We start from the raw sequence: 112458 nt of genomic DNA, 5'->3' as shown, positions 1-112458 counted from the left end.
GCCTGGACATCTTCGACCTGCCGGCGCTGGAGATCTGCCCGTGGGCGCTCCGCGAGGGCGTGATCCTCGAGCGGCTGGACCAGCTGTCGGTCCTCGGCTGACCCTTCGCAGAACGCAACCTCGGCGCTCCTGCGCGACGGTACTGCGTTGCGTGTCGTCGGCGACGTTGCGTCTTGCGAGGTGTCCGGTCCTGAACAAGTCCTCGTGCCACGTCGACCACCGTCCCAGAACGGTGCACCACGATCGATCGACAGCCCAGTTACCGAGAGGACCACGATGACCGGACTCGCCCCCACCACCACCCTGCTCGCCACCGTCGACGGACCCGACGGCAGCACCTACGAGGTCCGGCACGCGGTGTTCCCGCCCGGGTCCACGACCGGGTGGCACCGGCACGACGCCCGCCAGACGGGTCTCGTCGTCCGGGGGGAACTGACGCACGCCAGCCCGGAGGCGACGCACACCGTCGGCCCCGGTCGAGCGCTCGTCGAGGACCCGCACGTCGTCCACGAGGGTCGGGCCACCGGCACGGACGACACCGAGTTGCTGTACGTCGCGCACCGCCTGCCCGGCACGGAGCTCGCGACGCCCACCGAGCCGCCGGCCACCGTCGGGCCGGTGCGCAGCGCACTCGTCTCCGTGCCCCTCGGTCTGCCCGTGTTCGTGCACGCGCTGCGCTACACCGCCATGTACGGGCCGAAGCCGTTCGCGGAGGCGCTGCTGGTCTACCGCGACAACGGCACGTACACGATCCTCTCGCCGGGAGAGGACCACCACGGCTGCTACGTCTCCGCCACAGCCATTGACGCGGTCACCCCGCCCCGCCACGTGGCCTTCATGTCGTGGCCGTCCTCGGACTGGGGCAGCAACGTCGCCGCGCACACCCTGACCTTCGCGGCGGACACCGGCGCGTTCACGCAGGAGCTCCGGCTGCCCGGGGACGCGGTTCCCCGAGCGCAGCACGGGTTCGCCGCACCGGTCGCGGGCCAGGAGTCGATCGACGTCACCGCGGGCTGGACTGCCCTGCGGCAGACCCACGACGCCACGTTCGCCGGGCTCGCTGCGCGCGCCGCCGCCTCCGGCACGGCGAGCTGACCCGCCACCCCGCGAAACGCACCCCGCGAAACGCAACGTCGGCGCCTCCTCGCAGCGGTATCCCGTTGCGGGCAGCCGCCGACGTTGCGTTTTGCGATCAGGGGCGGCGGGGGCGGCGGGGCGGGGCCAGCAACCAGGGGCGGATCAGCGTCGTCACGAACGGCAGCACCCAGAACGTCATGATCGGCGTGAGCACCAGCGTCGTGACGAGCACCCGGGGCAGCGCCGCCAGGTGCGCGAAGGACGGCAGCAGCCAGCCGACCAGGACCGTGAAGACCAGGTTGACGGGGAAGAACCCGAGCCAGATGCTCACCGCCTGCTTCCACCGCGGCGGGGCGCTCGAGGCCGGGGCGTCCTGCGGGACGTCGAACCACCCCTCGATGCCGGTCCGCTTCTCGACGCGGGACTCCACGACCATGTCCCGTCCCAGGTCGAGCCACCGCAGCCGGTCGTCAGAGTTCTCCCACGTGGACAGGGAGTCGTGGTCGGCGAAACGGTAGAGCATGTGCCACTCGCGAGACCGCGCGGTGGAGCGGACCCACCCGGATCCGAGGAACCCGGGGTAGCGGTTGGCGAGGTTCACGCCGGACTGCACCCAGCGGGTGACCTCGGGGATCCGTTCGGGTTCGACCAGGCGGGTGATGGACACGGTCACGGGTGGGCCGGCGATCTCGGGTGACGATTGCAAGCTGAACGGCTCTTGTGGAGTCATCCGACAAGTGTCGCGCTCCACGTGTTACACGCGCATGACGACCGGACTGCGAGCGCAACGGCAACCGGGACGGGAGGCCGTCAGCTCGCCTTCTTCTTAGCGGGAGCGCGCTTCGCCGCCGGCTCCTTCGCCGCGGGTTCCTTCTTCGCGGGTTCCTTCTTCGCCGGTGCCTTCTTCGCGGGCGCCTTCGCTGCCGCAGTCCGCTTCGCTGCCGGGTTCCGGTCGCCGGAACCATCCGCGTCATCGCCCGAGCCGTCCGAGTCCTCATGGGAGCCGGCCGCGCGCGATCGCGAGCTTCCCGAGGAACGCGACCCCGAGCCTCCCGACCGGGACCCACCGCCACGGTTCTTGTCGACCGACGCGCGCAGGGCGGCCATCAGGTCGATGACGTCGCCGCCCGCATCGTCGTCGTCCGACGATGCCTGCTCGCCGAACGTCTCGGCGGTGTCGACGTCGTCGCCCGCCTCGAGCTTGGCGTCGATGAGCTGCTGCAGCTCCTCCTGGTACTCGTCCGTGTAGCGGTCCGGGTCGAAGTCGGTGGACATGCTCTCGACCAGCGAGGACGACATCTTCAGTTCGTTCGCGCTGACCTTCACGGACGTGTCCAGCGCCGCGAAGTCGGCGGGCCGGACCTCGTCACCCCACAGCAGCCCCTGCAGCAGCAGCACATCGTCGTGCACGCGGAGCACCCCGAGCCGGGTCTTCTGCCGCAGGGTGAACTGCACGATCGCCAGCCGGTCGGTCTGCTCGAGCGTCCTCCGGAGCAGCACGTACGCCTTCGGGGAGCGGGAGTCCGGCTCCAGGTAGTACGTCTTCTCGAACATCATCGGGTCGACCTGGTCGACGGGGACGAACTCCAGGACCTCGATCTCGTGCGACTGCTCCTGCGGCAGCTGCTTGAAGTCGTCGGGCGTCAGGACGACCGTCTTCTCACCGTCGTCGTACGCGCGCTGGATGTCGCCGTACTCGACCTCGTGCCCGAGCTCGCAGACCCGCTTGTAGCGGATGCGGGCCTTGTCCTCGTCGTGGATCTGGTGCAGGGAGACGTCGTGCGTCTCGGTCGCCGCGTAGACCTTGATGGGCACGTTGACGAGCCCGAACGCGATGGAGCCCTTCCAGATCGACCTCATCCGCTCATGATGCTCGCACGCGCGCGAGGCGACCCCCAGTTCTGAGCAGACCGGCAGGTGCGGTGCGGAGCAGACGGGCGTATCGTCCCGCTCCATGACGGGGGAACGCAGTGCGACGGTGACGACGGGGGACCGACTTTACGCAGCCGGGTGGGCGCAGCTCGCGTTCGGCGCGGCGGTCGGGCTGGCGATCGGAGTCGGGGCGGGCCTGACGGCCGACAGGCCCTTCGCCTGGGTGACGGTCGTCGTCATCGGCGTGGCGCTCGCCGTGGTCATCCCCGTGGCCGTGCTGCGCGCGTGGTGGGCTCGTGGCGGCCGGACCACTCTCCTCGAGACGCGAGCCTGGGTCCGGTCCGGCCGCGTGCCGGACGAGGTCCCCGACACCGTGTGGCGTCCGCGGGTCCGCCAGCTGCTCGGCGACTCCTCACGGCAGCTGTTCGGCGCTTGGGCCGCCGCGGTGGTCGCGTGCCTGTGGGCCGCCCTCGCGATCTCCGGGGAGACACGCGACTGGGCGTTCGCCGCGGTGTGGGCAGTCCTGGCGGGGTTCCAGTTCGTGCAGGTGCGCAGGGTGCGCCCGGCGGCACGACGCCTGCTCGACGCACCGGCGCGCGTGGTCGCGTCCGTCTGACGTCGGCCGGTCCTCTCCTGCACAGCCGGGAGGCCCGCCCCGCGTTCTCCACGGACCGCGCCGCTCCTGGGTCGCCGGTCCGGCTCCGCGAGCACGATGGGCCCATGAGCCAGCTCGACAAGCAGGACCCACGTGACCAGTACGCGCGGCCGCCGTTCCCCGCGCAGACGCAGCAGGGATCCGGACGGGCGGCGGACCTCGACCCGCCGGCCGACCACGGTGAGACGTCGTACCAGGGCACCGGCCGGATGCGCGGCTACCGAGTCCTGGTCACCGGGGCGGACTCCGGCATCGGTCGGGCCGCCGCGATCGCGATGGCGAAGGAAGGGGCCGACGTCGCCCTGAACGCCCTGCCGGAAGAACTCGACGACCTCACCGAGGTCCGTGACGTCATCGCCGACGTGGGACGGAAGGCGGTCATGCTGCCGGGTGACCTGACGGACGAGTCGTTCTGCACCGAACTCGTCCGCACCGCCGTCGACCTGCTCGGTGGACTCGACGCCCTGGTCCTGGTCGCCGGACACCAGAAGGTGCACGCCGACATCACCGAGCAGAGCACCGACGACTTCGACCACACCATGAAGGTCAACCTGTACTCGTTGTTCTGGCTGACCCGTGCCGCGGTCCCGCACCTGGCCCCGGGCAGTGCGATCGTCACCACGAGCTCGGTGTCGGCGTACGAGCCGCAGGACCGGATGATCGACTACGCCGCCACGAAGGCCGCCATCATCACGTACACGAACGGGCTCGCACGGCAGCTCGCGCCGAGGGGCATCCGGGCGAACACCGTGGTCCCCGGCCCGGTGTGGACCCCGCTGCAGCCGATCAGCTACCCCGGTGACGAGATCGCCGCGTACGGACAGGACACCCCGTTCGGCCGACCGGCGCAGCCCGTCGAACTCGCCAGCGCCTACGTCCACCTGGCCGGACCCGAGTCGTCCTACACGTCGGGCACCACCCTCACGGTCGGCGGTGCCACGGGGGTCGCGTTGTGAGCCCGGTCGCGAAGAAGACCACCGTGCAGGTGGGGGACCGGCGGCTGGCGCTGACGAACCTCGACAAGGTGCTCTACCCGGAGACCGGCACGACCAAGGGGCAGGTGGTCGCCTACTACGAGCGGATCGCCCCGTGGATGATCCCGCACGTCACCGGCCGCCCGATGACCCGGAAGCGGTGGGCGAACGGCGTCGACGGCAAGGTCTTCTTCGAGAAGAACCTGCCCGACTCCGCACCCGAGTGGATCCGGCACCACACCATCCACCACGAGCACCACGACGTCGAGTACCCGGTCGTCGACGACCTGCCGACCCTGGTGTGGATGGCGCAGCAGGCGTCGCTCGAGCTGCACGTGCCGCAGTGGCGGTTCGGCCCGCGTGGTGGACACCAGGACCCGGATCGGCTCGTGCTCGACCTGGACCCCGGGGACGGCGTCGGGCTGCCCGAGTGCGTCGAGGTGGCGCTCGCGGCCCGCGCGGTGCTGCAGGGCATGGGGCTCGAGCCGTACCCGGTGACGTCCGGGTCGAAGGGCATCCACCTGTACACGGCCCTCGACGGCACGGCGACGGCGCAGCAGGTGTCCGAGGTCGCCCACGAGCTGGCCGGAGCGCTCGAACAGGACATGCCGGACCTGGTGCTGTCGTCGATGAGCCGGGCCGAGCGAGCCGGCAAGGTGTTCGTCGACTGGTCGCAGAACAACGGCAACAAGACGACCATCGCGCCGTACTCGCTGCGTGGTCGATCGCACCCGACGGTCGCGGCACCCCGGACCTGGCAAGAACTGACCGAGCCCGGGTTGACGCAGCTGAGCCTCGACCAGGTCCTCGAGCGCATGCCGGACCTCGGTGACCTGCTGCACCCGGTCGCCGCGGCCTCGCTCGGCGTCGGGCGTGCGGACTCCGGGCACTGGGACGGCGCCCGGACCGCGGCGGTGAACGAGCGGGAGCGCCAGGAACGACAGGAGCAGCAGGACCGCCTGACGACCTACCGCGCCAAGCGCGACGCGACGAAGACCCCGGAGCCGGTCCCGCAGGGCTCCCCGACGGTCCGGACCGACGGCACGCCGACCTTCGTCGTCCAGGAGCACCACGCCACCCGCAACCACTACGACTTCCGCCTGGAGCACGACGGCGTCCTGGTCAGCTGGGCGCTGCCGAAGGGCGAACCGACCGACCCCGGGGCGAACCACCTGGCCGTCCACACCGAGGACCACCCGCTGGAGTACGGCGGCTTCGAGGGGATCATCCCCGCGGGCGAGTACGGCGGCGGCACCGTGACGATCTGGGACGACGGCACCTACGAGCTCGAGAAGTGGCGCGAGGACGAAGAGGTCATCGTCACCCTGCACGGGCGGACGAACGGCGTGCGGCGGCTCGCGCTCCTGCACACCCGCGGACACGGCCGCGGTCGGTCCGGGGACGAGAAGAGCTGGCTCGTCCACCGCACGAAGGACCAGCCCGCCACGGACGGCGACGCACCCGGCCCCGGGCGTCCCGCTGCCGCACGGATCGAGCGGGCGGCGGAGTCGGACACCGCGCCGGACCACCGCCGGACGATGCAGGCGTCCGTGCAGAAGGGTGCTCCCGCCCTCGACCTCGAGCACTGGGCGTTCGAGATGAAGTGGGACGGCGTCCGCGCCCTCGCCACCGTCCGCGACGGCACGGTCCGGCTGCGCAGCCGCAACGGCAACGACCTCACCGACCAGTACCCGGAGCTGCAGGAGCTCGCCGAGCACGCCGGAGTCGACGGGGTGTTCGACGGTGAGATCGTCGCGCTCGACGAGCACGGACGGCCGTCGTTCCAGCTGCTGCAGAACCGGATGGGCGTCACGAAGCCGCGAGAGGTCAGCGCTGCCCAGGCCACGACACCCGTGCACCTGCTGCTGTTCGACGTGCTCGAAGCCGACGGTCACGAACTCACCCGGCTCGGGTACACCGCACGACGGGAAGCCCTGCGGACGGTCGTCGAACCCGGCGGCGCGATCGACGTCCCGCCCGAGTTCGACGGTGACCTCGACGGCGCGATGACCGAGTCCCGGAAGCGCCGGCTGGAAGGCGTCGTGGCGAAGAAGCGGTCCTCCCGGTACGTCGAGGGGCGCCGCTCCGAGTCCTGGCTCAAGCTCAAGCACCACGCGACGCAAGAGGTCGTCGTCGGCGGCTGGAAGCCCGGAGCGGGTCGGCGTGCGGGCGGGATCGGGTCCCTGCTGCTCGGGATCCCCGGCGACGACGGCCTGGTCTACGTCGGCAAGGTCGGCACCGGGTTCCGCGACCGGGACCTCGACGAGATCGGGGCGGTGCTCGACGACCTCGAGCAGGACGCCCCGCCGTTCGTCGACGTGCCCCGGCCGGACGCCCGCGACGCGCACTGGGTCCGACCCGAACGGGTGGGCGAGGTCGAGTTCGCCGAGTGGACGGGCGACGGGCGACTCCGGCAGCCCTCGTGGCGTGGCTGGCGATCCGACAAGGACCCCGGTGACGTCGTGCGCGAGTGAGACGGCGTCCTCGCCCACTCCGGAATCCGCATGCGTGAGCATGGGGTCCGCCGGGGGCGAACTTCCGTCCCCCGTTGCCGTGGTCCTCGGGGGACGTTTGCGGCGGCGTCCTGGGCCGGGCAGGGGCTGGCTGTTACGTTCCTCGGGACGGAAGGACGCGACATGGACGCGAGCAAGTACCTCCCGCCGTTCACCCGGGGGCAGCGCGGAGACACGACCGCAGATCAGCGGGACGACCAGGACGGCACGACGGGATCAGGTCTCGACGGCCGGTCGGGCGGCCGCCGGCTGGTGGATGCGGGCGGCGAGCACGAGGCGACCTACGCCGACTTCCTCGGCGACCAGGTCGACGACCGACAGCAGTCGACAGACCCGAGCAGCTGACAGACCCGAGCACCTGAGCGACCCGAGCAGTCGACAGACCCGAGCAGCTGACCGACCCGGGTCGATGACGGGCTCAGGCCGCGGGCGCGGGACCGTCCGCGGCAGCCGAACCGGACTCGAGCGGCAGGTCCTCCTCGGCGGCAGCACGCTCGTCCGCGTGCCCGGCGTCCGCCGCGGCCGCCTTCGCCTCGTCGATGGCCTCCTGCGAAGCCTGCAGTGCGTCGTCGTTGCCGGGGTGTGCCTGATCAGTCATGGCCGCCACGCTACGCGGAGGTCGCTGGATCGGCTCGGCGGGCGCCGCGGGCTGTGTCGGTCCGCGGTCCGTCGTAGTCCACGGCGGAGGTCGGCGCCACCGAGGTCGGCATCGCGGGCGCCGGTGTGCCGCCGTGCGCATCGGCCGCGTCGAGCACCGCACGGGTCGCGGCAGCCGCCACGCGCAGCGCCTCGGCGAGGGGCATCGCCCGGAGTGCCGGTGTCCGCACCGCGACACCCCAGGGCTCGTCGAACCCCAGGCCGCGGACGGTCCGGATGAACCCCGGCAGGTCCCACGCCCCGGTGCCGGGCAGGTAGCGCCCGTTCCGCGACTCGTCCGCCAGGGTCATCCCGTTCGGGGTGTGCAGCAGTCCGTCGCTGAGTTCCACCGCGGCGAGGGTGGACGGCACGACCCCCTGCCCGATCGAGCCCAGGGTCGAGCCACCGCGGAGGGCGTGCATGGCGTCGAGGAGCAGCCGACCGTTCGGGTGCCCGGCTGCGACGAAGCGGGAGGCCCGCTCGACGGTCGCCAGGTTCGACCACGGCTCCGGATGCAGGACGAGCCGCGCCCCGACGCCCTCGGCCTGGACGGCGAGGCGGTCCCACGCCTCGGCCATCACGGGCAGCGGTGCGGCCGGGACCGAGTGGTCGGCGCGGACGACGACCTGTCCGGCACGGAGGGTCGCGGCGGCTTCCAGGAGCACCCCGCGGTCGGCGTCGTGCTCGGCGTCGGCGGCCCACCAGTGGCCGAGCGTCCCGACCTGGACCCAGACCACGCCGGCGTCGTCGAGCATCCGCCGGAGCACGCCGAACCCGAGGGTGGCGCGGACCTCGAGCAGGTCGTCGAGTGCCAGGCCGAGCCCGGCGAACCCGGCACGGCCCACGGCGCTGATGCGCTCGCCGACGGCCCCGTCCCCGGCCCACGTCGACGACGTGGCGAGCAGGTCGTGTTCCTCCACCGGACCACCTCCATGATCCGGACGTGCTCGACTGCGTCGTTGCAGCTGCCGCACACCCTGTCTGCGGACGACTGCCGGGCCCGGGCCCCTTCCCCGTGCACCACGCAGCGTCAGGGCCGGTTCTACGCCCGGTCGCTCGGAACGCTCCCAGCCCGACGGGTCAGACGATCCGCGTCTCGACGGTGCCGACGCCGGCGATCGTCCCGCGCAGCACCGAGCCGCGGGACACGGGTCCGACGCCGTCCGGGGTGCCGGTGAACAGCAGGTCCCCGGCCTCCAGACGGACGGCCCGGGACAGCGCGGCGATGGTCTCGGCGACGGACCAGACCTGGTCGGCGAGGTCCCCGGACTGCCGCAGTTCCCCGTCGACGTGCAGCGTGATGCCGCCGGTGGTCGGATCGACGCCGGCAGCCGGGACGATCGTGCCGATCGGTGCGGAGTGGTCGAACCCCTTGGCGAGGTCCCACGGCCGCCCGAGGCGCTTGGCCTCGGCCTGCAGGTCACGCCGGGTCAGGTCGATGCCGACCGCGTAGCCCCAGACCAGGTCGAGGGCGTCGGCCACGGCGACGTCCTGTCCGCCGGCACGGAGCGCGACGACGAGTTCGACCTCGTGCTCCAGCTGCGTGGTCAGCGTCGGGTACGGGGTGTCGCGTCCGTCGGTGACGACCGCGTCGGCGGGCTTGCCGAAGAAGAAGGGCGGCTCACGGTCGGGGTCGTGCCCCATCTCGCGCGCGTGCGCAGCGTAGTTGCGGCCGACGCAGTGGATGCGCCGGACCGGGAACCGGCCGCCGTCGGTCGTGGCGACGGACGGGAGGCTCGGGGCCGGGACGACGAGGTCGCTCACGCGTCCAGGGTGGCCGGTTGCGCCGGCTGCGACGGCTCGGCCGACTGCGCCGGGAAGACGAACCGGTTCATCGCCCAGTACCGGAAGCCCATCGCGATGAGCGTGCCGATCACGGGGCCGCTGATGAAGTCCGCCAGTTCCTGCCCGGCGAGCGAGACGTTCGGCACCTCGAGCCCGAGGACGTACCGGGAGATCCAGAGCGGTGCGGAGTTCAGCGCGACGCCGATCAGGCTGACGATCAGGAAGAGCAGCAGCTCGTGTCCGGTGTGCAGTTCACCGCGGTCGCCGAACGACCACTTCTTGTTGAGGAAGTAGGAGAACACCGTCGCGACGATGATGCCGATCGACAGGGCGGTGACCGGGTGCTGCGGGATGACGAAGAACTTCAACCCGTAGTTGATGCCCATCGTGATGACGAAGCCCAGGCCACCCACGACCAGGAACCGGAGCGCCGGGTGTTCGACGAGCGACCGGACGGAGAACGACTGCACCGGCCAACCCTAGACCCGGGTCGCCGGGAACCCGCTGACCGGCACGCCTTCCGGACCGGCAGTCCGCTCAGCCGGACGGTCAGGCACCGGGGGCCGCACCCTCGGTCTCGCCGTGCCCGGGGTCGCCGCCCGTGCCGCCGTCGGACGACTCGTCCTGCGGCCACCCGGTGAACGCCCACCCGGCGACCGCCCGGTGGTCTTCGCCGTTCGTGTAGGCGAAGGTCCGGGCTGCGGCGCGGGCGTCGGTGAGGGTCGCGAGCAGGTCGGCGAACCGGTCGGAGCCGTCCGCGACACGGGTGAGGGCGTCGTGGGCCAGGGCGTAGCGGTCCATCTCGTTGCGGATGAGCATGTCGAACGGCGACGTGGTGGTGCCCTGCTCGAGGAACCCGTGCACGTGCAGGTCGTCGTGCCCGTGCCGGCGGTAGGTCAGCTGGTGCACGAGCGTCGGGTACCCGTGGAAGGCGAACACCGCGGGGGTGCCGGGCAGGAACAGCTCGTCGTAGCGGTCGTCGCTGATCGGGTGCTCGTGCTTCCGCGGGTCGCCGATGGCGAGCAGGTCGACCACGTTCACGACGCGGACGCCGACGTCGGGGGCGTGCTTCCGGATGATGTCCGCGGCGGCGACGGTCTCGACGGTCGGGACGTCGCCGGCGCTGACGAGCACGACGTCGACGCGGCCGACCTCCTGCTCGGTGCCGGCCCAGTCCCAGGTCCCGACGCCGGCGTCGGCGTGCGCGACGGCGTCCTCGAGCGACAGGAACACCGGCTCGGGGTGCTTGCCGGCGACGATCACCTCGATGCGGTCCGTGGTCTCCAGGGCGTGCGCGGCGACGGCGAGCAGCGTGTTGGCGTCGGCGGGCAGCTTGATGCGGACGAGGTCCTGCTGCTTGGACGCGACGACGTCCAGGAACCCGGGGTCCTGGTGCGAGAAGCCGTTGTGGTCCTGGCGCCAGACGTGCGACGACAGCAGGATCGTCAGGTTCGACACCGGTGCGCGCCAGTCGATGGCGGTCGAGGACTCGAGCCACTTGGCGTACTGGCCGACCATCGAGTCGATGATGTGGGCGAACGCCTCGTACGTGTTGAGGACGCCGTGGCGACCGCTCAGCACGTAGCCCTCGAGCATGCCCTCGAGCAGGTGTTCGGAGAGCACCTCGATGACCCGCCCGCGTGCGGACAGGTGCTCGTCGCCCTCGGCCCGTCGGGCACGCCAGACGCGGTTCGTGACGTCGAAGACCGCGTCGAGCTTGTTCGAGATCGTCTCGTCGGGGCCGAACAGCCGGAAGTCCTGCGGGTTGCGCTGGATGAGTTCGGCCATCCAGGGGCCGAGCGTGCCGGTGGCCGAGGCGTCCTCGCCCGCGGGCACCCCGAACCGCTCCAGGGCGGGGCGGTCGAGCGCGGTGCGGATGCGGCCGCCGTTCGCGTGCGGGGTGGCGCTCATCCGGGTGTCGCCGGTGGGCCGGATGGTGTCGAGGATGCCGATCGGGCGGGCGTCCTCGTCGAACAGCTCCTCCGGACGGTAGGAGCGCATCCACTCCTCGAGCTGCCTGCGGTGGCCCTCGTCCTCGCGCACGTTCGGCAGCGGGACCTGGTGGGCGCGGAAGGTGCCCTCGACCTGCTGGCCGTCGACGACCTTCGGCCCGGTCCAGCCCTTGGGGGTGCGCAGGACGATCATCGGCCAGCGCGGGCGGAGGTCGGCCGCGCCGGCCATCTCACCGGCGGCGGCACGGGCGGCCTGCGCGCGGGCGGCGGCCTGGATGTCGTCGATGGTCGCCAGGGCACGGCGGAGTGCCCCGTCGAACAGGGCGTGCACGGCGAAGGGGTCGTGGTCGACACGGCCGGAGTCGACCACGATCGGCTCGTACCCCAGGCCGCGGAAGTACGAGTGCAGGTCCTCGTCCGGGATGCGCGCGAGGACCGTCGGGTTCGCGATCTTCCAGCCGTTGAGGTTGAGGATCGGCAGCACCGCCCCGTCCGACACCGGGTCGAGGAACGTGTGCGCCTGCCACGAGGCGGCGAGCGGTCCGGTCTCGGCCTCACCGTCCCCGACGACGCACGCGACGACGAGGTCCGGGTTGTCGAGGGCTGCACCGTAGGCGTGGGCGAGGGAGTAGCCGAGCTCGCCGCCCTCGTTGATCGACCCGGGGGTCTGCGGGGCCGCGTGCGAGGGGATGCCGCCGGGGAACGAGAACTGCCGGAAGAAGCGCTGCAGTCCGGCGGTGTCCGGCGTGATGTCGGGGTAGAGCTCGTTCCAGGTGCCCTCGAGCCAGGCGTTGGCGTTCATCGCGGGGCCGCCGTGCCCGGGGCCGCAGATGTACAGGACGTCGCGGCCGGTCTCGCTGATCACCGCGTTGAGGTGCGCGTACACGAGGTTCAGCGCGGGCGAGGTGCCCCAGTGCCCGAGCAGCCGCGGCTTGATGTCGGCCGGTTCGAGCGGCCGTTCCAGCAGCGGGTCGTCGAGCAGGTAGATCTGCCCGACGGTGAGGTAGTTCGCGGCGCGCCACCAGGCGTCGATCGCGCGGATCCGGTCGGTGGAGGAGTGCGTCGTCGACATGCTCCACAGGCTACGAGGACACCGATCCGGGAAATCCAGGAATCCCTCCAATCCGATCCGGGGACGGCCCCGAATCACTGTCACAAGCCGGGAAACACCCGCAAGCGCTCACCAGCAGCTCACCGCTGGTTCTCCACCCCGTCGCAGGGGTGTGTTCGGCGCGCTGTCACCAACCGCGCCGAGCGCGTTCAAGCAAAGGAATGAAGACATGCGCAAGTCCCTGAAGAACACGATCACCCTCGCCACCGCCGGCGCGATCGTCCTGGGCGGTGCCGGCTTCGGCATCACCGCAGCCAACGCGTCCACCCCGACCGTGCACACCGTCTCCTCCAGCTCCGCGTCGAAGATCCCCGCACCGGTCGCCTCGGTCCCCGAGGTCCTCGGCGGCAACACCTCCGTCGCACTCGACAAGGGCTTCACCGACGCCCTCACCTCGCTGAAGCTGACCCCGGGTGTCTCCGGCAACGCCAAGCTCGCCGACGGCGCCGTGTCGTTCCCGATCACCTCCGGCTCGGTCACCTACTGGAGCCCGGACGGCAAGTACCGCCCCTACGTGCAGGGCCTGCTGAACCACGACGACTCCGGCCTGACCCTCAAGGCCGGCGACACCACCGTCACGCTCGAGAACTTCGTCGTGAACCCGGGCTCCTCGAAGCTCTCCGGTGACGTCCTCGTCAACGGCAAGGTCGCCGTCTCCAACGCCTACCTCTTCTCGCTCCACGGTGGCACGCTCAAGCCGCTGCAGCTCGAGGGCGACAACGCCATCCTCACCGGCACCACCGTGCACATCTCCGACGACGCCGCGAAGCTGCTCAACAGCACCTTCAAGACCGACGCCGTCAAGGGCGGCCTGCTCGTCGGCACCGCCACCATCACCGCCCAGATCAAGTAACACCCACGCGTCACCAGACGCACCAGCACCACGAGAACGCCGCCCCGGCACGACCGGGGCGGCGTTCTCGCGTTCCCGGACCCACCGCCACACGGAGGGGAGGCCGGGCCCACCTCATCCGCGTCGGCGCCACCAGCGGGGTGGTCGGGTCCCGGCCGCCTGCGCGGCCGCAGCCGACGCGGCGGCGGCCGCACGGGCCTCCCGGCGGTCCCGCCACCGCACGACCTCGGCGTCGACGTCCCGCATCGGCGTGACCACCGGCGGCCCACCCATCAGCTGGCGGCGGGCCTCCTTCACCCGGGCGTTGAAGTCCACCAGGACGTCCCGCACGTCCGACTCCACTGAGAGTGCGTCCAGGTGGTCGTCGAGCTCGGCGTCCTCGGTGCGCAGGGCGAGTGCCGGCGGGGCGATCCCGCGGATGTCCTCGCGCTCGATCTTCGACTTGATCCACCAGTCCGGGTCGTGGTCGCCGTCGAGCCCCGGCAGTGGCTTGCCGTGGTACGGGTTGCCCGCGAACACGCCGCGGCGCTCGGCCTCGGCGATCCGCGCCCGGGCGTGCGCGGCGACGTCGGCGGCCTTGAGCAGCTGCCGTTCCTCGCGCTCCGCACGCACCTCGTCGGGGTCGAGCGACCCCCGCTCGACCTCGCTGTCCACGAGCTGCTGGTACCGGTACCGGGCAGCCTTCCGCAGGCGGTCCATCCGGGCGTCGACCTCGTCCATCGTCCGTCCATGATGCCCCGGACACCCGACGACGGCACCCAGCGGCCCCGGACCGCGGGCGGACCCAGCCGCCGGGGGCCATCGTCACCCTCGTGGAATCCCTGCCCCTCTGGTTGCTCGCCGTCGTCTTCGTCGCGGGTGCCGCCGTCATCTGGATCGCCGGCATCCAGCTGTCCAGGACGACCGACGTCCTCGACGCCCGCCTGCACCTCGGCAGCGCACTCGGCGGGCTCATCGTGCTCGCCGTCGCGACGAACCTGCCCGAGATCGCCATCACCGTCAGTGCCGGGCTGTCCGGCTCGATCGAGGTCGCCGCAGGCAACATCCTCGGCGGCATCGCCCTGCAGACCGTCGTCATCGCCGTCCTCGACGCGTTCGGCAAGCGTGGGAAGGGCGTCGAGCCGATCACCTACCGTGCCGCGTCGCTGACCCTGGTGCTCGAAGCGGTCGTCGTCGTCGCCGTGCTCGCCGTCGTCATCGCCGGCAGCCAGCTCCCGCCGGACCTGGTCGTCGCCCGGCTGACCCCGGACGTGGTGCTCATCGCCCTGATCTGGGTGGTCGGGCTCTTCCTGGTGCAGCGCGCCAGCAAGGGGCTGCCGTGGCACGAGAGCGGCCACGCACCCGACGCCAGCCCGCACGCCTCCGGGCACCGGACCCGCAAGCAGGACACCACGCCGATGAGCACCCGGAAGGCGGTGGTCGTCTTCGCGGTGTCGGCCCTCGCGACCCTCGTCGCCGGTGTCGTGCTCGAACGCGCCGGGGACGCCGCGTCGAGTCAGATCGGGCTGTCCGGCGTGCTCTTCGGGGCGACCGTCCTGGCCCTGGCGACGAGCCTGCCGGAGATCTCCACGGGCCTCCAGGCCGTCAAGCAGGGCGACGACAACCTGGCGGTCTCCGACATCTTCGGCGGCAACGCCTTCCTGCCGGTGCTGTTCCTCGTCGCCACGGTGCTGTCCGGCAAAGCGGTGCTGCCGCAGGCGAACGCCAGCGACGTGTACCTGACCGCCCTCGCGGCACTGCTGACCGTCGTCTACGCGGTGGGACTCGTGTTCCGGCCGCGGCGACGGATCATCGGGATGGGCGTCGACTCGTTCGTCGTCGTCGTGATGTACCTGGTCGGCGTCGCCGGACTGGTCGCGATCACGCTGGCGTGACGCTCACTCGTCGGCGGCGACCTCCTCGATCGTCAGCGCTGCCTGGATGAGCGCCAGGTGCGACAGCCCCTGCGGGATGTTGCCCATGAACTCGCCGCCCTCGCTGATCATCTCGCTGAACAGCCCGACCTCGTTCGCCTGGTCGACCATCTCGTCCATCAGGTGCCGGGCGTCGTCGTGGCGACCGACGCAGGCCATCGCGGCCGCGAGCCAGAACGAGCACGCGACGAACGGGGACTCCTCGTCCTCGATGCCCGAGTAGCGGTAGACGAGCGGGCCGCGCTGCAGCTGCTCCTCGACGGCCCGGATCGTCGACTCCATCCGGGGTCCACGGTCGAACGCCGACATGGCGTGCAGCAGGATCGAGGTGTCCAGGGCGTCGGACCCCGGGTACATGACGTAGTACCCACGCTCCTCGTCCCAGCCGTTCTCGCTGACCCACTGCTCGATGAGCTCGCGGTTCTCGATCCACTTGTCGCGGGGGCCGTCGATCATGCCGGCCTCGTGCAGTTCCGCGGCGGCGTCGAGTGCCTGCCAGCAGCCGATCTTGCTCGACACGTAGTGCTGGGTGTCCTCGAGCTCCCACATGCCGGAGTCCGCCTCCTCCCAGCGGTGGCAGGCGTCGTCGGCCAGGTCCTGCAGGACCCGTGCGGTCTTCCGGTCCAGGACGTTGCCGGCGCGGACGTACTGCCGCATGATCTCGAAGACGTCGCCCCAGACGCCGAGCTGCAGCTGGTTGCCCGCCCGGTTGCCGACCGTGACCGGGCCGATGCCCTGCCAGCCGGGGACGTCGCGCTCCTCGACCGTGTCGGTCTTCGAGCCGTCGAGCCGGTAGAAGATCGGCATCGTCTCGTCGTGGTCGGCGATGGTCCGCATCATCCACGAGACCGCCGCGTGGGTCTCCTCGCGCAGGCCGAAGCGGGTCAGCGCGTGCACCGTGTAGGACAGGTCGCGCACCCAGGCGAAGCGGTAGTCCCAGTTCTTGCCGCCGGTCCGGTCCTCCGGCAGGCTCGTGGTCGGCGCCGCCGCGATCGCGCCGGTGGGCGAGTAGATGAGCAGCTTCAGCGCGAGGGCGCTCCGCTGCACCGCCTCGGCCCAGGGCCCGTCGTACGAGAACTCCGACGACCACTGCGACCAGTTCTCGATGGTGCGGTCGATGCCCGCCATCGTGCGCTCCGGTTCGGGCATGAAGATCGGTTCGTCGTGCGTGCCGACGATCGTCAGGATGTGCTTCGAGCCCTCGGTGGTCTCGAAGCGGCCGGAGAACCGGGGGCCGTCGTCGTGCACCGGCGCGAAGCCCTGCTCGACGATCGCGATCGTGACCCCGTCGATGCCGATCACGGTGCCGTTGGCGGTGTCCAGTCGCTTCGGCTCAGCGGTGTTGAGCAGCGTGCCGGGCACGACCGCCCACTCCATCTCGACCGAACCGCGGACGCCCTGCACGCAGCGGCCGATCTCGGCCCAGGGCAGACGACCGGCGACACCGGTGACCATCGCGTCCGTCACGGTGACCTGGCCGGACGGGGTGGTCCACGTGGTGACCAGCACGTTCGTGCCGGGCAGGTACTGCCGCTCGACCTCGGCGCCGCCGTCCGCGGGGCGGAGGGCGATGTGTCCGCCGTGCTCGGCGTCGACGATGCTCGCGAAGACCGGGGGTGAGTCCATGCCCGGGATCGGGAGCCAGTCGATGCGGCCGTCGCGCGCGATCAGCGCCACCGTCCGACCGTCGCCGATCGCGCCGTAGGAGCGGAGCGGGACGTACCCGTCGGTCCGCTCCTCGTTCTCGGTGGCGTCGGGGGTGTCCCGTGTCCGTTCGGTCATGACCCCATCGTGCCCGTACCGGCTCGGTGTGCCGCGTACCGGACGTACCCCGGGCGCTGCGGTTGCGCCGGGCGCCACCGCCGCGCTACGGTGCTCGGTTCTGCCCGGACGGGCGGACCGTCGTCACGACGTCGTCCGACAGGGACCCACCATGCAGAAGATCACCAACCGACTCCTCTCCTGGGCGTCGATGCTCGAGGAACAGACCGAGCAGCAGGCCCGCACCACGTCCAGGATGCCCTTCGTGTTCCCGCACCTCGCGCTGATGCCCGACGCACACCTCGGGCTCGGCGCGACCGTCGGGTCCGTCATCCCCACTCTCGGCGCGGTCATGCCCGCGGCCGTCGGCGTCGACATCGGCTGCGGGATGATCGCCGTCCGCACGCAGTTCTCGCGCTCCGACCTGCCCGCGGACCTGCGGCCGCTCCGCGAGGCGATCGAAGGGGCGATCCCGCTGTCCGCCGGCGCCGCGAACCAGACCGTCGTCGCCACCGCGGCACCGCGGATCGCGGAACTCGAGGCGCTGGCCGTCGACGCCGGCTTCGACCCGGCGGAGGTGCTCGCCGGCTGGCGGAACCAGCTCGGCACGCTCGGGTCCGGCAACCACTTCATCGAGGTCTCGCTCGACGAGGCGGACCGGGTCTGGCTGTTCCTGCACTCCGGGTCCCGCGGCATCGGCAACCGGATCGCGCAGCGGCACATCGCGGTGGCGAAGCAGGCGATGGAGCGGTGGTGGATCGAGCTGCCGGATCCCGACCTCGCCTACCTGGTCGAGGGCACACCCGAGTTCGACCGGTACATCGCGGAACTCGGGTGGGCGCAGCACTTCGCCCTGCTCAACCGCGAGGAGATGATGGACCGCGTCGTCCAGCAGCTCGCGGGCGTCGTCGACACCGAGGTGCAGGAACTCGAGCGCATCAACTGCCACCACAACTTCACGCAGCGTGAGACGCACTGGGGCAGGTCGGTCTGGGTGTCCCGGAAGGGTGCGATCCAGGCGGCGACCGGGCAGCCCGGGCTGATCCCGGGGTCGATGGGCACGGCGTCGTACGTCGTCGAGGGGCGGGGGAACAAGCCGTCGCTCGAGTCGTCGCCGCACGGTGCGGGGCGCTCGTACTCCCGGTCGGCGGCACGACGGACGTTCACGCACGAGCAGCTTCGCGAGGCGATGGCCGGCATCGAGTACCGGGACACCGACGCGTTCCTGGACGAGATCCCGGCGGCCTACAAGCCGATCGACCAGGTGATGGCGGACGCGGCCGACCTCGTCACGGTGCGGCACACGCTGCGGCAGATCGTGAACGTCAAGGGGGACTGACCCGCGTGGGCAGACGGACGGGAGGCCCGTGGCGGAGTCCGCCACGGGCCTCCCGTCCGTCGGCCCCGTCGCGACCGCGTCAGGACACCGGGACGGCGTACCAGCTGGTCTGGTAGGCGACCCCGAAGAGCGTCGGCGTGACGCGCTTGCCGAACCGGATGGCGTAGCCGTCGTTCTCTGGCCCGACGAGGGTGGCGGTGAAGTCACCGCGCGCGTCGGTCTTGCCGGCGGCCTTCCAGCCGGAGCCGGCCGCGATCTCGATGTCCTTGTTCGGGAGGGTCGTGTGCCCCGAGACGACGTAGACGCCGTCGCGGTGGATGCTCGACGTGATCGTCAGCGTGTTGCCGGTGAAGACGTGGCCGCCGGGGCCCAGGTCACCGGACGTGCTCGCGGTGGACGACGCGCTCGAGGTCGGCGCGGCCGGGGCGGCGTTCGCGGGGATCGACCCGACGAGCGGGGCGCCGAGCGCGAGCACGAGGCCGGCGGCCGCGACGAGGGAGGTGGACTTCTTGGTCATGGGAGGTGCTTCCTGTGGTGACGGAACGGTGTGGGTGGAGGGCGGGCGGCTCAGTACTCGACGACGTAGAAGACGCGGTAGGCCGTCCGGTCGCCCTGGTCGTTCGTGGACGACAGGCGGTACTCCGCGTAGCCGGCGTCCTCCGGCACGGTGAACGTGAACTGCGCCTTGTCGAGCTGCCCTTCCATGTGGAACGAGGCGACCTCGTTCCAGGCGCCTTCGCCGTCGAGACGCTGCTCGACGTGGGCGGTCTGCTCGGCCCAGCTGGTGTTGTAGAGCTCCGCGGTCCGCGTCGCCGCGTGGCCGTCGAAGCCGAAGAAGTCCGCGGGCGAACCGTCGTCGAAGGTCGTCTCGTCGGGCCGCTCGCCGTCGACCGAGCGGACGCCCGGGCCGTAGAAGGGGATCGTCGGCGAGGCCGAGACGGACGAGGGGGTGGTCGTGGCCGCGGCGTTCGCCGGGACCGAGGCGACGAGCGGGGCGCCGAGGGCCAGAGCGAGGCCGGCTGCGGCCGCGAGGGTGGTGCGCTTCTGCATGATGCTCCTGGGGAGAGGGTCGAGTCCGTCCGGTCTGACGGCGGTCCCGCAAGGATGGGCGACCCGACTGAACACATGTCGAATGTGATATGCAAGCAGGTGCTCGGACAGGAGCGTCGCGACCGGGCAAGCTCGCAGGGGTGACCGACACCGCCCAGGACGCAGCCCGAGAGACCGGACGACAGGCGCGCCGTGTCGCCGACAGCCGCTGGTTCGAGACCACGGCCCGCGCGGGCTTCGTCGGGACGGGGGTCGTGCACCTGCTCATCGGCTACCTCGCGGTCCTGCTCGGCATCGGCACGGCCGCGGCCGGCAGCGGTGCCCAGGGATCGCAGTCCGGCGACACCGACCAGTCCGGCGCGCTCGCACAGATCGCCTCCGTCCCCGGTGGAGTGGTGCTGCTCTGGGCGGTCGCGATCGGCACCGCCGCGCTGACCCTCCGCCTGGTCGTCGAGGCCGTCGTCGGCGGCCGGACCGACGACGCCCGCGCCTGGCTCGCCCGCGCGAAGAACGCCGGCAAGGCCGTCGTGTACGGCGCCATCGCGTACTCGTCCGCCAGCTACGCCCTCGGCGCCGGGAAGAGCTCGACCGGGTCGAGTCGCAGCGCCGCCGCGACCGCACTGGCCACGCCCGGCGGTGTCGTGCTCCTGCTGCTCGTCGCCGCCGTCGCGATCGCCATCGGGGTCGGACTCGTCGTCATCGGCGTGCGCGGCTCGTGGAAGAAGCACCTCCGCCCGCAGCCGGAGTCCGTCCGGCGCACCGTGGCCGTGCTCGCGACGCTCGGCTACGTCGCGAAGGGCATCGCGGTCGTCATCGTCGGCGTGCTCATCGCCGTCGCCGGGTTCCGCAGCGACCCGGAGCAGGCGACCGGGCTCGACGGGGCCTTCGACGCCCTCCGGTCGATGCCGGGCGGGCCGGTCGTGCTCGTCGTGGTCGGACTCGGGTTCGCGGCCTTCGGGCTGTACAGCTTCGTGCGGGCCCGGTACGCGCGGATCTGACCCCGGCGCGCGGCGTGCGCGAAGGATCCCGACGAGCGCCTGATCGCGCAGAAGGGATGGTGGCGGCCTGCGTCACCCCGGCGATGCGAAGATGCATCGTCGCGTCGGCGACACGCCCGATGAGTCGTCACGCCACGCGCGACGCCCCCACCGAAGACGAGGAAGCATGCCCGCGACGGACGAAGCCCGGGAGCAGCCCGGACTCCTGGCCGGCCGGTACCGGCTCGAGCGGGTCATCGGCCAGGGCGGCATGTCCGTCGTGCACCACGCGTGGGACGAGTCCCTGGACCGACCGGTCGCCGTGAAGCTCTTCCACCCCGGCATCGTCGACATCGCCCGCCAGGAGGCCGAGCAGGGCGTCCTGGCGGCGCTCGACCACCACAACCTCGTCAGTCTGCTGGACGCCGGGGTCGTCGAGGACCGGCACGGGGCACTGCAGCGCTTCATCGTGATGGCACTCGTGCACGGCCAGGACCTCGAGGAGCGGCTGACACTCGGCCCCCTCGCCTCGCGGCACATCGCCGAGATCGGCTACGACATGGCCGAGGCGCTCGACTACATCCACGCCCAGGGCGTCGTGCACCGGGACATCAAGCCGTCGAACATCCTGCTCGTCGACTACGGCAACGGCTCCGACCGCGCCCGCGCACGGCTCACCGACTTCGGGATCGCCCTGGCCGCCGGCGTCGAGCGGCTCACGGCGGACGGCGTCACGACCGGCACGGCCGCCTACCTCAGCCCCGAGCAGGCGCGCGGCGCCGAGGTCGGCCCGGCGAGCGACGTCTACGCGCTCGGCCTGGTGCTGCTGCAGTGCTTCACCCGGCGACGCGAGTTCCCCGGGTCGCTGGTCGAGTCGGCGCTCGCCCGGCTGTCCCGCGACCCCGTCGTGCCCGAGCCGCTGCCGGAGCACTGGAAGCACGCGCTCGCCGCGATGACCGCGCAGGACCCGCACGCCCGTCCGGTGGGCGCCGAGCTGGTCGCGCTGCTCCGGCACGTCGTCATCACCGACTCCGCGGGGGAGGCCCCACCCGCCGACACGACGTCGGCCGGCGTCGCGCACGGGGCCGGGTCCGACACCGTCGGGGCGACCACGTCGTCGGCCGCAGCCGGTCCCGCCACCGGTGGGGGAGCCTCCCGTCCGGACCCGAGCGCGTCGCGACCCGCGACCCTGGACGTCCTGCCCGAGGAGGCGCTGCAGCGGACCACGAAGATGGCCGCGCGCCTGTTCGACGCCCCGATCGCCCTCATCGAGGTGCTCGACGAGGACCGCGAGTGGTCGCAGTCGTACGTCGCCGACGGCGTCGACAAGTCCGCCCGGAGCATCACCTTCCGCAACGGGTTCGCCCCCGTCCCGGTACCGGTCGTGATCCCGGACGGGTCCACGCACCCCGACATGCGGAACAGCCCGCTCGTCACCGGGCCGCTCGGCATCCGGTTCTACGTCAGCGTCCCCCTGGTCCGGCACGACGGCGCCACCGTCGGCACGCTCGCCGTGCTCGACTCCCGACCCCGCACCGCCGACGAGGCCGACATGGCCAACCTCCGCGACCTCGCCGCGCTCGCCGTGACCCAGCTCGAACTGCGGCAGGAGTCGCTCCGCACCACCAGCGACTCGGTGCCCGTCGTGCGGACCGGGCAGGGCGCCCACGCGGCACCGGTGACCGCGGCACCGGAGAGCGCGGCACCGCTGACCGACAGCCGCGCCGCCGCCGGACCCGAACACGCCGTCTGAGCCCGCACCCGGCACCCTCCCCGGGGACGCGTGACTAGCGTGTGGGGCGTGGACATGGACGACGACGCACCCCGGACCGACGAGCGGACCGCTGACGACTACCTGACCGGCGAACGGCTGCCCGTCGGCGGTGTCCCGGACCCGAGCGGTGGCGAGCAGGGCGACGCCGCCGTGGACGCGGACGAGGCGACCCCGGTCGCACCGGACATCACCTACGACGAGCAGCTCTACCCGGCCCGCCCGCGTCGACTGCGGCCCCGCGCGAACCTGCGCGGCGGCAGCCTGCAGCGTCGGTTCTCGGACCCGCGCGCCGCGAACGGCGAGAACCCGGCGTACATCGAGTGGCTCGTCCGCCAGTCGATGCTCAAGGACGCGGACGTCCTCAGCCGCCAGCTCTCCGGCACGCCGGCCATGTGGCGCAACCCCTACGCCCGACCGGACGCCCGCCGTGCGGTGTCGACCTCGGACGTGTGGTTCACCGCGTACCCGATCTCGCTCATCACCCGCGACGGGGAGTCCTTCCTGACGGCGCTCGCCGACCCGCAGCTGTGGTCCGCGTTCGAGCGCATCGGCATCAACGGCGTGCACACCGGACCGGTCAAGCGGGCCGGCGGCATCCGCGGCTGGCAGGAGACCCCGAGCGTCGACGGCCACTTCGACCGGATCGGGACCCAGATCGACCCGACGTTCGGCGACGAGGAGACGTTCCAGCGGATGACCGACGTCGCCGAGGAGCACGGCGGCAGCATCATCGACGACATCGTGCCGGGCCACACCGGCAAGGGCGCCGACTTCCGCCTGGCCGAGATGGCGTTCAAGGACTACCCCGGGATCTACCACATGGTCGAGATCCCGCCGGAGGAGTGGTACCTGCTCCCCACCGTGCCCGAGCACCGCGACTCCGTGAACCTCGACGCGGCGACCGAGTCCGCGCTCGCCGACCGGGGCTACATCATCGGTGAGCTGCAGCGCGTGATCTTCCACCAGCCCGGCGTCAAGGAGACCAACTGGAGCGTCACCGCGCCCGTCGTCGGCGTCGACGGCACCACCCGGCGCTGGGTGTACCTGCACTACTTCAAGGAGGGGCAGCCCTCGGTCAACTGGCTCGACCCGACCTTCGCCGGCATGCGCCTGGTGATCGGCGACGCCCTGCACTCGCTCGGCGACCTCGGCACGAGCGCACTCCGGCTCGACGCGAACGGCTTCCTCGGCGTCGAGAAGAGTGCCGAGGGCGCCCCCGGCTGGTCCGAGGGCCACCCGCTCTCGCACGCGGCGAACCACGTCATCGCGGGCATGGTCCGGAAGGTCGGCGGCTTCACGTTCCAGGAGCTCAACCTGACGATCGAGGACATCCGCGACACCGGTGCCGTCGGTGCCGACCTGTCGTACGACTTCATCAACCGTCCCGCGTACCACCACGCCCTGGCCACCGGGGACACCGAGTTCCTCCGCCTGACGCTCCGCACCTCGCTCGAGCTCGGGGTCGAGCCGGTCAGCCTGGTGCACGGCATGCAGAACCACGACGAGCTCACCTACGAGCTCGTGCACTGGGCGACGCTGCACCAGGACGACCTGTACACGTTCCACGGCGAGGAGACCCGCGGTGGGGCGCTCGCCGAACGGATCCGCGCCGACCTCACGGCGGCGCTGACCGGTGACGCGGCGGACTACAACCTGGTCTTCACCACGAACGGCATCGCCTGCACGACGGCGTCGCTGATCGCGGCGACGCAGGGACACACCACCCTCGACGACATCGCCGACGAGCACGTGCCGCAGATCCGCGACGCCCACCTGCTGCTCGCCGCGTTCAACGCCTGGCAGCCCGGCGTCTTCGCGATGTCCGGCTGGGACCTGCTCGGGTCGCTGACCGTGCCGCGCGAGCTCGTCACGGACCTCATCGCCGAGGGGGACACCCGGTGGATCGAGCGCGGCGCGCACGACCTGCTCGGCGTCGCCCCGGAGACCGAGCGCTCGGCCTCCGGCATGCCCCGGGCCCGTTCGCTCTACGGCCCGCTGCCGGAACAGCTCGCGTCGCCCGACTCGTTCGCGTCCCGCCTGGGCGAACTCCTGCGCGTCCGCACCGAGTACGGCATCGCCTCGGCCCGCCAGGTCGACGTCCCCGAGGTCGCGCACCGCGGGATGCTCGTGATGGTGCACGAACTCGAGTCGACCGACGAGACGGGCGAGCCGGTCGTGCAGATCACCGTGCTCAACATGACCGACACCCCGCTCGACGGCACGATCCGGTCCGAGTCCCTGCCGCACGGCGCCACGGTCGTGGACGCCACGGACCACAGCGAGCTCGGCACCGTCGACGACCTGTGCAGCTTCCCGCTGCGCATCGACGCGTACGGCTCGCGGTTCCTGGTGCTCCGCCGGGACGTCGAACCGGAGGCGTGAGCCGGTGAGCGAGCGCGCCACCGCCGGCTCGGCCCGGGTGTTCAGCGACGTGCGGGCGACCCTCGCCGAGAGCATCGTCTGGGACCCGGCGCAGGGGGTCGGCCGCTGGGTCGACATCCCGAACGGCACGCTCACCACCGCGGACGACGACGGCCAGGTGCTGCAGACCACGCAGCTCGACCCGCCGCTGCCGTCGTTCCAGCCGCGCGTCGGCGGGGGCTTCGTCGCCGCCCAGGACGACACCGTGGTGCTGACGGACGCCGGCGGACACGTCGAACGCGAACTGGCGAGCGTCGTGCACGCCAACGACGAGATGCGCTTCAACGAGGGCAAGTGCGACCCGTTCGGCCGGTTCCTGGTCGGCAGCATGGACCCGACGGACGGTCCGCCGGCCGGTGCGCTCTACGCGTTCTCGGGCGACGGCTCGGTGGCGGTCCTGCGGAGCGGGTTCGGCACCACCAACGGCATGGAGTGGAACGACGACGGCTCCGAGATGTACGTGACGGACACCGACACGAACACGATCTACCGGGCCGGGTACGGTCCGGACGGGGTGCTCGGGGACCTCGAGCCGTTCATCGAGGGTGCCGCGCACGACGGCCTGGTGCGCGACGACGAGGGCTGCTTCTGGGGCGCGATCTACGGCGAGAGCAAGGTCGAGCGGTACGGACCGGACGGCACGCACCTCGAGACGGTGGAGATCCCGGCGCCGAACGTGACCTCGGTGGCGTTCGGCGGCACGGACATGTCCCTGCTGCTCGTCGGCACGGCTCGCGAGGGTCTGACCGAGGACCAGCTCCGGCGCTCCCCGCACTCCGGCTCGGTGTTCGCGGTGCCGACCCGGGTGCACGGCCGCCCGGCGTTCCCCTTCGCCGGCTGAGGACCCTGCCGCCTCCCGACGCGCGCCGCCCCCGGACGCTCGGACGTCCGCGGTAGCCTGGGCGACCGCCAGCCACCGCCAGCGACTGCGAGGAGCGCCCATGAACGACGAGCACCACCAGGGGCAGCGCGTCCCGGCCGGCGCACCCGACCCGGCCGCCGAGCTCGCCCGGGCCGAGGACGCCGACGTCCAGGTGCAGGTCGACCGCATCGCCGTCGACCACACCTACGTGCGCGTCAGCTCGATCGGGGAACCGGGCGAGCGTGCGTTCGTGCTGGTCGCGGGGCTCGGCATCGCGTCGACGTACTACGAGCGGCTGGCCCCGCACCTCAACGAGAACGGCCCGGTGCACGCCCTCGACCTGCCCGGTTTCGCCGGCGTCCCGCGGTTCCGCGGTGGCGTGTCCATCGAGCGGTACGCCGACGCGGTCGAGAAGGTCATCGACGACCTGCGACTGCAGGACCCGGTGCTGATCGGGCACTCGATGGGGACCCAGGTCGTCGTCGAGGTCGCCGCCCGCCGCCCGGACCTCTCCGACGTGGTGCTCATCAGCCCGGTCCTCGACCCGTCGGCTCGGTCGATCCCGACCGCGGCACTCCGCTTCCTCCGGTCGGCCGTGCACGAACCCGCCGCCGTCCGCTGGCACGCGATCACCGCCTACGCACTCTGCGGGTGGCACTGGTTCCGCAAGGTCCTGCCGAAGATGATCGCCTACCCGATCGAGGACCGCGTCGCCGACGTCCGGGCGCACACCCTGGTCGTCCGCGGGGAGCACGACGCACTCGTCCCGCGCGCCTGGGTCCGGCAGCTCGCCCGTGCGCTGCCGTACGGCGTCCTCCGCGAGGTCGTGGGCGGCGCGCACTCGGTCATGCACGCGCAGGCGGACGCGGTCGCGCAGCTCGCCGTCGCCCACGTCGACGGCCGCCTGCCGGACCGGGGCGTCTCGTCGCTGCAGCGGGTCCGCGACGACTCCACCGCGACGGACCTGGACCGGCTCGGTGCGACGGACCGTTGGCTCGTCGTGAAGTCGCGGTTCATGGAGCTGTTCGGCATGGCGACGGGCGACGACGAGCAGCTCGAGGCCGCGAAGTCCGCCCACGCCGTGGCGATGGCGGACCACGACGGCATCCCGGTCGACCCGCGCGAGCGCGACGAGGTCGTCGAGACGGTCGCGCCGGAGCGCGACGGCGATCGACGCCCGTTCTGACTCGCATCCTGCCGGGGCTCGGCGCGCCCTGGTCCGGACGGACGGGAGGCCCGTGACCGGTTCCGCAGAACCGGTCACGGCCCTCCAGGCAGTCCCGACCGCCGGGCCGACGGCCGACGCCGCTCAGTCCGCGGTGATCAGACCGGGCAGCGCGTCGGGCGTCAGCGCGTGCGCCTCGGCGAGGACCTTGCGGGCCTCGTCGGTCTTGCCGGACACGTTCCAGAGCAGCACGCCGGCGACCAGGTCGTCGTCGTCCAGGTGGTAGACGACGCCGGTGACGTTCGGTTCGGCCCAGTCCTCGACGGTGCGGAGCGACGAGGAGACGACGCCGACGGCCTCGTACCCCAGGTCGAAGACGTTCGAGTAGAACATCGGCGTGTGGTCGTAGGTCTCGCCGGCGCCGGCCAGGTTGCGGCCGGCCTGGCGTCCCTGCTGCTGGGCGTTGTCGACGTGCTCGACGCGGCGCGTGCCGAGCAGCCGGTCCGGGTAGGACGCGACGTCACCGGCGGCGAAGACGGCGGGGTCGTCGGTGACGAGCGTCGACGACACCGTGATGCCGTCGTCGACCGCCAGGCCGGCGTCCTCGGCGAGCTGGGTGGCCGGCTCGATGCCCAGGCCGGCCACGGCGGCGTCCGCCGTGATCGTCGAGCCGTCGTCGAGCGTCAGCGTGACGCCGTCCGCGGTCTCCTCGCCGGACTCCACGCGGCGACCGGTCCGGACCTGCACCCCGGCATCGACGAAGCGCTGCTGGAACGCGGCGGCGAGACCGGCGGGGAACATGTGCCCGCCGAGGACGTCGTCGGGCGTGACCAGCGTCACGCGGGCACCGTTCTGGACGAGGCCAGCCGCGACCTCGGTGCCGATGTAGCTGCCGCCGACGACGACCACGTGCGCGTTCGCGTCGGCGTGCCGACGGAGCGTGCGGTAGTCGGCCGCGCTGCGGTAGCTGAGCACCCGGTCGGACGGCGCGAGCCCGGGCAGGTCACGCGGGTGGCCGCCGGTGGCCAGGAGCAGTCGCTCGTAGCCGACGACGGCGCCGTCGTCGGTCGTGACGGTCTTGGCCTGGCGGTCGATCGAGACGACCCGGGTGCCGAGGACGAACGTCGCCCCGGTCTCCTCGGTGTGCAGGTCGACCTTGTCGTCCCAGCTGAAGTCCGGGTCGGTCCAGAGCTTCTTGGACAGGGCCGGACGGGCGTACGGGCGGTCGACGTCCTCGCTGATGACCCCGATCGAACCGTCGGGGTCGAGCTCGCGGATGCCGCGGGCAGCGGAGTCGGCGACCATCCCGCCGCCGACGATGAGGTATCGGTGGTCGGTCATGGTTTCCTCCGTCAGATGGTGGCGACCGAGCCGGAGTCGACCCGGTAGTTCGAGCCGTTCACGAAGCTGGCGAGTTCCGAGCAGAGGAACGCGACGACGTTCGCGACCTCTTCCGGCTCACCGCGTCGCTTGAGTTCCATGTAGGGGCGCTGCTCGTCGAGGAAGCTCGTGATCGCCTCGTCGAACGAGGTGCCGAGCTGCTTCGACCGCTTGTCCATCATCGCGTCGGTCATCGGGGTGTGGATGAACGCGGGGGAGACCGTGTTCACCAGCAGCCCCTCCTTCGCGTACGAGCGCGACAGGCCCTTCGCGAACGAGAGCACCCCGGCCTTCGCGGCGCAGTAGGGCAGTTCGTCGTCGTACGGCTGCGAGGCGTCCTCGGACACCAGGTAGACGATCCGACCCCAGCCGCCGTTCCGCAGGTCCGCGATGAACTCGCGGGTGATGCGGACCGGGCCCATCAGGTCGACGTCGAGCGTCTCCTGCCAGCCGGCCTCGTCGATCTCGTGGAACATGCCCTGGGCGCCCGTGACGCCCGAGGACTGCACCAGGATGTCGATCTCACCGACGGCCTCCCGCACCTTCTCGTGCAGGGCGGCGAGGCTCTCGGCGCTGCGGACGTCGGCCGCGAAGGCGTGCAGCTTGCCGATCGGCGCCTCGAGCTGGTCGGCGCTGGTGTCGAGACGGCTCTGGTCGAGGTCGGTGACGACCACGGTGGCACCCTCGGCGAGGAGGATGCGCGCCGTGTTCCAGCCGATGCCGGAGTCACCACCGAAGACGAGCGCGGTCTTGCCCTGGATCCCGAGGTCCACGTGCGACCCGCGGCTCAGGAGTGGGCGGACGCTTCGGCGGTCGCCGGGCTGGTCGCGGCGGCGAGCGGCGTGCGGGGCGTGCGGTTCTCGGCGGACACCATCCAGGCGAGCTGCTCGAGACGCTCGATGAAGCCGTGGAGCAGGTCCGCGGTCGTCGGGTCCTCGTCGTCGACCTCGTCGTGCACGTCGCGCATGGTGCCGGTGGCCTGGTACAGGCGGAGGGTCACCAGGTCGATGGCGTCGTGCGTGGCGACCTCGCCCTCGGGGAACGCGTCGAGGTGGCTGGTCGCGGCGACCGTCGCCGAGCGGCCGTCCGGCACGGCGTAGAGCGCACGCATGCGCTCCGCGGTGTCGTCGGCGAACTCTCGGGCGGCGTCGACGATCTCGTCGAGCTGCAGGTGGAGGTCGCGGAAGTTGGTGCCGAGGATGTTCCAGTGGGCCTGCTTGCCCTGCAGGTGCAGGTCGATCAGGTCGACGAGGACCTTCTGCATGTTGGCGGCGAGCTTGTCCGATGCGTGCATGACGACTCCTTCTTCGCGGGACTGGCCCGTGACGGGCCGGACCTCTTACTGGCCTGACCCTTCCGGTCTACGCGCTCGGCGGTGCGGCGTTCCCAGTGGGTGTCGAGGAAGCGTCCCCCGGGCGCGGAGGTCGGTCCGTCAGCCGGCGACGACGGGCGGGTCGACCTGGTCGACGGCGACGCGCATCTGCTCGAGGAACACGGCGACGACCCGGGCGTCGGGCGCCGACAGGCCCTCGGCGATCTGCATCATGCGGCGGTGCATGGTGCCGAGCGTGGCCCGGACCTCGGCGTCGGTCTCCACGGTCGGCACGATGACCAGCCCGCGGCGGTCGGTCGGGTGCGGCTCACGACGGACGTGGCCGCTCTTCGCCAGGCGGTCGACCAGGATCGTCGTCGAGGCCGACGAGATCCGGAGGTACGCCGCCAGGTCCTTCGGGCTGACCGATCGCCCGGCGCGCTGCGCCTGCAGCAGGTGGCGGACGGCCAGCAGGTCGGTCTCGCCCATCCCCATCGAGTCGCGGGTGCGGCGACGCATCGCCGTCTCGGAGGCGCGGTAGCGACGCAGGGCGTGCAACACGGCGACACCACGCCGGGTGGCGTCGTCGTCCGGGTACCAGGAGCCGGACGGCTCCGCGAGGTCCTGCGTCGTCATCCGACGATGGTAATCCGTCCGGTACCGGGGCTGTCGAGCGGTCTGGTCACTCCGCGCAGTCCCGTGGGGACGACGGACGGGAGGCGCCCCACCCGCTGGTGGCGCGCCTCCCGTCCGTCATCGGCCGGGTCGTGTCGGTTCGGGCCCGACGCGACGGCGGGTGTCGCTACGCGGCGACGGGCGTCGCTACGCGGCGACTGGCTCGGCAGCGGCGTCGGCGAGCGCGGTCAGGGCGCCGCGGACGAGGCCGACGACCTCTTCGTCCTCGCGCGGGTGCTTCTCGGCGAAGCGGACCACGGACTGCGGGATCGCGACCTTGACGTCCTCCAGGACCTTCGCACCCGCGATGCCGGCGGCCTTGCGGGCGTCGTCGTGTGCCCAGACGCCGCCGTACTGGCCGAACGCCGAACCGATGACGGCGAGCGGCTTGCCGGAGAGCGGCGACGCACCGAACGGACGGGAGGCCCAGTCGAGCGCGTTCTTCAGCACGGCCGGCATCGTGCCGTTGTACTCGGGGGTGACGAGCAGGACGCCGTCGGCGTCGGCGAGGGCCTGGCGGAACGCGACCGCGGCCTCCGGCGGGGTGTCGCCGTCGATGTCCTCGTTGTAGAAGGGCAGGTCCACGATGCCGTCGAAGACCGAGAGCTCGATGCCCTCCGGTGCGTGCTGGGCGGCGGCTTCGGTGAGCTGGCGGTTGATGGATCCGGCGCGGAGACTGCCCACGAGGGCGATGATCTGGGTCATGGCGTTCCTTCCTGACAGTGATGGTTTCAGCGACAACCAATCGCTCGGGCGTCGGATTCCCCCGCCGACGAGGCGGGCGTGTCACGGGCCTCCCGGCATGCGGAGCAGGCGTCGGTAGTGTCGGCCAGGTGACCCCCAGACACACGCCGAGCGACACGCCCCGCACCCCCGACCCGAACTGGTGGCGGCAGGCCGTCGTCTACCAGGTCTACCCGCGCAGCTTCGCGGACTCCGACGCGGACGGCATCGGCGACATCGCCGGTGTCACCAGCCGGGTGCCGTACCTGTCCGAGCTCGGTGTCGACGCGATCTGGCTGTCGCCGTTCTACCCCTCGCCCCTCGCCGACGGCGGGTACGACGTCGCCGACTACCGGGACGTCGACCCCAAGCTCGGATCGCTCGACCGGATCGACGAGCTCATCCACGCCGCACACGAGCACGACCTGCGCGTCGTCGTCGACCTGGTGCCGAACCACACGTCGGACCAGCACGAGTGGTTCCGCGCCGCGCTCGCCGCGGCCCCCGGTTCGCCGGAGCGCGCCCGGTACGTCTTCCGCGAGGGTTCCGGGCCCGACGGAGCGCAGCCGCCCAGCGACTGGGTGTCGAACTTCGGTGGCAGCGCCTGGACCCGGGTGCCGGACGGCCAGTGGTACCTGCACCTGTTCGCGCCGGAGCAGCCCGACCTGGACTGGACGAACCCGGAGGTCCACCAGGACTTCGAGCACACCCTGCGCTTCTGGTCGGACCGCGGTGTCGACGGGTTCCGCGTGGACGTCGCGCACGGGCTCGCGAAGGACCTGTCGGAGCCGTACCGCCCCTCGAACGAGCAGGACCTGCCGCTCGACGGCTCGGACCCGCTGTACGACCGCGACGAGGTGCACGAGATCTTCGCCGCCTGGCGGAAGGTGCTCGACAGCTACTCGCCGCCCCGCGCCGCGATCGCCGAGGCCTGGGCGCCGGCACCCCGCCGGGTCCTCTACGCACGGCCCACCGAGCTCGGGCAGGCGTTCAACTTCGACCTGCTCGAGGCGCCGTTCGACGCCACCGCGTTCCGCACCCTCATCGCGCAGAACCTCGACGGCGCACAGGCCTCCGGCGGATCGAGCACCTGGGTGCTGTCGAACCACGACGTCGTCCGGCACGCCACCCGGTACGGCCTGCCGGACGGCACCGACACCGACGAGTGGCTGATGACCGACGGACAGACCCCGCCGCTCGACCGCGAGGGCGGCCTCCGACGCGCGCGGGCGGCGACCCTGCTCGTCCTCGCGCTGCCGGGCTCGTCGTACGTCTACCAGGGTGAGGAACTCGGGCTGCACGAGGCCCCCGCGATCCCGCACGACCAGCTGCAGGACCCGAAGTGGCTCCGCACCGGGCACACGGTCAAGGGCCGGGACGGCTGCCGCGTGCCGATCCCGTGGACCGAGTCCGGGCCGTCGTTCGGCTTCGGTGACGCCGCGCCGCACCTGCCGCAGCCGTCGGACTTCGGCGCGTCGAGCGTCGAGGCCGAGGACCGCGTGCCCGGTTCCACGCTGTCGTTCTACCGCGAGGCACTGTCCGCCCGTCGGCGCCTGCAGCAGGGCGAGGAGCTCGAGTGGATCCAGACGGCGTCGCCCGAGGTGGTCGCGTTCGCGCGGCACGACGGATGGCGGTCGTACACGAACTTCGGTGCCGGGTCGGTCCCGATGCCCGAGGGGGCGGTCGTCGTGACGTCGGCACCGTTGCCGGACGGGGAGCTGCCGGGGTACACGACGGTCTGGGTGGCGTAGCCGCTCGGCACGGCGGCCCGGGGCGTCCTGCCCCGGGCCGTCCTGCGTCTGGCCGTTCTGCCCTTGGTCGTCCTGCACAGTCTGGAGGCTCGGGGCATCGCTCCACAGGTCGGCGTCGTCGGCCTCCACGTGCGTGGCCCGGTCGCCACCATCGTGGCATGACACATGACAGCAAGCGCACCGGTCCACCGCCCGTCTCGACCCGCCCCGCCCCTCCTGGCCGGCGCGGGCTCCGGCGGTGGGCCGCCGGTGCCGCGGTCGCCGTCGTCCTGGCCACGGCGACCCCGCTCGGCGCCGACGGGCCCGCCGCCGCGGACGACCTCGGCTTCCCGTTCTCGACCGGGTTCGCCACCGCCGACGGCGGCACCCTGAGCGGTGACGCGCACATCGTCGGCGGTCGGCTCCGGCTGACGGACGCCGTCAACAACGCGGCCGGCGCGTGGGCGATGGACGACGCGTTCCCGTCCGACCGCGGGCTCGACATCGAGTTCGACTACGCGATGTACACGCCGGACGACAACGGGGCGGACGGCCTGCTCCTGTCACTGTCGGACGGTTCCGTCGCACCCGGGGTCGGCGCCTACGGGTCGGCGCTCGGGTACTCGTGTCGCTCCGATCGCAACCAGGGGTCGTCCACCTGCACGCTGCCCGGTCTCCCGGGCGCGTTCGCGGCGGTGGCGCTCGACCAGTACGGCAACTTCTCGCTGCCGTTCAACGACAGCGGCCCCGGGCGCACCCCGGACACCGTGACCGTCCGCGGGTCCGGCAACGGGCTGACCGGGTACCGCTTCGTGCAGCACGCCGTCGTCGGCGGTGGCGTGGCGACCGGCTCACCGACGACACGGAAGGTCCACGTCGTCCTGCAACCCGGGGACGACGGTCTGACCCTCACCGTCCAGCTGTCCTCTGCGGGCGGGGCGCTCCGGACCGTGCTCGACCACGTGCAGCTGCAGGGCCCGGGCCAGGCACCGCTGCCGAAGACCCTGCGCCTGGGCTTCACCGCGGGCACCGGGTCGTTGCGCAGCGCGCACGAGATCGACGCGCTGCGGGTGGCGGCACCCGCGGACCTCCGCATCGAGCACGACCTGCCGCCGGTCGTCGCCGGGGACCGCGTCCGCTACACCGTCACCGCGTCGAACGTCGGCGTCAACGCGTCCGACCCGAGCGCGGTCACGGTCGACGTCCCCGACCAGCTGCGGGACGTGCGGTGGACGTGCAGCGTGCCGGGTCCGTCGACCTGTCGCGAGGCCTCCGGTACCGGCGACGTCGCCACCGCGGTCGGGCTCGAGCGCGGTGCGGCGGCGACGTTCACGATCGAAGGACTGCTCGATCTGGGAGCCTCCGGCCAGATCGACAGCACGGCGCGGATCGACGCCGCACCCGGGTTGTCGGACACGAACCCGGCGGACAACACCTCCCGGGCTGCGGCACCCGTGACCGCGATCGCGCAGGTGAGGACCGGCAAGAGCGTGACCCCCGACCAGGTCGCGCCCGGCGACGAGGTCGAGTACACGATCACGGCACGGAACGCCGGCCCGTCGACCGCGCGGGACGTCGGTGCGGTCGACGACCTGCCGGCGCAGCTCGAGTTCGTGGGCCCCGGTGCTCCGGACGGTGCGGACGGCACGTGCACGGCCGCGGCGCAGCGGGTCACCTGCAGCGGCGGCGGGGACCTGGAGCCCGGGCAGGAGCACGCCTTCCGGTTCCGGGCACGGCTCGACCCGACGTACTCGGGTGACGGCTCGGACGTGGTGAACGTGGCGACGGCGACCTCGCCCACGGACCCCGACGGCGGTGAGGAGTCGCCGGAGGTGCCGATCCAGGTGGTCGACCCTGGTGACCCTGGTGACCCTGGTGACCCTGGAGACCCGGGCGAACCCGGGGACACCGGTGACCCGGGCGACCCCGGCGACCCCGGCGACCCGGGTGGGCCTGGCGAGCCCGGGGACACGGGGGGCACGGACGCGCCGGACGCGACGCCGACTCCGGGTGCCGGTACGGTGCCGGGCGCGGTCCCCGGCCCCGGCGGACCGAGCGACCCGCCCCCGGCGGACACCGGCCCGAGGAACGCCGCACCACCGCGGTCGGGAGCGCTGGCCTACACCGGCGTGCAGGGCCTCGCACTCACCGGGCTCGCCGCGCTCGTGCTGATCGGCACCGGGGCGACCGTGTGGATGCGCCGCCGTCGGACCGCGACCGGAGCGGACCCCGCCGGGGTGCAGCACGGTGACGGAACGGACCGGTACGCCGAGTCCGAGCAGTGCGACGGATCCGGGCAGTGCGACGGGTCGGGCCGGTGCGACGGATCGGGCCAGCTCGCCACATCGGGCCGGCTCGCCACGTCGGGGCGGTGCACCGTGTCGAGTCTGTTCGCCGAGCTGGGCGAGCGACCCGGACCGGGGTAGTCGCCGGGCGGGGTGGGCGGACAGCCCACCCCGCTGGCGGTCCCGCTGCCGGACGGGTGTCCACATCGGCGGCGGTAGGATCGACCGTACGAACCGACAGCCCGAGAGAGGTCCCGTGTCCCACTCCGTGGACGACGCCGCGCAGCGAGCACGGTACTGGCCGGTCCCGGTCCTCCGGGCCGTCCCGGCCGCCGTGATCGCGATGGTGATCACGTTCTCCCCGAACCACTCCGCCGGCTTCGGCCTGGTGCTGTTCGGGGTCTTCGCCCTCGTCGACGGCGCGGCCCTCGCCTGGGGCAGTGCATCCCGGCTCCCCGGTGACGACCGCTCGCGGCGCTCCGGCCTGGTGCAGGCAGTGCTCTCGATCGTCGCCGGTGTCGCCGCACTCGCGTGCACCGGACTCGGGCTCCCGGCCTTCATCACCCTCGTCGTGGCGTTCGCCCTCCTGACCGGCGCACTCGAACTGTCACAGGGTGTGCGGGCCCGCCGGCGCTCGCCGTTCGCCCGAGACTGGACGACGATCGGCGGCCTCACCCTGCTGCTCGCGATCGCGTTCCTCTTGACGCCGCCGGACTACTCGCAGCAGCTCGGCGGGGTGGAGAAGGTGACCGGCACCCTCGACGCGTCGATCGTCCTGGTCGGGCTCCTCGGCGCCTACCTCGCCATCGCGGCGGTCTTCCACCTGATCGCCGGCCTCTCGCACAAGTGGGGAACGGCTGCCCCGGCGGCCACCCCGGACGGAGCACCACACGCATGAGCACCCCCACCCGCCGCGACCGTCTGCGTCCGGCCGAGCTCCTCGGGATCTCCGCGGTGATCGCGGTCGTCGTCGGGCTCGTCGTGCTGATGTCGACACGTGAACTCACGCTCTCGCTGGTCTTCCTCGGCGTCAGCTTCGTGGTGGTGGTCGTGGTGATGGCCATGCTCCAGCTGACCGCGACCTCCGACCAGGACGACAACGACATGCTCGGCGGACACGACACCCCCGGACGAGGAGACGACGACGGCTTCCACTGAGCCCGCGACCCGACGAGCCACGTCGGGGCCGCACCGACCCGAGCAGGGTGACCCGAGCCTCCCGGCTCGGTACCGCCACCGGTACGTGATCCTCGCCGTCTGCTGCATGAGCCTGTTCATCGTCTCGATGGACGCGACCGTGGTGAACGTGGCGCTGCCGTCGATCGGCCGCGAACTGCACAGCACGATCTCCGGGCTGCAGTGGACGATCGACGCCTACACGCTCGTCCTGGCCAGCCTGCTGCTGCTGTCCGGGTCCACCGCGGACCGCATCGGACGACGCACCACGTTCCAGGTCGGCCTCGCGCTGTTCACGGCCGGCTCCCTGCTGTGTTCGCTCGCGCCGAGCGTCGGCTGGCTCGTCGTCTTCCGCATGGTCCAGGCCGTCGGCGGGTCGATGATGAACCCGGTCGCGATGAGCATCATCACGGCGACGTTCGACGACGCCCGGGAGCGGGCCCGCGCGGTCGGCGTCTGGGGTGCCGTCGTCGGCGTCTCGCTGGGTGTCGGGCCGTTGGTCGGCGGCGCGTTGACGGACACCGTCGGCTGGCGGGCGATCTTCCTCATCAACGTCCCGATCGGCATCGCCGCGGTCGTCCTGACGTTCCTGTTCGTCCCGGAGTCCCGCTCGCCGAAGCCCCGGAAGCTCGACCCGCTCGGCCAGGGCATCGTCATCGTCCTGCTCGCGAGCCTGGTCGGCGGGCTCATCGAGGGGCCGCGTCTGGGCTGGGTGTCGCCGGGCGCCCTCGGACTGTTCGTCCTGGCGGCCGCGGCGCTCGTGGCCCTCGTGGTCGTCGAGGGGCGCACCGCCGAACCCCTCATCGACCTCCGGTTCTTCCGGAGCATCCCGTTCTCCTCCGCCGTCGGCACCGCACTCGTGGCGTTCGGCGCGAACGGTGCCTTCCTCTTCCTCAGCGCGCTCTACCTGCAGGAGGTCCGGGGCATGACCCCGTTCCAGGCCGGTCTCTGGACCCTGCCGTCCGCGCTGGTGACCATGCTCGTGTCGCCGATCTCCGGCCGACTCATCGGCACCGTGGGGACACGCGTGCCGCTCGTCCTCGCGGGCATCGGGATCGCGGGGGCCGGTGCGGTCCTGACCACGGTGCAGGCATCGACGCCGATGTGGGTCCTCGTGGCCGCGTTCGTGTTGTTCGGCTTCGGGTTCGGCATGGTGAACGCGCCGATCACGAACACCGCCGTCTCGGGCATGCCCCGAGCGCAGTCCGGTTCCGCTGCCGCCGTCGCCTCCACCAGTCGGCAGACCGGGGTGTCGCTCGGTGTCGCTCTCGCCGGCACCGTCACCGGCGCCAGTGCGGTCGCGACGGTCGGCTCGGGGTTCGCGGTCGCCACGCACCCGATGTGGTGGATCGTCGTCGGCATCGGTGCGGCGATCGTCCTGGTCGGCTTCCTGTCCACCACGGCCGCCGCCCGACGGTCCGTCGAGAGCATCGCCCCGCTGCTCCGCGGCTGACCGGTCGGCCGCGCCCGCAGGGTTGTGCCGGCAGCGTCGCGTGCCCATTGGTGGCGCCGGCAGGGAGACGCCCTCAGCGCCGGGCGGCCACGATCGCCCGGGCCAGCGCCTGCGTCGCCCGGTTCGGCTCCGGGGCACTCCGCATCGCCAGTCCGATCCGGAGCGGTTCGACAGCGTCCTCGAGCTCCAGCACGGCCCCGTCGTGCCGGACGCCGGAGTCCGGCACGACACCGACCCCGATGCCCGCCGACGCGAACCGCACCACGGCCGGCATGTCGTTCATCTCCGCGACCACCCGCCGTCGGATGCCGAGCCGGTCCAGCACACCGTCCAGGATCATCCGGTTGCCGAACCCGTGCGCGGTGTCGACGAACGACTCGTCGGCGAGTTCGGCGAGCGACACCGAGGCACGTCCGGCGAGCGGGTGGTCGGCGGCGACGAACACCCGGAACGGCATCTCGCGGAGGGGCTCGACGACCACCCCGGACGGGATCGTCGGAAGCCCCGTGTACGCGAGGTCGAGCCGACCCGCGACCAGGTCCTGCACGAGCCCGGTGGTGCCGCTCGGCGAGGTCATCAGCTCGACGGCGACCAGGGGGTGGCGCTGCCGGAACCCGCGGAGGACCCCGGTCAGGTCGACGATGTCCATGCTCGTGAAGATGCCCAGCCGCACCCGTCCGCGGAGCTCGGCGTCGGACACCGCAGCCAGGTCGCGCATCCGGTCGAGTGACTCGAGGACGGCACGCGCATGGGGGAGCAGGTCCTCACCGGTGGCGGTCAGGACGAGCCGACGCCCGCCACGCTCGAAGAGCCGCACCCCGAGCGTCCGCTCCAGGCTCGCGATGCCCGCCGACACCGTCGACTGCGCTGCCCAGAGCCGCTCGGCCGCGCGGGTGACGCTGCCCTCGGCGGCGACGGTGACGAACTGTTCGAGCAGCCGGGTCTCCATGCACCCATCATCGACCGGATCGATGGCGCACATCAAGATGATCCGTTTGACCCGATGGGTACGGCGCGGGAGCATCGGAGCATGTCATCCGTCATCGACTCCCCGGCGACCGGCTCCACGGCCACCGCACCGGCCCCTCGCGGCCGTCGCGCGCACACCCGCCGGCGTCACGGCTTCGGCTTCTGGGCCGTCGCCTTCGCGTTCACCTCGGTGATGGCCTTCGCGACCGTCCCCGCGCCGCTCTACGTCATCTACCAGGCGCGCGACGGCTTCCCGACCTTCACGACGACCGTCGTCTTCGCCGCCTACGGCCTCGGTGTCGTCGGGTCCCTGTGGCTCGCCGGACACCTCAGTGACGTGCACGGTCGTCGGCCGCTCATCCTCGTCTCGATCGCCCTCGAGCTCGTCGCCGCCGTCCTGTTCCTCGTCTGGAACGACGTCAGCGGTCTCATCGTCGCCCGACTCGTCACCGGTCTCGGCGTCGGCACCCTCACCGCCACCGCGACCGCCCACCTCGGGGAGCTCAGGGTCCGGGCGACCGGTGACGAGGCCTCCGCCAAGGGTGCGAGCGTCGCCGCGGGCGTCGTCAACCTCGGCGGGCTGTCCCTCGGCGCCCTCATCGGTGGCGCCCTGGCCGAGTTCGTCGGGCGGCCGCTGATGGTGCCGTACGTGGTCTTCGTCGTCGCCCTCGCGATCGCGTTCGTCGTCGTCCTCGCCGTCCCCGAGACCGTCGACCGTCCGACCGAGCCCGTGCCGTACCACCCGCAGCGGCTGCGCGCCCCCGAGGGACAGAGCGCCGCGTTCTGGGCCGCCGGGACCGGTGCCTTCGCCGCCCTCGCCGTGCAGGGGCTCTTCACCTCGGTCGCGCCAACGTTCCTCGGCACCACCTTCCACGTGACCGACCGGCTGGCGGCCGGTGCGACGACCTTCGGTGTCTTCGCCGCGAGCGCCCTGTCCCAGGTGGTGTTCGCGAAGCTGCCGCCGCGCACCCAGATCCGCCTGGGCGTCGTCCTGCTCGTCGGCGGCCTGGCCGTCCTCGCGGTGTCGGCGGTGGTCCTCCGGGTCGGCGGCTTCGTCGGCGGTGGCGTCGTCGCCGGTGCCGGCGTCGGGCTCCTCTTCCGTGCCTCGATCGGTAGTGCCGGTGCCCTCGTCGGCCCCGAGGAACGCGGCGGAGTCCTCGCCGCCACCTTCCTCATCGCCTACGCCGGGCTCACCGTCCCGGTCGTCGCGGTCGGTGCGGCGCTGCTCGTGCTGCCCACGCTGCCGGTCCTCATCGGGTACGTGGTGCTCGTCGCCGCGCTCGCGGTCTTCGCCGGAGCGCGTCTGGCCGCGCGCGCCTGACCGGCACGCGCCTCCCGGCCGAGACGGGCCCGTCTGCGTGAGACGGGCCCGTCTGTGTGAGACGCCGCCTTCTGCGCAAGACGCCGCGGTATTCGGCGGCGTCGTGCGCATCCGGCGGTGTCGTACCCGAACGGCACCGCCGACGCGCACGGGCCCGTCTGCGCGGGACGGCCCCGTCTGCGTGAGGCGCCGCGTTCCGCGCGAGACGCCCCAGAGTTCGGCGGCGTCTCGCGCACCCGGCGACGTCGTACCCACACGGCGTCGGGACTCCGCCGCCCCCTCCCGGCCAGCAGCACATCACGCGGCACCCGCCCGTCACGCAGCCGGCCGGGAGGCCCACACCCCCTCCGGCATACTGGCCGCATGCCCGCGAAGCGCTCCCGTTCCACCCTGACCGGCGTCGCCGCGGCGGTCGCCGCCGTCGTCGTGATCGGCGGCTTCGCGCTGACGAACGCCCGGGAGGGTGACGACGCCGTCCTCTCTGCCGCACCCTCGGCCACCGCGACCGACACGGCCGACCACGACGGAACCGGAACCGGAACAGGCACCGGCGCGGGCACGGACACGGCCGACGGCACCAGCACCAGCACCGGCACGGACACCGGCACCAGCGTCGCGGTCATCGCACGGCAGGGCCCGGACCTGCCCGGCGCCCCGGTCCTCGACCGGTGCGGGTCGGACGGCCGCGCCTCGGTCGCGCGCTACGACACGGCAGCGCTCGGCGACGTCGTGCTGCAGTGCGGCACCTCGGCGCAGGGCTACGAGCACATCCGCGTCCGGCACACCCGCGACTGGCAGGGCGTCCTGTCCGGGCACACGACGCAGCGGGACTGGGACGACGCCATGCTCACGGCGGTGCGGACGGCGCTGACGAACCCGCAGAAGGGGCTGCCCGTCGACGCCGGCGACGGCAAGGTCTGCTACGCCGCTCCCGTGCGCTTCGATGACGGCAGCGCGCCGAGCCCGGACGGCTTCGTCAAGGTCATCGTGTCCGCGACGACCGACCGGGTGATCACGGCCTACCCGACGCGCGACTCCGACTGCTGACGAGCACGAGCACGAGCACGAGCACGAGCACAAACGCAAGCACTGGCACCGGTCAGACGTGCACCTCGTGCTCGTGTCGCTGGTGCGAGGCGGGTTCGAGCTGGAACGTGGAGTGCTCGACCGGCACGTCGAAGTGCTCGGCGACGCACTGCTGCAGTTCGTCGAGGATCGCCGGTGCGTGCGCGGTCGTGAAGCAGTGGTCGTCCACCACGACGTGCGCGGTCAGGTTCGGGACCCCGGTGGACACCAGCGTCGCGTGCAGGTCGTGCACGGCGATGACGTGGTCGAGCTGCAGGATGTGTCCGCGGACGGCGTCCAGGTCGAGGCCGCGCGGTGTCGCCTCGAGCAGGACGTCGGCGGTCTCGCGGAGGAGCTTGACGGCGCGGGGCATGATGAGCAGGCCGATCAGCAGTGCGGCGACCGAGTCGGCCCGCTCCCACCCGGTCAGGAACAGCACGACCGCCGCGGCGATGACGGCGACCGAGCCGAGGGTGTCGTTGAGGACCTCGAGTCGGGCGGCCCGCGAGGTGAAGCCCTCACCCGAGGCACGCACGAGCACCGCGAACGCGACGAGGTTGCCGATCAGCCCGACGAAGCCGAAGACCAGGAGCGGCCCGGCCTCGATCTGCTCCGGCACGAACAGGCGCTGCACGGCGGAGATCACGACGTAGACGCCGACCGCCAGCAGGATCGCGGCCTGTGCGGTGGCACCCAGGACCTCGGCCCGCTGGTACCCCCAGGTCCGCCGGGCGGTCGGGGTGCGGCGCGCCAGCCGGGTGGCGACCAGGCCGATGCCGAGCCCGCCGGTGTCGACGACCATGTGTCCGGCGTCGACGAGCAGGGCGAGTGAGCCGGTGACGACCGCGCCGACGACCTCGGCCAGCAGGATGCCCGCCGAGATGCAGAACGCGATCAGCAGCGCCCGCTCGGACGCGTGGCCGTGCGCGTGGCCGTGGTCGTGTCCCATGCCCTCCATCGTAGGAGCCGCGTCCGACGACGTGCCAGGATCGGGAGCGTGATCCGGTCGCCCTACCAGCTGAGCGCGTCGGAGGGCGTCCTCGCGGGCCTCCACCCCAGGCTCCGCACCTACTTCGGTGCCGTGCCGCCGGGGCACGTCGGCCGGGGGAACGGGGTCTTCACCGTCGTCGGCACCCCGCGGCGCTGGCTCTGGCCCGTGCTGCGCGTCCTCGCGCGGGACGCGGTGGTGTTCCCGGTCTGGGAGCACGACGTCCCGTTCACGGTCGAGAACCGCCCGGTCCACGTCCGGCGCGGACGGTCCGGACCGCACACCGACCGGGAGGCCCGTCCCGCCGTCCGCGCGCACCGCACCTTCCACTTCGCGAGCGGTGACCGCACCATGGTCGACGCGATCACCGCGGAGCCCGAGGGGCTCGTCGACCACCTCGGCCGGCACGGCCGGGTCAGCACGCTCCTCGCGGTGACGGTCCCGAGGACCGGACCCGACGCCGGAGCGCTCCGCCTGGTCTCCACGCGGGTGTCGGTGCATGCGCTGGGTCGGGAGTGGCGCCTCCCGTCCGCCCTGTCGCCGCGCGTGCTGCTGACGGAACGATTCGATGACGAAGCCGACGTGCAGCGCGTGTCCCTGACGCTCCGGGCGCCGGTGCTCGGCACGCTGTACCGGTACGAGGGGGCGTTCCGGTACGCCGTCGTGCCCGACGACGTGTGACCGGCACCGAGAGGACAGCATGGACGAGCAGCAGCAGCGACGCGTGGTGGTGGCGGGGGCGAGCGGATTCGTCGGCCGGTACCTGCAGGACGCCTTCCGGGCCGAGGGCTACCAGGTCGTCACGGTCGGTCGCACCGGCGACGCGGTGTGGGGCAACACCCTGCGGATCCGCGAGCTCGTGGACGGCGCCGACCTGGTCGTGAACATGGCCGGCAAGAGCGTGAACTGCCGGTACGGACGGCGGAACCGGGCCGAGATCCTGCGCTCCCGGGTCGACACCACGCTCGAGCTCGCCGAGGCGATCCGCACGGCCGAGCACCCGCCGCCGCTGTGGATGAACGCCTCGACCGCGACGATCTACCGGCACGCCGACGACCGCCCGCAGGACGAGGCGACCGGGGAACTCGGCGAGGACTTCTCGGTCTCCGTCGCCCGCGCGTGGGAGGACGCCCTGTTCACCGCGGACCTGCCCGGCACCCGGCGTGTGGCGCTGCGGATGGCGATCGTGTTCGGTGACGGCAGTGCGCTGCTCCCGCTCCTGCGACTGGCGCAGGCCGGGCTCGGCGGCCCCCAGTACGACGGCCCGTGGATCCCGACCCGGGCGCGCCTGGCCGCCGGCACGTACCACCACGACCGGGGCACCCACGGGCGGCAGCGGTTCAGCTGGGTGCACATCGAGGACGTCCTCGGGGCGATCCGGTTCATCCGCGACCACGAGGACATCGACGGCCCGGTGAACGTCACGAGCCCGGAGCCCTCCGACAACCGCACGGTGATGGCGACGCTGCGGGACGCCGTCGGTCGTCGGTTCGGGCTGCCGACCTGGCGGTGGATGCTCGAGCTCGGGTCCTTCGCGATCCGGACCGAGACCGAACTCGTGCTGAAGAGCCGGTGGGTGGTGCCGACGCGGTTGACCGAGGCCGGCTACGTGTTCCGGTACCCGAAGCTGCGCGGGGCGCTCGCCACGATCATCGCGGAGCGGCGTCAGCACCGGGGCTGAGCTCGGCGACGGGCGGGTCGACCTGCGGCCCGAGCGTGGCGTGCGGGGGCTCGTGGGACGCCCCCGTCTCCGCGCGACGCCCTGGTGTCCCCGAGACGCCGCCGGATCTCGCGGCGTCTCGGGCACTCGGAGGCGTCTCGGCTGCGGTGGCCGCACCGGACGCGCCTGCGGCGGCACCAGCGGCGGCGGCAGCACCAGTGCCGCCCGCAGCACGCGCCGGCCGCGACGACCACAGCACCGCCCCCACGACGACCGCGCCCGCGAGCACCTCGACCAGGTCCGGGACCTCACCGAACGCCACCCAGGACGCCAGCACCCCGACGACCGGCACGAGCATCGAGAACGGTGCGACCGTGCTCGACGGGTACCGGCCCATCAGCCGCGACCAGATGCCGTACCCGACGACGCTCGCCGCCAGCACGATGTAGAGCACGGCCAGGTCCGCGGGCAGCGCGTCGGCGGTGAACGCGGTGCCGAGTGCCTGCCCGATCCGGTCCGGTCCCTCGACCAGGAACGACAGGACCGCCATCGGGATCGGCGGCACCACGGCCCACCACAGCGTCAGGTGCAGCGGGTTCACCGGTCCGGCCCTGCGGGTCGCGACGTTGCCGATCGCCCAGCCGAGGGCACCGCAGAGCACGAGCACGACGGGCAGCAGCGCGGCGGTCTGGGCCCGGTGCACGGCGATCACGGCGAGGGCGGCCACGGCGATGCTGACGCCGACGACCTGCCGGGCGCTCAGGCGTTCGCGGAGCAGGACCCCGGCGAGCAGCACGGTGAACGGCGCCGAGGCCTGCACGACGAGCGACGCCAGGCCCGAGGGCATGCCGGCTGCCATCCCCAGGTAGAGGAACGCGAACTGCAGCACCCCGAGCGTCGCGCCGACCAGCACGATCCAGCGGAACGGGATCGGCGGCCGCGGCACGAAGAGCAGCGTCGGGACGGCGAGCAGGGTGAACCGGAGCGCGGCGAGCAGGAACGGTGGGTAGTGCTCGAGCGCGATCGCCGTCGCGGGGAAGTTCAGGCCCCAGGCGACGGCGGCGACGAGGGCCAGGATGCGGTCGCGGAGCAGCACCGGATGATCGTCCCGCACCGGACGCGGTAGCACCAGCGAACGTTCCGACAGCGTCGTTGTAGGGTTCCTGCATGGTTGGCTTCGACATCGCCCTGCTGCCGGTCCTCCGCGAACTCGCCGAACGGGGCAGCGTCACCGCGGTCGCGACGGCCACGCACCGGACGCCGAGCGCCGTGTCCCAGCAGCTCCGGACCCTCCAGCGGCAGGCCGGGGTCCCGCTCGTCGAACGCGTCGGCCGCGGCGTCCGGCTCACCGAGCACGGCCGGGTCCTCGCCGGGCTCGCCACCGGCGTCGCCACCGCGTTGGCGACCGTCGAGTCAGCGTGGCGCGAGCATCTCGACGGGGCCACCGGCACGGTCGACCTGGCGGTGTTCCCATCCGCCGCCGAACTGCTACTGCCGGGCCTGCTCACACGGATGCGCGCGCACCCCGGGATCGCGCTGCAGCTCTCCGACGTCGACGTCAGCGAGGGCGAGTTCGCCCCGCTCACCGCCGACCACGACGTCGTGATCGGCCACCGGTCGGACGGTGCCCGGGGCGCCGACCGTCGGAGCGTCGAGACCGTCCCGCTGCTCCGGGAACCGCTCGACGTCGCCCTGCCGCTCGACCACCCGCTGGCGGACCGGCAGCGCGTCGGCATCGAGGACGTCGTCGGCGCGACCTGGATCGGTGTCCCGGAGGACTACCCGATCGACCGGGTGCTCACCGCCGTGGCGGCGGCGACGGACGCGCCACCCGAGGTGGCCTTCCGCACGATCCACCTGCCCGTGATCGAGAACCTGGTGGCGGCCGGGCACGGCATCGCACTCGTGCCGCGGTACACCTCGCGGACGCGGGCGCCCGGCCGGTTCCGACTGGCGACCCTGGCCGACGTGCGCGCCGGGCGGCGGATCGAGGCCCTCGTCCGCCCCGACCGTGCGGTCCGTCCCGCGGTCCGGGTCGTCCTGGAGGCACTGGTCGCCGAGGCCACCGCCCTCACCTCCTGAGACGGCCCGGCCCGAACCACATCGCTACGCATGATGCGTATTGCCCTGTTCGCCAGGAGCCGCTACGCTTCAGGCGTAGCACGGGGGGTGTTACGGGGCGACCGGTCGTCCGAGCGTGGTTGAGGGGGTCGGGTGATCGGGCTGCATCGTCAGCCCGATCGCGCGAACGACGCGACGACCGGCCCGCCCCGCCCTTCCGGCACGAGCGCGCCCGTCCGTCGGCGCCTCTCCGTCGGGCCGTGCCCACGACCGGCCTGTCGGCGCCCGCCCGTCCGTGTCCGCAGCTCGCCGTGCCCACGACGGGGCCGATCGGCGTCTCAGGACCGGCCGCGCGCCTCCTCGATCTCCCGCAGGAGCGCCGTCAGGCGGTCCAGGTGCTCAGCAGTCACGTCCTGGTTGAGTGTCCGCGCCGCGTAGAGACTGACCGGGCTGGTCCGCTCCGCGAGCGTGAACCGCAGCGCGGCGTCGATCGTCTCCGTGAGCTGGCTCTCCGGACCGGTCAGGTACGTCGGGTCGATCTCGAAGTACTCCGCGATCGCACGCAGCAGCCGCTCGTCGTCGACGACGTAGCGGTTGCCCAGGCGCATGTACTCCCACCGGGACCGGCTGAGCTTGACGTCCCGGTCCGCCAGCCAGTCGCGGATCTTCGGGTACGTCACCGCGCCGCCGTCGGGCGCGGTGATCGTGCTGCACAGCAGGTGCAGCTTGCGGGCGAGCTCGGCGCGCTGGGTCTGCTGCGCCTCGGTGAGCTTCTCGTGACTCATGGGGTGGACTCGATCCGTTCCGGGTCTCGTGCGGTGTGCTCGTCGTCCGGCAGGCTGAGGTCGTCGATCAGCGAGTCGGTGACGCCGGTCGTGGCGGCGACGCCCATCAGGCGGATGACGCCGCGCTCGTGCCAGCGGGGCCGGAACTGGCGCAGGCGGATGTTGTCCTCGAGCTCCGCCCAGCGCTGGTAGAGCGCGACCTCGGCCTCTTCGCCGCGGCTCCGGAACGCATGCGCACGACGGACGCTCCGCGGGTAGACGCTGAACTCGGGGTGCGCCTCCATCGCCCGGTCGGTGATCGGCAGGCTGACCAGCAGCAGCAGGCGACGCCAGACCGGCACCACGACCGGGCGGGCGGCCGCGAACACGACCCCGGCTGCGGTCAGGCTGGCCATCGACACGACGGCCACTTCCCACAGCGGGTCGACGATGCCGGCCATGGCGAACTCGCGGTCGACGAACAGCCGCACCGCACCGGCCGCCAGGCTCTCGGTGATCCAGACGAGGTCGACGAGTGCGGCGATGCCGATCAGCCAGACGCCCCACCGCGTCGTCCACTCGCCGTAGAGGGGCAGCCCCCGGAACGCCACCGCGGCGACCTGCACGCCGTACAGCCCGACGCAGATCGGCAGCACGGCGGCGAACAGCTCGCGGGTCGGCTCACCGGTGTAGCGGCCGAGGAACGGGTCCGGGACGGCCCAGTCGCTCATCGCGAAGAGGGCGACCTGGACGGCGACGGCCACCAGGACCAGGCCCCAGGTGAGACGCTCGCGGACCGGGCGGCGCTCGCCGTGCTCGGCCCGGATGACCATCACCTGCAGGCAGCCGAGCGCGATGATGACGGCGGAGCGGTAGAGCAGGTTCGTGACGTTGTGGCCGCCGAGCAGGCCGTCGACCCACAGGTAGACGAACGGGGCCTGCAGCGTGCAGCCCAGCGCCCAGACGAGCACCCCGGGGACGAGCATCGAGCGTGGACCGGTCTGGTCCGCGGCGTCCGGGTGCGCCGGCAGCGGCTGGCGCACGTTCGGGGAGAGCATCGACAGCGCGGCGAGGCCGACGGACACCACCGTCACCACACCCGCCACGAAGACCCAGTCGTCCAGCACGTTCATCCGCCGAACACCCGCCCGAACCGCACGTCCCGGCCGCGGGCACGCGCGTGGCGCATCACCCGGACGCTCAGTTCCACCCCGACGAGCTCCGCCAGGCGTTCCTCGTCCTCGGAGAAGTCCGTGTGGCCGTAGAGGAACTCGAGGTCGGGCGTGTACTCCTGCTCCAGCGTCTCCCCGGACCGGACGAGGCGGTTGCCCGGCATGAAGCCGGCGACCTTGTCCTCGACGAACCGCGCGAACCGGGGGTCGATGCCGTGCGACTCGGCCGGTCCGTCCGGGCTGATGAGCATGTGGCCGTGCTCGTGGTTGATCACCACGAGCTGCGTGCCGGAGGGTGCCGGTGGGTAGGAGACGACCGCGGTGCCGTCGTCGTACCCGGCCCAGAGCCCGTGCACGTCCTGGTGTGCGAGCCCGCGGACCAGCCGGTAGGTGACCTCGCGCCCCGTCACCTCGCGCACGAGTCGGCGGATCGCGGTCATCGGCACCGCGCCCGGCAGCCCGTGGTCGTCCACGATCTGCACGGCGGTGTTGCGGTTCACGTCCCTCGACACGGATTCCGCTCCCCGTTCCTGGCCCCAGCGGGGCAGCCTGCATGCCCGACGCGGTCAGCGTAGCCGTTCGACGCCGGGATGCGCTGCGCCGGTAAGCTCTGGCCCCATGCAGGACACGAACGCCGATCAGCCCTGGGACGTCGTGGTCGTCGGCGCCGGCCCCGCCGGTGCCACCGCGGCCCGCCACGCCGCGCTCGGCGGTGCCCGGGTCCTGCTCCTCGACAAGGCGGTCTTCCCCCGCTACAAGACGTGCGGCGGCGGCATCATCGGCCAGTCCCGCCGGCGGCTCAACGACCGCGCCCTCGCCACGATCGAGGCCGACCTGCCCGAGGTCGGTTTCTCGCACCGCATGGGTCGCGTGACCCGGGTCCGCACCGAGGCCCCCTTCGTCGCCATGGTCGACCGTGAGCGCTTCGACCAGGCCAACGTCGACGCCGCGAAGGAGGCCGGGGTCGTCTTCCGCGACGGCGCCAACGTCCGCGCGCTCACCGACCAGGACGGCCACACCCGCCTGACGCTCGCCGACGGGGACGAACTCGTCGCCCGCGTCGTGATCGGCGCCGACGGTTCCGGGGGTCGGGTCGGCCGCCACGTCGGCGCCGTGATGGCCGTCACGGACCTCGGGCTCGAGGTGGAGGTCCCCCGTCGCCCCGAGGACGCCGCCACCGGTGTGCTCCTCGACTGGGGGCCGCACCCGGGCACCTACGCGTGGGTCTTCCCGAAGGCCGAGACCCTGACGGTCGGGGTCATCGAGCAGAAGGGCCACGCCGACCAGACCCGTCGCTACCTCGACGACTGGATCGAACGCCTCGGCCTGCACCCCACCGACCAGGACCGCAGCAGCGGCCACCTCACCCAGTGGCGCACCGGGGACTCACCGCTCCGCCGCGGCACCGTCGTGCTGGCGGGCGAGACCGCGGGCCTCCTGGAGCCGTGGACGCGCGAGGGGATCTCGTTCGCGCTGCGGTCGGGGGAGTGGGCGGGCACCGCCGCTGCCGCCTACACGGGCGGCGACCGCACGGCGCTCGACGGGTACGAGTCCCGGGTGCGGGCGGAACTGGTGCCCGAGATCGACGCCGGTGCGCAGCTGCTCCGCGTCTTCACGCGGTTCCCGGCCGGCTTCCACTTCCTGATCTCGAAGACGCCGTTCGGCCGCGGCTACTTCATCCGGTTCTGCCGCGGCGAGACGACCCTCGCCCGGGCCTTCCGGCACCGCTGGGTGCGGAAGGTCACCGGCTGGCTCGCCTGACGGGACACGGCCGGACCACGCGGTCCGGCCGTGCAAGGGCTCAGACTTCGAGGTGGTCGACGAGCTCGTCCGCCAGCCCGGTGTACGTCGCCGGGGTGAGGTTCGTCAGCCGTGCCTTCGCCGCGTCGGAGACGTCGAGCCCGTTCACGAACGCGACGAGCTCCTGCCGCCCGATGCGCTTGCCCCGGGTGAGCTCCTTGAGCATCGCGTAGGGGTCCTCGATGTCCGACTGCCCGGCCGTGACCTCGGCGCGGATGACGGTCTGGATCGCCTCGGCCAGGACCTCCCAGTTGCGGTCGAGGTCCTCGGCCAGCCGGGGCTCGTTCACCGCGATCTCGCCCAGGCCGCGGCGCAGGTTGTCTAGCGCGAGCAGCGAGTGCCCGAACGCGACGCCGATGTTGCGCTGCGTGGACGAGTCGGTCAGGTCGCGCTGCAGCCGGCTCGTGACGAGGGTCTCGGACAGCGTGGAGAACAGCGCGGACGAGATCTCGAGGTTCGCCTCGGCGTTCTCGAACCGGATCGGGTTGATCTTGTGCGGCATCGTCGACGACCCGGTGGCACCGGCGACCGGGATCTGCGTGAAGTACCCCATCGAGATGTAGGTCCACACGTCCGTCGCCAGGTTGTGCAGGACGCGGTTCGCGTGCCGCACCCGGTCGTACAGCTCGGCCTGCCAGTCGTGCGACTCGATCTGCGTCGTCAGCGGGTTCCACGTCAGGCCGAGGCCCTCGACGAACTCCTTCGACAGCGCGGGCCAGTCGGCCTCCGGGTCCGCCGCCAGGTGCGCGGAGAAGGTGCCGGTCGCGCCGGAGAACTTGCCGAGGTACTCGCCGCGCTCGACCTGCGACAGGATCCGCTCGAGCCGGTAGACGACGACCGCGATCTCCTTGCCGAGGGTGGTCGGCGTCGCGGGCTGGCCGTGGGTGTGCGAGAGCATCGGGACGGCCCGGAGGCTCGTGGCCATCTCCCGCAGGCGCTCCACGACCGCGCGTGCGGACGGCAGCCAGACGTGCTCGACGGCGTCGCGGACGGTCAGCGCGTAGGAGAGGTTGTTGACGTCCTCGCTGGTGGCGGCGAAGTGCGTGAGCTCGGCGACGGCGTCGAGGCCCAGGTCGCTGAGGCGGCGGCGGACGAAGTACTCGACCGCCTTCACGTCGTGCCGCGTCGTCGCCTCGATCGCGGCGAGCTCGGCGATCTGGTCCTGGCCGAAGTCGTCGACCAGGGCACGCAGTGCGGCCTTGTCGTCGACGGACAGCGGTGAGGTGGTGAACATCGCGTGGTCGGTGAGGAAGACGAGCCACTCGACCTCGACCCGGATCCGGGCACGGTTGAGCCCGGCCTCGGACAGGTGCTCGCCCACCGTGTGCACGATCGGGTAGTAGCGCCCGTCGAGCGGGCTGATCGGCTGCGGGGGAAGGGGGGTCATGGGGCTCCCTGGCGGACTGCCGGCTCGAGCTGGTGGAAGAGTGCCCGGCAGGCCCGTTCGACCGTGCTGAGGACCCGGTCGAACTCGTGCCGGTCCGCGTAGTACGGGTCCGGCACGTCGGCCTGCTGAGGCCAGGCGTCGTCGTACCGCAACAGGAGCGTCACCTTCGCGGCGTCGTCCATGGTCGGGGCCCACGAGCGCAGGATGCGTTCGTGGGAGCGGTCGAGTGCGACCACCAGGTCGAGGTCCGGGAACCGGTCCGGGTCGAACTGACGGGCGCGATGCCTGCTGCCATCGTATCCGCGTGCCGCCAGGGCTGCGATCGTGCGCTCGTCGGCGGGTTCACCGACGTGCCAGTCCCCGGTGCCTGCGGACTCGACCACGAACCGGTCCGCCAGGCCGGCGTCGGCGGCGATCTGCGCGAAGACGATCTCGGCCATCGGGGACCGGCAGATGTTGCCGCTGCAGACGAAGGAGACACGGAAGGGCGACGGGGCGCCGGCGTCCATGGTCATGGGGACATCATGGCCCAGCGGCGAGCCGGACGCGATGCCCGGCGCTCAGGCGCGACCGCGGCCGCCCAGGACCGGACGGGCGACCAGGCCGACGAGCCAGGCGAAGACCGCCAGCACGAAGGCGCCGACGATGCCCCAGCCGAACGACTCCACCACCAGGCCGAAGCCCAGCCCGGTCGAGATCCCGGCGACGATGAGCAGCAGGATCCCGTTCACGACGAACGAGATCAGCCCGAGCGTCAGGATGTAGACGGGGAACGCCACGATCCGGATCAGGGTGCCGATCACGGCGTTGACGATGCCGAAGACGAGCGCCACGAGCAGGTAGGTCAGGACGGTCTCGACCGGACCACCGTCCCCGAAGGAGTCGACGGTGACACCGGTCACCAGGAGCGTGGTCAGCCAGAGGGCGACGGCGTTGACGATGAGTCGGACGAGGAACCGCATGGCCCCATGATGCCCGCCCTCCCCGCGAACGGGCCGCCGGTACGCTGAGTCGGTGACCGACCAGCCCGTGCACATCCGTCCCGAGATCGCCGTCCTGCCGCCCTACCGGCAGGGACGCCAGGCCGCTCCGGACGCCCTGAAGCTCTCGAGCAACGAGAACCCCTTCCCGCCGCTCGCCGGTGTCGTCGAGGCGGTCCAGGCGCAGACGGCCTTCAACCGCTACCCCGACGCCACCGCGCTCGCGGTCCGTGCGGTGCTCGCGGACCGGTTCGGCACGACCGTCGACGAGGTGCATGTCGCCCCGGGCAGCGTCGCGATCCTGCACGAGCTGGCGAAGGCGACCTCCGGCCCGGGCGACGAGGTGGTCTACGCCTGGCGGTCCTTCGAGGCCTACCCGGGCGTCGTCACGGTCGCCGGCGCCACGAGCGTGCAGGTCCCGAACCGTCCCGACGGCGGTCACGACCTCGACGCGATGGCCGACGCGGTCACCGAGCGCACCCGGATGGTGCTGGTCTGCACGCCGAACAACCCGACCGGGCCGATCGTCACCGGGGCCGAGTTCGCCGCCTTCATGGCACGGGTGCCGTCCTCGGTGCTCGTGGTGCTGGACGAGGCGTACGCCGAGTTCGTCACCGACGTCGACGCGGTCCGGGGGCCGGCGCTGCTCGAGCGGTACCCGAACCTGGTGGTGCTCCGGACGTTCTCGAAGGCGTACGGCCTGGCCGGCCTCCGCGTCGGGTACGCGCTCGGACCGGCATACGTCCTCGACGCCGTGCGCGCGTGCGCCATCCCGCTGTCCGTCACGGCCCAGGGGCAGGCGGCGGCGCTGGCCAGTCTCGAGCGCGAGGGCGAGCTGCTCGAACGGGTCGCCGAGCTGGCCGAGCGCCGGGACCGCATCCGCGCCGGACTGCTCGACCAGGGGTGGGCCGTCCCGGAGGCGCAGGGCAACTTCGTCTGGCTGCCCACGGGGGAGCACACCGCGTTCGCCGCCGAGGCCTTCGAGCACGCCGGGCTGATCGTCCGGGCCTTCGCCCCCGAGGGCATCCGGATCTCGATCGGCGAGCCCGAGGCTGTCGCAAAGCTCCTCGAAACGGCAGCAGCGGTTGTGGAACGTCTCACAACGACGGCTCCTGAGCGGCCGGTACGCTGACGATCATGTTGTTCCGCGCCGCGGCTCCTGCGACGACCCCCGTCCAGCTCCTCGATCCCGAGGGCCGGTTCGTGGAGACCGACGAGAACGCCGAACTCGCCGCCGTCGCACGGGCTCTCCCCGATGAGACCCTGCTCGCCATGCACCGCCAGATGGTGCTCACCCGACGCTTCGACCACGCTGCCGGCAACCTGCAGCGCACCGGTCAGCTCGGCCTCTGGGCGCCGAGTCACGGGCAGGAGGCCGCCCAGGTCGGTTCCGCGTTCGCGCTCCGCCCCCAGGACCACCTGTTCCCGTCGTACCGCGAGCACGCCGTCGTGATGCAGCGCGGGGTCGAGCCGATGGAGATCATCTCGCTCTTCCGCGGCCAGGCCCACGGCAACTGGGACCCGGACGCCCGCGGCAACACGCACATCTACACGCTCGTCATCGGCGCGCAGACGCTGCACGGCACCGGTTACGCGATGGGCCAGGCGCTCGACGGCGTCGTCGGCACCGGTGACCCGGACGTCGACGAGTGCTCGATCGTCTACTTCGGCGACGGCGCCACCAGCCAGGGCGACGTGAACGAGGCGTACGTGTTCGCCGCGTCGCACCGGGCCCCGGTCGTCTTCTTCCTGCAGAACAACCACTGGGCGATCTCGGTGCCGGTGTCGGTGCAGTCCCCGACCCCGCTCGTCGACCGTCCGCGTGGCTTCGGCATCCCGAGCATCAAGGTCGACGGCAACGACGTGCTGGCCTCGTACGCGGCGAGCCTCGTCGCCACCGACCACGCCCGCAGCGGGCAGGGCCCGGCCTTCGTCGAGGCCGAGACCTACCGCATCGGCGCGCACACCAGCTCGGACGACCCGACGCGGTACCGCGGCGACGACGAGCTCGCCGGCTGGGTCGCCCGCGACCCGATCACCCGGTCCGAGACGTACCTCCGCAGCAAGGGCGTCACCGACGCCCAGTTCGCCGAGTTCGACGCCGAGGGCGAGCAGATCGCCGCCGACATCCGGACCCGCACGAGCGCCCTCCAGGACCCGCCGATGGAGGCGATGTTCGACAACGTCTACCGCGAGCCGCACCCGCGCATCGACGAGCAGCGCGCGTGGCTCCGGGACTACGAGGCCGGCCAGGACGCAGGAGCCCACGCATGAGCACCACCGAGCAGCTCTTCGACTACACGCTGCGCTCGCACCCCGGTGCGGGCGAGGTCCCCGAGGACCCGACCCCGACCCTCCCGATGGCGAAGGCGCTCAACGCCGGCCTGGCGAAGGCGATGGAGTCCGACGACAAGGTCCTGCTGATGGGCGAGGACATCGGCCGTCTCGGCGGTGTCTTCCGCATCACCGAGGGCCTGCAGGAGCGCTTCGGCGCCGACCGCGTCCGGGACACCCCGCTCGCCGAGTCCGGCATCGTCGGCACCGCGATCGGCCTGGCGCTCCGGGGCTACCGGCCGGTCATCGAGATCCAGTTCGACGGCTTCGTCTGGCCGGCGTTCAACCAGATCACCTCGCAGCTGGCGAAGATGGCGAACCGACTGCCGGCGCACATGTCGCTGCCGATCGTCATCCGGATCCCCTACGGCGGGCACATCGGCGCGATCGAGCACCACCAGGAGAGCCCGGAGACGTACTTCGCGCACACCCCGGGGCTCCGCGTGGTCAGCCCGAGCACCCCGAACGACGCCTACTGGATGATCCAGGAGGCGATCGCGTCGAAGGACCCGGTGGTCTTCTTCGAGCCGAAGTCGCGCTACTGGCCGAAGGGTCAGGTCGACCTGGTCGACGGGCACGTGCCGATGCACACGACCCGCGTCGCCCGCACCGGCACCGAGGTCACCCTCGTCGGCCACGGTGCGATGGTCGCGACGCTCATGCAGGCGGCCGACATCGCCGAGGCCGAGGGCACGAGCTGCGAGGTCGTCGACCTCCGCTCGATCTCGCCGATCGACTGGGAGCCACTGCTCGCCTCGGTGCGCAAGACCGGCCGCATGGTGATCGCGCAGGAGGACTCGGGCTTCATCAGCGTCGGCAGCGAGATCGCCGCGACCGTCGCCGAGCGGGCGTTCTACACGCTGCAGGCGCCGCCGCTGCGGGTGTCCGGGTTCGACATCCCGTTCCCGCAGTCGAAGCTCGAGCACTTCCACCTGCCCGACGCCGACCGCGTCCTCGAGGCCGTCGACCGCGCCCTCGCTTACTGACCCGCACCACTCCCGTACGACCGAACCCTGCTGAAGGAGCCGACGTGGCCGTCGCCGAATTCCCCCTGCCCGACGTGGGGGAGGGCCTGACCGAGGCCGAGATCGTCCAGTGGCGCGTCGCCCCCGGTGACGAGATCGCCGTGGACCAGGTGCTCGTCGAGATCGAGACCGCGAAGTCGCTCGTCGAGCTGCCGTCGCCGTTCGCCGGCACCGTCACCGGCCTGCTCGTCGCCGAGGGTGACACGGTCGAGGTCGGCAGCCCGATCATCCGAGTCGAGTCCGACTCCGCCACCGCAGGTCAGCCGGGAGGCACGGCCCCCGTCGCCGACGCCGCTCCCGTCACGCAGTCCCCGGCCCCGGCAGCGCAGGCCCCGGCAACCCCGGCTCCGGCCGCCGCTGCCCCGGCCGCGCAGGCCCCCGTCCCCGCGCCGGCAGCGCCCACGCGGGCAGCTTCCCCGGCCGCTGCCCCAGCCGCGGCCGCTGCGCCCGAGCCGGCCCAGGTCGCCGCGGACGCCGGTGTCGTCGGCGCCGACGAGGGCTCCGGCGCCGTGCTCGTCGGGTACGGCTCCGCCACCTCCGCGCCCTCCCGCCGGAAGCCGGGTGCCCGCCGGGCCGCGGCCGCCGCTGCGGAGGCGAGCCGCGCCTCCAGTCGGGAAGCCGACCTGTCCTTCGAGACCGACGACGGCGAGGCGACCACCGCCGACGCCGTCGCCGCACAGGGCCGTCGTCCCGCGCGGCCGTCGATGCCGAGCGCCTCGGCGCTGCAGGTCATGGCGAAGCCGCCGATCCGGAAGCTCGCGAAGGACCTGGACGTCGACCTGACCACGGTCGTGCCGACCGGCCTGGCCGGCGAGGTCACGCGCGACGACGTCATCCGGCACGCCCAGCAGGCGAGCGTCTTCCGCAACATCGAGACCCCGGAGTGGGGCGACGTCCGCCAGGAGACCATCCCGGTCAAGGGCGTCCGCAAGGCCATCGCGACCGCCATGACCACGTCGGCGTTCACCGCGCCGCACGTGTCGCTCTTCGTGGACGTCGACGCGACCCGCACGATGGAGTTCGTCAAGCGACTCAAGGAGTCGCCGACGTTCGCCGGGGTGAAGGTCAGCCCGCTGCTCATCATGGCGAAGGCCGTGATCTGGGCCGTCCGCCGGAACCGCTCGGTGAACTCGTCGTGGACCGACCGCGAGATCATCGTCCACCACTTCGTGAACCTGGGCATCGCGGCGGCGACCCCGCGCGGTCTGATCGTGCCGAACATCAAGGACGCGCAGGACATGTCGCTGCTCGAGCTGGCGAAGGCCCTCGAGGAGATGACCATCACCGCCCGCGACGGCAAGACGAGCCCCGCGCAGATGGCCGACGGCACGATCACCGTCACGAACATCGGTGTCTTCGGCATGGACACCGGCACCCCGATCCTCAACCCGGGCCAGGTCGCGATCGTCGCCATGGGCACGATCAAGCCGAAGCCGTGGGTCGTCGACGGCGACGTCCGCTCGCGCATGGTGACCACGATCGGCGCCTCGTTCGACCACCGGGTCGTCGACGGGGACGTGGCCTCGCGCTTCGTGCACGACGTCGCCTCGGTCATCGAGGAGCCGGCGCTCCTGCTCGACTGAGCGGTCCGCGGCGCACCGTCCCGGGTCCGTCGGGGGTCGGGGCGCCCTCCGTCATCCGTCCGGGTCGCGCGGACTTGGTGTGCCGTTCACGCCGATGTCGGCGGCGCGGGGGATGATCAGGGCATGGTCCACCAGCTGCTCGTCCCGCAGCAGGAGATCCGGACGGGTCGCCTGGTGCTCACACCGGTGACCCCCGCGGACATCGACCTGGTCCACGAGCTCTTCTCCGACGCCCGGACCTGGACGCACCTGCCCAGCGGCCGGCACGTCTCGCGTGCCGAGACGCAGGACATGGTGCAGCGGAAGATCGGCGGCCGGGTCCGGCACGGGCTCGGCTCGTGGACGATCCGGGCGGCGGACTCCGGCGTGTTCCTCGGCATCGGCGGCGTCGACCGCACCGCCGGCGGCGTCTGGAACCTCGGCTACCGCCTGGCTCCGGAACACCACGGGCACGGCTACGCGACCGAGGTCGCCCGCGCGGCGGTGGACGCAGCACACGCCCTGAGCCCGGACGTCCCGGTCACCGGTCGGGTGCTGACGAACAACCCGGCGTCCGCGCGGGTGCTCGCCCGGGTGGGGCTGACCCAGGTGTGGCAGGGGTCGAGCCGGTCCGCCGTGCCCGAGGGTGTCGAGTGCCAGGCGTGGACCGACCGCACGCTGACCTCGGCGCAGCTGGACTGGCTCGTCGCCAACGCCTGACCCGGCCGGCCATCGTCGTGCGGTTGCACGTGCGGACGCGGCCGGTACTGTGGGTGAACTGGTCATGTCCGCACAGGACCACCTGATCCACACGAGGAGTCCGCTTGCCGAGCCGCATCACCGAGGGTGCTGAACCGAAGCACCAGCAGCTGCGGCGGATCCTGCTCGACCTCATCACGACGCGGCTCGCCCCCGGTGCGGCGATCCCCTCGGAGCGGCAGCTCATCGCCGAGTACGGCGTCTCGCGCATCACCGTGCGGGAGGCCCTGGGCCAGCTGGTGAACGAGGGACACCTCGAGCGCGTCCGCGGCAAGGGCACCTTCGTCGCGAACCGTCCGATGCAGTCCACGCTGCACCTGGCCTCGTTCACCGAGGAGATGCGGGCGATGGGGCACGTCCCGACGACGGTCGTGCTCGTCCGGGAGGAACGGGTCCCACCCGCCGCGACGGTCGCCGCCCTGCACCTCGGGGACGGCGAGACCGCGCTGCACCTCAAGCGGCTGCGGATGGCCGACGGCGCGCCGGTGTCGGTCGATGACGCCTGGCTCGCCGCTGACGTGTTCCCGGGCCTGCTCGAGCACGACCTGTCCGGCTCGATGTACTCGATCGCGGCCGAGGTGTACGGGCACCCGATCGACCGGGCGCGGCAGACCGTGGCCGCCAACCCGGCGTCCGACGACATCGCGACGCTGCTCGGCACGAAGACCGGGGCCCCGCTGCTCGAGTTCGACCGGGTGTCCTACTCGGGGCCGCGCGAGGTCGAACACGCCCGCAGCTGGTACCGGTCGGACCGCTACCGGGTGCAGATGGAGGTCACGGCCTCCAGTCCGGCACGGGTCTGACGTCCGAGCCAGACCAGACCAGACCAGACCAGACCAGACCAGACCAGACCAGACCAGACCAGGCCAGACCAGAACGGACGGGCCGGGAGCGAGCGGCTGCTCACTCCCGGCCCGTCCGGTCGTCGTGGTGGTCGGTCGTTCAGACCTCGAAGAGCGCGTCACCCTCGGCGACGGTGGTGCCGACGGTGTCCTGGGGGACCGAGTCCGGCGTCGACCCGAGCACGACCACGGGGACGACGGGGGAGTACCCCGCTGCCGTGATGGCGGTCGGGGTGAAGCGCACGACGGGGTCGCCCGCGGTGACAGTGTCGCCCTCCTTCGCCAGCAGCGTGAACCCCTCGCCCTTGAGCTTCACGGTGTCGATGCCCACGTGCACGAGGACGTCGGTGCCCGCGGTGCCCTGCAGCGCGAACGCGTGCGGGTGCAGCTTGACGATGGTGCCGTCGACCGGGGCGACCGCGGTGACCTCACCGGTGGTACCGGTCGGGTCGACAGCGACCCCCGCACCGACGAGCTGCTCGGCGAACACCGGGTCCGGGACGTCGGAGAGCCCGACGACCGGGCCGGCGAACGGCGTGCGGACGACCGTCACAGTTCGTCCTGGATGTCCTGCGCCAGGTTGTCGGCGATGGGTCCGACGATGACCTGCCAGCCGGTGCCGCCACCGACGACGGCCTGGGCGCCGGCGGCCTTGAGGGCGTCCTTGTCGACGAGGTCGCCGTCCTCGACCTCGACGCGGAGGCGCGTGATGCAGCCCTCGACCTCGTCGATGTTGTCGGTTCCGCCGAGTGCGGCGATGATGTCGGCAGCCTTGATGTCAGCCATCTGTTTCCTCCTCGTTACGGGTTCGCTCACAGGTTGACATGCAGTCCACGGTCATCGACACTACGAACTGGTCATGACCGGACAGGACCGGACCTGGCGACACTGCCGAGGGTACCTGTGCCGTCCACGCGACTCAACTCACCCCGAACAGCTCCACCCGATGACGAGAGGAACTCCGATGAGCACCGCTGCAACGACGGACGTGCCGGAGAAGAAGACGCCGAAGAAGCAGTCCCGCTTCTTCGCGAACGCCCAACGGCTGGGCCGGAGCCTGCTGCTCCCCATCGCGGTCATGCCGGCCGCGGGCATCCTCAACCGCATCGGGCAGCCCGACCTGCTCGGTGCGATCCCCGGCTTCGAGACCGGCGCGAGCGTCATCGGCTCCGCCGGCAACGCGATCTTCACCTGGCTGCCGCTGCTCTTCGCGGTCGGCATCGCCATCGGCTGGGCCAAGAAGTCGGACGGCACGACGGCACTGGCCGCGGTCGTCGGCTACATGGTCATGTACGAGGTCTTCAAGACCATGTCGCCGATCGTCCTGGCGGGCGTGAAGGACGCGAACGGCGAGCAGGCCACGATCAACTTCGGTGTCCTCGGCGGCATCGTGATGGGTCTCGTGGCCGCCGGGCTCTGGCAGAAGTTCCACCGCACGAAGATGCCCGACTTCCTCGGGTTCTTCTCGGGTCGCCGTCTCGTGCCGATCCTCACCGCGGCGGCCGGCCTGGTCATCGCCGTGCTGATGTCCTTCGTCTACCGCTACTTCGACATCGGCCTGACCTGGGTCGGCGAGCAGGTCACGTCGCAGCCGGTCGTCGGTGGTGGGATCTTCGGGTTCGCGAACCGCATGCTCATCCCGGTCGGCCTGCACCAGCTGCTCAACTTCTTCCCCTGGTTCCAGCTCGGCAGCTTCAACGGCCCGAACGGTGTCGTCTCCGGTGACATCCCGCGCTTCCTGGCGGGCGACCCCACGGCCGGCATCTTCCAGACCGGCTTCTTCCCGATCATGATGTTCGCCCTGCCCGCCGGTGCCCTGGCGATCTGGCGCAACGCCCGCCCCTCGCAGCGCAAGCTCGTCGGCGGCATCATGCTCTCCGCCGCGCTGACGTCCTTCGTCACCGGCATCACCGAGCCGCTCGAGTACTCGTTCATGTTCGTGGCCTGGCCGCTCTACGTCATCCACGCCGTGCTCACCGGCACCTCGCTGGCGCTGGTCAACGCACTCGGGATCCACGACGGCTTCTCGTTCTCGGCGGGCGCGATCGACTACGTGCTGAACTTCGGCAAGGCGAAGGGGGCGATCTGGCTCATCCCGATCGGTCTGGCGTACGCGGCGGTCTACTACTTCCTCTTCAGTTTCGTGATCAAGAAGTGGAACCTGCGGACGCCGGGTCGCGAGCCGGAGGACGAGATCGCCGCGGCCTCGGTCGACGACCTCACCAAGGCGTAGTCGCGACGCGACGCGTCTCCGCGCAAATCGCGCGATCAGCGCGGGACGGGAGGCCCGGTGCCAGCTGGCACCGGGCCTCCCGTCGTTCCGGGGTAACGGTTTTGACAATCGTTATCATGTGGCGCTAGCGTCGTCGACATGCACTCCCGACTCCTCGCCCTGCCGCTCGTCGCCGGCGCCGCCGCGCTCGCCCTGACCGGGTGCGCGACCTCACCTGCATCGTCCGACTCCGGCGACGGCAAGGTCCGCGTCGTCGCCTCGACGAACGTCTACGGCTCGATCGTGCAGAGCATCGGCGGCGACCACGTCGACGTCACGAGCATCCTCGAGGACCCGTCGCAGGACCCGCACTCGTTCGAGTCGAGCGCGAAGACGCAGCTCGCGGTCTCGAAGGCCGACCTGCTCATCGAGAACGGCGGCGGGTACGACGACTTCATGACGACGCTGTCGAAGGCTGCCGACGACAAGGTGCCGACGATCAACGTCGTGCAGCTCTCCGGGCTGCAGAAGGCCGGCGACACCGAGTTCAACGAGCACGTGTTCTACAGCTACCCGACCATGGTGAAGCTCGTCGCGGACGTCTCCGAGCGCCTGGGCAAGCTCGACAAGGCGGACGCCAGCACCTTCCAGGCCAACGCGAAGACCCTCACCGGCAAGCTGCAGGAGCTCGAGTCGCAGACCGCCTCGGTCGAGAAGACCGTCGACGGGGACAAGGTGGCGTACACCGAGCCGGTGCCCGGGTACCTCTTCGACGCGATGGGTCTCGACAACGTCACGCCGGCGGCCTTCTCCGAGGCGATCGAGGAGGGCGACGACGTCCCGCCGGCCGCACTCAACGACACCCTCAAGCTCTTCTCGAGCGGTGAGGCGAAGCTGCTCGCGTACAACGAGCAGACCTCGAGCGCCGAGACCGAGCAGGTCGAGAAGGCAGCCAAGAAGGCGGGCATCCCGGTCGTCGGTGTCACGGAGACGCTCCCGAAGGGGGAGGATTACGTCTCGTGGCAGCAGGCGAACATCGACGCGGTGACGGCGGCACTCCAGAAGTGACGACCCTCCAGGACCCGGACCGGACCGCCACTGCCGAGCGCAGTGGCGGTTCCGCCGTGCTCGCACTCCGGGACGCCGGGCTCGCGTACGGCAGCCGTCGGCTGTGGGACGGGCTCGACCTGGACGTCCAGCCCGGCGAGTTCGTCGCCGTGCTCGGTCCGAACGGCGCCGGCAAGACCTCCCTGCTCCGCACCGTCCTCGGCCAGCAGCGGCTGACGAGCGGGTCGATGTCGTTCCTCGGCCGTCCGGTCCGCCGCGGACACCGGCGGATCGGCTACATCCCGCAGCAGCGGCTGATGGACTCCGGCACCCCGCTGCGCGCCCGCGACATGATCGCGCAGGGCGTCACCGGGCACCGCTGGGGGATCCGGCCCGAGCGTCGTGCCGAACGCGAGCGCATCGACCGCATCGTCGACGAGGTCGGCGCCACCGCGTTCGCCGACGCCCCCGTCGCCGAGCTCTCCGGCGGCGAGCAACAGCGCACCCGCGTCGGACAGGCCATCGCCGCCGACCCCGCCCTGCTGCTCTGCGACGAACCCCTCATCTCGCTCGACCTCCGGCACCAGCGCGGTGTCACCGAGCTCATCGACCGGCAGCGTCGACAGCAGGGTGCCGCGGTGCTCTTCGTCACCCACGACGTGAACCCGATCCTCGACGTCGTCGACCGAGTCCTCTACATCGCCGGCGGACGCTTCCGGATCGGCGCCCCCGACGACGTCCTGCGCGCCGACGTCCTCAGCGACCTGTACGGCACGCCCGTCGACGTCGTCCGCACCATGGGCCGCATCGTCATCGTCGGTGCGAGCGACGCCCACGACACCGCGGGCGACGGACACCACCACTGCGAACCCGGGCCGCTCACCACCACCCCGGACGAAGGACGGATCTGATGGACATCTGGTCGACCGTCTTCTCGTTCCAGGACTACGGCGAACTGCTCGTCCTGGTCCGCAACTCGATCATCGCGGGCGCGGTGCTCGGCGTCGTCGGCGGGCTCATCGGGCCGTTCGTCGTCGCCCGGAACATGCCGTTCGCCGTCCACGGCATCAGCGAGTTGTCCTTCGCGGGTGCCAGCGCCTCGCTGCTCCTCGGCGTCAACGTGGTCAGCGGCTCGGTCGTCGGGTCCCTGGTCGCCGCGGTGCTCATCGGGCTGCTCGGCAGCCGTGCCCGCGACCGCAACTCGATCATCGCCGTGCTCATGCCGTTCGGGCTGGGCCTCGGCATCCTCTGCCTGGCGCTGTACAAGGGCCGGGCCGCGAACAAGTTCGGGCTGCTCACCGGCCAGATCGTCTCGGTCGACAACCCGCAGCTCGGCATGCTCGTGGCGATCGCCGCCGTCGTGGTCCTCATCCTCGTGGTCATCTGGCGTCCGCTGATGTTCGCCTCGGTCGACCCGGACGTCGCCGCGGCCGCTGGTGTCCCGGTCCGCACGCTCGGCCTGGTGTTCATGGTCGCGCTCGGGCTGGCCACCGCGGTGTCGGTGCAGATCGTCGGGGCGCTGCTGGTGCTCTCGCTGCTCGTCACCCCGGCCGCCGCCGCACTGCGGGTGACGGTGAACCCGGTCCTCGTGCCGGTGCTCTCCGTCGTCTTCGCGGTGACCTCGGTCGTCGGCGGGATCCTCCTGGCCCTCGGTGGCGGACTGCCGATCAGCCCGTACGTGACCACCATCTCGTTCCTCATCTGGGTCGTCTGCCGGGTGGTCGGTGCCCGCAAGGAGCGCCGTGGGCGCGACCGCGTGTCGGCGCGGGAGCAGCAGGTCGACGGTGGGTCGGGCCTCCCGGCAGTCCCGAAGCAAGGAGTCGCAGCATGAACGCCGTCCAGAAGCCACGCCGCAACACCTGGCAGCGCGAAGCGGTGCGCGGGGCCCTCTCGGAGACCGAGGGGTTCGTCAGCGCGCAGGCTCTGCACGCGCACCTGCGCGACGGCGGCTCCACCATCGGCCTGGCGACCGTCTACCGGGCGCTGTCCGACCTGGCCACCGAGGGCGACGCCGACTCGCTGCAGCAGGACGGTGAGTCCCTGTACCGGGCGTGCACGACCGACAAGCACCACCACCACCTGATCTGCCGGGTCTGCGGCCGGACCGTCGAGATCCAGGCCGACCCGGTCGAGGAGTGGGCTCGCGCCACCGCCGCCGCGAACGGGTTCTCGAACGCCAGCCACGTCGTCGACGTGTTCGGCGAGTGCGCCGAGTGCACCGCCCGTGCCGCCGTCCGGAGTGGCGCGTAGTCCCAGCGACGGCGCGGGTGCGGGTCGCCGCGTGGGCTCGACCGTGCTGCTCGTGGGCTGCGCCGGGCTGCTCGTGGGCCCGGCAGGGCTGGTCGGCGACCGCTCCCGCCTCCCGTCGCGCCGCACGGCACCCCGCCCGGACGGGAGGCCCGGCTTGCGACGCGCCCGGCCGTCGCGTAACGTGGGCCGCTGGTTCTCCGCGCCTGCGCGGAGTGCCCGTTGTTCTGCCCTCCGATCGTCGCGAACGCCGCGGTCGCGTGGTACCGGATCCGAGCCTCCTGGCCCGGATGTGCTGACCCAGGTCGACCCCGTCGACCCGGACCGCCGCCGGTCTGGGCGGTGCGCACACCCCCTCGCCGGGCTCCTCGCTCCGGACGTTCCGACGTCCGGGTCCGACTGCCCAGCGCGTGTGCACCAGGCAAGTGACCTTGGGTGCAGCCGATCGGCTGCACGGTATTCATCAGGAGGAAACCATGGCTGCAGTGTGCCAGGTGACCGGCGCCGTTCCCGGCTTCGGACACAACATCTCGCACTCGCACCGCCGGACGAAGCGTCGCTTCGACCCGAACGTGCAGAAGAAGACCTACTACGTGCCGTCGCTGCGTCGTAACGTGACGCTCAACGTCAGCGCCAAGGGCATCAAGGTCATCGATGCTCGCGGTATCGAGTCCGTCGTGGCGGGCATCCTCGCCCGTGGGGAGAAGATCTGATGGCGAAGCGCGGTCAGGACATCCGTCCGATCATCAAGCTCCGTTCCACTGCGGGCACTGGGTTCACCTACGTGACCAAGAAGAACCGCCGGAACAACCCCGACCGTCTCGTGCTGAAGAAGTACGACCCGGTGGTCCGCAAGCACGTCGACTTCCGTGAGGAGCGCTAGGCCATGGCGAAGAAGAGCAAGATCGCGAAGAACAACCAGCGCGCCGTCATCATCGAGCGCTACGCCGAGCGTCGCCTCGAGCTGAAGAAGGCCCTCGTGGACCCGAACGGCACCGACGAGTCCCGCGAAGCGGCCCGCGTCGGCCTGCAGAAGCTGCCCCGCGACGCGTCGCCGGTCCGCTACCGCAACCGTGACGCCATCGACGGTCGCCCCCGTGGCCACCTCGGTGAGTTCGGCATCAGCCGTGTCCGCTTCCGCGACATGGCCCACCGTGGCGAGCTCCCCGGCATCACGAAGAGCTCCTGGTAAGCACCAGTCCTGCCGACGCCCCCGCGACCTGTCGAGGTCGTGGGGGCGTCGTCGTTGTCCGAGGGACGTCATCCGCCGACTCCGGGCGGCACCACGGTCGTCACATCCGTCACTCCAGCCACTCCCGCATCTCAGGAGGCCCGGAAAACCGGGCGAGTCGACCGGAAACCCCGGAACCGGCTGGTAGGTTCATCAGCGGTTCCCCGGGCCCTCGGCCCGACCGGGTCCACCGCTCGGGGCAACCGTCCCGCAGCATCCGGACGTTCCACGTCCGACCCATACGCAAGAAGTCCGAGGAGGACATCCAATGGCTGACAAGTCACTGAACCGCACCGAGCTCGTCGCTGCCGTCGCCGCCGAGTCCGGCCAGAGCCAGGCCACCGTCAACGGCGTCGTCGACGCGCTCTTCGCCGTCGTCGGCAAGTCCGTCGCGGACGACACCAAGGTCACGATCCCGGGCTGGATCGCCTTCGAGAAGACCCACCGCGCCGCGCGCACCGGCCGCAACCCGCAGACGGGTGAGGCCATCGAGATCGCCGCGAGCGACTCGGTCAAGGTCAGCGCCGGCAGCAAGCTCAAGGCGTCGGTCAAGTAAGACCACGGAGCTCCACGGAAGGGACGGCGTCCGCGCCGTCCCTTCCGTCGTTCCCGGGAGGCCCGTCCCCTCTCCACAGGTCGGCCCGCGCGGTGGCGGTGGCGCGCTGGGCAGCGCCTAGGCTTGACGGGTGAACCGCATCGCGCGCATCGCCGGCCCCGGCGTCCTGCTGCTCGCGGCGTTCGTGTCCCTGCTCGTGGCGCTCGTCCTCGGCGGTGGTGCCGACGCCGCGCTCATCGCGGACCCCGGTGCGGTCGTCCGGTTCGGGCTCCCCATCGCGCGGATGCTCGTCGACCTGTCCGCCGCAGCGACGATCGGTGGGCTCGCCCTGGCGACCATCGGGCTGTCCCGCACGGCGCCGGAGTGGGACCGGGCCATCGACGTCGCGGCCGCGGCGGCCGGTGTCTGGACGGTGACCTCGGCGGTCACGACCTTCTTCACGTACCTCAGCGTCGCCGGTGGTTCGGTCAGTCTCGACGCGCAGTTCGGCCAGTCGATGGGCGTCTTCCTCACCGGCACGGACCTCGGGCTCGCCTGGCTCACCACGGTGCTCGTCGCCGCGGCCGTGACGGTCCTCTGCTTCGCGGTGCGCTCGCGCGGCATGGTCGCGCTGACGACCGGCGTCGCGCTGATCGGCCTCGTCCCGCTGACCCAGCAGGGCCACGCGGCCGGCACCGCCAGCCACGACGCCGCGGTCACCGCACTCGGACTGCACCTGGTCGGCGCCGCGCTCTGGGTCGGCGGGCTGGTGATGCTCGTCCTCATCCGTGACGTCGTCCCCGGAGCCCGACTGGCGGCGGTCGTCGGCCGGTACTCCAGCGTCGCGCTGGGGTGCTTCGTGCTCGTCAGCGTCTCCGGCGTGGTGTCCGCCCAGATCCGGATCGGTGCCTGGGCCGAACTCGGCAGCCCGTACGGCGTGCTCGTGCTCGTCAAGGTGGGGGCCATCGTCGCGATGGGCGTCATCGGAGCGGTGCACCGGCGTCGGGTGATCTCGGCCCTGACCGCGGCGCCCGCCGTGGCCCGCCCGTTCTGGACGCTCGTCGTCGTCGAGCTCGCTGTGATGGGTGTGGCGTCGGGCTTCGCCGCCGCACTCGGCCGCACCGCGACCCCCGCCGGGCAGCTGGCGCTGAGCAAGACCAGCGACCCGACCCCGGCCGAGGTCCTGACCGACGACCCCCTGCCGGCGGCGCCGGGCTCGTGGGGCTGGCTGACGAACTGGAACATCGACCTGTTCTGGCTGATGGCCGCGGTGCTGCTCGTCGCCGCCTACGCCGCCGGGGTCGTCCGTCTGCGCCGACAGGGCCGGTCCTGGCCGGTCCGTCGTTCCGTGGCCGCCGGCATCGCGGTCGTGTCACTCGTCCTGGCGACGTCGGGCTCGCTGCACACCTACGACCGGTACCTGGTGTCGGCGAACGTCGGCGCACACGTGCTGCTCGGGCTCGTCGTCCCCGCCCTGGTCTGGGCCGCGGCGCCCGTGCAGCTCATCCGGGCCGCCGTGCACCCCCGCACCGACGACAGTGCCGGCGTCGCCGAGTGGACCGCGGTCTTCGTCGACAACGCCGTCGTGCGGTACCTGGTCCAGCCGTTCCCGGCGTTCCTGCTGCTCGCCGGCACCTGGTGGGCGCTCTACGCCACCGACGTGCTGCGCTGGTCCGTCAGCGACGCCATGGGCCGCACGGTGATCGACCTGCTCTTCCTGCTCGTCGGGCTGCTCGCGCTGCCGACGCTGCTCACGCCCATCGCCCTCGGTGCACGGCGTCCCTCGACCGCGGCGTTCCTGGTGCGTGCCGTCGGGGCGGTCGTCGTCGCCGCGGGCACCGTCTCGCTCGGCGTCGCGATGCAGGGGCCGCTCGGGCTGCTGCAGGCGTCCTGGTTCGGGGCGATGGGACGCACCTGGGGGCCGGACCCGCTCGTCGACCAGGCCCGCGCGGGCACGGTGCTGATCGTCGCGGGCGTGCTCGTCGTCGTCGCGGTCGTCGCCGTCGGGCTCGTCCGGATGCGACCCGGGGCCTCGGTCGGCGCGGTCCGGGACCAGCCGGCCCGACCCAGCGGGGCTCCGACGTCGGACGCGGCCACGGGCCTCCCGGACGTCACCGGGACACCGATGGGTGACACCAGCGTCGCGACCGGCGTCGCCGGTGGCCCCGCGGATGGATCGAGCGCACGGTGAGTGTTGAGCTCTCCGCCGAACAGCGGGCGGTCTTCGAGTACGTCGAGTCGACGCGCGACCACGTCTTCATCACCGGACGGGCCGGCACCGGCAAGTCGACGCTCCTCAACCACCTGTCGTGGAACACCGAGAAGCAGGTCGTCATCTGCGCCCCGACCGGCGTCGCCGCGCTGAACGTCGGCGGCCAGACGATCCACTCGCTGTTCCGGCTGCCGATCGGGCTCATCGCGGACGCCGAGATCCGACAGGGTCCGGACACCCGGAAGCTCCTCAACACCATCGACACCCTGGTCATCGACGAGGTCTCGATGGTCAACGCCGACCTGCTCGACGCGATGGACCGCTCGTTGCGCAAGGCCCGCGGGCGGCAGCTCGAACCGTTCGGCGGCGTCCAGGTCGTCATGTTCGGGGACCCGTACCAGCTGCCCCCGGTGCCGGGCGACGGTGACGAGCGTGCCTACTTCACCGACCACTACCGGTCGATGTGGTTCTTCGACGCCAAGGTGTGGCTCGAGGCCCAGCTGCACATCATCGAGCTCGCGACCGTGCACCGGCAGCGGGACGACGCCTTCGCCGCGATGCTCACCGCCGTCCGCCACGGTCGTGTCACCGCCGACGTGGCGCAGCAGCTCAACGCCGCCGGAGCCCGACCCGCGCCGGACGACGCGATCACCCTCGCCACCCGGAACGACACCGTCTCGCGCATCAACAAGGCCGCACTCGAACGACTGCCCGGCAAGCTGAAGACCGCCAAGGCCGACGTCAACGGTGACTTCGGCGGGCGGAACTACCCGGCGGACGAGGCCCTCGAGCTGAAGCCCGGCGCACACGTCATGTTCCTGCGCAACGACCCGGACCAGCGCTGGGTGAACGGCACGCTCGGCATCGTCCGGAGCATCCGCGACACCGTGTGGGTCAGTGTCGACGGTGAGGACTTCGAGGTCCAGCCGTCGGTGTGGGAGAAGTTCAAGTACTCCTACGACCCGGACAAGAAGGAACTGAAGAAGGACACCGTGGGGGAGTTCCAGCAGTTCCCCCTGCGCCTGGCCTGGGCGGTGACGATCCACAAGTCACAGGGCAGCACCTACGACCGGGCCGTCGTCGACCTGGGCAACCGGGTGTTCAGCGCAGGGCAGACGTACGTGGCGCTGTCGCGGTTGACCTCTCTCGACGGGCTGTACCTGACGCGTCCTCTGCGGCCGGCGGACATCATCGTGGACCTCGACGTCCGGCGCTTCATGTCCGAGTCACCCCGGGTCGTCGCGACCCAGCTCGAGGCCCCGAAGCCCGCGGCCGAGTCCGAGTCCGCTGACGCGCCCGACGCCTGACCTGCCCGGCACCTGACCTGCCCGGCGCCTGACCTGCCCCGCGCCTGAGCTGCACGACGCCCGGCCTGCCCGACGCTGATGGCCGGCACGCTGTGCGACCCCGAGGAAGCCCGGCCGTGTCTCCTCCCCACGAACGACGACGCCCGCCTACCGGAGCGGCAGACGGGCGTCGAGGGGAGCGCAGGTCAGGCGCGGGCGCCCGCCGCCCGCAGTGCGCGGATGTTCTCCTTGTCGGCACCGAGCGCGGTGAGCAGCAGGACGACGGCGACGATGACGTGGAAGACGTTGTCGGTCGTGTTCAGCGCGAAGACGTTCGCCGAGGTGTTCGAGAAGACGAACCCGTAGACGGCGAGCACGAGCAGGACGACACCGATGACCAGGTTCACCGTGCGGGACCCGATCGTGTTGCCGAGGCCCACGATGAAGAACGCCGCGGCGAGGATCGTCCACAGCCCGCAGAGCGCCGGGTTCAGCCCGAACGAGTTCCACAGGAACCCACCGGAGCGGCTGAAGAACGCGCCGCCGCCGTCCTGGGCGAAGAAGAAGCCCAGGATGCCCCAGATCGCGAACAGCATGCCGGCGGTCATCGCCAGTCCACGGTTCGGCGAGGCGGTGATGCTCGGTTCCTTGACGGCCACTTGGGTCTCCTCATCCTGCGCGACGATCGCGTTGTACGACTGCCCGTCGTCGCGCCGCTCACGCACACTGTCAGCGGCAGTCGTCCCGGTGCCGGACCGACCTGTGTCACGCTGTCCGGAGACCTGCTGCAGGACGGCCGTGGCCTTGCTGCGGAGGCCTGCGTTCCCAGCTCCCGACGGGCGCCCCAACGGTATCGTGTCGGACCCCGACCGACCGAATCGCTTCCCGCTCAGCAGGCGGAAGACGACGCCGACCACGATGACCCCGAGGAGGACGATGCCCGTGACGCGGACGCCCGAGCGCACCGCTCCCGAGTCCTTCGGCGAGGGGCGTGGACCGAGCGTCTCCCGGAGGCTCCGGTGGGCTCTGCTCGCGGCTCTGGGGTTCGTGATCGTGCCTTCCGTCTACGCGGTCGCCGTGTTGACGCCGTTGGGGCAGCGGGTGGAGGACGCCGCGCTCGGCGGGGTCCGCGAGTCCGACCTGTTCGGGTCGGACACCGCCCTCAACGTCATCTCGGTGCCGGTGATCCTGCTGTTGGTCGTCGTGATCGCCGCCGTCGCGTTCGCACGCGGGCGGCTCGCCGTGGGGCTCGGAGCGGGTTTCGTGGTGCTGGCGTCCGCGGCCACCTCGACGTGGCTCAAGCGTATCGCCGAGCGCCCGGAGATCGCCCAGTCGACGACGCCGAACTCGTTCCCGTCCGGGCACGCGACGATCGCCCTCGCGGCGCTGTTCGCCGTGCTGATGGTGACACCGCGTCGGTTCCGGCCGCTGGTGCTGCTCGCGGGGACCGCCTACGCGGTGTTCGTCGCGAACCAGACCGTCGTCTACGGGTGGCACCGGGTGAGCGACATCATCGGCGCCTGCGCGGTGGCGCTGTTCTGGCTCGGACTGGTCCGGGCCGTGGGGCCGCAGGTGGACCGCGGTGTCCGGGGCGACCGTGACGGCCGACGGGGACCGCGACGGGCGGTGACGGCGGTGCTGCTCGTCGCTGTGGCTGCGGCGCTGCTGGTCGGGGTCGTCGCGCTCCTGGTCGGGACCCTCGGCGGTGACCACGGCGCGATGCTGCTGGCGGGGCGGCTCGCCTCGTCCGCCAGCGTCCTCGCGGTGATCACGGCGGTGTGGCTGGCCGACGGCATGCACCACTCGCCGCCGACGACCAGCGCGGCCGCGCCTCCCGTCCGCCGCTGACAGCGGCAGCAGCCGCGACTGCAGGGCGGCTGACCGCCGACCGCCGCACCGACGGTGGCGGGAATGCTCTCGCCTGCGCTACGTTGTACTCGTCAGTTCGATGCAAACGCATGGAACCGGAACGAGCCAGCGACAGACGAGGCGGCACATCATGCAGTTCGGGATCTTCACGGTCAGTGACGTCACGACCGACCCCACCACCGGGACCACGCCGGACGACACCCAGCGCGTCCGGGACATCCTGACGATCGCGCAGCACGCGGACCAGGCCGGCCTCGACGTCTTCGCCACCGGGGAGCACCACAACCCGCCGTTCGTCGCCTCGAGCCCGACCACGATGCTCGGCTACCTGGCCGGCGTCACGAAGGACATCACCCTCTCGACGTCGACGACCCTGGTCACCACGAACGACCCGGTGCGCATCGCCGAGGAGTACGCGATGCTCCAGGTCGTCTCCGACGGCCGCATGGACCTGATGATGGGCCGCGGCAACACGGGCCCGGTCTACCCCTGGTTCGGCAAGGACATCCGGCAGGGCCTGAACCTGGCGGTCGAGAACTACGCGCTGATCCGCCAGCTCTGGGAGAACGAGGTCGTCAACTGGCAGGGGCAGTTCCGCACGCCGCTGCAGGGCTTCACCTCGACCCCGCGTCCGCTCGACGGCGTCGCGCCCTTCGTCTGGCACGGCTCGATCCGCACGCCCGAGATCGCCGAGCAGGCCGCCTACTACGGCGACGGGTTCTTCCACAACAACATCTTCTGGCCCATCCAGCACACCGAGCAGATGGTCGGCCTCTACCGTCAGCGCTACGAGCACCACGGGCACGGCCGTGGTGACCAGGCGATCGTCGGCCTGGGCGGCCAGTTCTTCGCGCGGAAGAACTCGCAGGACGCGGTCGACGAGTTCCGTCCGTACTTCGACAACGCCCCGGTCTACGGCCACGGCCCGTCCATGGAGGACTTCACCACCCAGACCCCGCTCACCGTCGGGTCGCCGCAGCAGGTCATCGACCGGTACGCCGCGATGAAGGACCACGTCGGGCACTACCAGCGCCAGCTGTTCCTCATCGACCACGCCGGCCTGCCGCTGAAGACGGTGCTCGAGCAGATCGACATCCTGGCCGAGGACATCGTGCCGGAGCTCCGCCGCATCAACGAGTCCGACCGGCCGGCGCACGTGCCGTCGAACCCGCCGACGCACCTGGAGCGCGTCGCCGCCGCGCACGCGGCCGGCACGGCCGGTGCGGACCACGTCGTCGCGGTCGACGAGTGGACCGGCGCGTCGGTCTGATCGCGCGCACCTGACGGACGGGAGGCCCGGTGCCAGCTGGCACCGGGCCTCCCGTCCGTCTCGGCGCGCGTCCCGCCCGCGTCCCGAGCCTCGGCTCAGCGGACGGAATCCGCCTCGCGGTCGGGCGAAGATGTCCGCCCAGCCGAGGCTCGGCCAGCGCTGCCGGCGCTGCCGCCGCTGCCGGCGCCGCCGCCGCCGGCGCTGCCGGCGCTGCCGGCGCTGCCGGCGCTGCCGGCGCTGCCGGCGCTGCCGGCGCTGCCGGCGCTGCCGGCGCTGCCGGCGCTGCCGGCGCTGCCGGCGCTGCGCGCGGCGCGCAGCGCTGCTGGGCGGGCGGGGACCAGCTTCAGGCCGAAGACGCAGCCGACGATGCCCGCGATGAACAGCAGGCGGAGGAGCGTGACGGGCTCCGCGCCCGTCGCCATGCCCCAGAGCACCGTGAGCGCTGCCCCGGTGCCGGTCCACACGGCGTAGGCGGTGCTGATCGGGATGTGCTTGACCACGTACCCGAACGCGCCGAGGCTCAGCACGATGGTGACGAGGAAGACGAGCGTCGGCCCCGGGCGGGTGAACCCGTCGCTGGCTCCGAGGGCGGTGGCCCAGACGGTCTCGAACGCGGCGCTGACGAACAGCACGACCCAGGCCATCAGCTGACCACCTTGAGACCGACGACGCACGCGACCAGGCCGAGGACCAGGCCGATGCGGGCGAGGGACGCCGCCTCCTGCCGACGCAGGACCGCGACGACGACCGTCAGCGAGGCGCCGATGCCGACCCACACGGCGTAGGCGGTGCCGACCGGGATCTCCTGCATCGCGAACGCGAGACCGACCATGCTCAGGCCCATGCCGGCGACGAAGACGATCGTCGGCACCACCCGCCTGAACCCGTTCGACGCGCCGAGTGCCGTGGCCCAGACGGCTTCGAGCACGCCCGACAGCACCAGGATGACCCATGCCATGGTGTTCCTCCGTTCCGAAGTCGTACGACTGTGCGACTTCCCGGAGACCAGTTCTAGCACGAACTCGTACGGTCGTGCGACAATTGCCGGATGTCGCGCAGCATCGACCTCGAGGAACGCCGCCGCACCGTGTCGGCGGCGGCCTGCCAGGTCCTCGCCCGGGACGGCCTCGGTGCCCTGTCCGTCCGGAACGTCGCCGCCGAGGCCGGGCTGCCCCCGAGCACCGTCCGGTACGCATTCCCGACCCAGGCGAGCGTCCGTGAGCACGCGATCGCCTCGGTGTTCGACCGGACCCGCGAGCGCATCGACGCGATCCCGGGCGACCTGCCGACGCGCGAGTGGGTGCGGCGGGTCCTCGTCGAACTGCTGCCCCTCGACGACGAGCGGGTGGTCGAGCTCGACGTGTACCTGGCCCTGGGCAACGCCGCGCTGACGGACGCCGAGCTCCGGCCGACGCTCGACCGGGTCGTCGACGACGTGCGCCGGTGGTGTGAGCGGGTGCTCGAGGTGCTCGGGGTGCCCGAGGCAGACCGCGAGTACGAGGCCTGCCGGCTGCACGCCCTCCTCGACGGGCTCGCGATGCACGTTGCCCGGCTCGCACCCGGGGAATCGGGGGACTGGGCGATCGACGTCCTCGAGCGCCACGTCGACGGGGTCGCCCGGTCCTGACCGGACCCGCAGCGGTCTGCCGGGCCTGGGACGAGCCTCCAGGTCGACGCCCCGGACGGGCTCTATCCTGTCCCGGTGACGAGCACCCCCGCCCGCCCCGTCGCGACGCGCCCGCGCAGCCTGACCGGCCCCGGTCTGGTCCTCGCCGCCGTCGTGGCGCTCCTCGCCGTCCGCGTGCTCTCGCCGGCCGTCGGGACCGCGGGCCTGCCCGACGTGGTGCAGGACTTCCTGACGCTCGCGATCAGCGTCGTCGTCGAGTCGCTGCCGTTCGTGGTCCTGGGCATCGTGCTGTCGATCGTCGTCGAGGTCTGGGTGCCGCACGGCGTCCTCGAGCGGATCCTGCCGACCAGACCGATGCCCCGGCGCGCGGTCATCTCGCTCATCGGCATGCTGTTCCCGGTCTGCGAGTGCGGCAACGTCCCGCTCGCCCGCGGGCTCATGCTCCGCGGGTTCACCCCGGCCGAGGCGGTCACGTTCCTCGTCGCCGCACCGATCCTCAACCCGCTCGTCATCATCAGCACCGCGCAGGCCTTCGGCTGGTCCGGGTGGATCCTGCCCGCCCGCATCGTCGGCGGCTTCGTCGTCGCGAACCTGGTCGGCTGGATCGTCGACGCGCACCGTCGTCCGGCCGACCTGCTCCTGCCCGCGTTCGAGGCCCGCTGCCGCGCAGCCGTCGGCGCCCCGCCGGTCCGCGACAAGTGGCGGGAGAGCGCGTCGCACTTCGGCGGCGAGACCGCGACGATGATGCCGGCGCTGTTCGTCGGCGCCGGCCTGGCCGCCGCGATCCAGGTCGCGGTGCCGCGGAGCGCCCTCGTCGCGGTCGGGTCGAACCCGGTGCTGTCGGTCGTCGCGATGATGCTCCTGGCGATGACGGTGTCGCTCTGCTCGAACGTGGACGCGTTCTTCGCGCTGTCCTTCGCGTCGACGTTCCTGCCGGGGTCGATCACCGCGTTCCTGATCATCGGGCCGATCATCGACGTGAAGATGATCGCCCTGCTCCGCACGACGTTCCGCGCACGCTTCCTGGTGCTGCTCGCCGTCGTCTGCGTCCTGTTCGCCGCGACCGTCGGATTGGTGATGAATGTCCTCGTCTGAGCAGAACCCGATCGAGCACGACGACCACGGGCACGGCCACGGAGCCGGCAGCACCGCCGGCCGCGCCGACCGCACCGCCGCGCGCCGCGCCCTGCTCGGCCTCGGCTCCGTCCTGGCCGTCGCCCTCGGCACCCTGTGGCTCGGGCTCGCCGACCACCTCGACCTCTACATCAACCCCCGCTACGCCGTGTTCACGCTGGTCCTCGCCGCCGTCGCGGTGCCCGCCTCGGTCGCCGGGCTCGTCGTCGTCGCCCGCCACGGCAGCCACGCCCACAACGGTGACCCGGAACCCCGGCCGGGAGGCGGTGGTCGCCTCCTGCACGTCGTCCTCGGCTCCGTCGCGGCGCTCGTCACGATCGGCACCGTCGTCGCGATGCTCGTCCTGCCCCCGACGACCCTGTCCGCCCGGACCGCCCAGCAGCGGAGCGTCGGGTCCGCGTCACTGTCCGACGCGACGGGTGCCGGTGCGCCGGTGTCGCTCCTCGGCAGCGAGTCGGTGGACACGTCCGGCTACGGCGTGAAGGACTGGGCAGCGCTCATCCGGCAGAGCACCGACACGACGGCGCTCGTCGGCCGCAAGCTCACCCTCACCGGGTTCGTCGTGCCCGGGTCGGACGGCACGTTCACCCTGACCCGCTTCGTCGTCAGTTGCTGCGCGGTGGACGCCCAGCCGGTCGGCATCGGGGTCACGACCGACGGCACGCTGCCGCCGGAGAACCAGTGGGTCCGGGTCGAGGGTGCCCTCGCCGCGAACCCGGACACCGCCTCCGACGCACGCCTGGTCATCCGCGCGGCGACCGTCACCCGGGTCAGCCAGCCCTCGGACCCGTATGAGTACTGACACCGAGCGGGGTGCGGTCCGCCCGCGGCGCCCGGTCACCCACCGCTTCCGCCGACGCTTCACGGCCGTCGTGGTCGTCCTGGCCGTCGTCGCCGCGCTCGCCGCCGTGGCCGGGTCGCAGCAGGGCCCCCGGCTGCGGTCGGTGTCCTACGACGCCAGCGACCTGGTCACCCGGCCGGCGCAGCGTGTCATCCTCACCGCGAACCAGGCCGTGCAGCGCGTCCCGGCCTCCGCGGTGCGGGTCAGCCCCGCGGCCGCGTTCTCGGTCACCTCGAGCGGCAACACCGTCGCCGTCGAGTTCGCCGGCCCGCTCGGCTACGACCGCGACTACACACTGACCCTCCGTGGCGTCCGCGCTCCGGGGCAGGCGGCCGCGTCGGAGCTCCGGACCACGATCCGGACCGGCAGCACCGACGTCCTCGCCGTGGTCCCGGGGCGGAACGGTGCAGCCGACCGGATCGTCCGTCGGGACCTCGGCGCCGCCGGCACCCGGACCGTGTACCGCGCGTCGGGCATCGCCGAGTACGCGGTCCTCGCCCGCTCCCTGGTCGTGCTCCGGAACGACTCGTCGGGCCACTCGGCGATCGACATCGTGCCGCTCGCCGGCGGGGTGCAGGACCCCGAGGTCCCGGTCGAACGCCTGTCGATGCCGAGCGCGGTCGGCACGGCGAAGGCCCTGCACGCCGCCGACGACGGCGCCTCGTTCGGGTTCGTCTACGCCGACACCTCGTCCGGCCGCTCCGAGGACGTCGGTCTGTACGACGTCGACCTGACCGGGACGCACCAGCCGGAGCCGGTCGGGGCGGACGGCAAGCCGGCGATCGGCGCGACACCGCTCCCGGTCGCCCAGTGGGCCTACGTGCCGCGCACCGAGAGCGCCCTGGTCCGGACCGGCACCGACGACCTGGTGCTCGTCGACATGGGCGGCCGGAGCAAGGCCGTCCGACTCGGCTCCGCGACGTACCTGCACGGGTTCGTCGACTCCGGCACGACCGCCGTCGTCGAGACCGGCACCGGCATCGTGCAGCTCGACCTGACGAACGGCCGCCGGACCGCGCTGCCCACCCCGGCCGCGAGCACCGACCAGCCCTACCTCGGGCGCATCGCCCCGCTCGCCGAGGGGCAGTACCTGCGACTCGTCGGCTCGACCCGCGCGGACGGCACCCTGGCGGCCCGCATCGTGCGGGTGGACGGGTCACGGGCCTCCCGGCTGGCGGTGACCATCCCCGACGACGCCAGCGTCACCGCCGTCTGCCCGTCGCCGAACGGCCAGTTCGTCGCGCTCGCGACGCGCTCCGCCGACGGCGCACTCGTCACGGTGGTCGACGCCACGTCGGGCGCGCTCGAGGCGTCCCTGGCCGGCACGGCGATCGACTGGTGCACCGCCCTGCCGACGGGCGACGAGGTCGGCTGAGCGCGGTCGCCGCGCTCGCAGCGGCCGTCGCCGCTACTGGCGCAGCGTCCGGCGCGGGTACTCCCCGAAGCGCCGCAGGTACTCGCCGGAGAACCGGCCCATGTGCGAGAAGCCCCACCGTGAGGCGACCTCCGCCACCGAGGTGGTCCCCGGTTCCGCCGCCAGCAGGTCGGACCGCACCTGGCGCAGCCGCACCTCGCGCAGGTAGTTCATCGGCGTGCGGTCGAGCGTCCGTTGGAACGACTCCTGCAGCGCACGGACGCTGAGGTCCGCCGCCCGGGCGATGTCCGTCACGGTCAACGGCTCGCCGGCGTGCTCGTGCAGGAACTCGACGGCCGTCCGCAGGCGGGTGTTGCGGCGCTCGCCGAAGCCCTCCGGCTGGACCTCGGCCTGCAGCCGGTACAGCCCGAACAGGGAGCGGACGACGTCACGCTGCGCCTCGTGCCAGGCGAGGGACTGCTGCCCCTGGGTCCGGAGGGCGCGGACGGCACCGGCGACGGACCCGCGCCAGGTTCCGACGGCCGCGGCACTCGGCGGTGTGGACCGGTCGAACGCGAGCGTGCCGTCGACGATGTACCGCTCGCGCGCGACGTCCAGGACCAGGTCGCGGTCCAGGTGCACCAGCCGCTGGTCCCAGTTCTCGTACTCCATCTCGAACCGTCGCCCGAGGGGGAACATCGTCGGGACGCCCGGCGCCATCCGCACCTCGTCGTGGCCGACGTCGACCCGGGCCCGGCCGGCGTCGAGCCACTGGACGACGACCTCGCCCTCGACGGCCACGTCGCCGCGCAGGTACCCGTGCATCTGCGAGCGGCGGATGCTCATGCGGTCGTCGCCGACGCCGACGTACTTGTACCAGTAGTCGTGGTCGACGGGCGAGGAGTACCACGTCCGTCCCGCGTACATGCCGGCGAGGTCCTGGACGGCGCCGCCGGTGTCGGTGCCCGACACGGCGACGATGGCGCCGTTCGGTGCCGAGTTCTCCGGGTTCGTCATGACTCCACCATCTCTCGCTCCGGATCGTCGCGCGAGCCCCGCCGCCGCCCGCCGCCTCCGGGACGGCGTTCCGCGGACCGTCCCACGCGGATGTCGAGGTCGCGGCCAGGTTCGCGGCCGGATCGGGGGACAAGGCGTCCCAACGGGTGGACCACGAACGGGAGGCCCGTCACCAGCTGGTGACGGGCCTCCCGTTCGTGGAGTGGACCGGCTGCCGACGTGCGTGACGTCGGCGACGCGGGTCGTTACGCCAGCGTCGCGGCGTCGATGACGAAGCGGTAGCGGACGTCCGAGGCGAGGACGCGCTCGTAGGCCTCGTTCACCTGGTCGGCGCTGATGAGCTCGGTCTCCGGCAGGATGCCGTGCTCGGCGCAGAAGTCGAGCATCTCCTGGGTCTCCTGGATGCCGCCGATCGCGGAACCCGCCCAGCTGCGGCGACCCGGGATCAGGGCGAAGGCCGGGACCTCGAGGGGCTCGGACGGCGCACCGACGTTGACCATGGTGCCGTCGACCTTGAGGAGGTTGAGGTAGGCGCCCATGTCGACCTTGGCCGACACCGTGTTGATGATGAGGTCGAACGAGTTCGCGAGCTTCTCGAACGTCTCGGCGTCCTTCGTCGCGTAGTGGGCCGTCGCGCCGAAGCGGAGCGAGTCCTCCTGCTTCGAGGTGGTCTGCGACAGGACGGTGACCTCGGCGCCGAGCGCCGCGGCGATCTTCACGCCCATGTGACCGAGGCCGCCGAGGCCGACGATCGCGACCTGCATGCCGGGGCCGGCCTTCCAGTGGTGCAGCGGCGAGTACAGCGTGATGCCGGCGCAGAGCAGCGGGGCGACCTTCTCGATGTCGAGCGACTCGGGCACGCGGAGGACGAAGTCCTGGTCCACGACGACGGCCTGCGAGTAGCCACCCTGGGTGACGGTGCCGTCGGCGGGGTCGACGCTGGCGTAGGTGCCGATGTTGCCCTTCAGGCAGTACTGCTCCTGGCCGGCGAGGCACTGCTCGCACTCGCCACAGGAGTTGACCATGCAGCCGACGCCGACCAGGTCGCCGACGGCGTACTTCGTGACGTCGGAGCCGACCTCGGTGACGTGGCCGACGATCTCGTGGCCGACGACCTGCGGGTACTGGATGGGGCCCCACTCGCCGCGGACGGTGTGGATGTCGGAGTGGCAGATGCCGGCGTAGGCGATGTCGATCATGACGTCGCCCGGCAGGAGGTCGCGGCGCTCGATGGTGGTCTTGACGAGCGGTTCGGTCGCGGACGGTGCCGCGTACGCGTTGACGGTGCGCAAGGGTCTCCTCGTGGGGTGGGGGATGTCGGGCCGGGTGCGGCCCGCCCACGATCCTGCTCCCGTTGCGCGACAGGTGACAGGTACGGATGGGGCACCCCTCGGGTTGCCCGGGGGCGCGTGGCATGCTGCCGGTGGTGCCGCGCGTGCTGCCGGTGGCGCGCGTCGTGCTGCCGGTCGGGGGCGCCGTGTGCCGCCGGTCAGGCGTCCTGCGCGCGGGCGAACCGGGCACCCGCGATCCGGGCGAAGCGCAGCGGGTCCCGGAGGGCGTCGTCGGGCTCGCCCGTGGTCTGCGTCGCGATGACCGTGAGCGAGGCCGCCAGCGCGAACCCGTCGACCGACGCCTCCACCACCCCCGCGACCAGTGCCGTGGGGATCCCGCGCGCCTCGGCGAGCGCCCGGACCACGGTCGGCGCCTTGCCGGCGGCGCTCTGCAGGTCGAAGCAGCCCTCGCCGGTGACCACCAGGTCGGCCCCGGCGACGGCGTCCGGCAGCCCGATCGCGTCGGCGACGGTCGTGGCGCCGCTCGCCAGGACGGCACCCCAGGCGAGGAGTCCGAAGCCCGTCCCGCCCGCGGCTCCGGCGCCCGGTGTGGTCGGGTCGACGTCGGGGAAGCACGCGGCCCAGCGGGTGAGCCGATCCTCGTGCACGGGGACACGGTCGGGCGTCACGCCCTTCTGCGGTCCGAACACGGCGGCGGCACCCGCCGGACCGAGGAGCGGCGAGGTGACGTCGGTCAGCACCACGGCCTCCAGCGGTGGCAGGGCCCGGAGCGTGCTCGCGTCGACGGGAGGCACGTGGTCGAGCACCGCAGCGCCGGTCACGCCCGCCGGCACCGCCGTCCCGAGCGCGAGGCCCAGCGCCTGCAGTGCGCCGACGCCGCCGTCGGTCGAGGCGCTGCCGCCGATCCCGAGGAGCAGCCCGGTCGCGCCGGCGTCGAGGGCCGCGGCGATCGCCTGCCCGAACCCGGTTGTGTGCGCCGTGTCCGGGCGGAGGTCGTCGAGGAGCGTCAGGCCACTCGTCGCCGCGAGCTCGACCAGGGCGCGGCCGTCCGGCAGCCGCAGCCAGGCGGTCTCGACGGGCCGGTCGTCGGGTCCCGTCACGGTCACCGGGACCCGTTCGCTGCCCGGTACCGCGGCGGCCACGGCGTCGAGGGTGCCCTCGCCGCCGTCCGCCATCGGCAGCAGGACGAGGTCGTCGTCCGGCCGTTCACCGAGCCAGCCGCTCGCGACCGCCTCGGCGACCTCGGCCGCCGACGCGGTCCCCTTGAACGAGTCCGGTGCGATGACGACGCGCATCCGCACACGCTACTGGCGAGCCGGGGTCAGAGGGCGAAGCGCGGGTGCGGCTCGCCGCCCGTGGCGAGGTCCGCCAGCATCTCCCCGACGAGCGGCGCGAACTTGAACCCGTGCCCCGACGACCCGGTCGCGACGGTCACCGGCCCACGCCGGTCGAGCACGAAGTCCTCGTCGGGGGAGTTGTCGTACAGGCAGCTGATCAGCGTCGGTTGCGACGCGTCCACGCCCGGCACGAACCGCTCGACGTACGCCTGCAGCCGCGCAACCTCGGCCGCGTCGGGCGTCCGGTCGCGGTCGTCCGGGTCGACGACCGGCCCGGTGCCGTGGAACCCGACCTTGACGCCCTCGCCCGGCGTCAGCAGCCCGTAGACACCGCCGCCGTCGGCCGGGTGGTGCACGAACGACGGCCACGCCTCGTCCGGCAGGTGGCTGGGGAAGTGGGCGGGTTGCTCCTGGGTGACGCGGATGGCCGGGAGGCTCGCCCCACGCCCGGCGAGCAGCCCACCCACCAGCGTGGGGGCCCAGGCACCGACGGCCGCGACGACACCGCCGGTGCGGACCGTCGTGCCGTCCGCGAGCGTCAGCATCACGGTGTCGCCGTCGTCCTGCACCGCCGTCACCCGCGCACCGAAGCGCAGGTCGGCGCCGGCCGATGCTGCCAGGTCGAGCAGCGCCTCCAGGGCGTCCGCGGCACGGATCCGGCCGGCGGTCGCGTGCGCCAGGACGTGCCCCTCGAAGGCGATGCCGGGCCAGCGGGCGGCGGCCTCGGCCGGGGTCAGGCGCTCCGTGGCGATCCCCGCGGTGTCGAGTGCGGCGGCGATCGCGTCGACCACCTCGGGGCGACCGTGGTCCACGGCGCCGGTGTGGTCGAGCAGGGTCCTACCGGACGCGACCTCGAGCGCAGCCCACGCGTCCCAGGCCCGCAGCGTCAGGTCGACGTAGTCGGCGTCCGGGTAGCCCATCCGGAAGATCCGGCTGCCCCCGTGGGAGGAGCCGTGCACGTGCCCGCGGTCGTGCTGTTCGAGCAGCAGGACGCGCTCGCCGCGGGCGGCCAACGACCGGGCGGTGGCGGCGCCGACGATCCCGGCGCCGATGACGACGTGGTCGAACGCGTGCAGGGACGGTCCGTCGGACGCGGGGACAGCAGCCATGACGACACCGTATGGGTTAGGGTTCGACGCAGAGGGAAAAAACCCGCGCTGCTCCGGCAGGCGGAACCGCGTACGCGTCTCACGGGAGTCGCCACTTCTTCATCGAAGGAGTGCGCCCGTGCACGGACGAACCTCATCAGTACGAACCTCACTGGCGACCACGACGGGCTCGCCATCCGCTGGACTCCGTGACGCCTGGCTGCCACTCGCCGGGCTGTCCGCGGTGTTCCTGTTCGAGATGCTCGACAACTCGGTCCTCACCGTCGCCCTCCCCACCATCGCCCGCGACCTGACCGCCACGACGTCCGCGCTGCAGTGGGTGTCCGGTGCCTACTCGGTGGCCTTCGGCGGTCTGATGCTGCTCTTCGGTGCGGTCGCCGACCGGGTCGGACGTCGTCGCACGATGCTCGTCGGCCTGGTCCTCCTGGCGGTGGCGAGCCTGGCGACCGTGTTCGTCACTTCGGTGGAGCAGCTCATCGTCGTCCGGGCGCTCATGGGCATCGCCGCCGCGATGACGACCCCCGGGTCCATGGCGCTGGCGTTCCGGCTCTTCGCCAGCCAGGACCTGCGCGTCCGGGCACTGACGGTGATCTCCACCGCCGGTCTCGTCGGCCTCGCCGTCGGACCCACCATCGGCGGGTTCGTCCTGGCTGTCGCACCGTGGCAGGTACTGCTCGTCGCGAACGTGCCGATCGCCCTCGTCGCCTTCGTCGGCATCCGTGCCGGCATCGCCGTCGATCGTCCGGACGACCTGCACCGCGAACCCGTCGACGTCGTCGGGGCGGTCCTCGGCACCGCGAGCATCGTCGGCGTCCTCGTCACCCCGACGCTCGTCGTCGGCGGCGCTGCCGCCTGGACCGGGTGGGCAGCCGGGACGGCGACCGTCCTGGTGGCCGTCGGCTTCGTCGTGCGGGAGCGCACCGCACACCACCCCCTGCTCGACCTGCGCTTGCTCGCCCGGCCCCTGGTCGCGAGCGGTCTCGCGTACAAGGCCGCCGCGGGGCTCGCCATGGCCGCCCTGTCGTACCTCGTCACCCTGCAGCTGCAGTTCGCCTGGGGCTGGCCCCCGGCGCTCGCCGCCGTCGGGACGCTGCCGCAGGTGGTCGTCCTGCTGGTCAGCGGCCGCTTCGTCGGGCCGTTCGTCCAGCGCGTCGGACTCGACCGGGCCGCGCGACTCAGCGCCGCCGCGGTCGTCGTCGGGCTCGCGGTGTTCGCCCTGACCGCACGGCTCGGCTACCCCGGTGTCCTGGTCGCCCTCGTGCTCGTCGCGGCGGGCATGCGCGTCGTCGGTGCCGTGGCCGGCAACAACGTCCTGCACGGGCTGCCCGCCGACCGCACGTCGATCGGCGCAGCCCTCGTCGACACCGCGAGCGAGGTCGCCACCGCCGTCGGCATCGCCGCCACGGGCACGATCCTCGCCGCGCTCGTGCCGGGCAGTCTCGGCACGACGCCCTGGACACCGGACCGGACGGCCACGTTCGACGGTGCCGTCGCGATCGCGGGTGTCGTCGTCACCGTCCTCGCCGCCGTCCTGGTCCTCGTCGGGGTGCTCCGCGCCCGCACCGCCCCCGCAACCCCCACCACTCCCACCACCAAGGAGGACTCCGATGTCTGACGTCATCACCCGCCCGCCGTTCGACCCCGAGCTCGCGCCGTTCCTCGACGCGCTCGCCGCCCGCGGACCGTTCCGCATCACGCCGGAGATGCTGCCCCGGATGCGCCAGCTCGACGTCCCCCTCGAGACGCTCGACGACCGACTGCACGAGCGCGGCCTCGAACGCCGGAGCATCACCGTGCCCGGGTACCTCGGCGACCCGATCGAGCTGGCGGTCATCCAGCGGATCGGCCGCACCGGCCCGACGACCGGGGTCTACACGATCCACGGCGGCGGCATGATGTTCGGCCACCACCTCGGCAACCTGGACTCCTACGACCACTGGCTGCTCGACCACGACGTCGTCCTCGTCAGCGTCGACTACCGCCTCGCCCCGGAGCACCCGGACCCCTACCCGGTGGAGGACTGCGCCGCCGGCCTGGTCTGGGTCGCGGAGCACGCCGACGAACTCGGCATCGACCCGGACCGCATCGTCATCGCCGGGCAGAGCGCCGGCGCCGGTCTCGCGGCCGGGACCGCGCTCCTGATGCGCGACCGGGGCGGTCCGGCCCTCCTCGGTCAGATCCTGGTCTCACCGATGCTCGACGACCGCGACCGCACCGTGTCGACGCAGCAGATCGACGGTGTCGGTGTCGCCGACCGCCAGATGACCCGGGCCGGGTGGGACGCCTACCTCGGTGCACGCCGGGCCACCGAGGACGTGTCCCGGTACGCCGCCCCGGCGCGCGCGAGGTCGCTGGCCGACCTGCCGTCGACCTACATCGACTGCGGCAGCGCCGAGGTCTTCCGTGACGAGACGGTCGCCTACGCCAGCGCGCTCTGGGCAGCGGGCGTCGATGCCGAGCTGCACGTGTGGCCCGGGGCCTTCCACGGCTTCACGAGCATGGTGCCCGACGCCACGGTGTCGCGGCGGGCGAACGGGGCGTTGGCGGACTGGACCCGGCGACTGCTCGGCGACCCGCACCCGGTCCGAGCCGAGCGCTGATGGACACCGTCACGCCGTGGTCGGAGATGACCGGGTCCGCCGACGCAGAGCGCGTCGGCGGACCTCGGCCTCACTCGTCCGGTCGATCAGCCGTGCGTGTGACCGTGTGCCCGGGTGATCGCGGCGACGGTCTGGTCGCGCAGGTACGCGACACCGGCAGCGTTCGGGTGCAGCGAGCCGAAGAGCAGGCCGTAGCCCGTGTCACCTAGCTTCGTGCTGTTCGCCGGGTCCGGGTGGTCCGTCAGGGTGAGCCCGGCGATCCAGGCCGAGCCCGCCGAGGCGCACGCGGTGTGGGCGGACGACCCGTCGAACGTCGAGACGTAGGTGAACCCACGAGCCTGCGCCGCTGACTGGATCGCTCCGTCGAGCTCCGCCTCGGTCTTGTGGAAGTACGCGGTGTCGGTGCCGGTGAACGGGAACGAGTTCTGCGGGAACGGCGGCTCGAGCCCGGAGTCACCGATGATGCTCGAGAAGCAGCCCTTCGGGGACTGGGCCGCGTCCGGCGCGATCATCGGGTACCCGACGACGAACACCTTCGCCCGCGGCGCGCGCTGCGCGATCGTCCGGAAGGTCTGTGCGAGCCGCGGCGCGACCGTGTTCTTGATGCGTGCGGCGAGCCGGTCACGCTCGACACCGTGGACCACCGGGGCGTAGTGGTCCTTGCAGTGGTCGTAGCTCACGCCGTTGATGTCGGAGAACAGGGGACCGTCCTGGCCGAGCGCGATGCAGTTCGTGACGACGTCGGTGAAGCCCAGGTCGTTGCCGCCGATCGAGATCGTGACGACGTCGGTGCTCGCGGACAGCGCAGCGACCTGCGGGGCGGCGGTGACGTTCCCCGCACCGGTCGGCTGCGGCACCCGGGTGACGTTGGCGGTCGTCGCGCCCGCGCAGCTCCGGTCGTCGAGTCGGAGTCCCAGGGAGGACGCGACCTGGTGCGGGTAGTCGGTCGTGGACTGCGCGCAGCCGGCCGCGGGACCCGAACCGTAGGGCGCCACGCCGAACCCGGAGGCGTACGAGTCCCCGAGCGCCACGTAGTGCAGGCCACGGGACGACGAGGAGGCGGCCACAGCGGACCCGACCGACGTGCCGGTGTCGGCGTGTGCTGCCGGAAGCGGCCCGGCGGCCCCGACGGCGAGCGACGCAGCCGTGAGGACTCCACCGGTGATCAACAACGCTGTGGACCAGCGCGGGCGAGGAGCATGACGCATGGACGGGTTCCTTCCCAGAACTCGATTCGCCAGACGATCGTCTGGCCAGTCGAGGCTAGGGCCGGCAGCGCCTGGCGGCCATGAGAGGGCTGCAAGCTCGGGGAACCGGGTCCTCGTGCAGTCCGGACGCCACCGGTCACGGCACGTCGCGAACCGACTCTGCACCTGTGCCCGTCAGCGCCAGAGGACGAGCGAGTGCGCGATCACGGATCGGGCACGAGCGATCTGCCCGCGGACCGTCGACTGCGGCAAGTCCAGGGCTTCGGCGATCTCGGCGTAGGAGCGGTGCTCGAGGTGGCGCAACTCCCAGCACCGGCGCTGTACCGGCGCCATGCCGTCGAGGATCCGCTGTGCCGCTGCGACCAGTGAGGTCCGTTCGGCGACGGCACCCGGTGCGTCTTCGGTGGCGGCGGGAACGGAGTCGTCGAGCTGCGTCCGGTACCGCACCGCGGCGCTCCGCAGCCGATCGAAGCTCCGGCGTCGGACCGTGGTCACCAGCCACGCGGTGACGGCGTCCCCGTCCTGGGTCACGTCGAGGTGTGACCAGGCGGCGATGAAGGTCTCCTGCACGACGTCGTCCGCGTCGCTGGAACCACGGAGGATCCGCACCGCGACGGCCCGGAGCAGCGCCGAGTTGCGCGCCACGATCGCCGCGAACGCCTGGTCCGCCACCCCGGCCCGAGGTGCCGGTGCGACCCGGGCCTCCGGGGTGTGTGGCTGCTGCGTCCCGGCACGGATCCGTTGCCGGGTGGGGAGCACGATCACGTCGGTCGAGGCCGGCCTGGTGTCGTGCAGTGTCGTCGTCGGCATGCGGTCCAACTCCTCAGGATGATGTCGTGAGGATGTTTCGGACTCGATGCGGACGAGGGTGGGTGCGCGGAGATCTCCAGTGCGAGGGGCACCCTCGTGCGGGGTGGCTGGTCCTCGCGACCTCGCCGCTTCCCGCAGGGTTCAGATCGTCACGGGGCGAGACCGGTGACGCAGACGCGTGGAGCCGCCGACCGGAGGTGCTCGAGTCCGGCTCGGAATCCATGCCGGAGCCGAGACAGAAGAGGAATCGGAGCGAGTGACGGGAATCGAACCCGCGCTACCAGCTTGGGAAGCTGGAGTTCTACCATTGAACTACACTCGCGCATCCCGTCGAACGGGACCGCACCAGCCTAGCGGAACTTCCGCTGGATGCCAGCCGGACGCCCGTGGCGGACGCACGCCGCGCCTCCCGTCCGCCCCTGTCTCTCCGCTGTGAGCCGCGCTCTCCGACGGACACCGCCAGGGGGCCGTGTGTACCGTCCGAGGGGATCACCGAGCTCGCACGACCGACCCGAGGAGGAACCGGAATGGTCCGACACCCCCTCATCGACGACGTGGTCGGCCCGGCCATCGTGGTGGACTCCAGCGCCCCCGTGGTGTGGCTCACCGACTCCCTCGACTCCCTGCTGCGGCGCGCCGAGGCGGCCGGCCGCACGGTCGTCCTGCGGACCGGCCAGGAGGCTGCGCTCACCCCCGCCCTGCGGCACGCGCTGGGTGCGCACGGCGCTGCGTGGGCGGTCCGCGGGTCCGACGGTTCGCTGCGCGACGGCCGGACCGGCGTGGCCGCGGCCAGCCTGGAGGACTTCGTCACCCAGGGCCCCGAACTCCTCGGCGACCCCGCGCCCGAGCACCGCGACGCCGTCGGTTCGGTCCGGCAGATCAGCATCGACCTGACCCTGCGCCACCACGACGAGCGGACGGTCGACATCGGTTCCGCCATCGAGGCCCTGTGCGAGACGGTCGGCACCTGCCCGACGCGGTGGGGCACCTCGGAACCGCTGACGTCGGCCTGGGACCGCTGGGTCGTCACGCAGTACGCCGTGCACGAGTCACCGGGCATCAGCACCTCCTACGCCATCGGTGACGGCTTCGCGGCGACGATGACCGCCCACCTGACCGGCGGGGTCGTCGTCGAGACGATGTCCGCGGTCCTGACCGTTCCCGAGGGCGGGTCCGACCCGCAGCTCGCCTCCCGCCTGCTCGACGCGGTGCACCGGGTCGCCAGCGACGTCGAGCCGGTCTTCGGCGTCGTCATGCAGCGCCGCGGGGACGCCGACCACCTGGTCCGCGCGGTCGGCTACGGCGAACCCGAGCCGCTCGCGGTCATCGTCGGACCCGAGGCCACCCGTTTCCTGGACCGCCGCGGCGAGTGGCCGCCGGTCCGCACCACCACCGACACCTTCCCGGGCGAGGTCGGCGAGGGCCTGGTCGTCCGGTTCGAGGACGGCTGGACCGCGCTCGAGTCGTTCCTCGACCGCATCGACGAGGACCGCTTCCTGCAGCTCGTCGGCGGTGCGCCCCTGGACGCCGCGCACGACGACGGTGCTCTCGGACCGCACGCGATGCAGCACGGCGGGCAGGGGTCCCAGGGTGCCGCGTGACGTGACCCTGCTGTGTCGCGGCGAGGTGCAGGTCCGCGACGTGGCAGAGGCACTGCTGCTCCACGACGACGCGTGGGGTGTGCGGGCGCTCGACGACGGTCCGATGATGCAGGTCTGCCGGGACGCCACGCACCCGGTCATCACGGTGCTCGGGGTGCGTCGTGTCGACGAGCTCGACGAGGTCACCCGGCTGCTGCCCGACGCCCCGGTGCTCTCGGTGCCGCTGTGGTGGGTCGACACGGTGACGCCCTTCGACGCCGACGGTGAGCGCGGGGTGACGGCGGCGCTCGAGGCGTCGCTCGATCTCGACGCCGTCTGCATCGTGCACGGGGACTGACCGGACGCTCCGCCGGTCCCGCGGTCAGGGGCAGCGGGCGCGCATCCGCCGTGCCGCCGCGCAGAGGACCGGGACGTCCGTCCGCGCCGTGCCGAGCAGCACCGACGCCGGGGTCTCGGCCGGTCGTCGCGTCAGCCGTTCGGCGAGTGCGGACACCTGCGCCCACGGCACGGCCGGCTCGTGCCGGGTCATCGTCGGCGGCAGCCGTTGCACCGCGGCGGCGATGTCGACCAGGCGCATCCGGACCGCGTCGTGCACGAGCGCCTCGGGCAGCGCCGGGTCCGAGACGTAGGCGCGGATCCGGTCGCAGGATGCGATGACGTCGTCCAGGGACTGCTCGACGGGCGGCGTCACAGTGGGACCGCCCGGTCGAGCAGCTCGTCGGACAGGGCATCGGCGGCCAGGACGTCGACGCGCACGCCGAGCAGTGCTTCCGCGTCGTCCTGCATCCGCATCAGTGCGAACATGCCGGTGGGCGGTGCCAGGTCCACGACGAGTTCGACGTCCGCCGGCCAGTCGTCCGCGCGGCGCGGCCCGTCGGCATCGACGAGCTGGCGGACGTGGACGGCCCCGTGGCGTTCGAACGTCGCGCGGAGTTCGTCACGGTGCCGGGCGACGAGCTCGCGCAGGGGGAGCGGTTCGGCGACGGGCTGCAGGTCGATGGCGGTGCGGAAGCCCGCGGCGAGCAGCAGGCGTTGCAGCGCGGCCAGTGAGGGTTCGCGTCGACCGTTCTCGTAGGTGCTGATGACGCTCTGGGTCACGCCGGCCCGGCGGGCGAGCTGCACCTGGGTCAGGTCTGCGCGCAGGCGGGCATCGCGGATGATCGCGGCTGCGGTGAGCGTCGTCGTCGACGCACGAGCGTGTCCTGGCGGCATGCGGGCCACGATACACAGGATTTGGTATTCCGGACCGGCCCTGTGGAAGACGGTCCCACGACGGACCGGAGGCGCGTCAGCGCGGCAGGGACACGTCCGCCCGGTGGAAGTTCAGTGCCGACCGCGACGCCGTCGGTCCGCGCTGCCCCTGGTAGCGGGACTGGTAGTCCGCCGACCCGTAGGGCTTCTCGGCCGGACTCGACAGCTGGAAGAAGCAGAGCTGGCCGATCTTCATCCCCGGCCAGAGCTTGATCGGCAGGGTCGCCACGTTCGACAGCTCGAGGGTCACGTGGCCGGAGAAGCCCGGGTCGATGAACCCGGCGGTCGAGTGCGTGAGCAGCCCCAGGCGACCGAGTGAACTCTTGCCCTCGAGCCGGGCGGCGATGTCGTCCGGCAGCGAGACGACCTCGAACGTGGATCCGAGCACGAACTCGCCCGGGTGCAGCACGAAGGCCTCGTCCGGGTCGGTCTCCACCAGACGGGTCAGGTCGGGCTGGTCGACCGCGGGGTCGATGTGCGGGTACTTGTGGTTGTCGAACAGCCGGAAGTACTTGTCCAGCCGGACGTCGATGCTCGACGGCTGCACGAGTGCGGGGTCGTACGGGTCGAGGGCGATCCGGCCCTGGTCGAGCTGGGCGGTGATGTCGCGGTCGGAGAGCAGCACGGCAGCAGCCTACTGGCCGACCCGGGGGGGATGTGGCTGGACGGGTGCGCACCACGGGGTGGATCCACATGGTGGGTCCAGAGCGGCGCGTCTACGATGGAGGGTCCGCGGACCGCGGACGGAACCGACCCGAGACAGGTATGGCCGTCACGTCTTCTCAGCCCCAACCGGACAGCGCCACCGGGACCGACAGCGCCCACCGTCCGGAGCGCGCCACCCGGACGGGAGGCCCGGCACCGGAACACGCGCCCGTCACCACGCGCACGTCCACCGTCGCGACCGTCCTGGTGATCGCCCTGCCCCTCGTGGTCGCGTGCGCCGTCCTCGGGATGACGATCACGGGGGCGTTCACCGCGAACCAGCAGCTGGAGTCCGCCGGTGACGTGGTGCAGTTCGGCCTGGTCGCCGCCCGTGGCGTGCACGACGGCCTCGCGGCGCTGACGATCGGCCTGCTCATCGTGGCCGCGTTCGCCCTGCCGGCGCAGAAGGCCGACCACCGCCAGATGTCCTCGGTGCAGCACCGTGCCGCTCGCTGGGCCGCGGTCTCCGGGTCGATCTGGTTCCTGGCCGCCGTCGTCGGCATCGTGCTCACCGGCGCGAACACCCTCGGCGTCCCGTTGACGAGCCCCGTCTTCGCCCGCAACTTCCTGCTCTTCGCGTTCCAGGTCGAGATCGGCCAGTCCCTCGTCGTCTCCGCCGTCGCGGCCCTCATCGCGACGGTGCTCGCCGCACTGGCCACCCGCGCCACCACCCTGGCGTTCGCGACCGTCGCCGCGCTCTTCGCCCTGCTGCCCCTGGCCCTCTCCGGCCACGCCGCCGGCTCGCTCGAGCACGCCAACGCCGTGAACTCGCTCGCCGTGCACCTGGTCGGCGTGTGCGTGTGGGCCGGCGGTCTCGTCGCCGTCGTGCTGCTCCGCACCCGGATGAAGGGCGCCACCGGACGCGTCGTCGCCCGCTACTCCACGCTCGCCGGGTGGGCGTTCGGCGCGGTCGCGTTCTCCGGCATCGTCAACGCCCAGCTCCGGCTCACCGGGCCGCTCGACCTGTTCACGACGCCGTACGGGTGGCTCATCACGACCAAGGCCACGATCCTGGTGCTGCTCGGCGTCGCCGGGGTCGTGCAGCGGCGGAAGCTCGTGCCGGGCCTGCTCCGGGCACCCACCGACCGTCGCCTGTTCGTCCGGTTCGCCCTGGCCGAGATCGTCTTCATGGCCGTCGCGATCGGCGTCTCGGTCGCGGTGTCCCGCAGCCAGCCGCCGATCCCGCAGACGCCGGAGACCGGTGCGGACACCCGCTCAGGGCTCATCGGCTACGCCTACCCGCCCGTCCAGACCATGCAGACGTACCTGTCGCAGTGGCACATCGACTGGATGTGGCTCGCGCTCGCCCTGGTCGGCGCCGGCTGGTACCTGTGGAGCGTCCGGAAGCTCCGGCAGCGCGGTGACTCGTGGCCGGTCGGCCGGACGATCGCGTGGCTGCTCGGCTGCGCGGTGTTCATCTGGACGACCTCGGGCGGCCCGGCGGTCTACGGCATGATCCACTTCTCGTCGCACATGGTCCAGCACATGCTGCTCATGATGTTCGTCCCGCTGCCGCTGGTCCTCGGCGGCCCGGTGCTGCTGGCGCTCCGCACCCTGCCGGTCCGCAACGACGGCTCCCGCGGTGCCCGCGAGTGGCTGATGCTGTTCGTGCACTCGCGGTGGATGCAGTTCCTCGGCAAGCCCGCGGTGGCCGGCGTCATCTTCGCCGGGTCCCTCGTGGTGTTCTACTTCACACCGGCGTTCGAGTACGCCATGCAGTCGCACGAGTGGCACGTCGTGATGGTCGTGCACTTCGTGTTCAGCGGCTACCTGTTCTTCTGGGTCTTCGTCGGCATCGACCCCGGGCCCGCGCGGCCGCAGTACCCGATCCTCATCATCGCCCTGCTCGCGACGCTGGCCTTCCACGCGTTCTTCGGCGTCGCGGTGATGACGTCGCAGTCGGTGTACGCGATCGACTGGTTCCACGCTCTCGGGCAGACGAACGACCGCGCCCTGCTCGACGACCAGCACGTCGGCGGTGGCGTCGCCTGGGGGGCGTCCGAGCTGCCGATGGTCTTCGTCGCGCTGCTCGTCGTGCGGAACTGGGTGCGCTCCGACGAGCGGATCGCCAAGCGCAAGGACCGCCAGGCCGAACGTGACGGCGACGCCGAGCTGCACGCCTACAACGAGCGCCTCTCGGCGATGCAGCGCCGGGACTGAGCGGCGTCGAGATCCGCAACCGCTCGGAGGGAACCATCCGGTGAGCACGCCGACGCCCGCTGCGGTGGGCCGAGCTCACCGAGTTGGACTCGACGTGGCAGGACGAGCACCCGCAGGCCGTGTCCGACGACGCGGTCGGGGCAGCGACCTACGACCCAGCGGCCGACCTCCGTTACGCCGGGTAGGCGGGGCCCGCCACGCGGCGGGGCCAGCCACGTCGGACATTCCCTGGGCGCGGCTCGCCCGCATCGGCGACCGGGTGACCGTCGGAGGCACGGCGGTGTCGGCCGCCGTCCGGGTCGAGACGGCACGCACCGAAGTCCCGCGGTTGCGAGCGGACGTCGAGCGGCTGCGCGCGTACCGCGCCCACCGGGGCGACTGAGGGACGGGAGGGGCGTGGCGGGCCCGCCACGCGCCTCCCGTCCGACCGTCAGCAGTCCCGACGGCCGCTCCTACCCATCCAGCAGACGGCGGTTCTCGTTCCCTGCTGCGCTTCCGCGGGTTCTCGCGCCAGGGCACACCCTCCCGTGCCATCCCGGGACATGGGGCGACCCCCGCCAGAAGGGCGAGGGCCACCGTGATCGAGCCTCAGTTCCGCATCAGCTGGTGAAGATGCCCGGCGCGCCACCCGCTCCGGTCACGCTCGGCAGCCAACGGTGCTCGGCCTTGAAGACCGGGTAACCAGGATTGGCTTGCTTCACGGTCAACACGTAGTTGCCGCTGCTCTTCCAAGGCGTGGGGTACGCCTTCCCCCCGCTCGCCGTGAACCACTGCCGAACTTCGACCCGGAGTGCCCCCCGGCAGTTCAGGGCGTTCGTGTCTGCGCCGCCGTTCGTGGAAGAGTGCCCGACCGCAGAGCCGCCAGGGCACGTCTGCGCACCCACCCCGACGGCTTGCGCCGGGATGGCACCCACCGTCAGGATGGCCCCCGTCGCTACGGCCACGGCCGCGAGTTTGATCATCAACTTCATGTCGATCCCCTTTGATCTTTCGATGAGAACTCATCTGGGGCAGAAGTAGGCCAGTACGAGCCGCTGCGCAGTCCACGATTCGGCCCACCGATCGTGTACCCCCTCAACAAGAGCAAGCCCACCTCGATCGAGGTGGGCTTGCTCTTGGTCAGGAGCTACTGACCTGCCTTTGCCAGGTCTTCGAGGGTCTGGTCGCCCTTGTAGGCCTCGACCGCGTTGTCCTTCGTGACGAGGACCGGGGTGAGCTCGATCGCCGGGACTGTCTTGACGCCGTTGTAGTTGTTCGTCTTGTCCATCTTGGTGTCGGGCTTGTCGCCCTTCGAGAGCGTCGTGACGAGGTCGACGGCCGCCTGCGCCTCCTCGGTGGTGTTCTTGTAGATCGTCGAGTACTGCTCGCCCTGCATGATCAGCGGGATCGATGCGGTCTCCGAGTCCTGACCCGTGACGACGGGGTTGTCCTTGCCGGCAGCCTTCGTCGCGGTGAGGATGGCGCGAGCGAGGGTGTCGTTCGGCGAGAGGACGCCGTCGAGCTTGGTGTCACCCGAGTAGTACTGCGACAGGAGGTCGGTCATCCGCGACTGGGCCTTCTGCGCGAGCCAGCCTTGCGTGTTGACCTTCCCGAACGTGGTCTGGCCGGAAACGACCTTGAGCGTTCCGTCGTCGATCTTCGGCTTGAGGACGCTCATCGCACCGTTGAAGAAGACCTTCGCATTCGCGTCGTCCGGCGAGCCGGCGAAGAGCTCGACGTTGTACGGCCCGCTGCCCTTCTTCTCCTTGAGACCCTGCAGCAGCGCGTTCGCCTGGAGCTGGCCGACCTTGTAGTTGTTGAAGGCGACGTAGTAGTCGACGTTCTTCGTGTTCAGGATGTTGCGGTCCCAGGCGATGACGGTGGTGCCCTTCGCCTTGGCAGCCTTCACCTGCGAGCCGAGCTGCGATCCGTCAGCAGCGCCGATGATGATCACCTTCGCGCCCTTGGTGAGCATGGTCGAGATCTGTCCCTGCTGGTCCGGGACAGGGCCGTCTGCCTTCGCGTACTGGATGTCGGCCTTGAAGCCGGCTTTCTCGATCGACTTCTCGAATGCGGCGCCCGCGAGCACCCAGTTCTGCGAGGTCTTGGCCGGGAGCGCGACACCGATGAGGTCGCCCTTCTTGATCGCCGTGCTGGATGCAGCGCCGGAGGAGTCGCGAGCCGAGCAGCCGCTGAGGGCGAGGCCCGCGATGAGCGCGATGCCGACGCCGGCGATGAGCTTCTTGTGCATGAGATTGCTTTCTCTTCGTTGAGGAGTGGAGCTGTGTGGTGAGGGGATCGTGCGAGCAGCCACCGGAGCGGCCACCCGCCACGCGTTAGTGGACGTTGACCTTCTCGGGCTGGTCCTCGATGGACCGCGGCTGCTGAGCGGCCACCGTGTTCTGCTCGGTGTCCTTGCGTTGGAACTGCTTCAACATCCCGCCGATCAGGGACGGACGACCCTGCGATTTCGAATAGACGTCGAAGGCGACGGCGACGAGCAGGACGAGACCTCGGATGATCTGGACCTTGTTCGACTCGATGCCCATCAGCTGGAGGCCGTTGGCGAGGATCGCCATGACCAGAGCACCGATGATCGAGCCGGAGATCGTGCCGATGCCACCGGCGACCGCGGCGCCACCGACGAACACGGCGGCGATCGCGTCGAGCTCCCAACCGGTGCCGTCGGCCGGACCCGAGGCGTTGGAGTAGCCGACGAAGACCATGCCGGCGATCGCCGCGAGGACGGACATGTTCGCCATGACGAAGAAGTTGACCTTGCGGGCGCTCACACCGGACAGAACGGCGGCGTTCGCGTTGCCACCGACCGCGTAGACCTGGCGGCCGAAGATCGTGTTCTTCGTGATGAAGCCGTACACGATGGTCAGGACACCGAGGATGATCGCGACGATCGGGATCGAGGTGCCCACGGGGCCGGCGCCGAACAGGTACGTCGCGACGAGCGTGACCGCGACGAGGACTCCGGTACGGACGATCGACACCCAGAGCGGCGGGACCTCGGCCTGCATCTTGCGGCGACGGGCACGGCCGCGGACCTCGATGACAATGAGCGCGACGATCGTCACGAGCCCGATCAGCAGCGTGCCATTCGAGTAGTTCGTGTTCGGACCGAAGTCGGGCAGGAAGCCCGCACCGATCGTGTTGTAGTCGTTCGGCGTCGGCACGGAAGTCGACTGACCGATGAGCTGGTTCGCTCCGCGGAAGATGAGCTGGCCGGCGAGCGTCACGATGAACGCAGGCACCCGCACGAAGGCCACCCAGAAGCCCTGCCATGCACCGACGACCGCGCCGACCGCCAGCCCGAGCAGGATCGCTGCCCAGGTCGGCCAGTGCCACACCGACATGGACTGGGCGACGATGATACCGACGAACGCCGCGACCGAACCGACCGACAGGTCGATGTGGCCGGCGATGATCACCATGACCATCCCCAGCGCGAGGATGAGGATGTACGAGTACTGCAGGAACAGGTTGATGATGTTCGTCGGCTCAAGGATCAGACCCTTGGTCGTGAACGAGAAGAAGGCCACGATCGCGATCAACGCGATGATCATGCCGTACTGGCCGATGGAGTTGCCCTTGCCGAAGAGCAGCTTCAGGTTGTTCATGAGACGGGGGCGCCCTTCCGCGCGGACGTCATGCTGCGCATGAGCGTTTCTGGATCGGCCTGGTCGGCCGGGAGGTCAGCAGTGATCTGCCCCTCGAAGATGGTGTAGATGCGGTCGGAGAGACCGAGGAGCTCGGGGAGCTCGGACGAGATGAGGATGATGCCCTTTCCCTCGGCCGCGAGCTGCTGGATGATCCCGTAGATCTCGAACTTCGCGCCGACGTCGATGCCGCGGGTGGGCTCGTCGAGGATCAGCAGGTCGGGGTCGGTGAACATCCACTTCGACAGGACGACCTTCTGCTGGTTGCCGCCGGAGAGCTTGCCGACGTTGTCCTCGACGCTCGGCACCTTGGTGCGGAGGAGCTTCCGGTACTTCTCGGCGACCGAGTACTCCTCGAGGGAGTCGACGACGCCGCCCTTGGCGATCTTCTTGAGGTCCGCCGCGACGGTCGAACGCTTCACGGTGTCGAGCAGGTTCAGGCCGAGGGCCTTGCGGTCCTCCGACACGTAGCCGAGGCCGTTGTTGATCGCCTGCTGGACGTTGGTAACCTTGATCTCGCGGCCGTCCTTGATGATCTGCCCGTCGAGCCAGGTGCCGTAGGAGCGGCCGAACAGGCTCATCGCCAGCTCGGTGCGCCCGGCGCCCATCAGTCCGGCGAAGCCGACGATCTCGCCCTTGCGGACGTGGAAGTCCGAGCCCTTGCAGACCAGACGCGACGAGTCGATCGGGTGCTGCACGGTCCAGTTGCGGACCTCGAAGAAGGTCTCGCCGATCTTCGGGGTGCGGTCCGGGAAGCGGGACTCGAGCGAGCGGCCGACCATGCCGCGGATGATGCGGTCCTCGTTGACGCCGTCCGCCTTGACGTTGAGCGTCTCGATGGCCTTGCCGTCGCGGATGATCGTGATCTCGTCGGCGATCTGCTCGATCTCGTTCAGCTTGTGGCTGATGATGATGCTCGAGATGCCCTTGGCCTTCAGCCCGACGATCAGGTCGAGCAGGTGCTGGGAGTCGTTCTCGTTCAGGGCGGCCGTCGGCTCGTCCAGGATGAGGAGCTTGACGTCCTTGTGCAGGGCCTTGGCGATCTCGACGAGCTGCTGCTTGCCGACGCCGATGTTCTTGATCTGCGTGTCCGGGTCGTCGGACAGGCCGACGCGGGCCAGCAGGTCCTGGGCGCGGAGCTGCGCGGCGGTCCAGTCGATGCGACCGAAGCGGCCGGGCTCGTTGCCGAGGAACAGGTTCTCGGTGATCGAGAGCTCCGGGATCAGCGCCAGCTCCTGGTGGATGATGACGATGCCGGCCTGCTCGGACTGCTTGATGTTCGCGAAGCGGACCTCTTCGCCCTCGTAGACGATCTGGCCGTCGTAGGTGCCGTACGGGTAGACGCCCGACAGCACCTTCATCAGCGTGGACTTGCCAGCGCCGTTCTCGCCGCAGATCGCGTGGATCTCGCCGGCGCGGACGCTCAGCGAGACTTCCGACAGCGCCTTCACACCAGGGAACTCCTTGGTGATGGAACGCATCTCGAGGATCGTCTCGGGAGCGGTGATCGAACGGGTCTCGAGCCCGCTTGCGATCGGGTCGTGACCCTGTGGGGTTGACGCCACGGTGCATCTCCTTCTGCCGCTGCGATGCGGCAGTCCTTCGGTGGTTCAGCTACGGCATCCGAAGGGCACGGGGGTGCGTGCGGACTTCGTTGTCGCGTCCGGTCGATCCTCGTGTGACAGCGGATGTGAACGGTCACATCGAGGAACGGAGGCAATGTTACGCACACGCTCGGCGCGGGTGTCAATTCGGATTGGTCACGTTTCGGTGACGCCGGGGGCAGTTCCGCGCAGGGCGGACGGAATGCCCCTCGTGTTGGGGTCAGCGACGCCGCGGGGCCGACGTCGAGCCGCGGACGACCAGCTGCGGCACGATGTCGATCGGGCGGAGCACGTCCTCGCCGCTCGGCAGCAGGATGTCCACGCTGCGCCGTCCGAGTTCCGCGAAGTCCACCTGCACGGTGGTGAGCGGCGGCCAGAAGTGCTTCGCCTCGGGGATGTCGTCGTAGCCCACCACCGACAGGTCACCGGGGACGTCGAGTCCGTACGACCGTGCCGCGTGCATCACACCGAGCGCCATCGCGTCGTTCGAGCAGAACACCGCCGTGCAGTCCCGCCACCGCAGCAGCTCCCGCCCGGCGAGGTACCCGAAGTCGGCCGTCCAGTCCCCGAGGATCGGCGGCTGCACCGGCATGTCCCGGTCCGACATCTCGCGGAGGAAGCCCTGCATCCGGGCGTCGGCCTCGATCCAGTCCTGCGGCCCCGCGATGTGTCGGACGTACTCGTGGCCCAGGTCGAGCAGGTGCGCGGTCGCCAGGCGGGCGCCCTCCATCTGGTCCACCCAGAGCGCGGTCGGGTCCTCGTTGATGCTCGAGCGCAGCGTGACGTACGGCGTCCGGACGCCGAGCTCCTCGATGATGTCGAACACACGCTGCTGCGGGGCGATCACGATGATGCCCTCGACGTCCTGGTCGAGCAGGTGCCCGAGCCCGTCCCGCACCGCCGCGTCCGTCGGCACCGCGATGTTCGCCGTCGTCACCGAGTACCCGCGCAACACCGCGGCGTCCTCGATCGCCTGCAGGGTCACGGTCGGCCCGTAGTGCGACCGCTGCGCCGTCAGCACGCCGATCGTCCGGGTCTTGCTCGTCACCAGTGCGCGTGCGGCCCGGTTCGGCCGGTACTGCAGTTCCTCCATCGCCGCGAGCACCCGGTCACGGGTCTCTGCCCGGATCGCGTCCGAGTTGTTGAGGACTCGGGAGACGGTCTGGTGCGAGACGCCCGCGATCCGTGCGACGTCGCGGATGCTGGGGGACCGCGGCTGCTCTGCCCGCGTGGTCGCCATTGCTGCTCTCTCCCGCCCGGGGCCGCGGCACGCCCATGTGCACGTTCACATCCCGAGCCAGATCATTATGCACGCCTCTGCGGTCCGCGCCACCCGGCGCGGTGGTGCGGGGCGGCGGACGGGAGGCCCGTGGCGGGGTCGCCACGGGCCTCCCGTCCGTCGTGCGGGCGCGTCCGCGCCGCGGTTACAGCCAGTTGCGCTTCCGGAAGAGCACCCAGAGCACGCCGGCCAGCGCGAGCATCGCCAGGATCGCCACCGGGTACCCGTACCGCCAGTGCAGCTCGGGCATGTGGTCGAAGTTCATCCCGTAGACGCCCGCGATCAGGCCGGGCGCGAAGAGGATCGCCGCCCAGGACGAGATCTTCTTCACCTCTTCGCCCTGCTGGTGCGCCGCCCGGGCCAGCTGTCGGCTCTCCTCGCCCTGCGCCAGGCTCGCGCTCGTCATCCGCCGCATCGCTTCGTTCTGCTCCTGCGACACCAGGGTCGCGTGCAGCGTCAGGGCGTTCTCGAGCAGGGCGCGGAACGAGTCGACCCGCTCGGTGACCCGCAGCGCGTGGTCGAGGACGTTCCGCAGCCGGTGCTGCACGTCGTCGTCCACGCCGTACTTCTCGGCGCCGCGGAGGAGCCCGCGGACCATCGACGGCACCGGCTTCGTCGCCCGCTGGAAGGCCAGGACCTCGCTGAGCAGCTGGTAGATCCGCTTCGACACCCCGGGGTCCACCTGCCCGGCGAACAGCTGGTCCTCGATCTCGTCGATCTCGTCCTGCAGCACCTCGACGACGGGCGCGTAGCCGTCCACCACCTCGTCGAGCACCGCCGCGGTGACCGCCTCGGACCCCTTCGCCAGGAACTCCGGGTCGGCCTCGCAGCGGGCCCGGAGCGAGGCGAGGTCGGGACGCTCGGCGTGCCGGACGCTCACCACGAAGCGGGCGCCGACGAACAGGTGCACCTCGCCGAACTCGACCGTGCCGGACTCCTGCCGGTACCAGGCCGGGCGGAGCACCACGAAGAGGGTGTCGCCGTACCGCTCGAGCTTGGCGCGCTGGTGGCCCTTCTGGGCGTCCTCGACGGCGTTCTCGTGCAGCCCGAACTCGTCCGCGACGGCCGCGAGCTCGTGCGGGTCGGGACGGAGCAGCCCGATCCACGACAGGTCGCCACTGGTGCCGAGCGCCAGGCTCTGCTGCGACGCCACCCGTCGGCCGTCGACGTACACCGCGTTGTCGATGAGTGCCAAGCTCTGCTCCCTCGGTCGGGAGGGCGAGCGGGCGCGACGCCTGCCGGGACGACCCGGCGGCAGGGAGATCAGGACACGGGTTCGGCGCGGACCACGAGGGACGGCCGGCCCGTGTGGTGATGGTCACCCGACATCGCGCCTCACCTGCCCTTCGTCAGTCCGTGGCCCGTGCGCTGCGCAGGACCGTCGGCCACCGTACTCCCGTCCGGACAGGGCGTCGAGCGGACCCGGTGACGCCGAGGTGGACCCGGAGTGAACAGCTCTGCCCTCCCCCCTTGTGGTCCACTGGTGTTCCTGATCTGATGTTCTGGATGGCAGCCGCCGTCGACCCAGGACGAAGGAGATCTGATGACCACCACCACGACCACGACCACCGCCACCACCGCCACCCGTCGTCGCTCGACCGCCGCGGTCCTCGCCACCGCGCTCGTCGTCGGCGGGCTCGCCGCGGCCACCGTCGCCGGCCCGGCCGCCGCCGCCACCGCCCAGGACCGGGGCGCCGCCGTGGCCGACGTCGGCACCACCGCGACCGGTGACCTCTTCGCCAGCTGCCAGTACGGCAACGTGCGCGGGACGTGGGAGCGCTCGGGGACCACGTTCACGGCGCACATCACCCAGTACGGGCTCCAGCCGAGCGACTCCGCCGTCGGCTCGTACACCGGGGCGATCGCCGTCACGCTCAACGGCGGGACGCCGACGCAGCGGACGGATCTGCTGACGGACCGCAACACGCACGCGATCGACCTCCGTGCGACGACGCAGGTCCCGACCAGTCAGGCGGTCGAGGCGAAGTTCACGATCCGGGCGTCGGGCTTTCCCTCATACCCGTCGTGCACGGTGACCAAGTGGTACTGACACGCCCGGAGCGACGTCCCGGCGGTTCCGTCAGGATCTGACGCAGACGACCCGCCGGACCGGAGGCTCGTGCCTCCCGTCCGGCGGGTCGGTGGGCGGGACCGGCGGGCGGTCAGCGCCGGGTCAGCGCCGGTTCAGCGCGCAGCGCCCAGGGCGTCGAGCGGCAGTGCTGCGAGCTGCCACCCGAGCCACGGGCTGAACGCGAAGGGCGCTGCGGTCACGGCCTGGCGCAGGTCCTGCTCCGACAGCCACACCCACTCCGAGACCTCGTCGTCGGCGGGCTCGGGGTCGGCGTCGGCCACGGCACGGAACACCGGGCAGACCTCGTTCTCGACGATGCCCGAGGCGTCCACCGCGCGGTAGCGGAAGTCCGGCAGCACCAGGTCGACACTGTGCAGCGTCATCCCGAGCTCACGTTCGGCACGCCGGGCGATGGCGTCCTCGAAGGACTCGTCCGGGCCGGGGTGCCCGCAGAAGGAGTTGGTCCACACGCCCGGCCACGTCTTCTTCACGAGGGCGCGACGGGTCACGAGGAGGTCACCGGCCGCGTTCTGCACGTGGCAGCTGAACGCGAGGTGGAGGGGCGTCTGGTCTGTGTGCACCGTGAACTTGTCCGCCGTACCGATCGGGGTACGGTCATCGGCCAACAGGACAACGGTTTCCGGGAAAAGGCTCATCTGCCTCGATAGATTAGGCCAATGACCGAGGACGCGGCCACCGTGGCGCACATCGACCTCGCGCTGGTGGATGAGTGCCTCGAGCGCTTCTTCACGGTGTCGAGCGCCCGAGCCCAGGCCTTCGGCCGACCGTCCGAGGAACTGTGGCGGGTCCTGCGCAAGGCGAGCATGGGCGGCAAGCGCTTCCGACCGCGCATGGTCCTCACCTCGTACACCGCCCTCGGCGGCCAGGACGTGCACGCTGCGTCGCACGTCGCCGCGGCCTACGAACTGCTGCACACCGCCCTCGTGGTGCACGACGACGTCATCGACCGCGACTGGTCCCGCCGCGGTCGTCCGAACGTCGCCGGCGCCTTCCGCGACAACGCGACGACCGGCGGCCTGCCCCTACCGACCGCCGAGCACCGGGGGACCAGCGCCGCCGTCATCGCCGGGGACCTGGCGCTCGCCGCGGCACCGCGGTTCATCGAGGCCAGCGGCGTCACCGGCGACCGTCGTTCCCGCCTGCTCGACCTGTTCGACGACGCCGTGTTCGCCAGCGCCGCGGGCGAGATGGCCGACGTCGACCTCGCGCTCGGCGTGATGCCCACCGTCGCCGAGGTCCTGCAGATGGAGCGGGCGAAGACGAGCGTGTACAGCTTCGAGGCGCCACTGCAGTCCGGTGCGGTCCTGGCCGGTGCGCCGGAGCCCGTCGTCGCGTCGCTCGGCGCGTTCGGCCGCGAGATCGGTATCGCATACCAGATCGTCGACGACCTGCTCGGGGTGTTCGGCAACGAGGGCTCGACGGGCAAGACCGCCATCGGGGACCTCCGCGAGGGCAAGCGCACCATGCTCATCGCCTACGCCGCGACCACCGACTGCTGGCCGGACCTGGCGCCGTTCCTCGGCGACCCGGACCTGACCGAGGAACGTGCCGCGGGCCTCCGCGCGCTGCTCGTCGAGTGCGGTGCACGAGACGCCGCGCTCGACCACATCCGCGAGCACACCGCGCTGGCCCGCGCCGAACTCGCCGCGCTGCCCGACGAGCTCGGCGGCCGACTCGAGGGGCTCGTCACCGAACTCGTGGAGCGCGTCCGGTGAGTCCGAGCACCACCGGGCGCCGCCTCCCGCTCTACGACGCGACCGCCGAGGCCGCCTCGAGCGTCGTCATCAGCCGCTACTCCACGTCGTTCGGGCTGGCCAGCCGCCTGCTCACGAAGGACACCCGCGAGCACATCCGCAACGTCTACGCCCTGGTGCGCGTCGCGGACGAGGTGGTCGACGGCCCGGCGACCGAGGCCGGCCTCGACCCCGCGCTCGCCCGGACCGTGCTCGACGAGCTCGAGCAGGACACCGAGCGGGCGATGGCGTTCGGCTTCTCGGTGAACCCCGTCGTGCACGCGTTCGCCCGGACCGCCCGCACGGTCGGGTTCGGCAGCGAGCTGACGGCGCCGTTCTTCGCCTCGATGCGGATGGACCTCGAGCAGACCGAGCACGACCAGGCCTCGTTCGACGCCTACGTGTACGGCTCCGCCGAGGTCGTCGGCCTGATGTGCCTTCGCGCGTTCGTGTACCGCGCGGGCCGGCCGACCTTCGACGACGCGGTGCTCGTCGACGGCGCGCGGGCCCTCGGTGCCGCGTTCCAGAAGGTGAACTTCCTGCGCGACCTGCACGCCGACTTCGAGGTCCTCGGCCGCTCGTACTTCCCCGGCGTCGACGTCCGCAGCTTCGACGAGGCCACGAAGGTCCGGCTGGTCGCCGACGTCCAGGCCGACCTCGACCGGGCCGCCGTCACCGTCCCGCTGCTGCCGAGGGACGCCCGCCCCGCGGTCGCCCTCGCGCACGCCCTGTTCCAGGAGCTCAACGACCGGATCGCCGCCACCCCGGCGGACCGGCTCGTCACCTCCCGGGTCCGGGTCCCGAACCCCGTGAAGGCGCGGCTCGCCGCGCGTGTCCTCAGCCGCCGCGGCACCCTGCCCGCGCGCACCGTCACCACCCCACAGACTGGAGGCTCGTCATGAGCCCGACCCACGCCTCCCGTCCGACCGACGCATCGACCACTGCCGCCGCGGCAGCTGCCCCTGCCACCGGCCGGGCCGTCCCGGTCCGCCGGGCCGTCGTCATCGGCGGCGGGATCAGCGGCCTGGCGGCTGCCGCCCTGCTCGCCCGGGACGGCTTCGCCGTGACCGTCCTCGAGCAGCGCACCCAGCTCGGCGGCCGGGCCGGCACGTGGGAGCAGGACGGCTTCCGGTTCGACACCGGGCCGAGCTGGTACCTCATGCCCGAGGTGTTCGACCACTTCTTCCAGCTGCTCGGCACCAGCGCCGACGAGCAGCTCGACCTCGACGTCCTGGACCCCGGGTACCGCGTGTACACCGAGGGCCACGACGAGCCGATCGACCTGCGGTCCTCGCGCGAGGCCAACATCGCCCTGTTCGAGTCGATCGAGCCCGGTGCCGGCGCGAAGATGGCGAAGTACCTCGACTCCGCCGCCGACACGTACGACATGGCGGTCCGGCGGTTCCTGTACGGCACGTTCCAGGACCTCACGAAGCTCGCCGCCCCCGACGTCCTCAAGCGGATGGGCAAGCTCGCCCGGCTGCTGCTCCAGCCGCTGTCGTCGTTCGCGTCGACCGCCGTGAAGGACCACCGGCTGTGGCAGATCCTCGGCTACCCGGCGGTGTTCCTCGGCACCAGCCCGTACCAGGCGCCGAGCATGTACCACCTGATGAGCCACCTCGACCTGGCCGACGGGGTGCTCTACCCGAAGGGCGGCATCACGCAGGTGATCGCCGCCGTCGAGCGCGTCGCCGAGGCCGAGGGCGCCGTCATCACGACCGGCGCCACCGTCACCCGGATCGTCGTCGAGGACGGGCACGCCACCGGTGTCGCCTACCGCGACGAAGCGGGCGACGAGCACGTCGTCGCCGCCGACCTGGTGGTGAGCGCCGCCGACCTGCGCCACACCGAGATGGAGCTCCTCGAGCAGGAGCACCGCACCCACGACGCCGCGCACTGGGCGAAGCGCGACCCGGGCCCCTCCGCGGTGCTCGTGTACCTCGGCGTCGACGGCCCGGTCCCCGGACTGCTGCACCACACGCTGGTGTTCACCGAGGACTGGAAGGAGAACTTCGGCGCGATCTTCGGCAAGGACCGGCACGTCCCGGACCCGGCGTCGATCTACGTCTGCGCCCCCTCCCTGACCGACGACTCCGTCGCACCCGAGGGGCAGAGCAACCTGTTCGTCCTCGTGCCGCTGCCCGCCGACGTCTCGATCGGCAAGGGCGGCATCGACGGAGCCGGCGACGCCCAGGTCGAAGCGATCGCCGACCGTGCCATCGACGTCATCGCCGAGCGCTCCGGCGTGCCGGACCTCCGCGACCGGATCCGGGTCCGCCGCACGATCGGGCCGCAGGACTTCGCCGACGACCTCAACGCCTGGAGCGGCTCGATGCTCGGCCCGGCACACACCCTGGCGCAGAGCGCGTTCTTCCGCGAGAAGAACGCCTCCACCAAGGTCGACGGGCTCTACTACGTCGGCGCCTCGACGATCCCGGGCATCGGGCTGCCGATGTGCCTGATCAGCGCCGAGGTCCTGATCAAGCGCATCCACGGCGACACCTCGACCGAGCCGCTGCCGACCCCGCTGCCGCGGTCCGTCGGGGCGCCACCGGTACGGACGACGGGCTGATGCCGGGGCTGTACCTCGTCGGACTGCTGATCGCGATCGCCGGCATCGCGGTGCTCGACGCCCGGTACCGGCTGTTCTTCTGGCGCGCCCCGCTGCGCGCCGCCGTGGTGATGGTCGTCGGGCTCGTGTTCTTCCTGGCGTGGGACGTCGCCGGCGTGCACCTCGGCGTCTTCTTCATCGGCACGAACGGGCTGCTCACCGGGGTGTCGCTGGCGCGGGACGTGCCGCTCGAGGAGCTGTTCTTCCTGGTGCTGCTGTGCTGGACGACGATGGACCTGTTCGCTGCCGTCCGGCCGGTCGTGGAGCGGCTGAGCGCCCGGCGCCCGGGTGCTGCCGAGCACGACGAGGGTCGGGCATGACCGGGTCCGGCACGTACGCGCTGCTCGCGGTGCCGTTCCTCGGGGTGGCCGCGCTCGTCGCCGTCCTCGCCGGTGTCGTGTCCGCACGGCGCCGACGAGCGGACCGTCCCGCTGCTCTGGGTCCCGCTGCCCGGGGCCCTCGGACCGCCGTGCTGACCGGGGTCGTCGCGGGTGTCGCGCTCCTCGTGATGACCGGCGTGTTCAACAACGTGATCGTCGGACTCGGCATCGTCGCCTACGACCCGGCGCTCGTCCTCGGGGCCCGCGTCGGGCTGTTCCCGGTCGAGGACCTGGCGTACTCGATCGGCGCGGTCCTGCTGCTGCCGAGCTGCTGGGTGCTGCTCGACCGGCCCCGACGGGTACGGTCGGAGCGCCCGGACCAGCTCGCACCAGCCGAGTCGGCACCAGCCCAGCCGCGCCAGCTGGGCCAGCCGGCACAGCCGGCACAGCCGGCACAGCCGGCACAGCCGTCCCGTCGACCGGAGGAGACCCCATGACCGTGAGCCGTGCCTCCAGGCCGTCGACGCTCCGCGCCCTCTTCGTGTCCTCGCGGCCGATCAGCTGGGTGAACACCGCCTACCCGTTCGCCGCCGCCTACCTGCTCGGCAGCGGGGTCGGTGTCGAGGGCGGCGGCGGGTTCTCGCTGGTCGCGTTCCTCGTCGGGGTCGTGTACTTCCTCGTGCCGTACAACCTGGCGATGTACGGCATCAACGACGTCTTCGACTACGAGTCCGACCTGCGCAACCCGCGCAAGGGCGGCGTCGAGGGTGCGCTGCTCGACAAGAGCGTGCACCGCGCCACCCTGTGGGCCGTGGTCGTCACGAACGTTCCGTTCCTGCTCGTGCTCGTGCTGCTCGGCGGGCCGTGGTCGTGGTTCGCCCTGACGGTCAGCGTCTTCGCCGTCATCGCGTACTCGGCACCGGGGCTGCGCTTCAAGGAGAAGCCGTTCCTCGACTCGATCACCTCGTCGACGCACTTCGTGTCCCCGGCCCTCTACGGGCTGGCGCTCGCCGGCGGACAGTGGACCGGGCAGCTCGTCGCCGTCTGCGTCGCGTTCTTCGTGTGGGGGATCGCCTCGCACGCGTTCGGTGCGGTGCAGGACGTCCTGGCCGACCGGGCCGGTGGGATCGGGTCGGTGGCGACCGTCATCGGTGCCCGCGCGACCGTGCGCCTGGCCTTCGTGGCGTACCTGGTCGCCGGTGTGGCGCTGCTGTTCTCGGCGTTCCCGGGGCCGATCGCGGCGGTCGTCGTCGTGCCGTACGCGCTCAACGTGCTGCCGTGGTGGAACCTCACCGACGCCGGGGCCGAGGCGGCGAACGCGGGGTGGAAGCGCTTCCTGTGGATCAACTACGTGTCGGGCTTCATCGTGACGATGGCCCTGATCGGCTTCGCCTTCACGCACTGACGCGCTTGCCGGTGTCGCCGACGCTCCGCTCGCTTCCGCCGAGCGATCACGACACCCCGCTCGCATCCGCCCAGCGGTCACGACACCCCGCTCACCTGTCGGCGCAACGGGGTGTCGTGACCACTCGGCGAGATGCCGCCGGGCACGTCGGGCCCACCGTGCCCCGGTGCGTCAGGGGTTCGGTTGTCCGCCGGCGTCCGCGATCGCGGCCTGGAGGCGCGTCAACACCGGCAGCGCCGCCACCAGTACCGCACGGTCGGCCTCCGGCAGCCCGGCCAGGGCGCTGAGCAGCAGCCGCTCGGCCGCCGCGTCGTACACGCGGAGCCGCTCGCGGGCGAGCTCGGTCAGCCCGACCTCGGTGCTGCGACCGTCGCCGCGGGCGAGGCGGCGTTCGACCAGGCCGTCCCGTTCCATCGCGGCGACGAGGTTGCTCACCGTGGAGCGGGCGAGCCCGAGTGCGCGGCCGAGGGCGGTCGGGCTCGCCCAGCCGTCCTCGTCGAGTCGGCGGAGGACCTCGATCTGCGCGTCGGGGACGGACGGCAGGTCACCCTCGAGTCGGGAGGCGTTGAGGAGCGTCCGGCGGAACGGCCCGACCTGGGCGCTGAGACGGCGGGCGGCGTCGCGGAGCTCGCGGTCCCCGGAGCTCGCTGCAGGGTGACTCGCCGGGGTGCGCACTCCCTCAGGGTAGTCGCAGCAGAAAGGATTGCAACAAACGTAGTTGTGGAGCAAACTCGGGGACATGGACATCACCACCAGCGTCGAGCACCCCGAACCCCAGCAGGACCTCTCCGGCATCGTCGGACACCGGTTCATCTACACGTACGCCAACGGCTGGCAGTACGAGATGTACGTCAAGAACGCCACGACGATCGACTACCGCATCCACACCGGCATGGTCGGCGGGCGCTGGGTCAAGGACCAGACCGTCGACCTCGTCGTGCTGACCGCCGGCGTCTACAAGGTGTCCTGGAACGAGCCGACCGGTACGAGCGTCGTCGTGAACGTCGTCCCCGGTGAGCGGGTGCTGCACGGCACGATCTTCTTCCCGCACTGGGTGGAGCTCGACGGCAGCAAGACCGTGCTGTTCCAGAACGACCACCTCGACCTCATGCGCGAACACCGCGACGCCGGCCCCACGTACCCGATCTACGTCGTGCCCGAGTTCGCCCACATCACGCTGTTCGAGCACGTGGGCGAGGACGACGAGACGATCGTGGACACGGCTCCCGCGGACCTCCCGGCCGGGTTCGCCGACCGGACCAACTGACGTGACCGGACCGACTGACGTGACCGGACCGGCTGGCGTGACCGGACCGGCTGACGTGACCGGCGCGACGGACACGGCGGCCGCGCCGGCGCCCGCGCCGATCACCCTCGACCACCGTGGCGCGACCCTGCGTGGCTGGCAGTGGAACACGGTCGACCGCGGGACGGACGCACCGCTCGTCCTGCTCGTGCACGGCTTCGGCAGCAACGCGACCGGCTCGCAGCAGCTGTTCGTGCAGGCGGCCCGCGCACTCGCCGCCCGCGGCGCCGGGGTTCGCTCGTACGACCGGCTCGGACACGGCTTCAGCGACGGGGACTTCGCGGACATCACGATCGGCGACGAGGTCGACCAGGTCGTCGCGATGGTCCGAGCACTGGCGGCCGACGGTGGATCACGTCCGGTCCACCTGGTCGCCCACAGCCTGGGCGGGGTCGAGTCCGTCCTCGCCGCTGCCCGGGTGCCGGAGCTCGTGGCCTCGTTGACGCTCTGGTCGCCCGCCGGCGTCGTGGTGGACGACATCGTCGGCAAGGACGAGATCCAGGGGCAGCCCCTCGCCCCCGCCCGTCAGCGTGGCTGGTTCGACTTCGGCGGAATGGCCCTCGGCACGGCGTTCATCGACGAGGTCCGGGCCGGCCTGGACGTCTGGGGTCCGGCCGCGGGCTACCCGGGCCCTGCCGTCGTCGTGCACGGCACCGGCGACACGATCGTCCCCGTCGAGTACGGCCGCCGGTACGCCGGACTGCTGCCGGGTGCGACGTACGTCGAGGTCGACGGCGCCGACCACGGCTGGTCCTCGGTGCCGTGGCGCACCGGGCTCGTCGACCGACTGCTCCGGACCACCGGCCTGGCCTGAGACAGGACGCAGCCGGACGCCGCAGCGCCGGACGCAGCCGGACGCCGCAGCGCCGGACGCAGCGCCGGACGACGCAGCGCCCGACGCGCCGCCCGACGACGCCGCCCGACGACGCAGCGTCCGACGACGCGCGGCCCGGACGTCCCGCCTGCACACCCCGACCCGGGTGCGCACGCGGGACGTTCGGGCCCACATCCGCGCGCCCGCGGCGGCACTCACCGCGGAGCGTGTACTCAGGGACCATGCCCAACGACTCCATGCCCGAGCTCGAGCTCCGGAACGTGCGGACCCGGGAGCGCATCGTCGACACGGTCGCGCGCATCCGGCAGAAGTCCGACGTGCCCGCGCGCACCCGTCTCGCCCTCGCGAAGACCCGACAGCGCTGGCACCGCGACCCCACGCCGCTCGTGGCCGTCGCGATGACCGCCGTCGCCGGGCTCGCCGCGATCATCGTCGGGACCCGGATCCGCAACCACCCCGCAGCGCGGCTGGGGGCTCTCCGCGAGCCGGCACCCGTCCCGGTGTTCAAGCCGGTGAAGGTCGGCAAGGACGGCAAGTCGACGGGCGTCCCCGTGTTCGCGCGGAAGGACCCGACGGGCAACCCGGTGTTCCAGGAACGTCAGGCTGCCGCGAAGCGCCGCAAGAAGGACGCGGCACGGGCGAAGAAGTCGATCAAGCAGATGACGAAGGCGATGAAGGGCTGACCATGGCGAAGGCATCGCAGAAGCCGGCCCCGGACGACCCCCGGAAGCCGGACAGCCCGACGGACCTCACGAAGCCGTCGTTCACGTACACGCTCAAGAAGACCCTGCGGGAGTTCACGAGCGACCAGTGCACCGACCTGGCCGCGAGCCTGACGTACTACACGGTCCTCGCGCTCTTCCCCGGGCTGCTGGCGATCGTGTCGATCCTCGGCCTCGTGTCGAACCCCAGCGACACGATCGACACGCTGCTGCAGATCGTCCGGAACATCGGCGGCGGTGACGTCGCGAACCTGCTGAAGGACCCGGTCAACGGCCTGGTCCGCTCCGACGCCGCCCCGGTGACGTTCATCGTCGGTCTGCTCGGTGCGCTGTGGTCGGCCTCCGGCTACGTCGGCGCCTTCGGCCGCGCGATGAACCGCATCTACAACGTCCGCGAGGGGCGGCCGATCTGGAAGCTCCGCCCGACGATGCTCGGCGTCACCGTGACCACGGTCGTCCTGCTCGTCATCGGCCTGCTCGCCCTGGTCTCCGGTCCCCTCGCCCGCAGCTTCGGTGACCTCATCGGCCTCGGTGACGCCGCCGCCCTCGTGCTGTCGATCGTGCAGTGGCCGATCCTGCTCGTCGTCATGATCGTCATCGTCGCGGTGCTCTACTACTGGTCGCCGAACGTCCGGCAGTCGAAGTTCAAGTGGGTCAGCGGCGGCGCGATCGTGGCGATCGTCATCTGGGTCATCGCGAGCGTCGGCTTCGGCTTCTACATCGGCAACTTCTCGAACTACAACGCGACGTACGGCTCCCTCGGTGGCGTGATCATCTTCCTGCTGTGGATCTGGATCACGAACAACGCGCTGCTCTTCGGCGCCGAGTTCGACGCCGAGCTCGAGCGCGGCCGTGAACTGCAGGCCGGCATCCACGCGGAGGTGGACATCCAGCTCCCCGAGCGCGACACCCGCCAGATCGAGAAGCAGGACGAGAAGCGCGCCGAGGACGTCCTGCAGGGCATCCGCATCCGCGAGAGCGCCGGCCGCACCAAGGACCACGACTGAGCGTCGGCGGCCGCGCGACGCGCGGACGCACCACCCGGACGGGAGGCGCGGTACCGGTTCCGTAGGCTGGCCTGCGTGACCGACACCGCGCCTCCCGTCCCCGTCTCCACCCCCGACAACGACCGCCCGGTGGCCCTCGTCACCGGCGCGACCCGGGGCATCGGCCGCGCGATCGCCGAGGACCTCGGCCGGACGCACCACGTGCTGGTCGGCGGACGCGACGCCGAGGCGGTCGCCGCGGTCGTCGCCGCGCTGCCGAGCGCGGAGCCGTTCGTCGGCGACCTCGGCGCCGGCGACGTGCCGGCCGTGCCGAGCTGGGTCGACGTCCTCGTGCACTCCGCGGGCGTCGAGCAGGGCACCCGGGTCGCGGACACCCCGCGGGACACGTGGGAGGCCGTCTTCGCCACGAACGTCTTCGCCGTCGCCGAGCTCACGCGCGTCGCACTGCCGGGCCTCCGGGCCGCGCGGGGCATCGTCGTGACGATCAACAGCGGGTCCGGGTTCACCGCCGGGGCCGGGGGTGGCGTGTACGCGGCGTCGAAGTTCGCGCTCCGGGCGTTCACCGACGCCCTGCGTGAAGAGGAGCGGGCGAACGGCGTGCGGGTGTCGAGCGTGCACCCGGGCCGCACCGACTCGGACATGCAGCGGGCGCTCACCGAGAAGCTCGGCGAGGACTACGACACCGACTACTACCTCGCACCGTCGGACGTCGCGGATGCCGTCCGGACCGTCGTCGACCTGCCGGAGCGCGGCACCGTCGAGATGCTCTCGATCCGGCCGTCCCGCCGGCGCTGACGGCCGGCCGCCGGCCCGGCCGCCAGCCGTGGCGCCGAGGCTCGGCCCCGCGGACACCCTGCGGCGTCGCGGAGCCGAGTCGTGTCCGCCCACCCGAGCCTCAGGTGAGCTCGATCCGGAGGTCGAGGGCGAGCTCGCCGAGGAACTGCTCGTCGTGACTCACCACCACGAGGGCGCCGCGGTACGCCCGGAGCGCCGCGACGAGCTGGTCGACGCTCGTCAGGTCGAGGTCGTTCGTCGGCTCGTCGAGCACCAGCAGCTGCGGCGGCGGGTCCGCGAGCACGAGCCCGGCCAGTGCCACGCGGAACCGCTCCCCACCCGACAGCGTCCCGACGGCGCGGTCCACGGTGTCCCCGCGGACCAGGAACCGGGCGAGGCGGTTCCGGAGCTCCGCCGGTGCCACGTCGGGCGCGGCACGCCGGACGTTCTCGAGCACCGAGGCGCCGTCGTCGAGCGTGTCCTTCCGCTGCGGCAGGTACCCGACCCGGTCGGTGTGCGCTCGGGCTGACGTGTCCGGCAGCGGGTGCGCCCGGGCACCCGGCAGCCCGACGAGCTGGTCGAGGAGGGTGGACTTGCCGACCCCGTTGTCCCCGGCGACGGCGACCCGCTCCGGCCCCTGGACGACCGTCGCCCGACCCCGGACCGTGACCGTCGCGATCCGCCGGGCAGCCGGCACGCCGGGGTCGGGCAGGTCCACGCTGAGCACGTCGTCGGACCGCAGCCGGCGGCCGGCCTCCTGCACGGACGCGAGCGCCTGCGCCTCGGCCGACGCGGCACCGGAGCGCAGCCGTCCGGCCGTTGCCTCGGCCTGCTTCCGGCGCTCGTTCGCCAGGATCGCCGGCATCGAGGACGCCGAGGCCGCGCCCGCCTTCGCCCGCCGAGCGATGGTCGTCTCGGCCTGGATCCGTTGGCGCTTCTCGGCGCGGTGGCGCTGTTCGGCGACCCGGACCTCGCGGGCGACGGCGGCCTGCTGCACCGCGAGGTGCTCCGCGAACGCCGAGTACGTCCCGCCGAACACGGTCGCGCTGCCGTCG

Annotated in this window: 113 protein-coding genes and 1 tRNA gene (2 of these 114 cut by a window edge); 65 read left to right on the top strand and 49 right to left on the bottom strand. The window is 71.9% G+C overall.

Translation table 11 applies throughout. The annotated features are described in order from the left end of the window. Positions 1 to 101: the end of a Ppx/GppA family phosphatase gene (locus JOD51_RS15140; RefSeq protein WP_204609941.1), read on the top strand. The gene continues 835 nt to the left of window position 1, outside the view; the window shows 101 of its 936 coding nt (coding positions 836-936); the start codon falls outside the window, past its left edge; the stop codon is at positions 99 to 101. Between the two features lie 175 nt (positions 102 to 276). Beyond that, complete coding sequence (locus JOD51_RS15135) at positions 277 to 1095, top strand: cupin domain-containing protein (protein WP_204609939.1); 819 nt, start codon at positions 277 to 279, stop codon at positions 1093 to 1095. A gap of 97 nt (positions 1096 to 1192) precedes the next feature. Here JOD51_RS15135 and JOD51_RS15130 read toward each other — a convergent pair whose 3' ends face one another. Further along, positions 1193 to 1807 carry an antibiotic biosynthesis monooxygenase gene (locus JOD51_RS15130; protein WP_204609937.1) on the bottom strand — a complete coding sequence of 205 codons (615 nt, stop codon included), beginning with the start codon at positions 1805 to 1807 and terminating at the stop codon, positions 1193 to 1195. 80 nt (positions 1808 to 1887) lie between these two features. Continuing rightward, the gene (ku, locus tag JOD51_RS15125) at positions 1888 to 2937 is read right to left on the bottom strand and encodes a non-homologous end joining protein Ku (RefSeq protein ID WP_204609935.1); all 1050 of its coding nucleotides are present in this window, start codon (positions 2935 to 2937) and stop codon (positions 1888 to 1890) included. Between the two features lie 94 nt (positions 2938 to 3031). On the opposite strand from ku, the gene JOD51_RS15120 reads away from it, so the two are divergent. From JOD51_RS15120 to JOD51_RS15105, 4 genes are all read left to right on the top strand, one after another. Next, on the top strand, positions 3032 to 3565 hold the full coding sequence (locus JOD51_RS15120) for a hypothetical protein (RefSeq protein WP_204609927.1): 534 nt from the start codon (positions 3032 to 3034) through the stop codon (positions 3563 to 3565). A gap of 104 nt (positions 3566 to 3669) precedes the next feature. After that, complete coding sequence (locus JOD51_RS15115; protein ID WP_204609925.1) at positions 3670 to 4560, top strand: SDR family oxidoreductase; 891 nt, start codon at positions 3670 to 3672, stop codon at positions 4558 to 4560. Continuing rightward, positions 4557 to 7052 carry an ATP-dependent DNA ligase gene (locus JOD51_RS15110; protein WP_204609923.1) on the top strand — a complete coding sequence of 832 codons (2496 nt, stop codon included), beginning with the start codon at positions 4557 to 4559 and terminating at the stop codon, positions 7050 to 7052. The genes JOD51_RS15115 and JOD51_RS15110 overlap by 4 nt, the downstream gene beginning before the upstream one ends. A gap of 162 nt (positions 7053 to 7214) precedes the next feature. Then, a complete protein-coding gene (locus tag JOD51_RS15105) occupies positions 7215 to 7436 on the top strand; it encodes a hypothetical protein (RefSeq protein WP_204609918.1) in 222 nt (73 codons plus the stop codon). Positions 7437 to 7509: 73 nt separating this feature from the next. Here the strand turns inward: JOD51_RS15105 and JOD51_RS15100 are convergent, their stop codons facing one another. The 5 genes from JOD51_RS15100 to JOD51_RS15080 form a co-directional block, all read right to left on the bottom strand. Continuing rightward, entirely contained in the window at positions 7510 to 7689 is a 180-nt protein-coding gene (locus tag JOD51_RS15100; protein ID WP_204609917.1) for a hypothetical protein, read from the bottom strand. Positions 7690 to 7699: 10 nt separating this feature from the next. Further along, positions 7700 to 8647 carry a sugar phosphate isomerase/epimerase family protein gene (locus tag JOD51_RS15095; protein WP_204609916.1) on the bottom strand — a complete coding sequence of 316 codons (948 nt, stop codon included), beginning with the start codon at positions 8645 to 8647 and terminating at the stop codon, positions 7700 to 7702. A 160-nt stretch (positions 8648 to 8807) separates the two neighbouring features. After that, the gene (locus JOD51_RS15090; RefSeq protein WP_204609915.1) at positions 8808 to 9491 is read right to left on the bottom strand and encodes a fumarylacetoacetate hydrolase family protein; all 684 of its coding nucleotides are present in this window, start codon (positions 9489 to 9491) and stop codon (positions 8808 to 8810) included. Further along, a complete protein-coding gene (locus JOD51_RS15085) occupies positions 9488 to 9982 on the bottom strand; it encodes a GtrA family protein (protein WP_259558641.1) in 495 nt (164 codons plus the stop codon). Before JOD51_RS15085 ends, JOD51_RS15090 begins: the two co-directional genes overlap by 4 nt. Positions 9983 to 10061: 79 nt before the next feature. After that, the gene (locus JOD51_RS15080; RefSeq protein WP_204609913.1) at positions 10062 to 12536 is read right to left on the bottom strand and encodes a phosphoketolase family protein; all 2475 of its coding nucleotides are present in this window, start codon (positions 12534 to 12536) and stop codon (positions 10062 to 10064) included. Between the two features lie 208 nt (positions 12537 to 12744). Between JOD51_RS15080 and JOD51_RS15075 the strand changes: the two genes are divergently transcribed. Next, on the top strand, positions 12745 to 13428 hold the full coding sequence (locus tag JOD51_RS15075) for a hypothetical protein (RefSeq protein WP_204607159.1): 684 nt from the start codon (positions 12745 to 12747) through the stop codon (positions 13426 to 13428). A 114-nt stretch (positions 13429 to 13542) separates the two neighbouring features. On the opposite strand, the gene JOD51_RS15070 is transcribed toward JOD51_RS15075, so the two are convergent. Continuing rightward, positions 13543 to 14148: a DnaJ family domain-containing protein gene (locus JOD51_RS15070; protein ID WP_204609911.1), complete on the bottom strand. Its 606-nt coding sequence runs from the start codon at positions 14146 to 14148 to the stop codon at positions 13543 to 13545. Between the two features lie 92 nt (positions 14149 to 14240). Between JOD51_RS15070 and JOD51_RS15065 the strand changes: the two genes are divergently transcribed. Next, complete coding sequence (locus JOD51_RS15065) at positions 14241 to 15302, top strand: sodium:calcium antiporter (protein WP_204609909.1); 1062 nt, start codon at positions 14241 to 14243, stop codon at positions 15300 to 15302. Positions 15303 to 15305: 3 nt separating this feature from the next. Here JOD51_RS15065 and JOD51_RS15060 read toward each other — a convergent pair whose 3' ends face one another. After that, positions 15306 to 17123 (bottom strand): glycoside hydrolase family 15 protein, encoded by a 1818-nt coding sequence (locus JOD51_RS15060; protein ID WP_204609907.1) that lies wholly within the window; start codon positions 17121 to 17123, stop codon positions 15306 to 15308. 151 nt (positions 17124 to 17274) lie between these two features. Between JOD51_RS15060 and JOD51_RS15055 the strand changes: the two genes are divergently transcribed. After that, entirely contained in the window at positions 17275 to 18441 is a 1167-nt protein-coding gene (locus JOD51_RS15055) for an RtcB family protein (protein WP_204609905.1), read from the top strand. 79 nt (positions 18442 to 18520) lie between these two features. Here the strand turns inward: JOD51_RS15055 and JOD51_RS15050 are convergent, their stop codons facing one another. After that, positions 18521 to 18958: a hypothetical protein gene (locus JOD51_RS15050; protein ID WP_204609903.1), complete on the bottom strand. Its 438-nt coding sequence runs from the start codon at positions 18956 to 18958 to the stop codon at positions 18521 to 18523. 50 nt (positions 18959 to 19008) lie between these two features. After that, on the bottom strand, positions 19009 to 19491 hold the full coding sequence (locus JOD51_RS15045; protein WP_204609901.1) for a hypothetical protein: 483 nt from the start codon (positions 19489 to 19491) through the stop codon (positions 19009 to 19011). Between the two features lie 140 nt (positions 19492 to 19631). Between JOD51_RS15045 and JOD51_RS15040 the strand changes: the two genes are divergently transcribed. The 5 genes from JOD51_RS15040 (at position 19632) to JOD51_RS15020 (ending at position 26711) form a co-directional block, all read left to right on the top strand. Continuing rightward, on the top strand, positions 19632 to 20489 hold the full coding sequence (locus tag JOD51_RS15040; protein WP_204609899.1) for a DUF1206 domain-containing protein: 858 nt from the start codon (positions 19632 to 19634) through the stop codon (positions 20487 to 20489). A gap of 166 nt (positions 20490 to 20655) precedes the next feature. Beyond that, a complete protein-coding gene (locus JOD51_RS15035; protein ID WP_204609898.1) occupies positions 20656 to 22221 on the top strand; it encodes a protein kinase domain-containing protein in 1566 nt (521 codons plus the stop codon). Between the two features lie 54 nt (positions 22222 to 22275). Then, the gene (gene treS / locus JOD51_RS15030) at positions 22276 to 24624 is read left to right on the top strand and encodes a maltose alpha-D-glucosyltransferase (RefSeq protein ID WP_204611289.1); all 2349 of its coding nucleotides are present in this window, start codon (positions 22276 to 22278) and stop codon (positions 24622 to 24624) included. Between the two features lie 4 nt (positions 24625 to 24628). Beyond that, positions 24629 to 25504: an SMP-30/gluconolactonase/LRE family protein gene (locus JOD51_RS15025; protein WP_204609897.1), complete on the top strand. Its 876-nt coding sequence runs from the start codon at positions 24629 to 24631 to the stop codon at positions 25502 to 25504. A gap of 100 nt (positions 25505 to 25604) precedes the next feature. Next, positions 25605 to 26711 (top strand): alpha/beta fold hydrolase, encoded by a 1107-nt coding sequence (locus JOD51_RS15020; RefSeq protein ID WP_204609896.1) that lies wholly within the window; start codon positions 25605 to 25607, stop codon positions 26709 to 26711. Between the two features lie 123 nt (positions 26712 to 26834). On the opposite strand, the gene JOD51_RS15015 is transcribed toward JOD51_RS15020, so the two are convergent. The 5 genes from JOD51_RS15015 to JOD51_RS14995 form a co-directional block, all read right to left on the bottom strand. Then, entirely contained in the window at positions 26835 to 28031 is a 1197-nt protein-coding gene (locus tag JOD51_RS15015; protein ID WP_204609895.1) for an NAD(P)/FAD-dependent oxidoreductase, read from the bottom strand. Between the two features lie 11 nt (positions 28032 to 28042). Next, on the bottom strand, positions 28043 to 28843 hold the full coding sequence (locus tag JOD51_RS15010) for an SDR family NAD(P)-dependent oxidoreductase (RefSeq protein WP_204609894.1): 801 nt from the start codon (positions 28841 to 28843) through the stop codon (positions 28043 to 28045). Positions 28844 to 28857: 14 nt separating this feature from the next. Continuing rightward, entirely contained in the window at positions 28858 to 29364 is a 507-nt protein-coding gene (locus JOD51_RS15005; protein ID WP_204609893.1) for a Dps family protein, read from the bottom strand. Between the two features lie 138 nt (positions 29365 to 29502). Then, positions 29503 to 30018: a MarR family winged helix-turn-helix transcriptional regulator gene (locus JOD51_RS15000; protein WP_204609891.1), complete on the bottom strand. Its 516-nt coding sequence runs from the start codon at positions 30016 to 30018 to the stop codon at positions 29503 to 29505. A 186-nt stretch (positions 30019 to 30204) separates the two neighbouring features. Then, on the bottom strand, positions 30205 to 30762 hold the full coding sequence (locus JOD51_RS14995; protein WP_204609883.1) for an NADPH-dependent FMN reductase: 558 nt from the start codon (positions 30760 to 30762) through the stop codon (positions 30205 to 30207). A 128-nt stretch (positions 30763 to 30890) separates the two neighbouring features. Between JOD51_RS14995 and JOD51_RS14990 the strand changes: the two genes are divergently transcribed. The 5 genes from JOD51_RS14990 to JOD51_RS14970 all read left to right on the top strand — a co-directional run bounded on the left by JOD51_RS14990 (position 30891) and on the right by JOD51_RS14970 (position 37424). Next, positions 30891 to 32531 carry a glycoside hydrolase family 13 protein gene (locus JOD51_RS14990; protein ID WP_259559574.1) on the top strand — a complete coding sequence of 547 codons (1641 nt, stop codon included), beginning with the start codon at positions 30891 to 30893 and terminating at the stop codon, positions 32529 to 32531. Between the two features lie 158 nt (positions 32532 to 32689). Further along, positions 32690 to 34936: a lectin-like domain-containing protein gene (locus tag JOD51_RS14985; RefSeq protein ID WP_204609872.1), complete on the top strand. Its 2247-nt coding sequence runs from the start codon at positions 32690 to 32692 to the stop codon at positions 34934 to 34936. Between the two features lie 115 nt (positions 34937 to 35051). After that, complete coding sequence (locus JOD51_RS14980; RefSeq protein ID WP_259559579.1) at positions 35052 to 35693, top strand: DUF308 domain-containing protein; 642 nt, start codon at positions 35052 to 35054, stop codon at positions 35691 to 35693. Further along, a complete protein-coding gene (locus JOD51_RS14975; protein WP_204609854.1) occupies positions 35690 to 35953 on the top strand; it encodes a hypothetical protein in 264 nt (87 codons plus the stop codon). Before JOD51_RS14980 ends, JOD51_RS14975 begins: the two co-directional genes overlap by 4 nt. Before the next feature lie 85 nt (positions 35954 to 36038). Continuing rightward, positions 36039 to 37424: a DHA2 family efflux MFS transporter permease subunit gene (locus tag JOD51_RS14970; RefSeq protein ID WP_259559583.1), complete on the top strand. Its 1386-nt coding sequence runs from the start codon at positions 36039 to 36041 to the stop codon at positions 37422 to 37424. Between the two features lie 73 nt (positions 37425 to 37497). On the opposite strand, the gene JOD51_RS14965 is transcribed toward JOD51_RS14970, so the two are convergent. Further along, positions 37498 to 38373, bottom strand: coding sequence for a LysR family transcriptional regulator (locus JOD51_RS14965; protein ID WP_204609850.1), 876 nt, complete (start codon positions 38371 to 38373; stop codon positions 37498 to 37500). Between the two features lie 81 nt (positions 38374 to 38454). Between JOD51_RS14965 and JOD51_RS14960 the strand changes: the two genes are divergently transcribed. Together JOD51_RS14960 and JOD51_RS14955 are read left to right on the top strand one after the other, a co-directional pair. Continuing rightward, entirely contained in the window at positions 38455 to 39714 is a 1260-nt protein-coding gene (locus JOD51_RS14960) for an MFS transporter (protein WP_204609849.1), read from the top strand. A 363-nt stretch (positions 39715 to 40077) separates the two neighbouring features. Then, a complete protein-coding gene (locus JOD51_RS14955) occupies positions 40078 to 40761 on the top strand; it encodes a hypothetical protein (protein ID WP_204609847.1) in 684 nt (227 codons plus the stop codon). Positions 40762 to 40813: 52 nt separating this feature from the next. Here the strand turns inward: JOD51_RS14955 and JOD51_RS14950 are convergent, their stop codons facing one another. Further along, the gene (locus JOD51_RS14950) at positions 40814 to 41728 is read right to left on the bottom strand and encodes a cation diffusion facilitator family transporter (RefSeq protein ID WP_204609845.1); all 915 of its coding nucleotides are present in this window, start codon (positions 41726 to 41728) and stop codon (positions 40814 to 40816) included. Positions 41729 to 41776: 48 nt separating this feature from the next. Between JOD51_RS14950 and JOD51_RS14945 the strand changes: the two genes are divergently transcribed. Beyond that, complete coding sequence (locus tag JOD51_RS14945; RefSeq protein ID WP_204609843.1) at positions 41777 to 42448, top strand: DUF4166 domain-containing protein; 672 nt, start codon at positions 41777 to 41779, stop codon at positions 42446 to 42448. Positions 42449 to 42467: 19 nt separating this feature from the next. Then, positions 42468 to 43448, top strand: a complete 981-nt coding sequence (locus JOD51_RS14940) for an epimerase (protein ID WP_204609841.1) — start codon at positions 42468 to 42470, stop codon at positions 43446 to 43448. Here JOD51_RS14940 and JOD51_RS14935 read toward each other — a convergent pair. Continuing rightward, complete coding sequence (locus JOD51_RS14935; RefSeq protein WP_259559587.1) at positions 43417 to 44523, bottom strand: EamA family transporter; 1107 nt, start codon at positions 44521 to 44523, stop codon at positions 43417 to 43419. The genes JOD51_RS14940 and JOD51_RS14935 overlap by 32 nt on opposite strands. 71 nt (positions 44524 to 44594) lie before the next feature. On the opposite strand from JOD51_RS14935, the gene JOD51_RS14930 reads away from it, so the two are divergent. Next, positions 44595 to 45509 (top strand): LysR family transcriptional regulator, encoded by a 915-nt coding sequence (locus tag JOD51_RS14930; protein WP_204609839.1) that lies wholly within the window; start codon positions 44595 to 44597, stop codon positions 45507 to 45509. A 317-nt stretch (positions 45510 to 45826) separates the two neighbouring features. On the opposite strand, the gene JOD51_RS14925 is transcribed toward JOD51_RS14930, so the two are convergent. From JOD51_RS14925 to JOD51_RS14915, 3 genes are read right to left on the bottom strand one after another with little or no spacing between them, the layout of a single operon-like run. Then, complete coding sequence (locus JOD51_RS14925; RefSeq protein ID WP_204609837.1) at positions 45827 to 46273, bottom strand: hypothetical protein; 447 nt, start codon at positions 46271 to 46273, stop codon at positions 45827 to 45829. Further along, the gene (locus JOD51_RS14920) at positions 46270 to 47385 is read right to left on the bottom strand and encodes a hypothetical protein (protein ID WP_204609835.1); all 1116 of its coding nucleotides are present in this window, start codon (positions 47383 to 47385) and stop codon (positions 46270 to 46272) included. Before JOD51_RS14920 ends, JOD51_RS14925 begins: the two co-directional genes overlap by 4 nt. Continuing rightward, positions 47382 to 47936, bottom strand: coding sequence for a hypothetical protein (locus tag JOD51_RS14915; protein WP_204609833.1), 555 nt, complete (start codon positions 47934 to 47936; stop codon positions 47382 to 47384). Before JOD51_RS14915 ends, JOD51_RS14920 begins: the two co-directional genes overlap by 4 nt. Before the next feature lie 106 nt (positions 47937 to 48042). Here JOD51_RS14915 and JOD51_RS14910 point away from each other — a divergent pair, with 106 nt between their 5' ends. Then, positions 48043 to 49185: a geranylgeranyl reductase family protein gene (locus JOD51_RS14910; protein ID WP_204609831.1), complete on the top strand. Its 1143-nt coding sequence runs from the start codon at positions 48043 to 48045 to the stop codon at positions 49183 to 49185. A 40-nt stretch (positions 49186 to 49225) separates the two neighbouring features. On the opposite strand, the gene purB is transcribed toward JOD51_RS14910, so the two are convergent. Genes purB through JOD51_RS14895 form a run of 3 tightly spaced genes read right to left on the bottom strand, consistent with a single transcriptional unit; the run spans position 49226 to position 51573 of the window. Continuing rightward, positions 49226 to 50611, bottom strand: a complete 1386-nt coding sequence (gene purB, locus JOD51_RS14905) for an adenylosuccinate lyase (RefSeq protein ID WP_204609829.1) — start codon at positions 50609 to 50611, stop codon at positions 49226 to 49228. Continuing rightward, positions 50608 to 51120, bottom strand: a complete 513-nt coding sequence (locus JOD51_RS14900; RefSeq protein WP_204611285.1) for a low molecular weight protein-tyrosine-phosphatase — start codon at positions 51118 to 51120, stop codon at positions 50608 to 50610. Before JOD51_RS14900 ends, purB begins: the two co-directional genes overlap by 4 nt. Before the next feature lie 51 nt (positions 51121 to 51171). Next, complete coding sequence (locus tag JOD51_RS14895; protein ID WP_204609827.1) at positions 51172 to 51573, bottom strand: phage holin family protein; 402 nt, start codon at positions 51571 to 51573, stop codon at positions 51172 to 51174. 52 nt (positions 51574 to 51625) lie between these two features. Here JOD51_RS14895 and JOD51_RS14890 point away from each other — a divergent pair, with 52 nt between their 5' ends. The 6 genes from JOD51_RS14890 to JOD51_RS14865 all read left to right on the top strand — a co-directional run bounded on the left by JOD51_RS14890 (position 51626) and on the right by JOD51_RS14865 (position 58074). Beyond that, on the top strand, positions 51626 to 52723 hold the full coding sequence (locus tag JOD51_RS14890; protein ID WP_204609825.1) for a histidinol-phosphate transaminase: 1098 nt from the start codon (positions 51626 to 51628) through the stop codon (positions 52721 to 52723). A 5-nt stretch (positions 52724 to 52728) separates the two neighbouring features. Continuing rightward, a complete protein-coding gene (locus tag JOD51_RS14885) occupies positions 52729 to 53865 on the top strand; it encodes a thiamine pyrophosphate-dependent dehydrogenase E1 component subunit alpha (protein ID WP_204609823.1) in 1137 nt (378 codons plus the stop codon). Between the two features lie 86 nt (positions 53866 to 53951). Then, positions 53952 to 54911 carry an alpha-ketoacid dehydrogenase subunit beta gene (locus JOD51_RS14880; RefSeq protein WP_204611283.1) on the top strand — a complete coding sequence of 320 codons (960 nt, stop codon included), beginning with the start codon at positions 53952 to 53954 and terminating at the stop codon, positions 54909 to 54911. Positions 54912 to 54955: 44 nt separating this feature from the next. Next, positions 54956 to 56533: a dihydrolipoamide acetyltransferase family protein gene (locus JOD51_RS14875; protein ID WP_204609821.1), complete on the top strand. Its 1578-nt coding sequence runs from the start codon at positions 54956 to 54958 to the stop codon at positions 56531 to 56533. A gap of 123 nt (positions 56534 to 56656) precedes the next feature. Next, positions 56657 to 57232, top strand: a complete 576-nt coding sequence (locus tag JOD51_RS14870) for a GNAT family N-acetyltransferase (RefSeq protein ID WP_204609820.1) — start codon at positions 56657 to 56659, stop codon at positions 57230 to 57232. Positions 57233 to 57336: 104 nt separating this feature from the next. Further along, entirely contained in the window at positions 57337 to 58074 is a 738-nt protein-coding gene (locus JOD51_RS14865; protein WP_204609818.1) for a GntR family transcriptional regulator, read from the top strand. A gap of 139 nt (positions 58075 to 58213) precedes the next feature. On the opposite strand, the gene JOD51_RS14860 is transcribed toward JOD51_RS14865, so the two are convergent. Next, a complete protein-coding gene (locus JOD51_RS14860; RefSeq protein WP_204609816.1) occupies positions 58214 to 58666 on the bottom strand; it encodes a PTS sugar transporter subunit IIA in 453 nt (150 codons plus the stop codon). After that, a complete protein-coding gene (locus JOD51_RS14855) occupies positions 58663 to 58899 on the bottom strand; it encodes a PTS sugar transporter subunit IIB (RefSeq protein ID WP_110823137.1) in 237 nt (78 codons plus the stop codon). The genes JOD51_RS14860 and JOD51_RS14855 overlap by 4 nt, the downstream gene beginning before the upstream one ends. A gap of 178 nt (positions 58900 to 59077) precedes the next feature. Here JOD51_RS14855 and JOD51_RS14850 point away from each other — a divergent pair, with 178 nt between their 5' ends. The 11 genes from JOD51_RS14850 (at position 59078) to JOD51_RS14800 (ending at position 68904) form a co-directional block, all read left to right on the top strand. Next, positions 59078 to 60346 (top strand): PTS transporter subunit EIIC, encoded by a 1269-nt coding sequence (locus JOD51_RS14850; protein WP_204609814.1) that lies wholly within the window; start codon positions 59078 to 59080, stop codon positions 60344 to 60346. A gap of 138 nt (positions 60347 to 60484) precedes the next feature. Further along, positions 60485 to 61393, top strand: a complete 909-nt coding sequence (locus JOD51_RS14845; RefSeq protein ID WP_204609812.1) for a metal ABC transporter solute-binding protein, Zn/Mn family — start codon at positions 60485 to 60487, stop codon at positions 61391 to 61393. Next, positions 61390 to 62283, top strand: a complete 894-nt coding sequence (locus tag JOD51_RS14840) for a metal ABC transporter ATP-binding protein (RefSeq protein WP_204609810.1) — start codon at positions 61390 to 61392, stop codon at positions 62281 to 62283. The genes JOD51_RS14845 and JOD51_RS14840 overlap by 4 nt, the downstream gene beginning before the upstream one ends. After that, positions 62283 to 63203: a metal ABC transporter permease gene (locus JOD51_RS14835; RefSeq protein ID WP_204609808.1), complete on the top strand. Its 921-nt coding sequence runs from the start codon at positions 62283 to 62285 to the stop codon at positions 63201 to 63203. Before JOD51_RS14840 ends, JOD51_RS14835 begins: the two co-directional genes overlap by 1 nt. Beyond that, positions 63200 to 63622 (top strand): Fur family transcriptional regulator, encoded by a 423-nt coding sequence (locus JOD51_RS14830; RefSeq protein ID WP_204609806.1) that lies wholly within the window; start codon positions 63200 to 63202, stop codon positions 63620 to 63622. The genes JOD51_RS14835 and JOD51_RS14830 overlap by 4 nt, the downstream gene beginning before the upstream one ends. Positions 63623 to 64095: 473 nt before the next feature. Beyond that, a complete protein-coding gene (rpmB, locus tag JOD51_RS14825) occupies positions 64096 to 64332 on the top strand; it encodes a 50S ribosomal protein L28 (protein ID WP_110905118.1) in 237 nt (78 codons plus the stop codon). Beyond that, positions 64332 to 64502 carry a 50S ribosomal protein L33 gene (gene rpmG / locus JOD51_RS14820; RefSeq protein WP_110905119.1) on the top strand — a complete coding sequence of 57 codons (171 nt, stop codon included), beginning with the start codon at positions 64332 to 64334 and terminating at the stop codon, positions 64500 to 64502. The genes rpmB and rpmG overlap by 1 nt, the downstream gene beginning before the upstream one ends. Before the next feature lie 3 nt (positions 64503 to 64505). Next, positions 64506 to 64811, top strand: a complete 306-nt coding sequence (rpsN, locus tag JOD51_RS14815) for a 30S ribosomal protein S14 (RefSeq protein ID WP_110823155.1) — start codon at positions 64506 to 64508, stop codon at positions 64809 to 64811. A gap of 307 nt (positions 64812 to 65118) precedes the next feature. Next, positions 65119 to 65406 (top strand): HU family DNA-binding protein, encoded by a 288-nt coding sequence (locus JOD51_RS14810; protein WP_110823157.1) that lies wholly within the window; start codon positions 65119 to 65121, stop codon positions 65404 to 65406. Positions 65407 to 65536: 130 nt separating this feature from the next. Further along, the gene (locus JOD51_RS14805; RefSeq protein ID WP_204609804.1) at positions 65537 to 67576 is read left to right on the top strand and encodes a bifunctional copper resistance protein CopD/cytochrome c oxidase assembly protein; all 2040 of its coding nucleotides are present in this window, start codon (positions 65537 to 65539) and stop codon (positions 67574 to 67576) included. Beyond that, positions 67573 to 68904, top strand: coding sequence for an ATP-dependent DNA helicase (locus JOD51_RS14800; RefSeq protein WP_204609802.1), 1332 nt, complete (start codon positions 67573 to 67575; stop codon positions 68902 to 68904). The genes JOD51_RS14805 and JOD51_RS14800 overlap by 4 nt, the downstream gene beginning before the upstream one ends. Before the next feature lie 185 nt (positions 68905 to 69089). Here the strand turns inward: JOD51_RS14800 and JOD51_RS14795 are convergent, their stop codons facing one another. Beyond that, the gene (locus JOD51_RS14795; protein WP_204609800.1) at positions 69090 to 69542 is read right to left on the bottom strand and encodes a DUF4383 domain-containing protein; all 453 of its coding nucleotides are present in this window, start codon (positions 69540 to 69542) and stop codon (positions 69090 to 69092) included. A gap of 277 nt (positions 69543 to 69819) precedes the next feature. On the opposite strand from JOD51_RS14795, the gene JOD51_RS14790 reads away from it, so the two are divergent. Then, positions 69820 to 70731 (top strand): phosphatase PAP2 family protein, encoded by a 912-nt coding sequence (locus JOD51_RS14790; RefSeq protein WP_204609798.1) that lies wholly within the window; start codon positions 69820 to 69822, stop codon positions 70729 to 70731. Positions 70732 to 70882: 151 nt separating this feature from the next. Beyond that, complete coding sequence (locus JOD51_RS14785) at positions 70883 to 72022, top strand: CE1758 family FMN-dependent luciferase-like monooxygenase (RefSeq protein ID WP_204609796.1); 1140 nt, start codon at positions 70883 to 70885, stop codon at positions 72020 to 72022. A gap of 95 nt (positions 72023 to 72117) precedes the next feature. Here the strand turns inward: JOD51_RS14785 and JOD51_RS17615 are convergent, their stop codons facing one another. Together JOD51_RS17615 and JOD51_RS14775 are read right to left on the bottom strand one after the other, a co-directional pair. Beyond that, positions 72118 to 72666: a DMT family transporter gene (locus JOD51_RS17615; RefSeq protein WP_307839495.1), complete on the bottom strand. Its 549-nt coding sequence runs from the start codon at positions 72664 to 72666 to the stop codon at positions 72118 to 72120. Then, on the bottom strand, positions 72666 to 72980 hold the full coding sequence (locus JOD51_RS14775; protein WP_204609794.1) for a DMT family transporter: 315 nt from the start codon (positions 72978 to 72980) through the stop codon (positions 72666 to 72668). Before JOD51_RS14775 ends, JOD51_RS17615 begins: the two co-directional genes overlap by 1 nt. 90 nt (positions 72981 to 73070) lie before the next feature. Between JOD51_RS14775 and JOD51_RS14770 the strand changes: the two genes are divergently transcribed. The 4 genes from JOD51_RS14770 to JOD51_RS14755 all read left to right on the top strand — a co-directional run bounded on the left by JOD51_RS14770 (position 73071) and on the right by JOD51_RS14755 (position 76999). Continuing rightward, on the top strand, positions 73071 to 73649 hold the full coding sequence (locus tag JOD51_RS14770; RefSeq protein ID WP_239539891.1) for a TetR/AcrR family transcriptional regulator: 579 nt from the start codon (positions 73071 to 73073) through the stop codon (positions 73647 to 73649). A gap of 75 nt (positions 73650 to 73724) precedes the next feature. Next, positions 73725 to 74744: a permease gene (locus JOD51_RS14765; protein WP_204609792.1), complete on the top strand. Its 1020-nt coding sequence runs from the start codon at positions 73725 to 73727 to the stop codon at positions 74742 to 74744. Further along, positions 74731 to 75585: a TIGR03943 family putative permease subunit gene (locus tag JOD51_RS14760; protein WP_204609790.1), complete on the top strand. Its 855-nt coding sequence runs from the start codon at positions 74731 to 74733 to the stop codon at positions 75583 to 75585. The genes JOD51_RS14765 and JOD51_RS14760 overlap by 14 nt, the downstream gene beginning before the upstream one ends. Then, entirely contained in the window at positions 75575 to 76999 is a 1425-nt protein-coding gene (locus tag JOD51_RS14755) for a hypothetical protein (protein ID WP_204609788.1), read from the top strand. Before JOD51_RS14760 ends, JOD51_RS14755 begins: the two co-directional genes overlap by 11 nt. A gap of 33 nt (positions 77000 to 77032) precedes the next feature. Here the strand turns inward: JOD51_RS14755 and JOD51_RS14750 are convergent, their stop codons facing one another. The 4 genes from JOD51_RS14750 to JOD51_RS14735 form a co-directional block, all read right to left on the bottom strand. Further along, positions 77033 to 77995, bottom strand: coding sequence for a helix-turn-helix transcriptional regulator (locus JOD51_RS14750; protein WP_204609785.1), 963 nt, complete (start codon positions 77993 to 77995; stop codon positions 77033 to 77035). A 245-nt stretch (positions 77996 to 78240) separates the two neighbouring features. Then, a complete protein-coding gene (locus JOD51_RS14745; RefSeq protein WP_204609783.1) occupies positions 78241 to 79287 on the bottom strand; it encodes an NAD(P)-dependent alcohol dehydrogenase in 1047 nt (348 codons plus the stop codon). 197 nt (positions 79288 to 79484) lie between these two features. Next, positions 79485 to 80582, bottom strand: coding sequence for a glycerate kinase (locus tag JOD51_RS14740; protein WP_204609781.1), 1098 nt, complete (start codon positions 80580 to 80582; stop codon positions 79485 to 79487). A 26-nt stretch (positions 80583 to 80608) separates the two neighbouring features. Further along, entirely contained in the window at positions 80609 to 81733 is a 1125-nt protein-coding gene (locus JOD51_RS14735; protein WP_204609779.1) for an FAD-dependent oxidoreductase, read from the bottom strand. 118 nt (positions 81734 to 81851) lie between these two features. Here JOD51_RS14735 and JOD51_RS14730 point away from each other — a divergent pair, with 118 nt between their 5' ends. Further along, positions 81852 to 83348 (top strand): MFS transporter, encoded by a 1497-nt coding sequence (locus JOD51_RS14730; RefSeq protein WP_307839494.1) that lies wholly within the window; start codon positions 81852 to 81854, stop codon positions 83346 to 83348. Then, a complete protein-coding gene (locus tag JOD51_RS14725) occupies positions 83341 to 84333 on the top strand; it encodes an alpha/beta hydrolase (protein ID WP_204609776.1) in 993 nt (330 codons plus the stop codon). Before JOD51_RS14730 ends, JOD51_RS14725 begins: the two co-directional genes overlap by 8 nt. 86 nt (positions 84334 to 84419) lie before the next feature. Here the strand turns inward: JOD51_RS14725 and JOD51_RS14720 are convergent, their stop codons facing one another. The 3 genes from JOD51_RS14720 to JOD51_RS14710 form a co-directional block, all read right to left on the bottom strand. After that, positions 84420 to 85541, bottom strand: coding sequence for an SGNH/GDSL hydrolase family protein (locus JOD51_RS14720; RefSeq protein ID WP_204609774.1), 1122 nt, complete (start codon positions 85539 to 85541; stop codon positions 84420 to 84422). A gap of 174 nt (positions 85542 to 85715) precedes the next feature. Further along, the gene (locus tag JOD51_RS14715; RefSeq protein WP_204609772.1) at positions 85716 to 86351 is read right to left on the bottom strand and encodes an RNA polymerase sigma factor; all 636 of its coding nucleotides are present in this window, start codon (positions 86349 to 86351) and stop codon (positions 85716 to 85718) included. Between the two features lie 251 nt (positions 86352 to 86602). Further along, positions 86603 to 86673: transfer RNA gene (locus tag JOD51_RS14710), tRNA-Gly, on the bottom strand. A 205-nt stretch (positions 86674 to 86878) separates the two neighbouring features. Here JOD51_RS14710 and JOD51_RS14705 point away from each other — a divergent pair. Both JOD51_RS14705 and JOD51_RS14700 read left to right on the top strand, forming a co-directional pair. Then, positions 86879 to 87952: a DUF6177 family protein gene (locus tag JOD51_RS14705; protein ID WP_204609770.1), complete on the top strand. Its 1074-nt coding sequence runs from the start codon at positions 86879 to 86881 to the stop codon at positions 87950 to 87952. A gap of 1 nt (position 87953) precedes the next feature. Beyond that, complete coding sequence (locus tag JOD51_RS14700; protein ID WP_204609769.1) at positions 87954 to 88289, top strand: hypothetical protein; 336 nt, start codon at positions 87954 to 87956, stop codon at positions 88287 to 88289. A 24-nt stretch (positions 88290 to 88313) separates the two neighbouring features. Here the strand turns inward: JOD51_RS14700 and JOD51_RS14695 are convergent, their stop codons facing one another. The 3 genes from JOD51_RS14695 to dcd all read right to left on the bottom strand — a co-directional run bounded on the left by JOD51_RS14695 (position 88314) and on the right by dcd (position 89828). Next, on the bottom strand, positions 88314 to 88643 hold the full coding sequence (locus tag JOD51_RS14695) for a ribonuclease HepT family protein (protein WP_204609768.1): 330 nt from the start codon (positions 88641 to 88643) through the stop codon (positions 88314 to 88316). Then, the gene (locus JOD51_RS14690) at positions 88640 to 89164 is read right to left on the bottom strand and encodes an XRE family transcriptional regulator (protein ID WP_204609767.1); all 525 of its coding nucleotides are present in this window, start codon (positions 89162 to 89164) and stop codon (positions 88640 to 88642) included. Before JOD51_RS14690 ends, JOD51_RS14695 begins: the two co-directional genes overlap by 4 nt. Before the next feature lie 76 nt (positions 89165 to 89240). Next, complete coding sequence (gene dcd, locus JOD51_RS14685) at positions 89241 to 89828, bottom strand: dCTP deaminase (protein WP_204609766.1); 588 nt, start codon at positions 89826 to 89828, stop codon at positions 89241 to 89243. Between the two features lie 140 nt (positions 89829 to 89968). Here dcd and JOD51_RS14680 point away from each other — a divergent pair, with 140 nt between their 5' ends. Beyond that, on the top strand, positions 89969 to 92068 hold the full coding sequence (locus tag JOD51_RS14680) for a bifunctional copper resistance protein CopD/cytochrome c oxidase assembly protein (protein ID WP_204609765.1): 2100 nt from the start codon (positions 89969 to 89971) through the stop codon (positions 92066 to 92068). Between the two features lie 599 nt (positions 92069 to 92667). Here the strand turns inward: JOD51_RS14680 and JOD51_RS14675 are convergent. The 6 genes from JOD51_RS14675 to JOD51_RS14650 all read right to left on the bottom strand — a co-directional run bounded on the left by JOD51_RS14675 (position 92668) and on the right by JOD51_RS14650 (position 99793). Beyond that, a complete protein-coding gene (locus JOD51_RS14675) occupies positions 92668 to 93039 on the bottom strand; it encodes a hypothetical protein (RefSeq protein ID WP_204609764.1) in 372 nt (123 codons plus the stop codon). Between the two features lie 155 nt (positions 93040 to 93194). Next, a complete protein-coding gene (locus JOD51_RS14670; RefSeq protein ID WP_204609762.1) occupies positions 93195 to 94298 on the bottom strand; it encodes a substrate-binding domain-containing protein in 1104 nt (367 codons plus the stop codon). An 85-nt stretch (positions 94299 to 94383) separates the two neighbouring features. Further along, complete coding sequence (gene mmsB, locus JOD51_RS14665) at positions 94384 to 95676, bottom strand: multiple monosaccharide ABC transporter permease (RefSeq protein ID WP_204609760.1); 1293 nt, start codon at positions 95674 to 95676, stop codon at positions 94384 to 94386. Next, positions 95673 to 97196: a multiple monosaccharide ABC transporter ATP-binding protein gene (gene mmsA / locus JOD51_RS14660; RefSeq protein WP_204611273.1), complete on the bottom strand. Its 1524-nt coding sequence runs from the start codon at positions 97194 to 97196 to the stop codon at positions 95673 to 95675. Before mmsA ends, mmsB begins: the two co-directional genes overlap by 4 nt. A 343-nt stretch (positions 97197 to 97539) precedes the next feature. Beyond that, the gene (locus JOD51_RS14655; RefSeq protein WP_204609758.1) at positions 97540 to 98559 is read right to left on the bottom strand and encodes a LacI family DNA-binding transcriptional regulator; all 1020 of its coding nucleotides are present in this window, start codon (positions 98557 to 98559) and stop codon (positions 97540 to 97542) included. A gap of 184 nt (positions 98560 to 98743) precedes the next feature. Then, positions 98744 to 99793, bottom strand: a complete 1050-nt coding sequence (locus JOD51_RS14650) for a magnesium and cobalt transport protein CorA (protein ID WP_204609756.1) — start codon at positions 99791 to 99793, stop codon at positions 98744 to 98746. Between the two features lie 348 nt (positions 99794 to 100141). Here JOD51_RS14650 and JOD51_RS14645 point away from each other — a divergent pair, with 348 nt between their 5' ends. Then, positions 100142 to 100648, top strand: coding sequence for a hypothetical protein (locus tag JOD51_RS14645; RefSeq protein WP_204609754.1), 507 nt, complete (start codon positions 100142 to 100144; stop codon positions 100646 to 100648). A gap of 134 nt (positions 100649 to 100782) precedes the next feature. Here JOD51_RS14645 and idi read toward each other — a convergent pair whose 3' ends face one another. Continuing rightward, positions 100783 to 101325 carry an isopentenyl-diphosphate Delta-isomerase gene (gene idi / locus JOD51_RS14640; protein ID WP_204609752.1) on the bottom strand — a complete coding sequence of 181 codons (543 nt, stop codon included), beginning with the start codon at positions 101323 to 101325 and terminating at the stop codon, positions 100783 to 100785. Positions 101326 to 101346: 21 nt separating this feature from the next. Between idi and JOD51_RS14635 the strand changes: the two genes are divergently transcribed. From JOD51_RS14635 to JOD51_RS14610, 6 genes are read left to right on the top strand one after another with little or no spacing between them, the layout of a single operon-like run. Then, complete coding sequence (locus JOD51_RS14635; RefSeq protein ID WP_204609750.1) at positions 101347 to 102405, top strand: polyprenyl synthetase family protein; 1059 nt, start codon at positions 101347 to 101349, stop codon at positions 102403 to 102405. Then, positions 102402 to 103325: a phytoene/squalene synthase family protein gene (locus JOD51_RS14630; RefSeq protein ID WP_204609748.1), complete on the top strand. Its 924-nt coding sequence runs from the start codon at positions 102402 to 102404 to the stop codon at positions 103323 to 103325. The genes JOD51_RS14635 and JOD51_RS14630 overlap by 4 nt, the downstream gene beginning before the upstream one ends. After that, positions 103322 to 104995, top strand: a complete 1674-nt coding sequence (gene crtI, locus JOD51_RS14625; protein ID WP_204609745.1) for a phytoene desaturase family protein — start codon at positions 103322 to 103324, stop codon at positions 104993 to 104995. Before JOD51_RS14630 ends, crtI begins: the two co-directional genes overlap by 4 nt. Then, entirely contained in the window at positions 104995 to 105354 is a 360-nt protein-coding gene (locus JOD51_RS14620; protein ID WP_204609744.1) for a lycopene cyclase domain-containing protein, read from the top strand. The genes crtI and JOD51_RS14620 overlap by 1 nt, the downstream gene beginning before the upstream one ends. Beyond that, a complete protein-coding gene (locus JOD51_RS14615; RefSeq protein ID WP_204609742.1) occupies positions 105351 to 105851 on the top strand; it encodes a lycopene cyclase domain-containing protein in 501 nt (166 codons plus the stop codon). The genes JOD51_RS14620 and JOD51_RS14615 overlap by 4 nt, the downstream gene beginning before the upstream one ends. Then, positions 105848 to 106759: a prenyltransferase gene (locus tag JOD51_RS14610; RefSeq protein WP_204609740.1), complete on the top strand. Its 912-nt coding sequence runs from the start codon at positions 105848 to 105850 to the stop codon at positions 106757 to 106759. The genes JOD51_RS14615 and JOD51_RS14610 overlap by 4 nt, the downstream gene beginning before the upstream one ends. Positions 106760 to 106930: 171 nt before the next feature. On the opposite strand, the gene JOD51_RS14605 is transcribed toward JOD51_RS14610, so the two are convergent. After that, positions 106931 to 107434 carry a MarR family winged helix-turn-helix transcriptional regulator gene (locus tag JOD51_RS14605; RefSeq protein ID WP_259559655.1) on the bottom strand — a complete coding sequence of 168 codons (504 nt, stop codon included), beginning with the start codon at positions 107432 to 107434 and terminating at the stop codon, positions 106931 to 106933. A 64-nt stretch (positions 107435 to 107498) separates the two neighbouring features. Between JOD51_RS14605 and JOD51_RS14600 the strand changes: the two genes are divergently transcribed. From JOD51_RS14600 to JOD51_RS14580, 5 genes are all read left to right on the top strand, one after another. Continuing rightward, the gene (locus JOD51_RS14600) at positions 107499 to 108026 is read left to right on the top strand and encodes a phenolic acid decarboxylase (RefSeq protein WP_111075842.1); all 528 of its coding nucleotides are present in this window, start codon (positions 107499 to 107501) and stop codon (positions 108024 to 108026) included. A 55-nt stretch (positions 108027 to 108081) separates the two neighbouring features. After that, the gene (locus JOD51_RS14595; protein WP_204609736.1) at positions 108082 to 108879 is read left to right on the top strand and encodes an alpha/beta fold hydrolase; all 798 of its coding nucleotides are present in this window, start codon (positions 108082 to 108084) and stop codon (positions 108877 to 108879) included. Between the two features lie 242 nt (positions 108880 to 109121). After that, positions 109122 to 109583, top strand: coding sequence for a hypothetical protein (locus JOD51_RS14590; protein WP_204609734.1), 462 nt, complete (start codon positions 109122 to 109124; stop codon positions 109581 to 109583). A 2-nt stretch (positions 109584 to 109585) separates the two neighbouring features. Beyond that, on the top strand, positions 109586 to 110629 hold the full coding sequence (locus JOD51_RS14585) for a YihY/virulence factor BrkB family protein (RefSeq protein WP_204609731.1): 1044 nt from the start codon (positions 109586 to 109588) through the stop codon (positions 110627 to 110629). Positions 110630 to 110704: 75 nt separating this feature from the next. Beyond that, on the top strand, positions 110705 to 111424 hold the full coding sequence (locus tag JOD51_RS14580) for an SDR family oxidoreductase (RefSeq protein ID WP_259559660.1): 720 nt from the start codon (positions 110705 to 110707) through the stop codon (positions 111422 to 111424). A 100-nt stretch (positions 111425 to 111524) separates the two neighbouring features. Here JOD51_RS14580 and JOD51_RS14575 read toward each other — a convergent pair whose 3' ends face one another. Beyond that, positions 111525 to 112458, bottom strand: the 3' portion of a protein-coding gene (locus JOD51_RS14575; protein WP_204609729.1) for an ATP-binding cassette domain-containing protein. 713 nt of this gene lie beyond the right edge of the window; the window shows 934 of its 1647 coding nt (coding positions 714-1647); its start codon lies beyond the right edge, outside the window — the gene reads right to left on this strand; the stop codon is at positions 111525 to 111527.

The organism is Curtobacterium herbarum, from assembly GCF_016907335.1.
Lineage (GTDB): Bacteria > Actinomycetota > Actinomycetes > Actinomycetales > Microbacteriaceae > Curtobacterium > Curtobacterium herbarum.
The sequence above is the reverse complement of the archived record's forward strand: the minus strand, read 5'-3'. Positions and strand labels throughout refer to the sequence as shown.

Coding starts and splice junctions, on each gene's coding strand:
- JOD51_RS15135 (WP_204609939.1), top strand. CDS start 277: ATGACCGGACTCGCCCCCACCACCACCCTGCTCGCCACCGTCGACGGA.
- JOD51_RS15130 (WP_204609937.1), bottom strand. CDS start 1,807: ATGACTCCACAAGAGCCGTTCAGCTTGCAATCGTCACCCGAGATCGCC.
- ku (WP_204609935.1), bottom strand. CDS start 2,937: ATGAGGTCGATCTGGAAGGGCTCCATCGCGTTCGGGCTCGTCAACGTG.
- JOD51_RS15120 (WP_204609927.1), top strand. CDS start 3,032: ATGACGGGGGAACGCAGTGCGACGGTGACGACGGGGGACCGACTTTAC.
- JOD51_RS15115 (WP_204609925.1), top strand. CDS start 3,670: ATGAGCCAGCTCGACAAGCAGGACCCACGTGACCAGTACGCGCGGCCG.
- JOD51_RS15105 (WP_204609918.1), top strand. CDS start 7,215: ATGGACGCGAGCAAGTACCTCCCGCCGTTCACCCGGGGGCAGCGCGGA.
- JOD51_RS15100 (WP_204609917.1), bottom strand. CDS start 7,689: ATGACTGATCAGGCACACCCCGGCAACGACGACGCACTGCAGGCTTCG.
- JOD51_RS15080 (WP_204609913.1), bottom strand. CDS start 12,536: ATGTCGACGACGCACTCCTCCACCGACCGGATCCGCGCGATCGACGCC.
- JOD51_RS15075 (WP_204607159.1), top strand. CDS start 12,745: ATGCGCAAGTCCCTGAAGAACACGATCACCCTCGCCACCGCCGGCGCG.
- JOD51_RS15070 (WP_204609911.1), bottom strand. CDS start 14,148: ATGGACGAGGTCGACGCCCGGATGGACCGCCTGCGGAAGGCTGCCCGG.
- JOD51_RS15060 (WP_204609907.1), bottom strand. CDS start 17,123: ATGACCGAACGGACACGGGACACCCCCGACGCCACCGAGAACGAGGAG.
- JOD51_RS15055 (WP_204609905.1), top strand. CDS start 17,275: ATGCAGAAGATCACCAACCGACTCCTCTCCTGGGCGTCGATGCTCGAG.
- JOD51_RS15050 (WP_204609903.1), bottom strand. CDS start 18,958: ATGACCAAGAAGTCCACCTCCCTCGTCGCGGCCGCCGGCCTCGTGCTC.
- JOD51_RS15045 (WP_204609901.1), bottom strand. CDS start 19,491: ATGCAGAAGCGCACCACCCTCGCGGCCGCAGCCGGCCTCGCTCTGGCC.
- JOD51_RS15035 (WP_204609898.1), top strand. CDS start 20,656: ATGCCCGCGACGGACGAAGCCCGGGAGCAGCCCGGACTCCTGGCCGGC.
- treS (WP_204611289.1), top strand. CDS start 22,276: ATGGACGACGACGCACCCCGGACCGACGAGCGGACCGCTGACGACTAC.
- JOD51_RS15020 (WP_204609896.1), top strand. CDS start 25,605: ATGAACGACGAGCACCACCAGGGGCAGCGCGTCCCGGCCGGCGCACCC.
- JOD51_RS15015 (WP_204609895.1), bottom strand. CDS start 28,031: ATGACCGACCACCGATACCTCATCGTCGGCGGCGGGATGGTCGCCGAC.
- JOD51_RS15005 (WP_204609893.1), bottom strand. CDS start 29,364: ATGCACGCATCGGACAAGCTCGCCGCCAACATGCAGAAGGTCCTCGTC.
- JOD51_RS15000 (WP_204609891.1), bottom strand. CDS start 30,018: ATGACGACGCAGGACCTCGCGGAGCCGTCCGGCTCCTGGTACCCGGAC.
- JOD51_RS14995 (WP_204609883.1), bottom strand. CDS start 30,762: ATGACCCAGATCATCGCCCTCGTGGGCAGTCTCCGCGCCGGATCCATC.
- JOD51_RS14985 (WP_204609872.1), top strand. CDS start 32,690: ATGACACATGACAGCAAGCGCACCGGTCCACCGCCCGTCTCGACCCGC.
- JOD51_RS14975 (WP_204609854.1), top strand. CDS start 35,690: ATGAGCACCCCCACCCGCCGCGACCGTCTGCGTCCGGCCGAGCTCCTC.
- JOD51_RS14965 (WP_204609850.1), bottom strand. CDS start 38,373: ATGGAGACCCGGCTGCTCGAACAGTTCGTCACCGTCGCCGCCGAGGGC.
- JOD51_RS14960 (WP_204609849.1), top strand. CDS start 38,455: ATGTCATCCGTCATCGACTCCCCGGCGACCGGCTCCACGGCCACCGCA.
- JOD51_RS14955 (WP_204609847.1), top strand. CDS start 40,078: ATGCCCGCGAAGCGCTCCCGTTCCACCCTGACCGGCGTCGCCGCGGCG.
- JOD51_RS14950 (WP_204609845.1), bottom strand. CDS start 41,728: ATGGGACACGACCACGGCCACGCGCACGGCCACGCGTCCGAGCGGGCG.
- JOD51_RS14940 (WP_204609841.1), top strand. CDS start 42,468: ATGGACGAGCAGCAGCAGCGACGCGTGGTGGTGGCGGGGGCGAGCGGA.
- JOD51_RS14930 (WP_204609839.1), top strand. CDS start 44,595: ATGGTTGGCTTCGACATCGCCCTGCTGCCGGTCCTCCGCGAACTCGCC.
- JOD51_RS14925 (WP_204609837.1), bottom strand. CDS start 46,273: ATGAGTCACGAGAAGCTCACCGAGGCGCAGCAGACCCAGCGCGCCGAG.
- JOD51_RS14920 (WP_204609835.1), bottom strand. CDS start 47,385: ATGAACGTGCTGGACGACTGGGTCTTCGTGGCGGGTGTGGTGACGGTG.
- JOD51_RS14910 (WP_204609831.1), top strand. CDS start 48,043: ATGCAGGACACGAACGCCGATCAGCCCTGGGACGTCGTGGTCGTCGGC.
- purB (WP_204609829.1), bottom strand. CDS start 50,611: ATGACCCCCCTTCCCCCGCAGCCGATCAGCCCGCTCGACGGGCGCTAC.
- JOD51_RS14900 (WP_204611285.1), bottom strand. CDS start 51,120: ATGGACGCCGGCGCCCCGTCGCCCTTCCGTGTCTCCTTCGTCTGCAGC.
- JOD51_RS14895 (WP_204609827.1), bottom strand. CDS start 51,573: ATGCGGTTCCTCGTCCGACTCATCGTCAACGCCGTCGCCCTCTGGCTG.
- JOD51_RS14885 (WP_204609823.1), top strand. CDS start 52,729: ATGTTGTTCCGCGCCGCGGCTCCTGCGACGACCCCCGTCCAGCTCCTC.
- JOD51_RS14880 (WP_204611283.1), top strand. CDS start 53,952: ATGGCGAAGGCGCTCAACGCCGGCCTGGCGAAGGCGATGGAGTCCGAC.
- JOD51_RS14870 (WP_204609820.1), top strand. CDS start 56,657: ATGGTCCACCAGCTGCTCGTCCCGCAGCAGGAGATCCGGACGGGTCGC.
- JOD51_RS14855 (WP_110823137.1), bottom strand. CDS start 58,899: ATGGCTGACATCAAGGCTGCCGACATCATCGCCGCACTCGGCGGAACC.
- JOD51_RS14850 (WP_204609814.1), top strand. CDS start 59,078: ATGAGCACCGCTGCAACGACGGACGTGCCGGAGAAGAAGACGCCGAAG.
- JOD51_RS14845 (WP_204609812.1), top strand. CDS start 60,485: ATGCACTCCCGACTCCTCGCCCTGCCGCTCGTCGCCGGCGCCGCCGCG.
- JOD51_RS14835 (WP_204609808.1), top strand. CDS start 62,283: ATGGACATCTGGTCGACCGTCTTCTCGTTCCAGGACTACGGCGAACTG.
- JOD51_RS14830 (WP_204609806.1), top strand. CDS start 63,200: ATGAACGCCGTCCAGAAGCCACGCCGCAACACCTGGCAGCGCGAAGCG.
- rpmB (WP_110905118.1), top strand. CDS start 64,096: ATGGCTGCAGTGTGCCAGGTGACCGGCGCCGTTCCCGGCTTCGGACAC.
- rpmG (WP_110905119.1), top strand. CDS start 64,332: ATGGCGAAGCGCGGTCAGGACATCCGTCCGATCATCAAGCTCCGTTCC.
- rpsN (WP_110823155.1), top strand. CDS start 64,506: ATGGCGAAGAAGAGCAAGATCGCGAAGAACAACCAGCGCGCCGTCATC.
- JOD51_RS14810 (WP_110823157.1), top strand. CDS start 65,119: ATGGCTGACAAGTCACTGAACCGCACCGAGCTCGTCGCTGCCGTCGCC.
- JOD51_RS14790 (WP_204609798.1), top strand. CDS start 69,820: ATGCCCGTGACGCGGACGCCCGAGCGCACCGCTCCCGAGTCCTTCGGC.
- JOD51_RS14785 (WP_204609796.1), top strand. CDS start 70,883: ATGCAGTTCGGGATCTTCACGGTCAGTGACGTCACGACCGACCCCACC.
- JOD51_RS17615 (WP_307839495.1), bottom strand. CDS start 72,666: ATGGCCTGGGTCGTGCTGTTCGTCAGCGCCGCGTTCGAGACCGTCTGG.
- JOD51_RS14775 (WP_204609794.1), bottom strand. CDS start 72,980: ATGGCATGGGTCATCCTGGTGCTGTCGGGCGTGCTCGAAGCCGTCTGG.
- JOD51_RS14770 (WP_239539891.1), top strand. CDS start 73,071: ATGTCGCGCAGCATCGACCTCGAGGAACGCCGCCGCACCGTGTCGGCG.
- JOD51_RS14760 (WP_204609790.1), top strand. CDS start 74,731: ATGTCCTCGTCTGAGCAGAACCCGATCGAGCACGACGACCACGGGCAC.
- JOD51_RS14755 (WP_204609788.1), top strand. CDS start 75,575: ATGAGTACTGACACCGAGCGGGGTGCGGTCCGCCCGCGGCGCCCGGTC.
- JOD51_RS14750 (WP_204609785.1), bottom strand. CDS start 77,995: ATGACGAACCCGGAGAACTCGGCACCGAACGGCGCCATCGTCGCCGTG.
- JOD51_RS14740 (WP_204609781.1), bottom strand. CDS start 80,582: ATGCGCGTCGTCATCGCACCGGACTCGTTCAAGGGGACCGCGTCGGCG.
- JOD51_RS14735 (WP_204609779.1), bottom strand. CDS start 81,733: ATGGCTGCTGTCCCCGCGTCCGACGGACCGTCCCTGCACGCGTTCGAC.
- JOD51_RS14725 (WP_204609776.1), top strand. CDS start 83,341: ATGTCTGACGTCATCACCCGCCCGCCGTTCGACCCCGAGCTCGCGCCG.
- JOD51_RS14720 (WP_204609774.1), bottom strand. CDS start 85,541: ATGCGTCATGCTCCTCGCCCGCGCTGGTCCACAGCGTTGTTGATCACC.
- JOD51_RS14715 (WP_204609772.1), bottom strand. CDS start 86,351: ATGCCGACGACGACACTGCACGACACCAGGCCGGCCTCGACCGACGTG.
- JOD51_RS14705 (WP_204609770.1), top strand. CDS start 86,879: ATGGTCCGACACCCCCTCATCGACGACGTGGTCGGCCCGGCCATCGTG.
- JOD51_RS14690 (WP_204609767.1), bottom strand. CDS start 89,164: ATGCCGCCAGGACACGCTCGTGCGTCGACGACGACGCTCACCGCAGCC.
- JOD51_RS14680 (WP_204609765.1), top strand. CDS start 89,969: ATGGCCGTCACGTCTTCTCAGCCCCAACCGGACAGCGCCACCGGGACC.
- JOD51_RS14675 (WP_204609764.1), bottom strand. CDS start 93,039: ATGAAGTTGATGATCAAACTCGCGGCCGTGGCCGTAGCGACGGGGGCC.
- JOD51_RS14670 (WP_204609762.1), bottom strand. CDS start 94,298: ATGCACAAGAAGCTCATCGCCGGCGTCGGCATCGCGCTCATCGCGGGC.
- mmsB (WP_204609760.1), bottom strand. CDS start 95,676: ATGAACAACCTGAAGCTGCTCTTCGGCAAGGGCAACTCCATCGGCCAG.
- mmsA (WP_204611273.1), bottom strand. CDS start 97,196: ATGCGTTCCATCACCAAGGAGTTCCCTGGTGTGAAGGCGCTGTCGGAA.
- JOD51_RS14655 (WP_204609758.1), bottom strand. CDS start 98,559: ATGGCGACCACGCGGGCAGAGCAGCCGCGGTCCCCCAGCATCCGCGAC.
- JOD51_RS14645 (WP_204609754.1), top strand. CDS start 100,142: ATGACCACCACCACGACCACGACCACCGCCACCACCGCCACCCGTCGT.
- idi (WP_204609752.1), bottom strand. CDS start 101,325: ATGAGCCTTTTCCCGGAAACCGTTGTCCTGTTGGCCGATGACCGTACC.
- JOD51_RS14635 (WP_204609750.1), top strand. CDS start 101,347: ATGACCGAGGACGCGGCCACCGTGGCGCACATCGACCTCGCGCTGGTG.
- crtI (WP_204609745.1), top strand. CDS start 103,322: ATGAGCCCGACCCACGCCTCCCGTCCGACCGACGCATCGACCACTGCC.
- JOD51_RS14620 (WP_204609744.1), top strand. CDS start 104,995: ATGCCGGGGCTGTACCTCGTCGGACTGCTGATCGCGATCGCCGGCATC.
- JOD51_RS14615 (WP_204609742.1), top strand. CDS start 105,351: ATGACCGGGTCCGGCACGTACGCGCTGCTCGCGGTGCCGTTCCTCGGG.
- JOD51_RS14610 (WP_204609740.1), top strand. CDS start 105,848: ATGACCGTGAGCCGTGCCTCCAGGCCGTCGACGCTCCGCGCCCTCTTC.
- JOD51_RS14600 (WP_111075842.1), top strand. CDS start 107,499: ATGGACATCACCACCAGCGTCGAGCACCCCGAACCCCAGCAGGACCTC.
- JOD51_RS14590 (WP_204609734.1), top strand. CDS start 109,122: ATGCCCAACGACTCCATGCCCGAGCTCGAGCTCCGGAACGTGCGGACC.
- JOD51_RS14585 (WP_204609731.1), top strand. CDS start 109,586: ATGGCGAAGGCATCGCAGAAGCCGGCCCCGGACGACCCCCGGAAGCCG.